Annotated in this window: 101 protein-coding genes and 1 tRNA gene (2 of these 102 running past the window's edge); 65 read left to right on the top strand and 37 right to left on the bottom strand. The window is 32.4% G+C overall.

What is annotated here, in order from left to right; translation table 11 throughout:
• Together J1D01_RS01090 and dinB are read right to left on the bottom strand one after the other, a co-directional pair.
• On the bottom strand, positions 1-267 hold the beginning of the coding sequence (locus J1D01_RS01090) for a TonB-dependent receptor (RefSeq protein ID WP_421149552.1). 2,151 nt of this gene lie to the left of the window's left edge; 267 of the gene's 2,418 nt are visible here — the first part of the coding sequence; it begins with the start codon at positions 265-267; the stop codon falls past the left edge of the window.
• Positions 268-375: 108 nt separating this feature from the next.
• Positions 376-1,476: a DNA polymerase IV gene (gene dinB, locus J1D01_RS01095; RefSeq protein WP_421149553.1), complete on the bottom strand. Its 1,101-nt coding sequence runs from the start codon at positions 1,474-1,476 to the stop codon at positions 376-378.
• A 53-nt stretch (positions 1,477-1,529) separates the two neighbouring features.
• Here dinB and J1D01_RS01100 point away from each other — a divergent pair, with 53 nt between their 5' ends.
• From J1D01_RS01100 to J1D01_RS01110, 3 genes are read left to right on the top strand one after another with little or no spacing between them, the layout of a single operon-like run.
• Positions 1,530-2,003 carry a CYTH domain-containing protein gene (locus tag J1D01_RS01100; protein WP_421149554.1) on the top strand — a complete coding sequence of 158 codons (474 nt, stop codon included), beginning with the start codon at positions 1,530-1,532 and terminating at the stop codon, positions 2,001-2,003.
• Between the two features lie 4 nt (positions 2,004-2,007).
• Positions 2,008-2,547, top strand: coding sequence for a YciI family protein (locus tag J1D01_RS01105; protein ID WP_421149555.1), 540 nt, complete (start codon positions 2,008-2,010; stop codon positions 2,545-2,547).
• A complete protein-coding gene (locus J1D01_RS01110) occupies positions 2,547-3,425 on the top strand; it encodes an endonuclease/exonuclease/phosphatase family protein (protein ID WP_372937645.1) in 879 nt (292 codons plus the stop codon). Before J1D01_RS01105 ends, J1D01_RS01110 begins: the two co-directional genes overlap by 1 nt.
• On the opposite strand, the gene pbpC is transcribed toward J1D01_RS01110, so the two are convergent.
• From pbpC to J1D01_RS01125, 3 genes are all read right to left on the bottom strand, one after another.
• On the bottom strand, positions 3,426-5,777 hold the full coding sequence (pbpC, locus tag J1D01_RS01115) for a penicillin-binding protein 1C (protein ID WP_421149556.1): 2,352 nt from the start codon (positions 5,775-5,777) through the stop codon (positions 3,426-3,428).
• A 77-nt stretch (positions 5,778-5,854) separates the two neighbouring features.
• Complete coding sequence (locus tag J1D01_RS01120; protein ID WP_421149557.1) at positions 5,855-6,724, bottom strand: SH3 domain-containing protein; 870 nt, start codon at positions 6,722-6,724, stop codon at positions 5,855-5,857.
• A gap of 164 nt (positions 6,725-6,888) precedes the next feature.
• Positions 6,889-12,447, bottom strand: a complete 5,559-nt coding sequence (locus tag J1D01_RS01125) for an alpha-2-macroglobulin family protein (protein ID WP_421149558.1) — start codon at positions 12,445-12,447, stop codon at positions 6,889-6,891.
• 221 nt (positions 12,448-12,668) lie between these two features.
• Here J1D01_RS01125 and J1D01_RS01130 point away from each other — a divergent pair, with 221 nt between their 5' ends.
• From J1D01_RS01130 to J1D01_RS01150, 5 genes are all read left to right on the top strand, one after another.
• Positions 12,669-14,210 carry an aldehyde dehydrogenase family protein gene (locus J1D01_RS01130; RefSeq protein WP_421149559.1) on the top strand — a complete coding sequence of 514 codons (1,542 nt, stop codon included), beginning with the start codon at positions 12,669-12,671 and terminating at the stop codon, positions 14,208-14,210.
• A gap of 107 nt (positions 14,211-14,317) precedes the next feature.
• Entirely contained in the window at positions 14,318-15,253 is a 936-nt protein-coding gene (locus J1D01_RS01135; protein WP_421149560.1) for an OmpA family protein, read from the top strand.
• Positions 15,254-15,279: 26 nt separating this feature from the next.
• Positions 15,280-15,876 carry a hypothetical protein gene (locus J1D01_RS01140; protein WP_421149561.1) on the top strand — a complete coding sequence of 199 codons (597 nt, stop codon included), beginning with the start codon at positions 15,280-15,282 and terminating at the stop codon, positions 15,874-15,876.
• A 134-nt stretch (positions 15,877-16,010) separates the two neighbouring features.
• Complete coding sequence (locus tag J1D01_RS01145; protein WP_421149562.1) at positions 16,011-17,399, top strand: DUF1800 domain-containing protein; 1,389 nt, start codon at positions 16,011-16,013, stop codon at positions 17,397-17,399.
• Between the two features lie 2 nt (positions 17,400-17,401).
• Positions 17,402-18,592 carry a DUF1501 domain-containing protein gene (locus tag J1D01_RS01150; protein ID WP_372935497.1) on the top strand — a complete coding sequence of 397 codons (1,191 nt, stop codon included), beginning with the start codon at positions 17,402-17,404 and terminating at the stop codon, positions 18,590-18,592.
• A gap of 145 nt (positions 18,593-18,737) precedes the next feature.
• Here J1D01_RS01150 and J1D01_RS01155 read toward each other — a convergent pair whose 3' ends face one another.
• Together J1D01_RS01155 and J1D01_RS01160 are read right to left on the bottom strand one after the other, a co-directional pair.
• On the bottom strand, positions 18,738-19,871 hold the full coding sequence (locus J1D01_RS01155; protein ID WP_421149563.1) for an ATP-binding protein: 1,134 nt from the start codon (positions 19,869-19,871) through the stop codon (positions 18,738-18,740).
• 18 nt (positions 19,872-19,889) lie between these two features.
• On the bottom strand, positions 19,890-20,642 hold the full coding sequence (locus tag J1D01_RS01160) for an SDR family NAD(P)-dependent oxidoreductase (RefSeq protein WP_372935501.1): 753 nt from the start codon (positions 20,640-20,642) through the stop codon (positions 19,890-19,892).
• 223 nt (positions 20,643-20,865) lie between these two features.
• On the opposite strand from J1D01_RS01160, the gene J1D01_RS01165 reads away from it, so the two are divergent.
• From J1D01_RS01165 to J1D01_RS01235, 15 genes are all read left to right on the top strand, one after another.
• Positions 20,866-21,867, top strand: a complete 1,002-nt coding sequence (locus J1D01_RS01165; protein ID WP_372935525.1) for an AAA family ATPase — start codon at positions 20,866-20,868, stop codon at positions 21,865-21,867.
• Between the two features lie 123 nt (positions 21,868-21,990).
• Positions 21,991-22,857 (top strand): DUF58 domain-containing protein, encoded by an 867-nt coding sequence (locus J1D01_RS01170; protein ID WP_372935503.1) that lies wholly within the window; start codon positions 21,991-21,993, stop codon positions 22,855-22,857.
• 54 nt (positions 22,858-22,911) lie between these two features.
• Positions 22,912-24,552, top strand: a complete 1,641-nt coding sequence (locus tag J1D01_RS01175) for a hypothetical protein (protein ID WP_421149564.1) — start codon at positions 22,912-22,914, stop codon at positions 24,550-24,552.
• Complete coding sequence (locus J1D01_RS01180) at positions 24,552-25,556, top strand: vWA domain-containing protein (protein WP_372935507.1); 1,005 nt, start codon at positions 24,552-24,554, stop codon at positions 25,554-25,556. Before J1D01_RS01175 ends, J1D01_RS01180 begins: the two co-directional genes overlap by 1 nt.
• A gap of 89 nt (positions 25,557-25,645) precedes the next feature.
• The gene (locus J1D01_RS01185; protein WP_421149565.1) at positions 25,646-26,683 is read left to right on the top strand and encodes a vWA domain-containing protein; all 1,038 of its coding nucleotides are present in this window, start codon (positions 25,646-25,648) and stop codon (positions 26,681-26,683) included.
• A 57-nt stretch (positions 26,684-26,740) separates the two neighbouring features.
• Positions 26,741-27,622, top strand: coding sequence for a tetratricopeptide repeat protein (locus J1D01_RS01190; protein ID WP_372935511.1), 882 nt, complete (start codon positions 26,741-26,743; stop codon positions 27,620-27,622).
• Positions 27,623-27,649: 27 nt separating this feature from the next.
• Positions 27,650-29,425 (top strand): BatD family protein, encoded by a 1,776-nt coding sequence (locus J1D01_RS01195; protein ID WP_421149566.1) that lies wholly within the window; start codon positions 27,650-27,652, stop codon positions 29,423-29,425.
• A 1-nt stretch (position 29,426) separates the two neighbouring features.
• A complete protein-coding gene (locus J1D01_RS01200; RefSeq protein WP_372935515.1) occupies positions 29,427-30,185 on the top strand; it encodes an SH3 domain-containing protein in 759 nt (252 codons plus the stop codon).
• A gap of 52 nt (positions 30,186-30,237) precedes the next feature.
• On the top strand, positions 30,238-30,540 hold the full coding sequence (locus J1D01_RS01205) for a hypothetical protein (protein ID WP_421149567.1): 303 nt from the start codon (positions 30,238-30,240) through the stop codon (positions 30,538-30,540).
• A gap of 94 nt (positions 30,541-30,634) precedes the next feature.
• A complete protein-coding gene (locus tag J1D01_RS01210; protein ID WP_372935519.1) occupies positions 30,635-32,224 on the top strand; it encodes a SulP family inorganic anion transporter in 1,590 nt (529 codons plus the stop codon).
• Positions 32,225-32,230: 6 nt separating this feature from the next.
• Positions 32,231-33,037 carry a universal stress protein gene (locus J1D01_RS01215; RefSeq protein WP_421149568.1) on the top strand — a complete coding sequence of 269 codons (807 nt, stop codon included), beginning with the start codon at positions 32,231-32,233 and terminating at the stop codon, positions 33,035-33,037.
• Between the two features lie 44 nt (positions 33,038-33,081).
• Entirely contained in the window at positions 33,082-33,711 is a 630-nt protein-coding gene (locus tag J1D01_RS01220) for a carbonic anhydrase family protein (RefSeq protein WP_421149569.1), read from the top strand.
• The gene (locus J1D01_RS01225; protein ID WP_421149570.1) at positions 33,704-34,408 is read left to right on the top strand and encodes a DUF2490 domain-containing protein; all 705 of its coding nucleotides are present in this window, start codon (positions 33,704-33,706) and stop codon (positions 34,406-34,408) included. The genes J1D01_RS01220 and J1D01_RS01225 overlap by 8 nt, the downstream gene beginning before the upstream one ends.
• A 65-nt stretch (positions 34,409-34,473) precedes the next feature.
• Positions 34,474-36,339, top strand: coding sequence for a SulP family inorganic anion transporter (locus J1D01_RS01230; protein ID WP_421149571.1), 1,866 nt, complete (start codon positions 34,474-34,476; stop codon positions 36,337-36,339).
• A gap of 4 nt (positions 36,340-36,343) precedes the next feature.
• Complete coding sequence (locus J1D01_RS01235; RefSeq protein WP_076698695.1) at positions 36,344-36,970, top strand: carbonic anhydrase; 627 nt, start codon at positions 36,344-36,346, stop codon at positions 36,968-36,970.
• A 59-nt stretch (positions 36,971-37,029) separates the two neighbouring features.
• Here J1D01_RS01235 and J1D01_RS01240 read toward each other — a convergent pair whose 3' ends face one another.
• A complete protein-coding gene (locus J1D01_RS01240) occupies positions 37,030-37,551 on the bottom strand; it encodes a CvpA family protein (RefSeq protein WP_421149572.1) in 522 nt (173 codons plus the stop codon).
• A gap of 70 nt (positions 37,552-37,621) precedes the next feature.
• On the opposite strand from J1D01_RS01240, the gene J1D01_RS01245 reads away from it, so the two are divergent.
• The 9 genes from J1D01_RS01245 to J1D01_RS01285 all read left to right on the top strand — a co-directional run bounded on the left by J1D01_RS01245 (position 37,622) and on the right by J1D01_RS01285 (position 47,296).
• Complete coding sequence (locus J1D01_RS01245; protein ID WP_421149573.1) at positions 37,622-37,978, top strand: hypothetical protein; 357 nt, start codon at positions 37,622-37,624, stop codon at positions 37,976-37,978.
• 37 nt (positions 37,979-38,015) lie between these two features.
• Positions 38,016-39,035 (top strand): phenylalanine--tRNA ligase subunit alpha, encoded by a 1,020-nt coding sequence (pheS, locus tag J1D01_RS01250; RefSeq protein ID WP_421149574.1) that lies wholly within the window; start codon positions 38,016-38,018, stop codon positions 39,033-39,035.
• Positions 39,036-39,180: 145 nt separating this feature from the next.
• Entirely contained in the window at positions 39,181-39,690 is a 510-nt protein-coding gene (locus J1D01_RS01255) for a GbsR/MarR family transcriptional regulator (protein WP_421149575.1), read from the top strand.
• Positions 39,691-39,710: 20 nt separating this feature from the next.
• The gene (locus tag J1D01_RS01260; protein ID WP_421149576.1) at positions 39,711-40,844 is read left to right on the top strand and encodes an efflux RND transporter periplasmic adaptor subunit; all 1,134 of its coding nucleotides are present in this window, start codon (positions 39,711-39,713) and stop codon (positions 40,842-40,844) included.
• 27 nt (positions 40,845-40,871) lie between these two features.
• Positions 40,872-44,009: an efflux RND transporter permease subunit gene (locus J1D01_RS01265; protein WP_421149577.1), complete on the top strand. Its 3,138-nt coding sequence runs from the start codon at positions 40,872-40,874 to the stop codon at positions 44,007-44,009.
• A 5-nt stretch (positions 44,010-44,014) separates the two neighbouring features.
• Positions 44,015-45,427 carry an efflux transporter outer membrane subunit gene (locus J1D01_RS01270; RefSeq protein WP_421149578.1) on the top strand — a complete coding sequence of 471 codons (1,413 nt, stop codon included), beginning with the start codon at positions 44,015-44,017 and terminating at the stop codon, positions 45,425-45,427.
• 41 nt (positions 45,428-45,468) lie between these two features.
• On the top strand, positions 45,469-46,284 hold the full coding sequence (locus J1D01_RS01275; protein ID WP_372935375.1) for a universal stress protein: 816 nt from the start codon (positions 45,469-45,471) through the stop codon (positions 46,282-46,284).
• A gap of 3 nt (positions 46,285-46,287) precedes the next feature.
• Positions 46,288-46,881, top strand: coding sequence for a TetR/AcrR family transcriptional regulator (locus J1D01_RS01280; RefSeq protein WP_372935373.1), 594 nt, complete (start codon positions 46,288-46,290; stop codon positions 46,879-46,881).
• A 19-nt stretch (positions 46,882-46,900) separates the two neighbouring features.
• Positions 46,901-47,296, top strand: a complete 396-nt coding sequence (locus tag J1D01_RS01285; RefSeq protein ID WP_372935371.1) for a hypothetical protein — start codon at positions 46,901-46,903, stop codon at positions 47,294-47,296.
• Between the two features lie 38 nt (positions 47,297-47,334).
• On the opposite strand, the gene J1D01_RS01290 is transcribed toward J1D01_RS01285, so the two are convergent.
• The 3 genes from J1D01_RS01290 to J1D01_RS01300 form a co-directional block, all read right to left on the bottom strand.
• Complete coding sequence (locus tag J1D01_RS01290) at positions 47,335-47,805, bottom strand: hypothetical protein (protein WP_421149579.1); 471 nt, start codon at positions 47,803-47,805, stop codon at positions 47,335-47,337.
• A gap of 97 nt (positions 47,806-47,902) precedes the next feature.
• Positions 47,903-48,259: a hypothetical protein gene (locus tag J1D01_RS01295; protein ID WP_372935367.1), complete on the bottom strand. Its 357-nt coding sequence runs from the start codon at positions 48,257-48,259 to the stop codon at positions 47,903-47,905.
• A gap of 51 nt (positions 48,260-48,310) precedes the next feature.
• Positions 48,311-49,312: an NAD(P)H-dependent glycerol-3-phosphate dehydrogenase gene (locus J1D01_RS01300; RefSeq protein WP_421149580.1), complete on the bottom strand. Its 1,002-nt coding sequence runs from the start codon at positions 49,310-49,312 to the stop codon at positions 48,311-48,313.
• A 132-nt stretch (positions 49,313-49,444) separates the two neighbouring features.
• Here J1D01_RS01300 and J1D01_RS01305 point away from each other — a divergent pair, with 132 nt between their 5' ends.
• Together J1D01_RS01305 and lysM are read left to right on the top strand one after the other, a co-directional pair.
• On the top strand, positions 49,445-50,380 hold the full coding sequence (locus tag J1D01_RS01305; RefSeq protein WP_372935364.1) for a nicotinic acid mononucleotide adenyltransferase: 936 nt from the start codon (positions 49,445-49,447) through the stop codon (positions 50,378-50,380).
• A 288-nt stretch (positions 50,381-50,668) separates the two neighbouring features.
• The gene (lysM, locus tag J1D01_RS01310) at positions 50,669-51,163 is read left to right on the top strand and encodes a peptidoglycan-binding protein LysM (RefSeq protein WP_372935362.1); all 495 of its coding nucleotides are present in this window, start codon (positions 50,669-50,671) and stop codon (positions 51,161-51,163) included.
• 32 nt (positions 51,164-51,195) lie between these two features.
• Here the strand turns inward: lysM and J1D01_RS01315 are convergent, their stop codons facing one another.
• The 4 genes from J1D01_RS01315 to J1D01_RS01330 all read right to left on the bottom strand — a co-directional run bounded on the left by J1D01_RS01315 (position 51,196) and on the right by J1D01_RS01330 (position 53,668).
• Positions 51,196-51,558, bottom strand: coding sequence for a methylglyoxal synthase (locus J1D01_RS01315; RefSeq protein ID WP_076698674.1), 363 nt, complete (start codon positions 51,556-51,558; stop codon positions 51,196-51,198).
• Between the two features lie 66 nt (positions 51,559-51,624).
• A complete protein-coding gene (nadD, locus tag J1D01_RS01320) occupies positions 51,625-52,203 on the bottom strand; it encodes a nicotinate (nicotinamide) nucleotide adenylyltransferase (RefSeq protein ID WP_372935360.1) in 579 nt (192 codons plus the stop codon).
• The gene (gene gmk, locus J1D01_RS01325) at positions 52,203-52,790 is read right to left on the bottom strand and encodes a guanylate kinase (RefSeq protein ID WP_372935387.1); all 588 of its coding nucleotides are present in this window, start codon (positions 52,788-52,790) and stop codon (positions 52,203-52,205) included. Before gmk ends, nadD begins: the two co-directional genes overlap by 1 nt.
• Before the next feature lie 20 nt (positions 52,791-52,810).
• Complete coding sequence (locus tag J1D01_RS01330; RefSeq protein WP_372935358.1) at positions 52,811-53,668, bottom strand: YicC/YloC family endoribonuclease; 858 nt, start codon at positions 53,666-53,668, stop codon at positions 52,811-52,813.
• A gap of 119 nt (positions 53,669-53,787) precedes the next feature.
• Between J1D01_RS01330 and J1D01_RS01335 the strand changes: the two genes are divergently transcribed.
• Entirely contained in the window at positions 53,788-54,810 is a 1,023-nt protein-coding gene (locus tag J1D01_RS01335) for a LacI family DNA-binding transcriptional regulator (protein ID WP_372935356.1), read from the top strand.
• Between the two features lie 60 nt (positions 54,811-54,870).
• On the opposite strand, the gene xylE is transcribed toward J1D01_RS01335, so the two are convergent.
• The 14 genes from xylE to J1D01_RS01405 form a co-directional block, all read right to left on the bottom strand.
• The gene (gene xylE, locus J1D01_RS01340) at positions 54,871-56,286 is read right to left on the bottom strand and encodes a D-xylose transporter XylE (protein ID WP_372935354.1); all 1,416 of its coding nucleotides are present in this window, start codon (positions 56,284-56,286) and stop codon (positions 54,871-54,873) included.
• A gap of 12 nt (positions 56,287-56,298) precedes the next feature.
• Positions 56,299-57,606, bottom strand: coding sequence for a xylose isomerase (gene xylA / locus J1D01_RS01345; RefSeq protein ID WP_372935352.1), 1,308 nt, complete (start codon positions 57,604-57,606; stop codon positions 56,299-56,301).
• Between the two features lie 10 nt (positions 57,607-57,616).
• The gene (locus J1D01_RS01350) at positions 57,617-59,101 is read right to left on the bottom strand and encodes a xylulokinase (protein WP_421149581.1); all 1,485 of its coding nucleotides are present in this window, start codon (positions 59,099-59,101) and stop codon (positions 57,617-57,619) included.
• 335 nt (positions 59,102-59,436) lie between these two features.
• Complete coding sequence (locus tag J1D01_RS01355; protein WP_421149582.1) at positions 59,437-60,303, bottom strand: RnfABCDGE type electron transport complex subunit B; 867 nt, start codon at positions 60,301-60,303, stop codon at positions 59,437-59,439.
• A 52-nt stretch (positions 60,304-60,355) separates the two neighbouring features.
• The gene (locus J1D01_RS01360; RefSeq protein WP_372935346.1) at positions 60,356-61,213 is read right to left on the bottom strand and encodes a hypothetical protein; all 858 of its coding nucleotides are present in this window, start codon (positions 61,211-61,213) and stop codon (positions 60,356-60,358) included.
• A 32-nt stretch (positions 61,214-61,245) separates the two neighbouring features.
• The gene (locus J1D01_RS01365; protein ID WP_076698659.1) at positions 61,246-61,452 is read right to left on the bottom strand and encodes a hypothetical protein; all 207 of its coding nucleotides are present in this window, start codon (positions 61,450-61,452) and stop codon (positions 61,246-61,248) included.
• 12 nt (positions 61,453-61,464) lie between these two features.
• Positions 61,465-62,046 (bottom strand): electron transport complex protein RnfA, encoded by a 582-nt coding sequence (locus J1D01_RS01370; protein ID WP_372935344.1) that lies wholly within the window; start codon positions 62,044-62,046, stop codon positions 61,465-61,467.
• The gene (rsxE, locus tag J1D01_RS01375; RefSeq protein WP_372935342.1) at positions 62,043-62,675 is read right to left on the bottom strand and encodes an electron transport complex subunit RsxE; all 633 of its coding nucleotides are present in this window, start codon (positions 62,673-62,675) and stop codon (positions 62,043-62,045) included. The genes J1D01_RS01370 and rsxE overlap by 4 nt, the downstream gene beginning before the upstream one ends.
• Positions 62,665-63,369, bottom strand: coding sequence for an RnfABCDGE type electron transport complex subunit G (locus J1D01_RS01380; protein WP_372935340.1), 705 nt, complete (start codon positions 63,367-63,369; stop codon positions 62,665-62,667). The genes rsxE and J1D01_RS01380 overlap by 11 nt, the downstream gene beginning before the upstream one ends.
• On the bottom strand, positions 63,366-64,385 hold the full coding sequence (locus tag J1D01_RS01385) for an RnfABCDGE type electron transport complex subunit D (RefSeq protein WP_372935338.1): 1,020 nt from the start codon (positions 64,383-64,385) through the stop codon (positions 63,366-63,368). Before J1D01_RS01385 ends, J1D01_RS01380 begins: the two co-directional genes overlap by 4 nt.
• A complete protein-coding gene (gene rsxC / locus J1D01_RS01390) occupies positions 64,378-65,736 on the bottom strand; it encodes an electron transport complex subunit RsxC (protein ID WP_372935336.1) in 1,359 nt (452 codons plus the stop codon). The genes J1D01_RS01385 and rsxC overlap by 8 nt, the downstream gene beginning before the upstream one ends.
• Before the next feature lie 15 nt (positions 65,737-65,751).
• Complete coding sequence (locus J1D01_RS01395; RefSeq protein ID WP_421149583.1) at positions 65,752-70,695, bottom strand: 2-oxoacid:acceptor oxidoreductase family protein; 4,944 nt, start codon at positions 70,693-70,695, stop codon at positions 65,752-65,754.
• Positions 70,696-70,741: 46 nt separating this feature from the next.
• The gene (locus tag J1D01_RS01400; RefSeq protein ID WP_372935332.1) at positions 70,742-71,089 is read right to left on the bottom strand and encodes a hypothetical protein; all 348 of its coding nucleotides are present in this window, start codon (positions 71,087-71,089) and stop codon (positions 70,742-70,744) included.
• Between the two features lie 268 nt (positions 71,090-71,357).
• A tRNA-Leu gene (locus tag J1D01_RS01405) sits at positions 71,358-71,439 on the bottom strand.
• A 144-nt stretch (positions 71,440-71,583) separates the two neighbouring features.
• Between J1D01_RS01405 and J1D01_RS01410 the strand changes: the two genes are divergently transcribed.
• The 3 genes from J1D01_RS01410 to pth all read left to right on the top strand — a co-directional run bounded on the left by J1D01_RS01410 (position 71,584) and on the right by pth (position 73,889).
• Positions 71,584-72,525, top strand: a complete 942-nt coding sequence (locus tag J1D01_RS01410) for a ribose-phosphate pyrophosphokinase (RefSeq protein WP_372935961.1) — start codon at positions 71,584-71,586, stop codon at positions 72,523-72,525.
• 24 nt (positions 72,526-72,549) lie between these two features.
• A complete protein-coding gene (locus J1D01_RS01415; RefSeq protein WP_421149584.1) occupies positions 72,550-73,173 on the top strand; it encodes a 50S ribosomal protein L25/general stress protein Ctc in 624 nt (207 codons plus the stop codon).
• A gap of 80 nt (positions 73,174-73,253) precedes the next feature.
• Entirely contained in the window at positions 73,254-73,889 is a 636-nt protein-coding gene (pth, locus tag J1D01_RS01420; RefSeq protein WP_421149585.1) for an aminoacyl-tRNA hydrolase, read from the top strand.
• Positions 73,890-73,920: 31 nt separating this feature from the next.
• Here pth and J1D01_RS01425 read toward each other — a convergent pair whose 3' ends face one another.
• On the bottom strand, positions 73,921-77,346 hold the full coding sequence (locus tag J1D01_RS01425; RefSeq protein ID WP_421149586.1) for a reprolysin-like metallopeptidase: 3,426 nt from the start codon (positions 77,344-77,346) through the stop codon (positions 73,921-73,923).
• A 79-nt stretch (positions 77,347-77,425) separates the two neighbouring features.
• On the opposite strand from J1D01_RS01425, the gene J1D01_RS01430 reads away from it, so the two are divergent.
• From J1D01_RS01430 to J1D01_RS01510, 17 genes are all read left to right on the top strand, one after another.
• A complete protein-coding gene (locus J1D01_RS01430) occupies positions 77,426-78,361 on the top strand; it encodes a bifunctional riboflavin kinase/FAD synthetase (protein WP_372935969.1) in 936 nt (311 codons plus the stop codon).
• Entirely contained in the window at positions 78,354-79,670 is a 1,317-nt protein-coding gene (locus J1D01_RS01435; protein WP_421149797.1) for an HTTM domain-containing protein, read from the top strand. Before J1D01_RS01430 ends, J1D01_RS01435 begins: the two co-directional genes overlap by 8 nt.
• Positions 79,671-79,714: 44 nt before the next feature.
• Positions 79,715-80,986 (top strand): serine--tRNA ligase, encoded by a 1,272-nt coding sequence (gene serS, locus J1D01_RS01440; protein WP_421149587.1) that lies wholly within the window; start codon positions 79,715-79,717, stop codon positions 80,984-80,986.
• Positions 80,987-81,150: 164 nt separating this feature from the next.
• Complete coding sequence (locus tag J1D01_RS01445) at positions 81,151-81,273, top strand: hypothetical protein (protein ID WP_372935973.1); 123 nt, start codon at positions 81,151-81,153, stop codon at positions 81,271-81,273.
• Between the two features lie 191 nt (positions 81,274-81,464).
• The gene (locus tag J1D01_RS01450; RefSeq protein WP_421149588.1) at positions 81,465-83,240 is read left to right on the top strand and encodes a tetratricopeptide repeat protein; all 1,776 of its coding nucleotides are present in this window, start codon (positions 81,465-81,467) and stop codon (positions 83,238-83,240) included.
• 34 nt (positions 83,241-83,274) lie between these two features.
• Positions 83,275-83,604 carry a DUF4286 family protein gene (locus J1D01_RS01455; protein ID WP_372935977.1) on the top strand — a complete coding sequence of 110 codons (330 nt, stop codon included), beginning with the start codon at positions 83,275-83,277 and terminating at the stop codon, positions 83,602-83,604.
• 43 nt (positions 83,605-83,647) lie between these two features.
• Entirely contained in the window at positions 83,648-84,076 is a 429-nt protein-coding gene (locus J1D01_RS01460; protein WP_372935980.1) for a GNAT family N-acetyltransferase, read from the top strand.
• 35 nt (positions 84,077-84,111) lie between these two features.
• Positions 84,112-84,900 carry a 16S rRNA (adenine(1518)-N(6)/adenine(1519)-N(6))-dimethyltransferase RsmA gene (rsmA, locus tag J1D01_RS01465; RefSeq protein ID WP_421149589.1) on the top strand — a complete coding sequence of 263 codons (789 nt, stop codon included), beginning with the start codon at positions 84,112-84,114 and terminating at the stop codon, positions 84,898-84,900.
• Between the two features lie 18 nt (positions 84,901-84,918).
• On the top strand, positions 84,919-86,298 hold the full coding sequence (mgtE, locus tag J1D01_RS01470; RefSeq protein ID WP_372935984.1) for a magnesium transporter: 1,380 nt from the start codon (positions 84,919-84,921) through the stop codon (positions 86,296-86,298).
• Between the two features lie 113 nt (positions 86,299-86,411).
• Positions 86,412-87,347, top strand: a complete 936-nt coding sequence (locus J1D01_RS01475) for a 2-hydroxyacid dehydrogenase (protein WP_421149590.1) — start codon at positions 86,412-86,414, stop codon at positions 87,345-87,347.
• Between the two features lie 9 nt (positions 87,348-87,356).
• Complete coding sequence (locus J1D01_RS01480) at positions 87,357-87,767, top strand: response regulator transcription factor (protein ID WP_372935988.1); 411 nt, start codon at positions 87,357-87,359, stop codon at positions 87,765-87,767.
• Positions 87,768-87,874: 107 nt separating this feature from the next.
• Positions 87,875-88,333 (top strand): DUF4199 domain-containing protein, encoded by a 459-nt coding sequence (locus J1D01_RS01485; RefSeq protein ID WP_372935990.1) that lies wholly within the window; start codon positions 87,875-87,877, stop codon positions 88,331-88,333.
• Between the two features lie 6 nt (positions 88,334-88,339).
• The gene (locus tag J1D01_RS01490; RefSeq protein ID WP_421149591.1) at positions 88,340-88,798 is read left to right on the top strand and encodes a DUF1801 domain-containing protein; all 459 of its coding nucleotides are present in this window, start codon (positions 88,340-88,342) and stop codon (positions 88,796-88,798) included.
• A gap of 19 nt (positions 88,799-88,817) precedes the next feature.
• Entirely contained in the window at positions 88,818-89,189 is a 372-nt protein-coding gene (locus tag J1D01_RS01495; protein ID WP_372935994.1) for a VOC family protein, read from the top strand.
• A gap of 9 nt (positions 89,190-89,198) precedes the next feature.
• Positions 89,199-89,585: a VOC family protein gene (locus tag J1D01_RS01500; protein ID WP_372936004.1), complete on the top strand. Its 387-nt coding sequence runs from the start codon at positions 89,199-89,201 to the stop codon at positions 89,583-89,585.
• Between the two features lie 49 nt (positions 89,586-89,634).
• The gene (locus J1D01_RS01505; RefSeq protein WP_372935996.1) at positions 89,635-90,399 is read left to right on the top strand and encodes a TSUP family transporter; all 765 of its coding nucleotides are present in this window, start codon (positions 89,635-89,637) and stop codon (positions 90,397-90,399) included.
• Between the two features lie 91 nt (positions 90,400-90,490).
• Positions 90,491-90,943 (top strand): YtxH domain-containing protein, encoded by a 453-nt coding sequence (locus tag J1D01_RS01510; RefSeq protein WP_372935998.1) that lies wholly within the window; start codon positions 90,491-90,493, stop codon positions 90,941-90,943.
• A 3-nt stretch (positions 90,944-90,946) separates the two neighbouring features.
• On the opposite strand, the gene J1D01_RS01515 is transcribed toward J1D01_RS01510, so the two are convergent.
• Genes J1D01_RS01515 through J1D01_RS01525 form a run of 3 tightly spaced genes read right to left on the bottom strand, consistent with a single transcriptional unit; the run spans position 90,947 to position 94,530 of the window.
• Positions 90,947-92,776: a GNAT family N-acyltransferase gene (locus J1D01_RS01515; protein WP_421149592.1), complete on the bottom strand. Its 1,830-nt coding sequence runs from the start codon at positions 92,774-92,776 to the stop codon at positions 90,947-90,949.
• A gap of 22 nt (positions 92,777-92,798) precedes the next feature.
• On the bottom strand, positions 92,799-94,049 hold the full coding sequence (locus J1D01_RS01520; protein WP_421149593.1) for an aspartate kinase: 1,251 nt from the start codon (positions 94,047-94,049) through the stop codon (positions 92,799-92,801).
• Positions 94,036-94,530, bottom strand: a complete 495-nt coding sequence (locus J1D01_RS01525; protein WP_372938362.1) for a GNAT family N-acetyltransferase — start codon at positions 94,528-94,530, stop codon at positions 94,036-94,038. The genes J1D01_RS01520 and J1D01_RS01525 overlap by 14 nt, the downstream gene beginning before the upstream one ends.
• A gap of 121 nt (positions 94,531-94,651) precedes the next feature.
• Here J1D01_RS01525 and fbp point away from each other — a divergent pair, with 121 nt between their 5' ends.
• Positions 94,652-95,662 (top strand): class 1 fructose-bisphosphatase, encoded by a 1,011-nt coding sequence (gene fbp, locus J1D01_RS01530; protein WP_421149594.1) that lies wholly within the window; start codon positions 94,652-94,654, stop codon positions 95,660-95,662.
• 69 nt (positions 95,663-95,731) lie between these two features.
• Here the strand turns inward: fbp and J1D01_RS01535 are convergent, their stop codons facing one another.
• Complete coding sequence (locus tag J1D01_RS01535; protein ID WP_372937275.1) at positions 95,732-97,195, bottom strand: glutamate synthase subunit beta; 1,464 nt, start codon at positions 97,193-97,195, stop codon at positions 95,732-95,734.
• A 4-nt stretch (positions 97,196-97,199) separates the two neighbouring features.
• A complete protein-coding gene (gltB, locus tag J1D01_RS01540; RefSeq protein WP_421149595.1) occupies positions 97,200-101,714 on the bottom strand; it encodes a glutamate synthase large subunit in 4,515 nt (1,504 codons plus the stop codon).
• Positions 101,715-102,180: 466 nt separating this feature from the next.
• Here gltB and J1D01_RS01545 point away from each other — a divergent pair, with 466 nt between their 5' ends.
• The 4 genes from J1D01_RS01545 (at position 102,181) to J1D01_RS01560 (ending at position 106,316) form a co-directional block, all read left to right on the top strand.
• On the top strand, positions 102,181-103,182 hold the full coding sequence (locus J1D01_RS01545) for an outer membrane beta-barrel protein (RefSeq protein WP_421149596.1): 1,002 nt from the start codon (positions 102,181-102,183) through the stop codon (positions 103,180-103,182).
• Between the two features lie 83 nt (positions 103,183-103,265).
• Positions 103,266-104,546, top strand: a complete 1,281-nt coding sequence (locus J1D01_RS01550) for an ammonium transporter (protein ID WP_372937278.1) — start codon at positions 103,266-103,268, stop codon at positions 104,544-104,546.
• A gap of 174 nt (positions 104,547-104,720) precedes the next feature.
• Positions 104,721-105,059, top strand: coding sequence for a P-II family nitrogen regulator (locus tag J1D01_RS01555; RefSeq protein ID WP_076698600.1), 339 nt, complete (start codon positions 104,721-104,723; stop codon positions 105,057-105,059).
• Positions 105,060-105,086: 27 nt separating this feature from the next.
• Complete coding sequence (locus tag J1D01_RS01560; RefSeq protein ID WP_372937279.1) at positions 105,087-106,316, top strand: ammonium transporter; 1,230 nt, start codon at positions 105,087-105,089, stop codon at positions 106,314-106,316.
• Positions 106,317-106,487: 171 nt separating this feature from the next.
• On the opposite strand, the gene J1D01_RS01565 is transcribed toward J1D01_RS01560, so the two are convergent.
• On the bottom strand, positions 106,488-109,076 hold the full coding sequence (locus tag J1D01_RS01565) for a phosphoenolpyruvate carboxylase (protein WP_372935105.1): 2,589 nt from the start codon (positions 109,074-109,076) through the stop codon (positions 106,488-106,490).
• A 272-nt stretch (positions 109,077-109,348) separates the two neighbouring features.
• Here J1D01_RS01565 and J1D01_RS01570 point away from each other — a divergent pair, with 272 nt between their 5' ends.
• The 3 genes from J1D01_RS01570 (at position 109,349) to nadB (ending at position 113,800) form a co-directional block, all read left to right on the top strand.
• The gene (locus tag J1D01_RS01570; RefSeq protein ID WP_421149597.1) at positions 109,349-111,151 is read left to right on the top strand and encodes a hypothetical protein; all 1,803 of its coding nucleotides are present in this window, start codon (positions 109,349-109,351) and stop codon (positions 111,149-111,151) included.
• 159 nt (positions 111,152-111,310) lie between these two features.
• The gene (gene nadA / locus J1D01_RS01575) at positions 111,311-112,237 is read left to right on the top strand and encodes a quinolinate synthase NadA (RefSeq protein ID WP_372935109.1); all 927 of its coding nucleotides are present in this window, start codon (positions 111,311-111,313) and stop codon (positions 112,235-112,237) included.
• 3 nt (positions 112,238-112,240) lie between these two features.
• A complete protein-coding gene (gene nadB, locus J1D01_RS01580) occupies positions 112,241-113,800 on the top strand; it encodes an L-aspartate oxidase (RefSeq protein ID WP_421149598.1) in 1,560 nt (519 codons plus the stop codon).
• A 59-nt stretch (positions 113,801-113,859) separates the two neighbouring features.
• Here the strand turns inward: nadB and J1D01_RS01585 are convergent, their stop codons facing one another.
• On the bottom strand, positions 113,860-114,192 hold the full coding sequence (locus tag J1D01_RS01585) for a single-stranded DNA-binding protein (protein ID WP_372935113.1): 333 nt from the start codon (positions 114,190-114,192) through the stop codon (positions 113,860-113,862).
• A 168-nt stretch (positions 114,193-114,360) separates the two neighbouring features.
• Between J1D01_RS01585 and J1D01_RS01590 the strand changes: the two genes are divergently transcribed.
• A complete protein-coding gene (locus tag J1D01_RS01590) occupies positions 114,361-114,711 on the top strand; it encodes a hypothetical protein (RefSeq protein WP_372935115.1) in 351 nt (116 codons plus the stop codon).
• A 33-nt stretch (positions 114,712-114,744) separates the two neighbouring features.
• A protein-coding gene (locus J1D01_RS01595) for a hypothetical protein (protein ID WP_421149599.1) crosses the window boundary here: on the top strand, positions 114,745-115,343 show its 5' portion. It continues 127 nt past the right edge of the window; 599 of the gene's 726 nt are visible here — the first part of the coding sequence; its start codon is at positions 114,745-114,747; the stop codon falls past the right edge of the window.

A 115,343-nucleotide genomic window follows, 5' to 3' on the forward strand; every position in this document is an offset into this window, starting at 1 on the left:
ATTTAGTTGAATTTGTTTAGTTACGCTTTTAGCATTAAGCGAACTTATTGTTAGTGAATAATTACCAAAAGGAAGATTTTTAAATACAAACTCACCATTAATTCCTGCTGAGGTTTCTTGTTTTAAAGAATTGTTTTGAATAACTATTGTTGCGCCTAAAGCAGGTTTATTATTATCAAACAAAACATAACCAGAAAGTGTGCTATTTTGAGATACTGCACCTAAGCTAAAACAAATTGCAATTAAAGAAAATAACGACTTTGCCAAAATAATAGTTTTTTATTTTGGGCAAAAATATACTTATTTAGACTAAATCCAAATAAAAATAAACGTTTTTTTAGAATGAATTTAAATGAGGTTTTTTGTCTTAAAAAATTAAAATCCAAATTTTAATTGTACACTTATGCTGTTTTTATCTTGTGTTTTTTTTGGTTTTTCTGTATTTAAATTTGATAACGAAATACCTAAGAGTCTTACAGAGTTTTGTAGTTTTTCTTGATATAATAACTCCTTAGCAGTTTCTAATATTACACTTTTGTTTTTTATAAAATAAGGCAGTGTTTTACTACGAGTTTGCAACGTAAAATCACTGTATTTAATTTTTAGGGTTACTGTTTTACCTGCTACATTACTCTTTGTTAAACGTTTTGAAACCTCAGTAGCTATTTGGTCTAGTTTTTCTAGCATAAATACTTCGCTAGATAAATTTTCACTAAATGTACGTTCTGCAGCTAAACTTTTTCTAGTACGGTGGGGTTTTACTTCGCTAGTGTGAATGCCTCTTACAATGTGGTAATAATACCTGCCAGATTTACCAAAATTGGCATCTAAATATTCTAATGATTTTTGTTTTAAGTCTGCACCAGTAAAAATGCCTTTTTGGTACATTTTTTCAGCCGTAACTTTGCCAACGCCGTAAAACTTTCTAATGTCTAATTGCTCTAAAAATTCTATTACTTCTTCTGGGTTAACCGTTTTTTGACCGTTAGGTTTATTATAATCACTGGCTACTTTTGCAATAAATTTATTAATAGAAATACCTGCCGAAGCCGTTAATCCAATTTCGTTTAAAATTCTATTTCTAATTTCTTTGGCAATTAGGGTAGCACTTGGGTTCCCTTTTTTGTTTTTAGTAACATCTAAGTAAGCTTCGTCTAACGAAAGTGGTTCTACTAAATCGGTATAATCAAAAAAAATTTTTCTAATACGTTTAGAAATTTCAGAATAGCGCTCAAAATTAGGTCTAACAAAAATAAGTTCAGGACATAATTTTGCTGCTAATCTACCAGACATGGCACTTTTAACACCAAACTTTCTGGCTTCATAACTAGCGGCACTAACCACACCACGCTTACCGCCACCACCAACAGCAATTGGTTTTCCTTTTAATTTAGGGTTGTCCATTTGCTCAACAGAGGCATAAAAAGCATCCATATCAACATGAATAATTTTTCGTATTGGTAAATCCACAGACATACTGTAAATTTAGGCATTAAATACTTTTTAGTATAACCTCTTTTTAAAATTGAATGATAGAAATTGAACGTAAATTTTTGGTAAATTCTAATGCTTTTAAAAAAGACGCTTTTAAAGAAACTAGAATAATTCAAGGCTTTTTAAATACCCATAAAGAAAGAACTGTAAGGGTAAGGCTAAAAGGCAACGAAGGTTTTTTAACTGTAAAAGGAAAATCTTCAGATGATGGTTTAACACGTTTTGAATGGGAAACCAAAATATCTGATACAGATGCTAAGAATTTGTTAAATATTTGTGAATCAGGGCTAATTGATAAAATTCGTTATGAGGTGCAGCTAAAAAATCATATTTTTGAGATAGATGAATTTTTTGGAGATAACCAAGGTTTAATTATAGCCGAGGTTGAATTAAACTCTAAGAACGAAACTTTTGAAAAGCCAAGTTGGTTGGGAAAAGAAGTAACCGGAAATATAAAATATTATAATTCTCAACTTAGTAAAAACCCTTATTGCAATTGGGAAAAATAAAAATATGATGAAAAAACTATTAATAACTCTATCTGTTTTAGCTTGTTTCATGTCTTGTAAAGAAGCACCTAAAACAAATTCACTAGACGCTAATGACAAGATTGATATAGAAGTAGATTCAACTAAAATAGACGTTGTTGAAGCTCCAGTTAAAAAAACAACCCAGCAAATAAAAGAAGAACTTACATCAAAAGGCTTTCAGGTTTTTGATTATGTAGATAAAAAAACGCAAGATACTATCTTAATGCAGCAATATTTTATAGCTTTTTTAAAACGAGGACCTATTAGAACTCAAAATGAAGAAGAAGCGGCACTCATTCAAGAAGGACATTTAGCACATTTAAGTAAAATGTATGAGTTAGGTTATGCTGATATTTCTGGACCATTTGGAGATGATGGTGATATTCGTGGTATAACCATTTACAACGTGCCAACCCTAAAAATGGCAGATAGTTTAGCAAAATCTGATCCCGCCGTTAAAGCTGGAAGAATAGAAATTGAAATTCATCCGTGGTACGCAGCAAAGGGCTTTCCGTTACGCTAATGCTTAAAATTTTACGCCCCATTATTTTTATTATTAATGTTATAATAATATTAGCATTAATAGGCATTCATTTTATAATCAAAGAGCATACTTATCAAACCTCTTTGTATTATTATACGTTTCCACTCCCAATCATTATCATTATAGTTTTGGCGCTTTCTGTTTTCCTTAGCAATAAATTCAGAAAGTATAATTTGTATTTAGCAGGCATTTTTTTAATTATTTGGCTAAGCAGAAGTTTTAAAATACATATAGCTGAAAATTTTGATGAAACAGATTTAGAAATTGTGTTTTGGAATGCCTCTCATTATAGAGAGTTTGATGATGTTTTTAAAGAGATTGAAAGCATTCCAGATGTAGTGGTTTTGGTTGAATATCATGGTGATTATTTAGATGAAGCAAAAAAGAAATATCCAGAATATTATTTCTATGAAAATTCTAATGAAGAAATAGGCATATTTTCAAAAAGTCCTATACAGGTAAATGAGGTTGTCCCTTCAAAATATGGTTCTTCAGTTATTAATTTTGAAACTCATAGTATTAATTTTTATGCTGTAGATGTTTCTGCAAGTATTGATGTTCCTAGAAGTTGGGAAACAGACTTTGTAAACAAAGCCATTACAAAAAAACAAAAAACGGTGGTGTTAGGAGATTTTAATGTTCCGTATGAATCGAAGTTTTTAACACCAATAAAAGAAAATTTTAATCATGCTTTTAATGAAAAAGGATTTGGTTTTAGAGAAACCTGGTTTTATAATATTCCGTTGTTATCTCTAGACTACATTTGGGTTTCAAAAGATTTAGAAATTTTAAAAACCGAAAAAGTAGGCACTTTTAAAAGTGATCATGCTATAATTAAAACGGTTATAAAAAACTAGTTATATAGATATTTCAAATACACATTTAGCGTCATTACCAAATTCGTCAACCACTGTTAAAGTGTGTTTGCCTTCTTTGGGTAAAATGGCTAGTTCATGAATGTCTTTAGTGCTACCAATAAAATAATTATCTATGTACCAAAAAAGTGTGCTTTCAGGTTTTGAATGTGCTACTTTTAATATAAGTTCGTTGGTAGCCCCATCAAAATTTTTAGGCAAATAAACAGTATTATTGTTTTTTGGATAAATAAATTGCATAGAAATAGTTCTGTTACCTAAACAATCATTTCTAAAAGGTGGTAATGTTTTATAAAACGGATTATTAGTCTTGTAATAATGTGCCATTAACGGTGGCAATACAAACCAAGAAGTATGTTTTATATTACTTGCATCTTCACACGAAGCATTTACTTGATAGGTTTTAGTACTATCTAAATGAACTAAAATATGGTACGGACAAGGTTTAGTTTTTAGTCCGCTTAATTGAACATAAGCATTTTTGGTGTCGTTACAATTTGGAGATGCTCTATAGCCACTTTGTTTACAAACAGTAATTGTTTGCATTTCATCAAAAGGTTTAGTAAACCATTGGCTTTTTGGTAGTAAATCAAAAACTTCAAAAAGTATAGGAGCGGCAGTTTGCACGCCTACTAATCCGGGTCTGCCCTCTCCATCAGCATTTCCAACCCAAACTCCAACTACATAATCTTTTGTAGTGCCAATGGCCCAAGCATCTCTAAAGCCAAAACTAGTACCTGTTTTCCATGCTATTTGTTTAGAATCATCAAAAAACTCCCAGTTTTCATCACCTTCGGGTCTGTTTACTTGTTTTAGACTTTCAAAAGTTAAGTAAATAGAAGCGGCATCAAATAATGTTTTTTCAGATTGAAGTTTGCCAAAATCTACTGTTTTTGAGGTAAACAAGGTAGGTTCGCAAAATTCGTTGGAATAATATTCACTTGAAGTTTCAGAAAAATGATTTAAAGTTGAAGCCATGGCTGCATAACTTTTACATAAATCCCAAAGGTTACTTTCGGCTCCTCCAAGAATTAAAGACAACCCATAATGATTGGCATTATATTTTAAGTCTTTTAATTTCAATGCTTTTAAATAATGATGAAACCTATCTAAACCAAATTCTTGTAGCATTCTAACCGAAGGTACGTTTAAAGATTGAGATAGTGCTTTACTTGCAGGAACTGCACCAGCATAGGTTTTGTTGAAGTTTTCAGGGTTATAGCTTCCAAACTGGCTAGGTACATCAGCTACCAAAGTATTGGGTAATATATCGCCGGCATCTAACATGGCAGCGTATAAAAAGGGCTTTAAAATACTACCGGTGCTTCTGGGTTTGTCAATAATATCAACATCTTTTTGGTGGGTTTTGGTAGTTGGTGTGTTGCCAACATAAGCCAAAACTTGTCTGGTTTTTACGTTTAAAACCAATACTGCGGCATTATGAATTTCATTTTGACTTAAAACTGAATAATGCTGTTTTACAATGGCATTTGCTTGCTTTTGAAGCGATACATCTATAGTAGTTTTTAAGGCTTCTCCTGGATGTGTTTCAGATAATTTTTGCAATAAATGCGGTGCAATTTGAGGTAATGGATAAGGTTTTTGGGGTAAATCTTCAGCAATAGATAAATTATAAGTTAATGAATCTATAATATTATTTTGAAGTAATTTTAGAAGCAGTTTATTGCGTTTGTTACGTAAATGTATTTCGTTTTTACCTGGATAAATTAAACTTGGTGCATTAGGTAAAACCGCCAAAGTAGCACTTTCTGCCCAGGATAAATTGTGAGGTCTTCTATTAAAATAACGCCATGATGCGGCATCTAAACCAACTACATTGCCGCCAAAGGGCGCATTGCTTGCATAGTAACTTAAAATTTTTTCTTTTGAGATTTTTAGTTCTAAACGTGTGGCTAAAATGAGCTCTTTTAATTTTTCTAAATAAGTTCTTGGTTTTCCTTGTCTTGATAATCTAATGACTTGTTGTGTAATGGTGCTGCCACCACGTTTCACGGTACCCGATTTTAAGTTTTGTTGTAATGCTTTAAAAATTGATACAGGATTAAAACCTGGATGTTTATAAAAATATTCGTCTTCAAACTGAATAATGCAGGTTTTAAATTTTATGGGTATACTATCGTTATGCGGAAAACGCCATTGACCATCACTGGCTATTTTGGCACCAATGAGTGTATTGTTTGAACTGGTTATTACGGTTGAGGTTGGTGTTTTAAAAAGCTGTTTAGGTAAACAAAAATAATAGGCTACACAAAGTATGGCTAAGATGAAAAACCTAGCCTTTCGTTTTTTTATGTAGCCTAGTATTTTATTCAATTTTTATTGTTTTTATTCGTTATTTAGAATGCCATGAAGCAATCTAGTAATAAATAGAGCTAAAATCATTTTAATTATTAACAGCCCATAGGCACATTAAAAGCAATTGTTTTTTCAATTTTTTCATCATACATGGTGGTAAAAATAACTTTAAAATATATTTTACTAATACCAATTGTAGAGGCGCCTTTGTTAATTTTTTTCTCGTCTTTAATCAAATTATACCAAACATCGCCACAATGCTCTTTTACAGCGTTTTTAAATTCTGAAATATCAACGTTTATAAACTTATTTTGGGCTTTGTTGCTGTATGTTATGGTTTCAAAAATACCTGTTTTTTTAGTAGATTTTAAAGGTGTCCAAGCAGAATAAAAATGTTTCCATTCTATTAAATCACAATGCGGACCTTCGGCTTGAATAGAGATGCTGTTTTCATGTCTTTGAAATACTTTTATGCTTTTGTATTTTGAATGATGCCTTACACGAATGGTTTTGCCTTCAAGTGTTTCGCCTATTTCAAGAATGGCATCAACAGTATTATCGGAATGTGTTGAGATTTGCTCATCTCCAATAATTTCGGCATTTAAATTTTCAAATTCTAAAGTAAAATCATCAAAACCAACACTAAAGCGTTTTTCTATTTTATTATCAGTTAAAAAACCATTAAATACGTAACCAGAACGGTGGTTATAAATATCGTCTTTACAGGTTACTTTTACCCATTCTCCAGAAACAATGTTGTTATTATCTTTAACATCAAGTTTTAAGTTTGTACGTTCTGTTATTTCTAACGTGGTTCCGTAAGCTAGTTTATCTATACGTTTTGAATCTTGACTAGGGTTGTCTCTTAAAAACAAGCCATTATCGGCGTTTACATATCTTATTTCTTGTGCTTTAGCAATATTGAATGTTATTAATACTGCCACTATATAAATATATTTTTTCATTTTTTTAAGTTTTTTATGTTATCTATTAAGCATAGGTTGTGTTAACCCAAATTTATCTCGGGCTCTCAAAAAGATTAATAATCTGTGTGATGAGACTCTGAACAACACTTGAGATAGGCTTAGTGAAATTGTTCAGAATGACAGCTATAACTTTTTAGATAATGTCATTTGTTTACATTAATCCACTGCCCTTTAGTTTTCACTAAAAAGTTGTTATCATACATAGCTTCCGCTTGAATTCCAGGTAAGTAATAGCGCCCTAAGTAGGATGCATTTAGCATTACCAAGAATGTTTTGGTGCTATTAGAATTTCCGTTTTTGCTTAAGTCAAAATAGAAATTCACACGGTCGTCTCTAATGTCTGTATAGCGCGCTTCACTAGAGGTTGTATCCCCAAAATCTGTAAACCGGGTATTTACAATTTCCCATCCCGAAGGGAAAATTTGGGTTAAAGCCACATCCTTAACAGGTGTACTTTTAAGGTTGTTAACTTTTACTGTAGCAATAAAATCTTGCCCTTGTTTTAAGTTGGAAACATCAATTGTGTTGCCTTGTAAATCTTTATATGAATAGCTTATGCTTAGTCCGCGTTGTTCTGCAATTTCTTGTCCAACAGGAAGTTTTCCGGTGTTTAAAACACGCGTATAAACTACATTATTTTGGTTGTTGGTTATGGTTAAAGCGTTTGTACCATCTACCACTTGTAATTTGCGTTGAGCAATGGCATTTTTGGTATTAATAGTTTCTTTTTTTCCATTGATTGAGTAGCTAATATTTATGGCTTTTCCGCCATTAGCATTTACCATTTTAGCCATAGCTAATAAGCTGTAAGCTGTAGTTTGTGTACTCATCCAACGATTGCTAGATAAATCTTTGGCAATATATTCGGCTATTTCTCGCATTTTAGAATCTTTGGTTAATACCATAGTCTCTAAAGCCATGGCTCTATTTCTATCAACCGACCCGTATGAATAATAATCATATTTATTAGGTGTGAAATTAATGTTAGCCGATTGCGAAATACGCTCACTAGCTTCTTTTTGTCCAGCCAAGGCATAAGCCGCTGCTAATCGCCATTTGGCATCATTTGATAATTCTGAAAACTCACGTAATCTATTCATAGATGCCAAATCTGGACTTCCTGCTAATGCTAAAGTGTACAATCTGTAGGCTTGTGCTACATCAGAATTGTAATATTTGTAGCTTGGTCTCCAATTTCTAGCGGCTTGTTTTTGGTAGGTAATCCAATTGCTTTTAAAGGTTAATGGTAATACATAGCCTTTCTTTTCGGCTTCAATCATAAAATGACCCGCGTAACTAGTGCCCCAATCGTCAGTACTATTTTCACCTATCCAATAGCTTAATCCTCCGTTTGGTTTTTGAAAATGTGCAAGACGTTTAATGCCATTTTTAATATTTTCTTGAATGCTTTGTTTTTTATCGGCAGTTAAATCGAAAATATCACTTAAGAATAACTGCGGAAACACACTTGATGTTGTTTGCTCTACGCACCCATGCGGATACTGAATTAAGTATTGCATTCTGCGAGAGAAATCCATGGGAGGTAAAGTTGAAAACTCTACTATAGCAGAATTTGTTCCGGTAACACCAAAGGTTTCAAAAGCGATAGTTTCTGAAGTATTAGCGGCCAGTGTTTTGTCTATTGATTTTGATGTAAACGGATTAGGATTTACAACATCTAATTCAACTTTATAAGTAGATGTTTCACCATTACCTTTTGCAATAATTTCAACCGTATTGATGCCTTTAGCTTTACTTACATCTAAGGTAAAATAAGCCATTTTTTCATCAGGTTTAGAAAAATTAAGTTGTTGTGTTTTTTCACCTTCAACAGTAATGCCATTGCTTAATTTTAGGCTAATATTTACGTTTTTAACTTTAGGCTCCATGGCAAAAACGGTTACTGGTAAGGTTACTTTTTCACCAGGGCTTAATTTTCGCGGAAGCGTAGCTAACACCATTAAAGGTTTTTTAACTTGAACGGTTTTATCAGTGCTTCCGTAAGCTTCTTTGGTGTGGTCTCCAGCAACAACCATTGTTCTTACAGAACCAATATAATTTGGCATTTTTATAGTGTGCGATTTTTGTTCGCCTTTCTTTAGGCTAAAGGGTCCAAAATACTTCACTACAGGTTTAAAACGGTTAGCTTTTTTCTTTTTACCAGCAGTTGCACTACCATCACCACCAATAGCAAATACTTGGTCTATACTTCCAGAATATGCGCCAATAACATCATCAAAAACATCCCAAGTTTTTACACCTAAAGCTTCACGAGCGTAAAAACTATTCCATGCATTTGGAGTTTTAAAACGTGTTAAATCTAGCAACCCTTCTTCTACCACAGCAATGGTATAGGTCATGGGTTTTTTGTTTTTTTCAGAAACGGTAACCTTAAATTCTTGCTCTGGTTGTAGTACATCGGGCATGTTTATTTTGGGTTGTAGTTTGGTATTTGGGTCTTCAACCATCATAGGTATTACACCGTAAAGTCTTATTGGTAAATCGTTTGCTGTTATGGCATGTGGTTGCAATAGTGAGATATTGATAAATACGTTAGGAGCCATTTCTGGAGTTATAGGAATAGCAACTGTGGTTTCGCCTTTTTGTGTTTGTACCCATTGGTAATCTATTACTTCGGTGCCGTTTTCAATACTCACTAAAGCGCGCCCTTCATTACCAGATTGGAAGGTTACTTTGGCGGTTTCACCAACATTATAAGTTTCTTTATCACTAGAGAAAATGAGCATTTTAGCAGCTTCTTTATCGCCAGAACTAGCGTTTTGCCACCAATTTTTGTAGAAATAGGCTGTTCTTCCTGTGGCATGCCCGCTCACAGGGTCTTCAATTCTAATTAAATAGCGTCCGCGATCATGGTCTGGAACATTAATAGTGAAACTTGCTTTACCATTGGCATTGGTATTTATTTTAGATGTTGAATAAGGTTTGTGATAACTGCTAGATACGTAGCTAGATAAGTTGTCGTAAGACGAGTTCCACCACCAACGCCATTCAATTTTATATACTTTTACTTGAAGATTATTGCGTTTTATGGGGTTGCCTTGGGCATCAACTACTACTACATCAAAGGTTTGATTTTCATCTGTAAAATACGAGCCATAAGCATTTCCTTTAGGCGAACGTAACCCCACAAATGAGCTGTAAGGCGCATATTTTTTTGTGAATGCATCAATAGAGAAATCGCCACCATTTTCAAAAGCTCTTACTAAAAACTGAACGTTTAACATGCCTGGAGCTTTCTTTTTAATGTTTATTTTTTTGTTTATGTTGGCTAAACCTTCGGCGTTTACTTTACCTTCAAACACATTAAATTCTTCTGAGTAAAAATTACGTGTAGGATCATTAAATACATAGTTTTTGTAATTGTCAAAACCAGTATTTGTTGTTGTAAATCTTGCTTTAACTTCGGTTTTTAAATTTTTACCTGGTGCACCGTGTAGCCATTTTACATTTAAATTACCAGTAAGTGGTTTTGTTGCGGTAAGCACATCATCATCAAAATCAATTTTTATTTTTAATCGGTTAGGTTTTACGGTTTCAATTTTTAATCCTTTATAGAATGTAGCACCACCAACAGATACTTTGGCATTGTAATTTCCTGTTTTGTCATCGGTAGTTGTTGGTACTGTAAATTTGTATACATTATTTAAGTTGTTGCTAGTTACTTTTTTAAACACTAACTTTCCGTTAGGGTTTGTAATTTCTAGTTTTACTGGGTGGCCTTTTGGTAACTTATTAGCATTATCGTTTAACATAAAAGCTAAATGTAGCGTGTCGCCAGGTCTCCAAACACCGCGTTCGCCGTAAATGTAACCTTTAAGTCCGCGTTGAAGTTTTCTTCCAGAAACATCAAATTTACTTAATGAGAGGGCGTTACCATCGTAAAGACGTACATAAGTAGTATTATTTCCTTTTGAAATAATAGCGAAACTTGCGTATTTATCGGCATCAATAATAGTTAAACCATCTTTATTTGTAGTTGCTGAAGCAAGTTCTTGCTGCTGAAAATTGTATAAGGTTACTTTTGCATTGGCTTCTGGTTGGGTAGTTAAAATATTAGTAACGGCAAAAAAGTAAGACTTATTGGTACCTAGTTTTGCAATAACACCCAAGTTTGAAGCTATTAGGTTTTGTGATACTATTTTATTTTGATTATAGTAAGCCTCATGGCAGGGGTTGTTTTCTTCGCGCCAATTGTAGGTGTAGTTTTTGTAGCGGTAAAGCAGGTTATCCCAGTATTTTTCTTCACGAAGTTCTTCATTTTCACTATCTGGATTATCATCTTCATAAAAATCGTCTTCATAATAGGTATCTTCATTGGTGTTTGATGTGTCATCATTTGTTTCACAATCATATAAAGAGTAGTTTTTATTAAAACTAAGTTCAACACGGTAAATAGCACCAACATCGGCTTTAAAATAGTTTGATAAATCTATGCTGTAAGCTTTCCATTTGCCTGTGTTTTCGGCAGCTGTTTGTAATTGTATGGTTTGTTTTGCAATGCGGCGCCCAACTTTTTTAATGTTATATTGGTTATTGCTATTTAGGTTATTGTCTTGTAAAAACTGAAGCACATTATCTTCAAAAATTTTAATAATTCTAACATCAACAGCACTTAGGTTTACCGCTTCAAAATTAAATTTTAATTGTTGTGAATTTGGTAAAATACTACCACTGTTTAATAAGCGCACTTGTGGTTTTAATGATTGAAAAGCAACGGTTTCAGAAAATGGTTTTTTTAGTTTAAAACCATCGGTGTTTTTAATGCCTTGGAATATATCAACTTTGATGTTACCAACCAATTTAGTGCTTGGGTACACTTTTAAAACATTACCACTAACCACATATTTTGGGTTTTTTGCATTTTGAATAGACACCAAACCATCAAAATTTTGTTGTTTTTTTAAAGGGTCTGAAAAGTTTATTAATAAGTACTGCTCTGGAGATTGAAACACTTCAGTTTTTGTAATAGTGAAGTTATTTATACCTGGAATTACAATGGTATTTTCTCCTTTATTATCGGCATCAATAACTTTTCCATTCCATGAAACCTCAATATTACTATCTTCAATAACTCGATTTATACTGTCAATTTTAAATTCAAAAACAGTACTGTTTTTATAGCTTTCGTTAAAAACAATGTTTAGGTTTTTGCCGTTTTGTTTGGCTGTAATTAATTTTTTAGCGTTTTCAATAGAAATAAGGTCTGCCGATTTTATAACGCCTTCAATGTATTGCCAGTTTTTGCTGTAAGATTGCAGGTTGTTGGTTACCACATTAAAATTTGGAGTAATGGTTTTAAACTGAAAGGTGTAGTTTTTAAAACTAGAAGGGATGTCTTTATAAATTTCAGACAATTTTACGGTTACCGTGTATTCAGTTGAAGCATCTAAATACTCATCTGGTGTAAAAATTAGGGTTTGGTTATTACCAACTTTTAGTTTGCCTTCAACATAAGGTTTAATGTTTATAATGTTATCTGTTATTTCTTGGTGCATTTCCCAACCATCAACAGGTTTAGCTAAATTAATTTGAATGGGTTTGGCTACAGATGTTATTCCAGAAGTTGTGTAACTTATATAATCTCTATACTTAAAAATATTATCGGTTTCAACAGTTTTTTCTTTGCAGGAAGTTATTACAGAAACTACTAAAAAGCCGATAAATAATTTTTTTAAATACATGAGAAAAAAGATTTTAAATGAACACAAACAAAAAACTGTACGTTGTTTCCTGTTAATAAAGTTACGCTTTATAATTTAAGTTTAGACTTTATGTTTTTGTTAAATTGTTCTTAAATTTATAACACTAATAATTTTGTAATTATTATTAAAAGATATTTTTTATTGATATTTTCGTAAAAAATAGTTGAATAATTAAAAAATCAATATAAATACACTTCAAAATGAAAGCATTTGGTTTAGATAAAGCATTACAAACTTTAGGTATTTTAACTGTAAACAACGGTACATCTACTGGTGTTAATAATTTTAGTGAAGGTAAAATTATTAAAAGTTTTTCACCTGTAGATGGGCAATTGATAGCAAATGTAAAAACAACTACAGAAACAGATTACCAAAAGGTTATAGTTGCTGCAACCAAAGCTTTTAAAACATGGCGATTAGTTCCTGCGCCACAACGTGGAGACATTGTTCGCCAATTTGGAGATAAATTAAGAGAAAAAAAAGAAGCTCTAGGTAAATTAGTGTCTTATGAAATGGGAAAAAGCTACCAAGAAGGTTTAGGTGAAGTACAAGAAATGATTGATATCTGCGACTTCGCAGTGGGTTTATCACGTCAGTTACACGGTTTAACCATGCATAGTGAGCGCCCAGGACATCGTATGTATGAGCAGTATCATCCGCTTGGGGTGGTTGGTATTATTTCAGCATTTAATTTTCCGGTGGCAGTTTGGTCTTGGAATACCGCTTTAGCTTGGGTTTGCGGAGATGTTTGCGTGTGGAAACCAAGTGAAAAAACACCGCTTTGTGGTATTGCTTGCCAAAATATTATTGCCGAAGTTTTAAAAGAAAATAATTTACCAGAAGGTATTTCATGCTTAATAAATGGCGACTATAAAGTAGGTGAATTTATGACGAAGGATGTTAGAGTTCCTTTAGTATCTGCAACTGGTTCAACCAGAATGGGGAAAATTGTAGCAAAAGAAGTAGCAGGTAGATTGGGCAAAACTTTATTAGAGTTAGGTGGTAATAATGCCATCATTGTAACCCCTGATGCCGATATAAAAATGACGGTTATTGGAGCTGTTTTTGGTGCTGTTGGTACTGCAGGACAGCGTTGTACAAGCACGCGCCGTTTAATTATTCACAATAGTATTTATGACAAAGTAAAACAAGCCATTGTTGATGCTTACAAACAAATAAAAATTGGAAATCCATTAGATGAAACCAATCACGTAGGGCCGTTAATAGATAAGGCTGCAGTAAAAATGTATGAAAATGCTCTAATTAAGGTTAAAAAAGAAGGCGGTACTATTTTAGTTGAAGGCGAAGTACTTTCGGGTGAAGGTTATGAAAGTGGTTGCTATGTAAAACCAGCCATTGCCGAAGCAGAAAATCATTTCCAAATTGTACAACATGAAACCTTTGCACCTATTTTATACTTGTTAAAATATGAAGGAGATGTTGAGAATGCTATTGAACTTCAAAATGGTGTTGCTCAAGGTTTAAGTTCGGCTATAATGACTAATAATTTACGAGAAGCAGAACAATTTTTATCTCATGCAGGTAGTGATTGCGGAATAGCCAACGTAAATATAGGAACTTCTGGAGCCGAAATTGGGGGTGCTTTTGGTGGTGAAAAAGAAACAGGTGGTGGTAGAGAATCGGGTTCAGATGCTTGGAAAGTTTACATGCGTAGACAAACAAACACCATAAATTATACTACAGAGTTGCCCTTAGCACAGGGCATAAAGTTTAATTTATAGCAATCATACAAAATTTAAATGTGACTTTTTTCGGGTTAATGTTTCTTAAATAAAATGTAAAGTATTAAATTACAAACACTTAAACATTAACCAAAACAGTCTTTAAAATGAGTAAAAAAACATCCTGTCTCTTAGGAATTCTACTCACAATCATTCTTGGTACTATTTTGTACTATTTCTTTTGTTGTAGTCAATGCTGTGATAAAAACTCTCATACACAAAAGCAAAAACAAGAACCGTTGGTAGAAACCTCGAAAACTAAAAAAGCTACAAAAAATGCTTTTTCTATTACAGATGAAAATGGCGATTTAAAATTAGAAACTGCCAACAATTTTAACTTTAAAACTTCAGAGTTTTCAATTTTACAACCCGTTTCTAGCAATGTTGAAGAAAATATTTTAAAACTAAAAGGTTATTTAATTAAAAATTCACTTAAAGATTTAGAAATTACTGGGCTTTATAAAAGCGAAGAGCAAAACAATTCTGCTTATCCTAATTTAGGTTTGGCAAGAGCTAATGCTGTTAAAAACTATTTAGTTTTACATGGTGTACCATCTAATCAGATTGACACTTTTGGCAAGTTAAATGATGATATAGTTCCAGATGAAGCTAACACGTATTACGGACCAATAAAATTTACAATGCAAACTTTAGATGCATCTGATACTTCGGCATTAAAAGCATTAGAAAAATCTTGCGACTCTATTAGAACTAATCCGTTAGTACTTCATTTTAAAACAGGTCAGGCAGCTATTAATTTAACAGCTGAACAACGCCAAAAAATTGCCAACATTTCTCATTGTGTAGATAAATTAGGAGTAAAAGTGCAGGTAGTTGGACACACTGATAATTCAGGAGATGCCAATAATAATGTTGTTTTAGGTAAACAACGTGCAGATTTTGCAAAAGGTTATTTGGTTAAAAATGGCATTTTAGAGCAAAATATTGAAACTTCTTCTAAAGGACCACACGAACCCATTGCAGACAACGCAACCGAAGATGGTAGAGCAAAAAACCGAAGAACCGTAATAACAATTAATTAAAAACATTTTAAAAAATATATATAATCATGACTTTATTAACAATATCAATACCATGCTGGTTAATTCCTTTATTAGTAGGTTTAATTTCAGCAATATTAGGATACTTATTAGGCAGACTTGTGGGCGGAGGAAGTAGTGAAGAAAGCGATAAAATAGCAAAATTAGAAGCCGATTTAGAGGCTTGTTTAAAAAGTAAGAAAACCCTAAAAAATGATTTAGATACTTGCTTAACAAGTAAAGAAACTTACAAAAGAGAATTAAACACTGCTAAAGCATCATTAGCAAATTCTTTTGTCGCTAATTCTACAGATGAAGTAGCTTTAATTCCTTTTAATGCAACTGCAGCAAAGGCTGTTTTTGGTAAAAAAATTAAGGAAAACGATTTAACGGTGGTTGAAGGTATTGGTCCAAAAATTCAAGGATTATTTCATAATCACGATGTTAAAACATGGAAAGCATTGTCTGAATGTAGTATAGAAAAATGTCAGGAAGTTTTAAAAAGTGGAGGTGATAGGTTTAAAATGCATAACCCAGGCACATGGACAAAACAAGCTAAATTAGCTTATGAAGGTAAATGGCAAGAACTAAAAGATTGGCAAGACCAATTAGATGGTGGTAAATAAATTTAATTTAAAACCTAAATTTTAAAGCTACTTTTAAATAAAGTAGCTTTTTTGCTATAGAATTAAACTTTTGTAACTGTTTGCAGTCTAATAAATTAGGTTGCCTTTAGTAAGTCTCTGTAAAAAAGTTTAAAATGATACAAAAGCATGTTCAGCATTTATATAACAGATTAGGGTTTGGTATTTTACCAAAACAACTTAAAGAGTTGTCTAAAAAAAGTAAAGAAGAAATTGTTGATAATCTTTTAGATAATTCAAAAAAAATAACACCTTTAGAGGTAGATATTTCTGAGCTTAAAGCTGCTTTTAAGAATATGATTATGATGGGTAATCCAGATAAAGATACGCGTCAAAAACTTCAAAAAATAAGTAGACAAAAACAATTAGATTTAAACATTGCTTGGGTTGAAAGACTTACAAATCCTACAGAGCTATTACGAGAAAAAATGACCCTGTTTTGGGCTAATCATTTTGTGTGTAGAGACAATAACATTGTATTCATTCAAAATTTTAATAACACGCTTCGAAAACATGCACTTGGAGATTTTAGAAACTTTGTTAAGGCTGTTTCAAAAGAAGCTGCTATGACCAAATACTTAAACACTAAACAAAACAAAAAGCAAAAACCTAATGAGAATTTTGCCCGCGAACTTATGGAACTTTTTACTCTAGGGGTTGGTAATTATACCGAAAATGACATTAAAGAAAGTGCAAGAGCCTTTACAGGCTATGGCCATAATTTTGTAGGAGAGTTTGTTTTTAAGCAGCGCCAGCATGATGATGGAGTAAAACGGTTTTTAGGGCAATCTGGCAATTTTAAAGGAGATGATATTGTTGATATTATTTTAGAGCAAAAACAATGTGCTAAATATATTTGTGAAAAAATATACGCCTACTTTGTAAATGATGTTTTAAATAATCATCATATTTCTGAAATGGCAGAGGTATTTTACAAAGACTACAATATTGAAAACCTAATGCGCCATATTTTTATGTCAGATTGGTTTTATAACAAAGAACATATTGGTAGCAAAATAAAATCGCCTATAGAGTTTATAGTAGGAATTAAAACCTTAGTACCTATACAATTTAAGAATGCCAAACAGCAAATTTATTTACAGGGTTTGTTGGGGCAAACACTTTTAAACCCACCAAATGTAGCAGGTTGGAAAGGAGGTAAAAGTTGGATAGATAGTAATACCATTGCGCTTAGGTTAAAATTGCCATCATTATTGTTGAATAGTGCATACATTTCTAAAGCTAGAAAAGGTGAGCTAGATGTAGGTATTGAAAAGAAAAAACAATTTTATAAAAAAAATTACGGTAAACGTTTTAATGTAGTGTGTGATTGGGAGTATTTTAAAAAGCAATTTGATGAAGTAGAAGTAAATGACTTGCAAAGTTATGTATTAGCATGCCCAATATCATCAAATGCTAAAGCATATTTAAATACTCTAAATAAGATTTCAAAGCAAGAATATTGTATTCAGCTAATGTCGTTACCAGAATATCAAATGTGTTAATTATGGACAGAAGAAAATTTTTAAAACAATCATCACTTGCAAGTAGCTTGTTTTTTGTTCCAAGTTTTGTGAAAGCTTTTGAGCAAGTTGCTAGTAGCACATTAGGTTATAAACGTTTGGTAATTATACAATTATCTGGAGGTAATGATGGTTTAAATACTGTAATTCCTTTTGAAAACGACTTGTATTATAAAGAAAGACCTTCTCTAAGCATTGCCAAGAGTAATGTTTTAAAACTTACTGATGAGGTGGGGTTACACCCAAGTTTAGAGCCTTTAAACAGATTATATGATAAAGGGCTTTTAACTATTATTAATAATGTTGGGTACCCCAACCCTAACCGTTCGCATTTCAGGTCTATGGATATTTGGCAAACCGCAGTAGACGCTAATGAATATTCACAAAGCGGTTGGATAGGAAGATTTTTAGATTATTATGGAGATGCTCCATATTCTGCTATAGAGATTAATGAAAACTTATCGTTAGCCATGAAAGGCGAAACTAAAAACGCTATTGCTACACAAAATGCTAAATCATTATACAATTTATCTAGAGATCCTTATTTTAAAAGTTTACAAAAACATAAAAATGATGCCCATTTAAGTGAGCATAACTTAGGTTATTTATATAAATCTATGATTGAAGCAAATTCTTCGGCTAAATATATTTATGAAACTAGTAAAACAGTTAACTCACAGAAAGAATATCCAAACAATAAGTTTGCTAAACAGTTAAAAACTGCGGCTCAGTTTATTAATTCTCATTTAAAAACCAAGGTGTATTATGCTTCTTTAGATGGTTTTGATACACATGTTAATCAATTACCAGTTCAAAATCGTTTATTAAAACAATATGCAGAAGGTATAGAGGCTTTTGTAAATGATTTAAAAGCGGGAGGTACTTTTAATGATACTCTAATATTAACTTTTTCTGAATTTGGAAGACGCGTTAAACAGAATGCAAATATTGGTACAGATCATGGTACTGCCAATAATTTATTTATAATTGGAAATCAATTAAAAAAGCCTGGGATTTATAATAAAGCAGCAAACCTTAGTGATTTAGATGCTAATGGCGATTTAAAATTTGAAATAGACTTTAGAACTGTTTATGCTACAGTATTAAATAAATGGTTAGAGGTGAATGATGAAAAAGTACTTAAAAAATCGTTTAAGCAATTGAGTTTTATATAAAATAAAAAAAACCTTGCCTCAATGCCGAATTATACGGGAGAAGCAAGGTTATATCTTAAAAAGATTAATAGCAGTACAAAGGTAATGAGTTTTATCTTTTTAACAAAGTTTTAACGTTAATTTAAGGTTAATTTTTGTGAGAAAACTAACTATATTTCACTTTTCTCAAAATTCGCATACTTTCTTTGTAAAATTGATTAACCTCTTTTCCGTATTGTTTTAAATAAGGTTTGGCTTCTTTTAGTTTATCAATAGCCTCATGAAATAAATTAAAATAACAAATTAAGTATGTAGCTGGTAAATTTCTTAAATCTGATGCTTCATGCTTTGTTAATGTTATACCTTTTTTTAGTTTATCTAGTATGGTATTATTGGTGTTATAAATGTGATGAAGTACTTTTTTATCAAATTGTGGTGGTTCAAATAAAAGTTGAGTGTTAATATTATAATTGGCATTATCTTCAAACTCAATAATTGTTTCTTCTAGTTTGTAATATTTATTATTGTTATGAAATCCAAGATTAACATATTCTATAATTTTAAAATTATCATCATTATATGATATGGAAACTTCATCTAAAGCAGAAAAGAACAATCGTACTTGTTCGTTTATTAATTCAATATCAACTCTAGAATAATAAACATCATCGTTAACAACTTTTTTTTGTCCAGACCAACACAGCACAAAATATTCTTTAAACACTTTGTATTTTGGATCAAAGTCTTTTCGTTTATTTAAAAAATCAAAAACACCATCTAAAGTATGCTCAATATTATTCTGGGCATTATTTTCAATAGCAGCAACAATTTTAGAGTTTACGTCTTTAATTTCAATATCAAAAACTTTTGGCATGCTCATACTACCATCTCTAAAAAACACAGAGCCTCCATAATATTTCCAAATATTTTTTCTTAAAGAAGTTAGCTTGCCTGTGGGCCTAATAGTTACTAAACCAACTACTTTATGGTCTGGTAAATGCGGAAAAGGTATATTTTCATATTGAACAATTGGCGGATTAGTTAAATAGGCATTAATAAGGTTTTGAATTTTACTGTCATCAAAAAAGTCAACCCCAATAATATTGTTATCCTCATCTTCTACTCCAATAACAATGTATGAATTATTTTTAGGGTTACTATTAGATAGGGCGCAAATGTGTTTTAAAAATTTAGCTTTTCCTTCTTTGTGGCTAATATCAATTTTGCGTTTTTTATCATAAAAACTATTTTCGTCATTATGAGCCAAAAGGTGTTTTATAAGAAGACGTTTGTTAATCATTGGGGCGCGTGCTCTTAATTAAATTTCCTTTTTAACAATGGTACTATTAGCTTGTGCGGTGCAAAACATTAAAACATCTGCAATGTTTACATGGGGTGGTCTAGATACTGCAAAATAGATAACTTCTGCAACATCTTCGGCTTGTAAAGCTTTAAAACCTTTATAAACGGTATCTGCAATTTTATCGCCTTTAAATCTAACTTTAGAAAATTCGGTTTCAACCAATCCTGGATTTATTGCACCAACTTTAATTCCGTAAGGGTTTAAATCTATACGCATACCTTCAGTAATGGCTAAAACAGCGTGTTTACTACCACAATACACATTACCTTTTGGGTAAACTTCTTTTCCTGCAGAAGAGCCAATATTTATAATATGCCCAGATTTACGTTCTGTCATTCTTGGTATAATGGCTTTACTTACATAAAGAAGTCCTTTTACGTTAATATCCATCATAGCATCCCAGTCATCAATACTTCCATTGTTAATAGGGTCTAAACCATGAGCATTACCGGCATTGTTAATTAGGATGTCAATGTTTTTGAATTTCTCAGGTAATGATTCAATTGCTTTAAAAGTTTCTTCTTTGTTTCTAACATCAAAATTTAAAATATGCACATTGGTTAATTTACTTAGTGCCTTTTTAATGGTTTCTAAGCGTCCTAATCGGCGTCCGCAAAGTATTAAATCAATGCCGTGTTTGGCAAACTCAAAAGCGGTAGCATGCCCAATACCACTTGTTGCGCCAGTAATTAAAGCTGTTTTTTTCATTTAAGTTTTTTTGATTCTGTATAAAAGTAATTAAAACAGTTTTAAATTATAAATGAAAAAGGAGTAGTTTTCTAACTAAGTATTAACATTTGTAAACTCTTGAAGTTAGTGATTTTACTCAATTTATTTTTAACCTATTTTTAACACCAAGTCACCAAAAATTTTAACAATTTGCACTGCTCAAAGAAGCTTATTATATTCGAGCTTTAAAAAACTAAAAATGATGGAAGAAACAGGTACAATTGATATTAAGACAATTAACGAGAAGATTGAAAAGGAAAGTGCTTTTGTTGATTTACTTATGCTGGAAATGAATAAAGTAATTGTAGGTCAAAAGCACATGGTAGAACGCTTGCTTATTGGCTTACTGGGGCAAGGACATATTTTATTAGAAGGTGTTCCTGGACTTGCAAAAACGTTGGCTATTAATACCTTGTCACAGGCTGTACATGGTAGCTTTAGTAGAATTCAATTTACACCAGATTTATTACCTGCAGATGTTGTTGGAACACTAATTTACAATATAAAAGAAAACGATTTTTCAATAAAAAAAGGACCCATTTTTGCCAATTTTGTTTTGGCAGATGAGATTAACAGGGCACCAGCTAAAGTACAATCGGCGTTACTAGAGGCTATGCAGGAAAAGCAAGTTACCATAGGAGATGAAACTTTTGTGTTAGATAAACCTTTCTTAGTAATGGCAACCCAAAACCCAGTAGAGCAAGAAGGAACTTACCCATTACCAGAAGCACAGGTAGACCGTTTTATGCTAAAAACCGTTATAGATTATCCTAAAATTGACGAAGAGCAATTAATAATGCGTGCCAATATGAAAGGTGCTTTTGAAAAGGTTAATCCCGTAGTTTCCATTCAGCAAATCTTAACTGCTCAAAAAGTAGTTAGAGAGGTTTATATGGATGAAAAAATTGAGAAATACATTTTAGATATCATTTTTGCTACAAGGTATCCAGAAAAATATAAGCTAGCCGATATAAAACCGCTTATTTCTTTTGGGGCATCACCCCGTGGAAGTATCAATTTAGCAACTGCAGCTAAATGTTATGCTTTCATTAAAAGACGTGGTTATGTTATTCCAGAAGATGTAAGAGCTGTAGTGTACGATGTATTGCGTCACAGAATAGGTATTACTTATGAGGCAGAAGCCGAAAATATAACTTCAGTAGACATCATCAACAAAATAGTAAACGAAATAGAAGTACCTTAATTAGTTGGCAGTATTCAGTTACCAGTCTTCAGAAATTACTAGCAAAATGTAAAACTGAAACTTTTATACTGAATGCTTTATTTAGAACTGCTCACTGCATACTAAACACTGCAAACTGAAACAATGGATACTAAAGAATTACTAAAAAAAGTACGAAAAATAGAGATCAAGACACGTAGGTTGTCTGATCATATCTTTGGAGGTGAGTATCATTCTACCTTTAAAGGGCGCGGTATGACATTTAGTGAAGTTAGGCAGTATCAATTTGGAGATGATGTTCGTAATATAGACTGGAATGTTACAGCACGCACCAATGAACCACATGTAAAAGTTTTTGAAGAAGAACGAGAATTAACCATGATGCTTATGGTTGATGTTTCTGGCTCAGAACTTTTTGGTACAGAGCAACAGTTTAAAAACGAGGTGGTAACAGAAATAGCTGCCACTTTAGCGTTTTCTGCAACTCAAAATAATGATAAAATAGGCTTAATATTATTTTCAGATAAGGTAGAACTTTATATTCCACCTAAAAAAGGACGCTCTCATGTGCTGCGTATTATTAGAGAACTTATTGAGTTTGAACCAGAAAGCAAACAAACCAATATAGCCGAGGCATTAAAGTTTTTATCTAACGTAATGAAAAAGAAGGCTATTGTGTTTTTACTGTCTGATTTTATAGCAGATGATTATGAACACACCATGAAAATTGTGTCTGGTAAGCACGATGTTACCGGTATTAGAGTGTACGATAAACACGAGGAAACTATTCCAAATTTAGGAATGGTTCAAATGCAAGACGAAGAAACAGGTGAGTTAATGTTGGTTAATACATCATCTAAACAAGTGAGACTTAATTACAGTAAGTTCTATAACCAAAAAGTGAATTACTTTAAAGAGAGTTTTAATAAATCTGGTGCTGGTACTATTGATTGTAGAGTAGATGAGAGCTACGTTAAAAAGCTTTTGGGGTATTTTAAAAGAAGAGGTTAATCTAAGTAAAAGTTAAAAGTGATAAAAAGTAAGTTTATATATAAACAGAATAATATGAGGTCATTGGGTGCAGGTCAATTGCCTTCAATAATTTTTTCTACTCTCTTTTTTCTATGTTCTTTTTTCTCTTTTAGTCAAGTAACATCATCAATAGACTCTACCTCTATAAAAATAGGCGAGCAAATTACTTATAAAATTCAGGTTGAAACAGATACAACTAGTTTGGTGGTTTTTCCAGAAGGACAAACATTTTCGCCACTAGAAATGATAGAATCTTACGTTATAGACACGCTTAAAAAAAACGATAAATACAATTTAATTAAAAAATACGGATTAACCCAGTTTGATTCTGGCGCTTACACCATTCCAAGGCAAAAAATAATAGTAGGTAATAAAACATTTTTTACAGATTCTTTACGCGTAGAGGTTAATAATATAACTGTTGATACCACAAAACAAGGTATGTACGATATAAAGCCAATAATTGAAGTAGATAAAAAAGGCGGTGATTGGTGGAAATATCTCTTAATAGTATTATTAGTTATAGGCCTTGTTGGAGCTGCTCTTTGGTGGTTTATATGGCGAAAAAAACCATTAACAGAAGAAGAACAAATAGCCCTATTACCACCTTATGATAGAGCTAAATTGGCTCTAAAAAAATTAGACGAAAGCCATTATTTAGAACATGAAGATCTAAAAACATACTATTCAGAGCTTACTTTGGTAATTAGAAAGTATTTAAATGAAAAAGTATACGACCACTCTTTAGAAAGTACCACAGACGAACTCATTTCAAGACTTAAATTACTAAAAGATGGTAACCAAATAGATTTAAGCCAAGAAACAATAAAAAATATTGAGAATATTTTAAGGCGCGCCGATTTAGTGAAATTCGCAAAATCTGCTCCAGACATTGCTTTAGCAGAATTAGATAGAAATACCATTGATGCCGAAATAGACCACGTAAAAGAAGTATTGCCAGAACCTACAGAAAAAGAAAAGCTTCTAGATGAAAAATACAGAGAAGAATTAGAACGCAAAAAGAAACGCAAAAAAGTAATTATTACAGTTGTTATTAGCCTATTTTTAGTGCTAGCAACTATAGGTGGTTTTTCAATAAAGTACGGTTTTAATTATGTAAAAGACACCATTATTGGTCATGACAGCATAGAGCTTTTAAAAGCAGATTGGGTTACTAGTGAATATGGATTTCCGCCAGTAACCATTTCAACCCCTAAAGTTTTAAAACGATTAGAGCCTAATTTACCAGAAGAGCTATTGCAACAAGTTGATGTTACCATGTTTGGTTATGGCAGTTTAATTGAGAAGTTTAACATTGTGGTTGCAACTTCAAAAATTAAAAATATGGGTGAAGGAGAGGCTAAAATAGACATTAAACAAGCTATTGACGGCAATTTAAAGACTATTGAAGCAGCAGGAGCAAAAAATATAGTAACAAAAAACGAAGAATTTGTAACACCCAATGGGGCCGAAGGCTTAAAAGTATTTGGAACCTTAGATATGCCAGAGGCTAACAATGGTAAATATGTAAAAGGAAACTATGTTATTTTAGGGTTTACTGCAAAAAATGTAATTCAACAAATTATGCTTACTTGGAGAGAAAATGATGAGTATGCAGACCAAATAGTAGAGCGTATTTTAAATTCAGTTGAACTTAAAAAAGAAGAAAACTAATGTTTGAGGGCATTGAATTTTTAAATAAACAATGGTTCTGGTTGCTTTTAGCACTTCCACTAGCAATACTTTGGTATGTTTTAAAGCATAAAAAGCAAACCGCAGAACTTAAAATGTCAAGTTTAAAAGGGTTTAAAATCACTAATACATGGTTACCAAAGTTTAGACATTTACTTTTTGTTTTAAGATTATTAGCACTCACAGTATTAATTACAGCATTGGCTAGACCTCAATCTGTTGATGTTTCAACAAAAACAAAAACCACCAGAGGTATTGATATAGTTATGGCTATTGATGTTTCGGCAAGTATGTTAGCTAAAGATTTGGCTCCTAACAGATTAGAAGCATTAAAAGAGGTGGCTTCAGAATTTATAAAAGGAAGACCAAACGATAGAATAGGCTTGGTAGAATATGCTGGAGAAAGTTATACTAAAACACCCATTACTAGCGATAAAGCTATTGTTTTACGTTCTTTAAAAAGTATTAAATACAACAACATAATAGAAGGTGGAACAGCAATTGGTATGGGTTTAGCCACCGCAGTAAACAGATTAAAAGACAGTAAAGCAAAAAGTAAGGTTATTATATTACTAACAGATGGAGCTAATAACGCAGGTTTTATAGACCCTATAACCGCAAGTGAACTAGCCGTAGAGTATGGTATAAAAACATATACTATTGGCTTAGGTACTAATGGAATGGCGCTTTCACCTGTTCGTCTTTTGCCCAATGGCCAATTTCAATACGGACGTATTCAGGTAGAAATAGATGAAGAGTTATTACAATCTATTGCAGAAGCCACTGGAGGTAAATACTTTAGAGCAACAAACAATAAAAAGTTAGAAGAAATTTATAACGAAATTAATAAGTTAGAAAAAACAGAAATAGAAGAATTTAAGTTTTATAATTATGAAGAAAAATACAGACCATTAGTATTGTTTGCAGGCGTATTATTATTGTTAGAATTATTGCTTAGATTTTCTATTTTTAGAAGTTTTGTATAATAAAAAAATAAAAAGATAAATTAAAGTTGCGGTGTTTGTGATAAGGTTAAATAACTGCCTACTGAATACTGCAACTGAATACTGATAACATGTATCAATTAGAAGAAAAAATATGGTTTTGGGCATTATTGATTATTCCGGTAATCATACTATTCTTTTTGGTGCTTCAACTTTGGAAATATAAAACCCAAAGAAAATTTGCCGATAAATCATTATTAAAAAGAATAAGCCCTAATACATCGTTATTTAAGTCGGTTTTAAAAATCATAGTTTTAAGTTTAGCATTTTTGTGTTTAACCTTGGCATTAGTAAATCCTAAAATAGGCACAAAATTAGAAACTGTAAAGCGCGAAGGTGTAGATATTGTTTTTGCGGTAGATGTTTCTAAAAGTATGCTTGCAGAAGATGTTGCACCTAATCGGTTAGAAAAATCAAAACAGCTAGTTACTCAAATCATCAATAATTTGGCAAGTGATCGTGTAGGTATTATTGCTTACGCAGGAAAAGCATTTCCACAATTACCTATAACAACAGATTATGCTTCGGCTAAAATGTTTTTACAAGGTATGAATACCAATATGCTGTCATCACAAGGAACCGCAATAAATGAAGCTATAAAACTAGCTTCTTCTTATTTTGATGATGAACAACAAACCAATAGAGTGCTTATCATTATTTCAGATGGCGAAGACCATAGCGAAGAAGCTGCTGCAGTTGCAGAACAAGCCAGTGAAGAAGGTATTAGAATTTTCACCATTGGTGTAGGCGATGTAAAAGGTGGCCCAATTCCTATAAAAAGAAACGGAGTTGTTTTAAACTATAAAAAAGATAGTCAAGGAGAAACCGTAATTACCCGTTTAAACGAAGAAACGCTTAAAGCCATTGCAGAAGAAGCAAACGGAGCTTATATAAATGGTAAAAACACCAAAAATGTAGTAGAACATATTAAAGAAATATTAACCAAAATGGATAAAACCGAGTTTGAAGCTAAACAGTTTTCAGATTTTAAAGACCAATTTCAATGGTTTTTAGGTTTTGGTATTTTCTTTTTATTACTAGATGTGTTCTTACTAGAGCGCAAAACAGCTTGGTTAAAAAAGCTTAATTTGTTTAATGAGAATTTATAAATTCTTTAACTAAAACAAAAACAAGGTTTTATATATTAGAATTTAGATTTACGTAAAATGAAACACTTAGTAGTAATCATATTAACCTTATTAGCTTTTAACTCTTTTTCTCAAGAAAAAGAGGAAATAGATAAAGAAAAATTATTGGCTTTAAAAAAAGCTAATAATTACGTTTATGAAGCTAATAAACTGGTATCAGACGATTTTGTTTTAGGTGAAATGGAGTATAGAAAAGCCCTTTCCGAAAACCCAAACTCTGTTGCGGGTAGTTATAATTTAGCAAATGCCTATTATAAAGAAGGTAATTTTGAAGAATCTTTATACCGCCATCAACAAGCAGCTAGTAAAGCTCAATCTAAAGCAGAAAAACACAAAGCATTTCATAATATTGGTAATATATTAATGAAAAATAAACGCTGTACAGAAGCTGTAGAAGCCTATAAAAATGCTTTAAGAAATGATCCTACTGATGATGAAACACGCTACAACTTAGCATTAGCAAAAGAATGTGCTAAACAAGAACAGCAAAATAAAGACCAAAACGAAGACGACAAAAACAACCAAGACAACAACGAAAACCAAGATAATAAAGAGAACCAAGACAATAAAGACAAAGACAAGGAAAACGAAAATAAAGATAACCAAGGCGATAATAAAGAAGATAAAGAAAACCAAGACGAAGGCAAAGAGAAAGAAAAAGAGGGAGATGACAAAAAAGATGAAGACGGAAAACCTCAAGATGAAAAAGATGATAAGGGTAAAGAAGGTGATAAAAATGATGAAAATAAGCAGCCTCCAAAACCCCAACAAGGTAAAATGTCTCCTCAGCAAATAAAGAATTTACTAGAAGCCATGAATAATCAAGAACAAAAAGTTCAAGAAAAAATGAATGCAGAAAAGCAAAAAGGCGTTAAAGTAAAAACTGAAAAAGATTGGTAAAGAAACTAGTTAGCTGAAATAAAAAGAATGAAGTTTAAAAATTACATATCCATTTTATTACTACTGTTAGTTTCAAGTTTTACAATGGCTCAAGTAACATTTGAAGCCAAAGTAAGTAAAAAGAAACTTGGGGTTAATGAACGATTACGCATTGATTTTACAATGAATGAAGATGGAGATAATTTTAATCCACCAAGTTTTTCAAACTTTACAGTTGTTGCAGGCCCTAGTCAATCGGTAAGTAATTCTTGGATAAATGGTGTAAGAACTTATAAAAAAACCTACACCTATTTTCTGGCGCCTAAAAAGAGAGGAACATTCACAATATCTCAAGCAAGCATTACAATAGATGGTGAAACCTATAAAACAGTTCCTGTAAAAATTGAAGTAACTGAGGCTGTAGAAGTTCCTAAAGATCCTAACGACCCCAACTATGTAGCTTCCGAAAGTATTCATTTGGTAGCAGAAGTTTCTAAAGCTAACCCATATTTAAATGAAGCTATTTCGGTAGTTTATAAATTATATGTGGCTCCAAATATTCGTATTCAAACACCAGGAACAATAGATATTCCAACCTTTAAAGATTTCTGGAATCAAAATATAGAAATTAAAGAGTTAAGGTTAGAACAAGGCTCTTATAAAGGTGAAGACTACAGTTATGTGGTTATGATGAAGCAGCTTTTAATACCACAAAAAACAGGTGAATTAAAAATACCAGCTTTAGTACTAGACGTACCAGTACAAGTACCAACTAACAGACGCGATATTTTTGGTAGTAGAATAATGACCAGAGTTAACAAAAGAGTCTCTTCTGGCATTAGAACAATTAATGTAAAAGCACTACCAGAAACAGGAAAACCAGTAGATTTTACAGGGGCTGTTGGTAGAAATTTTAAACTAAACGTTACAAGTTCTAAAACAAAATTAGATGCTTCTGAGTCATTACAAGTAAAGGTAAGTGTTAAAGGAAACGGAAATCTAAAACTATTTAAACTTCCTAAAATTTCATTACCAAGCTCATTAGAAGTGTATGAGCCCGAACATAGTGAGCAAATAAGAACTAACTTATCTGGAATGCAAGGAAGTGTTTTAGATAGTTATACGGTGGTTCCTCAGTTTAAAGGCAAGTACCCAATACCAAGTATTTCATTTTCTTATTTCGATTTAGATACAAAAACCTATAAGCGTTTATCTTCAAAAGAAATAGTTATAGATGTTGTTAATGGACCTTCATCAAGTACACCAACTTCAGAGAACAACACAATAGCAAATAATAAACAAGCGGTTGTACTTAATAGCGATCAGTTTGCATTTATAAAAACGAAAACTAGTTTTAGTAGTATTGGTAAAACCCATTTCTTTAAAACTAAAGCATTTTGGAGCCTACTTTTATTGCCATTTTTAGCAATTCCGTTAGCAATTGTGATAAGACGTAAAAAAGCTAGTAGAGATGCCGATGTGTATGGAAACCGAATAAGAAAAGCAGATAAATTAGCAAAAAAATATTTAAAAGGCGCTAAAAAATCACTTGGTCAAAAAGAAGCCTTTTACATTGCATTAGAAAAGGCATTACATAATTATTTAAAAGCTAAATTGCTTATAGAAACAAGCGATTTTAGCAAAGAAAAAATAACAAATCTGCTTAAAGAAAAACAGGTTGAAGAAAGTACCGTTAATAACTTTATAAGTATTATAGAAAACTGTGAATTAGCCAGATATACGCCCATAGACACTGTTACTATGAATGAAGATTATGAAAAAGCAGCCAAAACCATTTCTTTAATAGATAAGCAAGCACGTTAAAATGAAAAAAATATTCTATTTAGCACTGTTATTGTTTAGTTCAACATTGTTTGCTCAAAATCAAGCATTGTTTGAGCAAGGGAATGCTTTATATAATGAAGGTAAATACGCAGAAGCTATAGATAAGTATAAGGCAATATTAGAAACAAAAAAGCACTCTGCCGATTTGTATTTTAACTTAGCCAATGCCCATTATAAATTAAATAATATAGCCCCTAGTATTTATTATTATGAAAAAGCTTTACAACTTAATCCTAATGATGCAGATATAAAAAACAACATAGCATTTGCAAGAAATATGACAATAGATGCCATTGAAGAAATTCCAGATGCGGGATTGTCAAAATTAATGAAAAATATCACCAACACTTTTAGTTTTGACAATTGGTCTAAAATATCTATTGCATTTGTGTTTTGTTTTGTAATCTTATTTTTAGTGTATTATTTTGCGTATTCTACAGTTGTAAAACGGTTAACTTTCATAGGAAGTTTAGCATCTCTTTTGCTAGTTTGTGTAACCTTAGTATTTGCGTTTCATAGACATAATTTAGATAAAAAAGATAATCCAGCCATAATTTTTGTGCAAGAAGCCAAAGTTAAAAGCGATCCAAATTTAAGAAGCGAAGAAGCTTTTAGATTGCATGAAGGCACTAAAGTACAAGTAGAGGAAACATACAATGATTGGAACAAAATTAAGCTTGCAGACGGAAAAACAGGTTGGGTGATTTCAGAAGATATTAAATTGTTGAATGATTTTTAATATTTCCTTAACAATAAAAAGCATATATTTGTTTTTCAAAAATTTTTAATAAGTGTTTAAAAGAGTCATTTCTACATTTTTTTTAGTGATTTTTGTGTCATTTTTAATGGCACCATCAATCATTGTGTTAGTTGATGATTCTGTTGATATTTCTACTTATTATACCATTTCTGAAGAAGAAGAAAAGACTAATAAAGCAAGTGCAGATAAAAATGTTTTCTTTTCAGAACTTAGTGATGATGTTGTAGAAATAGTTTCAAACAATTCTAAAAATTATTCAGGATATTACTTTAAAAAATATCAAAAACCTCACTTAAATTTAATCTCTCCTCCCCCAGATTTTTACATATTATAAATTTTAGTTTTTTAAAAAGACCTTACAGTCTAAAATCAATTTTTTAACCTCTTAGTTATTTCAATTAAGAGAAATTAACTATTTATATTATAATATGTTTAAAAGTATTAAAAAAGACTTACCAGCGAGTATAGTCGTATTTTTTGTTGCCTTACCGTTGTGTTTAGGTATTGCTCTTGCCAGTGGAGCTCCCTTGTTTTCAGGGTTAATAGCTGGTATTATTGGAGGTATTGTTGTTGGTGCTTTAAGTGGGTCTAAAGTAGGTGTTAGTGGTCCTGCTGCGGGTTTAGCTGCCATAGTATTAACAGCCATAGGAACTTTAGGCGGGTACCAAAACTTTTTAGTAGCCGTAGTATTGGGCGGAATTATTCAATTATTATTTGGTGTATTAAAAGCAGGGGTTATTGGTTACTATTTCCCATCATCAGTAATTAAAGGAATGCTTACAGGTATAGGTATTATTATTATTTTAAAACAAATACCTAACTTTTTTGGATATGATGAAGAATCTGCATGGGATTTAGAGTTTTTTGAAATTGACGGTGGAAATACTTTTTCAGAATTGTTTTCAATGTTAAACAACATTCATCCTGGAGCTGCCTTAATAGGAATTGTTAGTTTAGCTATTTTGATACTTTGGGATCGTGTTCTTTCAAAAAAAGGTAAAATCTTTAAACTTATTCAAGGGCCGTTGGTTGCCGTTGTTTTAGGAATTCTTTTTTATAATTTTACAAAAGGCGGATCATTATCAATTACAGGTAAGCACTTGGTGAGTGTGCCAATTCCAGAAAGCGCTTCAGATTTTCTTAGTCAATTCAACTTCCCAAATTTTGCAGCTATTACTAATATAGATGTTTGGGTTACAGCCTTTACAATAGCGTTAGTTGCAAGTTTAGAAACTTTATTATGTGTAGAGGCATCTGATAAAATAGATCCAGATAAAAATGTAACACCTACTAACAGAGAATTATTAGCGCAAGGTGCAGGTAATATAATTTCTGGTTTAATAGGAGGTTTGCCAATTACTCAAGTAATTGTTAGAAGTTCGGCTAATATTCAATCTGGAGGAAAAAGTAAATTGTCAACAATTATACATGGGTTCTTATTATTAATTTCAGTGATATTAATTCCAAAACTGTTAAATATGATACCTCTTTCAGTATTAGCAGCTATTTTATTAGTTGTTGGGTATAAGTTAGCAAAACCTTCACTGTTTAAATCTATGTACAAACTTGGGTGGAAACAATGGGCGCCTTTTATTGTTACGGTTGTAGGTATTGTGTTTACAGATTTATTATTTGGTATTGGCTTAGGTTTATTAGTAGGTATTGTAGTAATCTTACTAAAAAGTTACCAAAACTCACATTTTCTTCATATTGAAGATAAAAGTAATGGTAAGCACAAAATAAAAATGACACTTGCAGAAGAAGTAACATTCTTTAACAAAGGTGCTATTTTAAAAGAGTTAGACAGTTTACCAAGAGACACGTATTTAGAACTAGATCTTATTAAAACAAGATATTTAGATAACGATATTATTGAGATTCTTGAAGATTTTCTGTACAAAGCAGAAGAACGAAACATTGATATTAAATTAGTTTCTAAAAGAGGTATTGTAGAAAACCCAGCAAGTTTTATCAAATTTTTTAATGATAGGCCAAAGTCTAAATTAAGTTTAAGTTAATAGAGCATGAAAAATAATAGATATAAAATTTTAGTGCTTTCAGACTTAAGTAAAAGATCTGACACTATATTAAAAACAACCGCTAATTTAGCTAAAATGATTGGTGGAGATATTAATCTTTTACATGTAAAAAAACCAGTTGATGTTATAGAGACAGACAATCAGCTTTCATCAATACGTACGTTTAATAGAGATTATTTAAAGAGTAAAAATAATATAGAAACTATTGTAAAATCTGTAGATAAGCAACTTCATATAAATTATGATATAGTTTATGGTAACGTAAAACAAGAAATAGAAACCTATATACAAAACATAAACCCAGATATTATAGTTTTAGGAAAAAAGCGATTTAATGCACTAAAGTTAATTGGAGACAATTTAACCAAGTTTATTCTTAAAAAATACAAAGGCACTGTTCTTATTGCTTCTAATAACAATGTTTTAGAATATAATGAGAATTTATCTTTAGGTATTTTAAATGATTTTGAACATACTTCAAACGCAGATTTAACAAAATCCTTAATGAATTTAACTCAAAAACCTATTAAGGCATTTAAAATTAAAAATTCTACAAATTTGTCTAGTCAGAACAAAAAAGATGTAACATCTAACAAAACTGTAGAATATGTGTTTGAGCCTAATTCTAATGTCTTAAATAACTTGTCAAACTATCTATTAAAAAGCAATGTTGGGTTGCTGTGTATTAATAAAAATAGTGTTAATACCAAAAGTAACAAGGGGCTATACACAAATATAAATTTAGACGGAGTAATTAAGAGGCTTAATGTTTCTTTATTACTAACTGCATAGCAGTAAAGATTACAAACAAGAAATGATTTTAAATTAAAAATATTATGAAGGCACACACAAAAGAAACACAAGCAACAATGACTCCAGATAAGTCATTACAGTTTTTAAAAGAAGGAAACTTAAGGTTTCAACAAAACTTAAAAGCCAACAGAAACTTATTAGAACAAGTAAACGATACAAGCGAAGGGCAATTTCCTTTTGCAACCATTTTAAGCTGTATTGATTCTAGAGTATCAGCAGAATTAGTTTTTGATCAAGGTTTAGGAGACATTTTTAGTGTAAGAATAGCCGGAAACTTTGTAAATGAAGATATTTTAGGAAGTATGGAGTTTGCATGCAAATTAGCAGGAACAAAACTTATAGTTGTACTAGGGCATACAAGTTGTGGTGCAGTAAAAGGCGCTTGCGATCATGCCGAAATGGGTAACTTAACAAAGCTTATTGAAAAAATTACACCAGCAGTAAATGCTGTTGCTGAACCAGAAGATTCTAGCCTAAGAAACTCAAAAAACCTTGAGTTTGTTGATAGTGTTTCTAAAAAGAATGTAGAATTAACCATTGACAGAATACATAAAGAAAGCCCAATACTCTCAGAAATGGAGAAAAACGGAGAGATAAAAATAATTGGAGCTATGTATGATGTTAATACAGGAGCTGTAGAATTTTATGACTAATAAACCGCAAGGATTGGGGAAAATTGAATTGAAAAAGAAAATAAGTACGGTAGCATTGGTAATTTTACTAGTGCTACCCGTATTTGCTCAAAGTCAAGATAGTAATTTTGGTAACTGGTTAATTTATATAGGAAACAAAAACATTAACCAAAAATGGAACCTTCATCATGAAGTTCAATACCGTAACTATAATGCTATTGGAGATTTAGAGCAATTACTTTTAAGAACAGGATTAGGATATACTTTTAATGAAGACAAGAATAATGTTTTATTAGGATATGGTTACATTCTTTCAGAAAATTATTTAGATGAAACAGATGATAAAACATCTCTAAATGAACATAGAATTTTCCAACAATTCATATCAAAACAAACCATAGGAAATATAAGCTTAAGCCACCGTTACAGGTTTGAACAACGCTTTGTTGAAAGTGATTTTAAAATGAGGTTTCGTTATTTTTTAGCATTTAAAGTGCCCTTTAAAACCAAAGAAAAAGAAAACAGTAAATTTTATTTATCAGCATACAATGAAATATTCTTAAACACTACAAGTTCCATTTTCGATAGAAATAGAGTTTATGGTGGTTTAGGATATAATTTAAATAAAAATATTAGAATTGAAGCAGGGTATATGAATCAGTTTTTTGAAACAAGTAGCAGAGATCAATTTAACATAATATCATTTGTTAACTTTTAAGCTTGTTCAAGAAATTAAAATGAACTACCTTCTTACACTTCTTTTAAATTAAACTAAATAAAAAAATGAAAAAATTATTCTCGAATATTAAGGGAGATGCCTTTGGTGGTATCACGGCAGGTATTGTTGCATTACCTTTAGCTTTAGCCTTTGGAGTTTCTTCAGGTTTAGGCCCTAGTGCAGGACTTTATGGTGCTATTTTTATAAGCTTTTTTGCTGCACTTTTTGGAGGTACAAGTACACAAATTTCGGGACCAACAGCTCCAATGACAGCTGTAAGTATGGTAGTTATAGCTGGAATTATTGCTGTTAATGATGGCGATGTTAATAAAGCAATGCCCGTAATTTTATCAGTTTTTTTATTGGCAGGTTTAATGCAAGTTGGCTTAGGTATATTAGGCTTAGGTAAGTATATTAGGTACATTCCTTATCCTGTAGTATCAGGTTTTATGACCGCCATAGGGGTTATTATTTTAATTACTCAAATATTACCTTCATTAGGGTACTACCCGAAAGAAGATGAGCAGTTTGTAGAACAATTTAAACCACAAGCAGAAGAAATTATTCTTGAAAATATTTTAAAAGAAGAAGCTGGAGAAGGTATTTTAGTTTTAGAAAATTTTAAAGAAACCATTAATAGGGCTGAAAAAATTAGCGATGACGATATTTTAAGAGAAAGTAAAACCCTTGCAGGCACCGAAGCCTCAGGTGTTTTAGGAGCAATTAAAGTTTTGCCTAGAGCCTTAAAAAACATTAATTGGTTAGAGTTAGCTCTAGCTTTAGGAACCATTTTTATTATTTATGGTTTTAAACGTATTACAAAAGTTGTCCCTAGTACTTTGGTAGCATTAATTGTTATGTCTGGTATTGCTATAGGGTTTGGATTAAACTATAGACCTATTGAAGAAATTCCTAGTGGTTTACCTATCCCAAACCTAGAAATTTTCACAACCTTTAAACTAAGCAGTATAACACCATACATATTTACAGCACTAACCTTGGCATTGTTAGGAGCTATAGATTCATTATTAACTAGTGTTGTTGCAGATAATATGACAAAAACCAAACACAAACCTAATAAAGAGTTGGTAGGTCAAGGTATAGGTAACAGTATTGCCGCCTTTTTTGGGGGGCTTCCTGGGGCAGGAGCAACCATTCGTACGGTGGTGAATATTACTTCTGGTGGTAAAACCAAATTATCAGGGATGATAGCTGGGGTACTACTTTTTGTTATTCTTTTAGGTTTAGGTCCTATAGCCTCAAAAATTCCCGCAGCTGTTTTAGCCGGTATTTTAGTAACAGTTGGTATTGGTGTTATGGATTATAAAGGCTTAAAAGCCATACCTAATTTACCTAGAGATGTAAGTATTGGCCCTATTAAATTTAGCATGGAAGTAGTTATAATGCTAACCGTTTTAATATTATCTACATTCTGGAATTTAGTTTATGCCGTTGGAATTGGTTTAGTTATAGCGTCTTTAATGTTTATGAAAAAAATAGGAGATTTAACTGCCGAACGTTCTGATGTGAAAACATTAAAAGAAGAAGCATGGGAAGACGAAGTTGGTTTCCCAGAAAACCTAAAAGAAGAGGTGTTTATCAAGCATATTAAAGGACCGTTGTTTTTTGGGTCAACTAGCGATTTTCAACAATTGGCAACTCAAATACCAGATACAGCTAAAACAGTTGTAATACGATTTGATAGAATGCAATATATGGACCAATCAGGTTTATATGCCTTAGAAGACATGCTTTTAGATTTAAGAAAAAAAGGTATAGATTTCTTATTTGTTGACCTATTACCACAACCACGCTATATGATGGAGCGTATTGATATTATTCCAGATTTTGTTCCAGAAGAACATATATTTACTACATTTAAAGAATGTATGAAATGGATAAAAGAAAACGTTCAAGATACAAATACTTAAAACAATGAATCTAGATAAAGTATTTGAAAACAATAAAGCATGGATAAATGAGAAACTATCTGTAGATAGTAATTATTTTGATGATTTAGGTAAAGGTCAAAACCCAGATTTACTATACATTGGCTGTTCAGATAGTCGTGTAACTGCAGAAGAACTTATGGGAGCAAAACCAGGGGAGGTTTTTGTGCACCGTAACATAGCCAACATGGTAATTAGTATTGATTTAAATGCTATGTCTGTAGTTAATTATGCAGTTAATCATTTAAAGGTTAATCATGTTATAGTTTGCGGGCACTATGCCTGTGGTGGTGTAAAAGCAGCAATGCAATCGGCAGATTTAGGCATTTTAAACCCTTGGTTGCGTAACATTAGGGATGTTTATCGTATACACAAAAAAGAATTAAATGCCATTGAAGATGAAGAAAAAAAATATGACAGACTGGTAGAACTTAATGTAAAAGAACAATGTGTAAACCTAATTAAAACAGCAGCCGTACAAAAGGCATACAGAGATAGAGGGTTGCAAGTTCACGGTTGGGTTTTTGATGTTCATACCGGAAAACTTATCGATTTAAAAATTGATTTTGAAAAGTATTTAGGAGATATTATGGAAATCTATCATTTAGATTAAATAAAAAGCCGCTGTTTTTGAAGTGCCCCCAAAAAGTTAGACACTATTTGGGGGGATTTTTATACCTCATTATTCATAGTTTCTGCTTCATCATCGTTTTTATCACCCAAAATACTCGGGAAAATAGTAGGTACTAAAGATTTTACAGGTTGGTATAACATTGAAGATTCTAAATCCTTTTCATCAGCAAACGGAATGGTTTTATTAAACCTATCAAAAACAATTAAAACCACACTTAGTATTACAGCAATTTTCAGCGCTCCAAAAGCAGCTCCTAAAAGTTTATTAATAATACCCAAAGCTGCAAAATCTGCTAATTTAGTTAAGGCTTTTCCAGCTAAAGCAATAGCTAATACAATAACAACAAAAGTAATAGCAAAAGCAACAATGCTAATGGTTTTGTCATTCCAATCAACCTTTTCGGTTAAAAAATCGCCTGCAAAATTACTAAAGTGTATAGCTCCGTAAACACCGGCAACTAATGCTATTAAAGAAGCTACTTCAACAAAAAGCCCTTTCATTAACCCTCTAATTAAGCCAAATAAAATTAAAGCCCCTAAAACAATATCTATAAAACCCATAAAATTTCAATTTAAACAAATATAAATAAGTCGTGCCTAGTTTTATTAACTTTGCAACTTAAAAATTAGTATGTCTAGAGACGAACAGTTAAAAGAACGTTGGCAAGAAGTGGTAAAAAAACTCTCCAATCAATTTGCAGATGGAGACCCACTAGATCTTGATGCTATTATATATTTAATTGGTGTTCAGGAACTTGGTCAATTAAACAGAACGTTTAAAAAAGACCAAAAACTAGACCTAATGCATATAGCCATATGCAGGCTTTTAGAACCCTATGGTTATTATAAATTAGATTTTATAGACTCTGATGGTTGGCCACATTACAAGATGTTAGAGCAATTACCACATTTAAAAGCAGGAGAACAAAGTGTTTTAATGAAAGAAGCTATTGTAAACTATTTTCTAGAAGCCGAGTTTATAGAATAGATTTACTAAATTTGCCTTCTATTTTTGAATTAATGTCATGATTGATAAATTAAAAGAACTCATAGCGGAAGCCGAAGCATTTTCAGCTCAAACAAAGGAAGAAGTAGAAGCTTTCCGTATAAAATATTTAGGTAAAAAAGGCTTGTTAAATGATTATTTTGCAGAGTTTAAAAATGTTGCAAATGAGCAAAAGCGTGAGTTTGGCCAAACCATAAACCAACTTAAAAAAACAGCCGAAGATAAAGTAAAAGCCTTAAAAGAGGAATTAGAAAGTAAAGAAGAAGAAAAAGGCATTTATGGCGATTTATCGCGCCCAGGAGAACCCATAGAAATTGGGGCACGTCATCCTATTTCTATAGTTAAAAATCAAATTATAGATATCTTTTCGCGCATTGGTTTTAATGTTAGTGAAGGGCCAGAAATTGAAGATGATTGGCACAATTTTACCGCCTTGAACTTGCCAGAATATCACCCCGCTCGTGATATGCAGGATACCTTTTTTATACAAACCAATCCAGATATTTTACTACGTACACATACCAGTTCTGTTCAGGTACGTTATATGGAAAATAACAAACCGCCAATTCGTACCATTTCACCAGGTAGAGTGTATAGAAATGAAGCTATTTCAGCACGTTCGCATTGCTTTTTCTATCAGGTAGAAGGTTTGTATATTGATAAAGATGTTAGTTTTGCAGATTTAAAGCAAACACTTCAATATTTTACCAAAGAAATGTTTGGAAAGTCTGAAATTAGGTTACGTCCGTCATATTTTCCATTTACAGAACCAAGTGCCGAGGTAGATGTGTATTGGGGATTGAAAACTGAAACAGATTACCGTATAACAAAAGGAACCGGTTGGTTAGAAATTATGGGCTGCGGCATGGTGGATCCTAATGTACTTGAAAATTGCGGAATCGATTCTAAAGAATACTCTGGTTTTGCATTTGGTATGGGTATAGACCGTATTGCTATGCTACTACATCAAATAGGTGATATTCGTTTATTAAGTGAAAACGATGTGCGCTTTTTAGAGCAGTTTAAATCGGCTTTATAAAACTTAAATACACTAAAAATTTAATCCCGAGAAGTTATTTCTAACTCTCGGGATTTTTTATTTAACAATATTTTAACTTCGTTTTGTTCGGTCAAAACCGAACTAAATGTAAATTTGCCCCGTTATTATTTTTAAGAATGATATTATGACAAAGGAAATATGTAGTAAAAAAATGGCATTGGTAGAGAAGCTAGGGGTGCATTTAGAAAATAGAGAAAATTTAGCACCGGTGGCAGCAAGAATTTTGTCTCTCATTATATTAACGGGCAGAAGAGGCACTACCTTTGATGATCTTGTAAGCATTTTATGTGCTAGCAAAAGTACTATATCTACACACTTAAATCATTTACAAGACTTACAAAAAATAGAATATTTCACTAAAACAGGAGACCGAAAAAAATACTTTATAGTAAATAAAGACTCTATACTCCATCATATTGATGCTATGATTTCAGAATGGGAAACTATTAAGGAATTGCATCTAGAAATTAAAGCCTACAAGCAAGCTATAAATAATCAAGTTACTGAAGAAAGTGAAGAAACAGAAAAATTTGAACTTTCGTTTCATAACGATTATTTAAAGTTTCTTAATGAAGCAATAAGATCTATCAAACAATTAAGAGAAAACCTAGTCAATAATAAATTTAACCTTTAACAAAAAAGAAAAAAAGAAAAATGAGAAATCGTAAAATAATTTTAATAGCAGTAGTTGCTAGTGTGTTTATAACCATAGTAAGCTGTGGTAATAAAGAAAAGGCGCCAGTAGCAGCAAAACAACAAGCCTTACCGTTTCCGGTAACGCAATTACAACCGCAAACAGTTACAGGCTATGCAGAATATCCTGTAAGTATAGAAGGTATTGTAAGTAGTGATGTTAGAGCAAAAACTACAGGATACGTACAAAAAGTATTGGTAGATGAAGGCGCAAGAGTACGTAGAGGTCAGCCACTTTTTAAATTAGAAACCCAAGCCTTAAGTCAAGATGCCGAAGCAGCAAAAGCACAGGTTAATGTAGCGCAAGTTGAGGTTAATAAACTAAAACCATTGGTTGAAAAAAATATTATTAGTCCAGTACAATTAGAAACAGCTAAAGCTAATTTAGCGCAAGCCAAAGCTAATTATAGCAGTATTGCGGCTAATATTAGTTACGCAACAGTAAAAAGTCCGGTAGATGGTTATGTTGGTTCAATTAATTTTAGAGAAGGAGCTTTAGTAAGTGCTGCAGATGCTACACCACTTACAACCGTTAGTGATATTAGTAAAGTATATGCCTTTTTTAGTTTAAATGAAACAGACTACTTAGATTTTATTCAAAATGCAAAAGGTAAAAACTTAGAAGAAAAACTTAAAAACTATCCAGAGGTAAGTTTAATACTTGCCAATGGTAGTACTTATAACGTAAAGGGTAAAATACAAACAAGTACAGGACAGGTTAATCAAAATACAGGAACTATTAGTTTACGTGCGATTTTTGATAACCCTAACGAAATTTTAACCAATGGTAGCAGTGGTAAAATTAAAATTCCTTCAACTTATAATAATGCTATTGTAATACCACAATCTGCAACGTATGAGCAACAAGGCAAAGTAATGGTATTTACAATTGATGAAAACAATTCGGCAAAAAGTAAAGTTGTTAAGGTACAAGCCAAAGTAGATAATTTGTATGTTATTGAATCTGGTATTGATGCTAATACTAAAATTATAGCATCTGGTGTATCAAAATTACGAGATGGTATGCCAATTACACCACAAGAAATTCCATTTGAAAAAGCCACAGAAAAAGTAGCTACTTTATTTAGAAACTAAAAAATCACATAAACATATTTATTAGTTATGTTAAAAACATTTATTGAAAGACCCGTTCTTTCAACAGTAATTTCTATTATTATTGTTGTACTTGGTGTTATCAGTATAACATCTTTACCAATAGAAGAATATCCAGATATTGCGCCACCAACTATTAAAGTTACGGCCAACTATACAGGTGCAAACGCAGAGACCGTTTTAGAGAGTGTTATAATACCCATTGAAGAGCAAATTAATGGTGTAGAAGGGATGACCTACATTACGTCTACCGCTTCAAACACGGGTACTGCCGAAATCACGGTATATTTTGATCAAACAATAGATGCCGATATAGCTGCGGTAAACGTACAAAACCGTGTAGCTAGAGCCAATGCATTATTGCCATCTGAAGTCATACAAACAGGTATTGTAACCCAAAAGCAAGAAACCAGTGCTTTAATGTTTATTTCTATGTATTCTGAAAATGACGAATATGACGCTACTTACATTCAGAATTACTTAAAAATAAACGTGATACCTGCCTTACAGCGTATTAAAGGTGTTGGTGATGTGTCTGTGTTTTCACAAAAAGATTATGCCATGCGTGTTTGGTTAAAGCCCGAAAAATTAGCGGCTTACAACTTAATGCCTTCAGATATTACAGCTGCTTTAAGCGAACAAAACTTAGAAGCTGCTGCTGGTTCATTAGGTGAAAATAATGGGGAATCATTCTCTTATGTTATAAAATATAGTGGACGATTTAAACAAGAAAGTCAGTATGCAGACATTGTTATTAAAGCCTTAGGAAATGGCGAATTTTTACGTTTAAAAGATGTTGCCGATATTGAATTAGATGCGCAATCATACGCATCTAACGCTATGACTAAAGGAAATCCTGCTGTGTTTATGGGGGTTTTTCAAACTAAAGGTTCTAATGCCCAAGAAATTATTGAAAATATAAAGTCAACACTAGAAGATGTTAAGCAAGACTTGCCAGAAGGATTAGACTTTTTTGTTCCATATGATACAAGTTTATTCCTTAATGCCTCTATAGATAAAGTAATTAGTACGCTATTAGAAGCCTTTTTATTAGTATTCTTGGTGGTGTTTATCTTTTTGCAAGACTTCCGTTCTACTTTAATTCCTGCCATTGCAGTACCGGTTTCCATTATAGGTACATTCTTTTTCTTAAATGTGTTTGGCTATTCCATCAACCTATTAACGCTATTCGCGTTAGTATTGGCCATTGGTATTGTAGTAGATGATGCCATTGTGGTTGTTGAAGCGGTGCATGCCAAGATGGAAAGTGGGGAGAAAAAACCAAAAAGTGCTACGTTAAAAGCCATGAATGAGATTTCTGGTGCTATTATTTCCATCACTTTAGTAATGGCAGCGGTGTTTATTCCAGTAACCTTTGTAACGGGTCCAACAGGTGTATTTTACGAGCAATTTGGTGTAACCTTAATTATTGCCATTTTAATTTCGGCAGTAAACGCCTTAACGTTGAGTCCTGCATTGTGTGCACTTTTATTAAAAGAACACAAGCACGATGAAGAATTAAAAGGCAAAAACGCACTTCAAAAATTCTATACCTTATTTAATCGTGGTTTTGATGCTACAGTGAGTAAATACGGAAAATCACTTCAGGTTTTATATAAAAACAAGTTTGTATCTGTACTGTTATTAATTATTGCTGGTGTAGGTATTTATTGGGCATCAACAACAACTCCAACAGGATTTGTGCCTAATGAAGATAGAGGAATTATTTTTGCCAATATTGAATTACCAGCAGGTGCATCGTTAGACAGAACCGATGATGTTGCCAGAAAATTATATGCAAAAATTAAAGATATTGAAGGTATTGAAGCGGTTAACTTTATTAAAGGTAGAAGTTTAATTAGTGGTGCTGGTACTAACTTCGGTTTTGGTGTAATTAAGTTAGATAATTGGTCTGATAGAGAATCTGAAGCCTTATCGGCACAAGCCATTACCGGAAAATTATTTGGTATTGCAGCAACCATTCCAGATGCTAATATTATTTTCTTTTCACCACCTAGTATTCGTGGATTTGGTAACTCTTCAGGATTTGAAATTAACTTATTAGACAAGTTTGGTGGCGAGTTTACCGATTTAGATAAAGCCAATAAAGAATTTTCTATGGCTTTAATGAGTCACCCAGAAATTAAGTATGCAACATCTGCATTTAATACCAATTATCCACAATATGAAATGGAAGTTAATGTGCCTTTAGCCAAAGAAAAAGGCGTGAGTATTAGTAATATTTTTGGTACGTTACAAGGTTATATAGGAGGAATTTACGCATCAGACTTTAGTAGGTTTGGTAAGCAGTATCGTGTGTACATTCAGTCATTGCCAGAAGATAGAGCTGATGAAAGTGACCTAAACAGTATGTATGTTAGAACAAGCTCTGGCGAAATGACGCCAATTACACAGTTTGTAAGCTTAAAACGTGTGTATGGTCCGCAATCTGTAACGCGTTTCAACTTATTTAATTCAACAAGTATTACAGGAGCAACCAATCCTGGGTATAGTACAGGTGATGCCATTAGAGTTATTGAAGAAGAAGTGGCAAAATTACCAAGTAATTATACGGTTGCTTATTCTGGCTTAACACGAGAAGAGGTAAATGCAGGTAACCAAACCACGTTTATTTTCATCTTAAGTATTCTGTTTGTATACTTCTTATTAAGTGCACAATACGAGAGTTATATTTTGCCATTTTCGGTATTATTATCGCTGCCATTTGGTGTGTTTGGTGCGTATATAAGTACTAAATTTTTCGGGTTGGAAAACAACATCTACTTCCAAATTGCACTCATCATGCTGGTTGGTCTTTTAGCTAAAAATGCCATATTAATTGTAGAGTTTGCATTGCAACGTCGTAAACAAGGCGAAAGTATTGTAGATGCCGCTATACATGGAGCCAAAGCACGTTTACGTCCTATTTTAATGACATCGTTTGCCTTTATCCTTGGTTTAATGCCACTTGTATTAGCCAAAGGTGTTGGTGCCGAAGGAAATAATTCTATTGGTACAGGTGCAGCTGGTGGTATGTTAATAGGAACCCTTTTAGGTGTATTCGTCATACCAGTTTTATTCATCTTTTTCCAATGGTTACAAGAAAAAGTATCGCGTAAACCAGAAGTAGAAACAATTGAAGCTTAGAAATTATGAAATCAACTATAAATAAAATTTTTAGTAAAGGAGCATTGGTATTAATGCTTGCGCTAACATTACAAAGTTGTTTTGTGGCAAAGAACTATACACGTCCTGAATTAGAAGAAACAGAACACTTGTATAGAACCGACAATTTACCACAAGACAGTGTGTCTTTAGCCGATGTATCATGGAAAGATATGTTTAAAGACCAATATTTAGCCGAATATATTGAAGAAGGCCTTCAGAATAACTTAGATATTCGAGTAGCCATTCAGCAAATTGCAGCTGCTGAAGCCTATATGAAACAAGGTAAAGCGGGTTATTTTCCAACACTAAGTTTAGGGCCAAATTATACTCATTATGAATATTCAGAGAATAGCCAGTTTGGGTCAATTTTCACAGAAGGTTTAGATGTTTATGATATTACTGCTAATTTATCTTGGGAAGCCGATATTTGGGGAAAAATTAGAAGCAACAAACGTGCAGGAGAAGCTACTTATTTACAAACTGTAGCAGCGCACAAAGCGGTTAAAACCGAATTAATCTCAGCAATTGCTTCAACCTATTATCAGCTTTTAGCTTTAGATGAGCAATTAGAGATTACCGAAAAAACAATTGCTACTAGAGACAGCAGTGTGTATACTATAAAAGCATTAAAAGATGCAGGAAATGTTACGCAAGTTGCGGTAGATCAATATATTGCGCAATATAACAATGCAAAGGCTTTAAAAGTAGATTTAGAAGCTGCTATTTTTAGAACCGAAAATACTTTAAATTTGTTATTAGGAAGACCTGCAGAACCCATTGAACGTAGTAGGTTAACAGAACAACAATTAGATGCCGATATTACATTAGGCGTACCAGCAACATTGTTGAGAAACCGTCCAGATGTTATTGCATCAGAATATGGTTTAATTAATGCATTTGAGTTAACTAATGTGGCAAAAAGTAATTTTTACCCATCATTAACCTTAACAGCAAGTGGCGGATTACAAAGTTTAGAATTAGATGAGTTATTTAGTGCTAATTCATTGTTTGCAACAGTAATTGGTGGTTTAACACAGCCTGTTTTTAACCAGCGAAAAATAAGAACTCAACATGAAGTAGCTAAAGCACAACAAGAACAAGCCTTATTAAACTTTAAGAAAACTTTGTTAACAGCAGGTAATGAAGTTTCAAACGCACTTTACGATTATAATGCCGAAACTGAAAAGTTTGAATATCGTAAAAATGAAGTTGAAGCTTTAAGAGCAGCCGAAGCCAATTCAGAAGAATTACTTAAAAACGGTTTGGCTAATTACCTAGACTTATTAACAGCTAGAGAAAGTGTTCTTAGTGCTGAATTAAATGTGATTGATAACAAACTGCAACAATTACTAAGTGTGGTTAATTTATATGAAGCACTTGGTGGAGGATGGAAATAAAACCAGAGTTGTATAATTCTTAACAAAATTAATTACAAATTATGAGTGCCATAATAGTAGCAACAAATTTTTCAAAAACATCAAACAATGCGGTATTGTATGCGGCATCATTAGCGCAGGTTTTTAAAACTAAATTAGTGTTTTTTAATGCCTTTAAATTGCCTTTACATGCGTCAAACACTTGGTTAACATCAGAATCAATGGAAAAGTTGATTGAGAAAGATAGAAACAAGTTAAAGGAACAAGCTTTAGATGTGTCTGAAAAATTTAATATTGAAGTTGATTTTCAATGTAGTTATGTAGATTTTGAAAGAGAAATAGATACTTTAATGACAAGCTACAATTCACGGTTACTTGTAATTGGGATGTCAGAAAAATCTATGGAACAAAACTTATTAGGAAACCCTACAACAACTTTGATAAGCATGAAAAAGTTTCCAGTTTTGGCTATACCAGTAAAGGCGCAATTTAAGGGTATACATAAAATTTTGTTTGCCTGTGATGTTATGAGCGACATCCCTCTAAAAACTCTAGTGAAGTTAAGAAGAATAGCAATTGACTTGAAAGCTGAAGTAGAGGTGTTTTATGTTGAAAAGAAAGTAAATGAGTTGCAAGCCAACAAAAACACTGTTGAAAATATAGAAGAAGGACTTGAAAATATAACCTATCTATATAAAAAAGTAAATTCAGATACGGTAATAAATGAAATTGAAAAAGAGATTATAAAATCTAAGTCAGATGTATTAGTAATGATTCCCAAAAAATACGGTTTTTGGGAATCTATTACTCATAAAAGTAAAACAAGGGTAATGGCATCTGGGTTAGATATTCCTTTATTATCAATTCCTATTGAATAAAAATTGATTACCAAAACAGAATTATTAAATTATGCTAAAACTAAATTCACACAATTTGGTAGCAAACATGTTACTTTAGATGAAATTGCAAGCGATTTAGGAATATCTAAAAAAACAATCTATTCTTTTTTTAAAAACAAAGAAGACTTAGTTGCAGGCAGTCTAGAAATGTTATTAAAAGAATATGAAGAAAATATAAATAGCATTATTACTAGTTACAGTAATGATACTGTTTTATGTGTTATATTAATTTATAAAAGAGGGTTTGAATATTTAAAATATTTCAAACCTTCTTTTTTATTTGGGCTTAAAAAATATTACCCTAAAGCCAACAAATTGTTTGAAGATTTTATTGAAAATTTATCTAAAAACACTATTCTAAGTTTACTAAAAAAAGCTCAAGAACAAGGCCATATAAAACCTGAGGTAAACTTAGAATTAATAGTGAAAATTTATTTTTTTAGAGTAGATAATTTGCTATTTAAAAATAATAATTTATTTGAATTATACGGTGAAGATACCCTTTTTAAGCATTTTGTTTTGTATAACTTAAGAGGTATAATTAGCAAGCAATATTTTAATCCATATTTGAAGTAAAATATATATTTTTGACACCATGAAAAAAGATATTCAAATTCCAAAAGTAGAAGGAGTTTATATTGCTGTTGTTAATGAATATAACGAGGTTTATAAAACCCAAGATTGGAATGCCTATATAATTAACGATAAAGAAGTAGCTTTAGATATGGTGCTAATAGTTACCAGTGGTTTTTCTAAAAACAAAACAACCTCAGTACTTCGAAAAAAATTAGATAAGCTACCTAAAAAAAGCTATGCTAAAATAGAGTTAATGCCAGAAGAATTGTTTGTATTAAATAATGAGTTTAAAGTCACTTTTTTTCAAGGCAACCAAATGTTTGACAAAACCTATTTGTTTAGAAAAAACACCATTAATTTAAAAGCATTACAATCCGTACCCTTAATGGATGTTAAAGGAGTTTTAGTAAAATAAAAAAGCCTCACAAACACAATGTTTATAAGGCTTTTTTATTAAGCAGCAATGCGCTTTATTTGTTTATTAAAAGTATTTATCCATTTATTTGAAAATATAGTCTCACCACTTAAAGGCGGATCTATTTCCTCATTATATACCCTAAACATATATTCATTTTTAGATGTTTGTGAAAAACAAATATCTATAGTTGAAATAATTTCTTTTTTACTGTTTTTAATGGGTTTCTTGTTAATGTTTATAAAACAATGAGTTGTGTTTTTTAAATCAACAATGGTAGGTTTATCATCTTTTATAAAAAAAGCAAGTAAGTTTTCTTTATCTATTGCTATAACAGATTTATTAAAGATTTCAAACTCAGTAATGCTGGCATTATTTTTTGTAGCAACATCATTTAAATTGTTAATTAATTGTTGTTTTTGTTTTCTTTTAATAAAAGAAAATATGGCGAAGGGAATACAGCAAATAAAAGCTATAACTATTCCTATAATAATACTTTGTGAATCCATTTTTATGTTTTTTTAATTAAAATAAGGGTGTGAATTTTTACCTTAACTTCTCTATTTAGAAGCAAGAATAAATTTTAAAAACGATAAAAAGATAGATTTACCAGTGTGTATGAAAAGGAAAAATAATATCTGTGTTATTAAAAGGCACAAATATTATATTCTGTGTTTTAAATTTAACTTTATAAGATTCTGAAATTGATGTTTCAAAATGCTTTTTAAAATTAAATAAGATGTCGTTAGGTGTAACATTATTTGAGATTACCCTAACATCAGTTAAATTAAAAAGAATACTTTCTGTGCTTTTTGGCGAAAAGTAAGATGCATCTGGATTGTAAATTTTCCAGATATTTTCCTTTGCAGTAGTGGTTTTAGTTGCAACATCTTCTAATGTGTTATTAGAAGCGCTGTAACCAAAAGCACCAAGTAGTAAAAGAAAGTATAAAATCTTTTTCATGGCACAAAAGTACCTAAAGATGAATAAAATAAAAGGCTTAAAGTGTTAAATTTAATCTAACTTTTCTGTAAGCTTTTTAAATACCTTTTTGGGGTTTTTGTTTTCGTATAAAATCTCATAAACCGCATTTATTATAGGTAATCGCGTTTTTTTAAGATTTTTTTCGTTTAATAAATGAGCGCTTTTAGCGGCATAATAACCTTCTGCAACCATATTCATTTCCATTTGGGCAGATTTTACAGTGTAGCCTTTACCTATCATATTCCCAAACATACGGTTCCTAGAAAACGTAGAATAACCCGTAACTAATAAATCACCCAAATAAGCAGAATTATTTATGTTACGTTTCATTTTATGCATTTTTTTAATAAAACGTTTCATTTCTCTAATAGAATTACTCATAAGTACACTCTGGAAATTATCTCCATATCCCAATCCGTGAGCAATTCCTGCAGCTATGGCGTAAATGTTTTTTAGCATTACGGCATATTCTACACCAACAATATCATCGCTAATTTTGGTTTTTATGTAATCGCTAGATAATTTATTAGCTATTTCACGTGCTTTTTTTGTGTCTGCGCAAGAAATGGTTAAATAGGATAAACGTTCTAAAGCTACTTCTTCGGCATGACATGGGCCTGCAATAACCGCTATGTTTTCTAAAGGAATATTATAAAATTCATGAAAATGCTCACCAACCAATAAGCCTGTTTCTGGTATAATACCTTTTACAGCCGAAACAATGATTTTGTTTGATATATTGGCGGTTAATTTTTCTAATTCACTATGAATAAATGCTGATGGAATTACAAAAAATAACACGTCTGCCCATTCTGCAATTTCATTAATTTCATTACTTAGTTTTAATTGTTCTAAATGAAATTCAACAGAACTTAAATAATTGGGGTTATGTTGTTCTTTTAAAAGATGCTCTTTGGTATAAACACTGCGCATATACCAACCAACCACATCAACATTTTCACTAAGCATTTTTACAATGGCTGTTGCCCAACTTCCGCCACCAAAAACGGCATATTTTAAAGGCTTTTCCATAAAAAGTTTGTCTTTTTTAGCAGTTCAAAAGTACATAAAATATTAAACACTAAAGCAGGCTTAATACTTTTATAACATTTTTTTGGCATGCGTTTTGAATTACAGATAATATAAACCCTAAAACAATTCAATATGAAAACTATAAAATTACTTTTCGCTTTTGCATTATCTGCAACTTTGTTTACATCATGCTACACAGAAATTCGCGTTGATGATTTTGATGAACCTACAATTTCAATAAATCAGCTATTAAGTTCTTATGAGTTGTGGTACGTAGATATTAATGCAACCAAAGGATACGGAGAAACCCCTTTTTTACAAAAAGCATTTACAATATCATTTAGAGGAGGCGTGGTGTATGCAAATAATAATATTGTAGGGTTAGGTAGTAACGGAAATGGGTATGGAATTGACGTTGGAGAGTACGATGCTTATGATATGATTTTAGATGTTTTTCATGATATTGATGGGTTTTCTACTTTTGACGTTTACCAAATAGACGGAAATACCATTGAGCTTTACAATCCTAATAATGACACCTCTTATTTTTTAGATGGTTATCAAAGAAACACGTTTGATTATGATTACGTTTTTTATGATAATATTCATTACTTCTTACAAGAATATGAGGCTTGGGAAAAAATATATACCAGTGATTTTGGGGCTATAAATGAATTTGATAACGAAAACTTTTTACAATTTTTACCAGGAGGGAATGATTCAACCTTTAAAAGTTCACAAGACAATATAGGTACTAATGTTAATTATCTTGATTGGGATTACATAGGTATTTACGGTGTAGGGAATGTTACGGGTAATATGTATTTAAAAACTTTAACATTAGATTATGATTTCTTTGACAATGAATTCTTTGAATTGAGCGTTATAAATGACGAAACCATAGAATTGTATCATCCATCATCTGAAACTGTGTATGAGTTTAAAGGAAGAGGGTACATACAGTATTTAAAAACTACAGATTCAAAAGGTAAAACTATTGAAGTAGAAAAGAAACGTAAGTTTAAAAATAACAGGGTTAATAACCCTAGAGAAAATACAAGAGACTAAACATTTGGTAAGAGCCAAAAAGATTAGGTTTTTTAAAAATTTGGTTGGTTATTTAGTTTAGAAACCGCTTTAAAGTAACTTCACTTTAAGCGGTTTCTTTTTATATAATTCATTTAAATAATAAGAAAAATCAACACTTTATTTCGCATAAAAACAGATAGTTACAAAATTTAATATTTTTTTAAAAATGATAACGCAAGATTAATTTAAATCTATCATCTAAAGAAGTAGATAAAATTGAAACGCAATTAATAACAGTATTGTTTAGCCCTTTTAATTATGCTACTAATGAAAACATTTACATTTATAAAAGATAAAGGGACAAGAGTGTTTGGAATTGGCAAGATGAATCCGTTGGATGTATCTCAAGCTGCTATTATTGAAATGAAATTGGAAGAAATTGCAGCAATGAAACTGAAAAGAAAAATTTTAGACATGAAGTTGAAAGTGAGTGAATTTTCAATTTCTATTAACGATTGTATTGCAACTGTTAAAGGAATAGCTCCTAGCCAAGAAATTAAAGAAAAAATAATTTTAATTGTAGGTAATTCTGTAGGCATTGATAAAGTAGAAGATTTAATAATTGTTGAAAATAAATCTACTGAGTCTAAGTTTTATACGGTTAGAGAAAAAGATTCTCTGGGTAAGATAGCCAAAGCTTTTTATGGAAACCCCAAAATGTATTACAAAATATTTGAGGCTAATAAGCCAATGCTATCTCATCCTAATAACATTTATCCTGGTTTAGTAATACGTGTTCCAGTTACTAATGGTATGCCTTAGATTTGTTCTTCCCTTTTATAAAGTCGAGTATATTAGAGCGCTTTAACTAATAATTCTGCTGTAGCAGGATTTGTAGCAAGTGGCACATCATGTACATCACATAATCTCATTAGCATATTAACGTCTGGTTCATGAGGATGCTTTTCTAAAGGGTCTCTAAAAAATATAACCATTTTACATATCCCTTCAGCAACTCGTGCAGCTATTTGAGCATCGCCACCAAGCGGGCCAGATAATAATCTGGTAACTTTTATGCCTGCTTTTTCAACCTTACTTCCTGTAGTACCAGTAGATATTATATTGATGTTTTTTTCTTGAAGTTTTTCTTTATGATGATTTAAAAACTGAACCATTTCAGCTTTTTTTCCATCGTGTGCAATTATGGCTATTTCCATTTCTAATCAGATTAAAAATTTTGTAAATAAAACGAAATTAAAATTTCATTCAAAACTAAGTTTTTTTTACTTATAAAAATTCATTTCATCTAAATATTCCCAAACGTTATGTGGTAGTAAGGGTTGTACGTTTTTGCCTTCTTTTATTGATTTTCTTATGAAGGTTGAAGAAATTTCCATAACAGGTGCGTTAATATAATGCACTTTTTTATGGTTATTAAATTCTGTTTCTATGGGTTCTTTTAACATTCTTGGGTAAACATAAATATGGTAATTTTCAATAATTACACTAGCGTTTTTCCACTTATGAAAATGTTTTAAATTATCCTCTCCCATAATTAAGCAAAATTCATGGTTTGGGTACTTTTCTTCTAAATGAACTAGTGTGTTTATGGTATAATTAGGTTGTGGTAATTTAAACTCAATATCACTAGGTTTTAATTTAGTATAATCTTTAGTAGCTCTGTAAACCATTTCTAAACGTTGGTAATTATCTAAAAGAGAACTTTTTTTCTTAAATGGGTTATGAGGGGTTACAACAAACCAAACTTGATCTAAGTCGCTAAACTCAGCAAAATGGTTAGCAATAACTAAATGACCAATATGAATAGGATTAAAGGAACCAAAGTATAAACCAATTTTCATTATTTAGAATTTACAAAGTTGCTAACTAAAGTTTCGGCTTCAGCAAGTGCGTGTTCTAAAGTATCATTTATAATAATTTCATCAAATAAGGGGGCTGTTGCTAATTCTGCAGATGCTTTTGCAACACGCATACTTATTTTTTCTGGGCTTTCTGTTTTGCGTTTTTTTAGGCGTATTTTAAGTTCATCAATGCTTGGTGGTTTTACAAAAATGGCTAATGTTTGTTCTGGGAATTTACGTTTAATACGTAAACCACCAGAAACATCAATATCAAAAATAACGTGTTTACCCATTGCCCAAATACGTTCAACTTCGGTTTTTAAAGTGCCGTAAAAATTATCTCTATAAACTTCTTCCCACTCTAAAAACTCTTCGTTTTTAATTTTATTTTTAAATTCTTTTGCAGATAAAAAATAGTAGTCTTTTCCGTTTACTTCATTACCGCGTTTTTCACGTGAAGTGGCCGATATTGAAAACTCTAAATTTAAATTTTCAATATTTAATAAATGCCTTACAATGGTTGTTTTTCCAGAACCAGATGGTGCTGAAAACACAATTAATTTGCCTTGTTTTTTCTCTTGTTCAATCACTAATTAAAATGTTTTAATTAAAGTACATTCAATAATTGTTCCTTAATTTTTTCAAGTTCATCCTTCATTTGTACTACCAATTGTTGCATAGGTGCGTAGTTGCTTTTAGAGCCAATGGTGTTTATTTCTCTACCAATTTCTTGTCCTATAAAACCTAGTTTTTTTCCGTTAGAATCTTTGGTGTTTAAGGTTTCAATAAAATAGTTTAAGTGGTTTTTTAAGCGCACTTTTTCTTCTGTAATATCAAATTTTTCTATATAATACACCAATTCTTGTTCAAAACGGTTTTCGTCATATTTCTCCTTTAGTTCTTCAACGCCTTTTAGCAATCTTTCTCTAACTGCTTTTATGCGGTCTGGATCCATTTTAATTACTTGCTCAAGAATAGTATCAATATTTTCAATGCGTTGTCTAAAATCTGCTTCTAGAGTTTTACCTTCATTTAATCTATAATCATTTAAGGTGTTAATGGCATTATCAATTTCCGTTTTAATAGCATTCCATTCATCTTCATCAATTTCTTCTCGTACTGTGTTTAGAGCATCAGGAAACCTAACTGCCATTTTAAGTAACTCTATTTCATCACCATTAACAACATCTTTTAATTGTTTGATGTATTGATTTACAACAGGTTTGTTTATTTGGGTTGAAGAGTCATCTGCTGTAACTTCAACATAAATAGAAAAATCTACTTTACCACGCACCAATTTATCAGCAAGTAATTTTCTAATTATAAGTTCTTTTTCTCTATATATAGTAGGCATTCTTGCATTTAAATCAAGATTTTTACTGTTTAGAGATTTTAACTCAATGGTAATTTTTTTTGTAGGTAATTGCAAAACAGATTTCCCGTAACCTGTCATTGAATAAATCATAAGCTTGTGTATTAAGTTAGCAAAGGTAACTAAAACCTAAATGTATTGAAAATGCAGATTATAACTAAAATAAATGCTTTAAATTAGCTTACTTTTTATTTGAGGTATTTATTTTGAATATGAAAAAGCGTATTACTTTAAAACATATTGCTAATGAGTTTGATGTGTCTATAGCCACAGTATCAAAAGCACTGAGTGATAGTTATGAAATTAGCGCCAAAACAAAAGATAAAATTCAGCAATACGCCAAGGCACATAATTACAAGCCCAATAGCATAGCCTTAAGTTTGCTTAACAAAAAAACAAAAACCATAGGTGTAATTATACCCAATATTATGAATACTTTTTTTGCCAAAGTGTTTGTAGGTATTGAAGAGAAAGCAACTGAAAAAGGGTATAGTTTAATTTCATGTATTTCAAATGAATCTCATGAGAAGGAGCTTAAAACCATGGAGCTTTTAAAAAATGGTACCTTAGATGGTTTTATTTTATCTCTTGCAGAAGAAACTCAAGTAAAAGGAAACTACCAACACTTAAAAAATGCCATTAATGAAGGTGTGCCTATGGTTATGTTTGATAGGGTAACACATGAAATTGAATGTGATAAAGTAGTTGTTGATGATTTTGAAGGGGCGCGTCATGCAACCAACCATTTAATAAAAACAGGCTGTAAAAAAATTGCGTTAATTTCTGTGATAGATAATTTAAGCGTTGGTAAATTGAGAGTAGAGGGTTACAAAAAAGCTTTAATTGAAAATGATATGCCGGTAGACCCTAAGCTTATTGTTAAAATAGGAAAACATGATGATTTTGAAACTCTAATGAAGATTGTACTAGCCGATAAATCTATTGATGGATTGTTGTGTTTAGAAGAAAGTTCAGCAGTTGAATCTCTAGAAATTGTTAAACGTATGGGGTATAAAATTCCAGAGGAAATGTCTATCATTTGTTTTACAAATGGTAAATTACCACAATATGTATCGCCTAAAATTACCACTGTTAGTCAGCATGGAAAATATATTGGTGAAATGGCAGCAAGCATACTTATAAATAGATTAGAGGGAAATGCCGAAGAACCGTTTCAAACAAAAGTGATTAAAACCAGTTTAATTGAAAGACAGAGTACAAAACCATTAAAATAAAAAAGAAGCCTAACATAATTTAGAGATAGACTTCTTTTTTTGTTAAAAACAACCAAATAATTATTTTTTCTTCCAAATATTTTCCATTTCCTCAAGTGTTTTGCCTTTAGTTTCAGGAACAAATTTCCAAACTAATATAGCGGCTAAAACACCCATAACACCGTAAATCCAATAGGCAAAACCATGGTTAAATGTTTCTAGCAAATAGGTGTTTTTATCTAACATAGGGAATGTCCATGAAACTAAATAATTAGAAATCCATTGTGCCGCTACAGCTACTGCTAAGGCTTTACCTCTAATTTTATTAGGAAAAATTTCAGATAAAAGTACCCAACAAACAGGCCCCCAACTCATAGCAAAACTTGCTACATAAATTAGCATAAAAATAAGGGCACCTAAACCAACAGATTTCATAAAAAATGAAGTTCCTAAAGCAAACATTGCAAAAGCCATTCCTATGGCACCAATTATCATAAGCGGTTTTCTGCCATATTTATCTACCGTCATTATTGCTAAAACAGTAAAAATTAAGTTAACAGACCCAACAATTATGGTTTGTAATAAAGCAGCATCTGTTCCAGACCCCATGCTCTTAAATATTTCGGGAGCATAGTAAAGTACTACATTAATACCAACAAATTGTTGAAAAACAGATAGTAAAACACCAATTATAATTACAGTTATACCAAAAGAGAATAATTTACCAGAATGACTAACTACTGTATTTTGAATTTCGCCTAAAATCTTTTTAGCTTCATCAATACCATTTACTTTAGTTAAAACTTGTAAAGCCTTTTCTGGTTGTGATTTTAAAACTAATGATCTAGGTGTGTCTGGAACCATAAATAACATTAATAAAAATAGTGCTGCAGGAATTGTTTCAGAAGCAAACATCCATCTCCACCCTACAGTATTTAACCAAGAATCGTCACCTTGTTTAGCAATATAATAGTTAACAAAATAAACTACCAACATACCAAAAATAATAGCAAACTGGTTCATTGAAACCAGTTTACCTCTAATTTTAGCAGGTGCAATTTCAGCAATATATAATGGTGAAAGCATAGAAGCTAACCCAACACCAATACCGCCTATTATTCTGTAAACAATAAAAATATAGATAAAGGTATGGTCTGCTTCCCCAATAGGTTTAACTAGCATTTCTGGCATTGCAGAACCTAAGGCTGAAAGTAAAAATAGAATTGCTGCTAAAATTAATCCGTTTTTACGTCCTAATTTTTTACTAATTACACCACCAGAAATTCCTCCAATAATACAACCTATTAAGGCACTAGAAACAACCAAACCTAAGCGGGAATTTGCAGCGGTTTCTTCTAATCCAAAAGGTAATACAAAGAAGTGTTCTAAAGAACTTACTGTACCTGAAATAACTGCTGTATCATACCCAAATAGCAGCCCGCCTAAAGTGGCTACTAAAGTTAGTTTAATTAAATATTTAGTGTTGGTTGTTTCCATAATTTGTGAGTATTAAATATATTGGTTAATTATATTTTCAAAAAGCTCTTGTTTACCACTTATTAATGGTAATTCGCCATTTTCTTGGGCAATGTTATAAAGCGCTTTTAAATCAAGTTTACCGCTTTCAAAATCTTTTCCTTTTCCAGAGTCAAAAGAGCTATATCTTTCTTTTCTTAAGGTTTCGTATTGAGATGATGATATTATTTTATCTGCAGTAATTAATGCTCTAGCAAATGTGTCTGCTCCACCTATATGTGCATGAAATATATCTTCCATATCGGTTGAATTTCTTCTAATTTTTGCATCAAAATTAACACCACCACCTTGTAAACCACCAGCTTTAAGGAATACTAACATAGCTTCTGTGGTTTCTTGAATGTTGTTAGGGAATTGGTCTGTATCCCAACCATTTTGGTAATCGCCACGGTTAGCATCAATACTTCCTAACATGCCTGCATTTGCAGAAACTTCTAATTCATGTTGAAAGGTATGTTGTGCTAAAGTAGCATGGTTTACTTCAATATTCATTTTAAAATCTTTATCTAAACCATAGTTTTTAAGGAAACCAATTGCGGTTGCAGCATCAAAATCATACTGGTGTTTCATAGGTTCCATAGGTTTAGGTTCAATAAAGAAAGTACCAGTAAATCCTTGACCTCGAGCGTAATCTTTAGCCATGGTTAATAGTTGTGCCATGTGGTCTAACTCACGTTTCATATTAGTATTTAACAAAGACATGTAACCTTCGCGTCCGCCCCAAAACACGTAATTTTCTCCATCTAAAGCCATGGTTGCATCTAAAGCTAATTTAATTTGTGCACCAGCTCTGGCTACAACATTAAATTCTGGGTTTGTAGCGGCGCCGTTCATGTATCTTGGGTTAGAAAAGCAATTAGCAGTTCCCCAAAGTAATTTTTTGCCAGTTTCGGCTTTTTTCTCTTTAATATATTCAACAATGGTTTGTAATCTTTTTTCAGACTCTGCTAATGTTGGTGCTTCTTGAACTAAATCAAAATCATGAAAACAGAAATAATCAAATCCTATTTTAGAAATGAATTCAAAAGCGGCATCGGCTTTATCTTTTGCAGCCTGAATAGGGTCTGAAGCTTTATCCCAAGGAAAGTTTTGTGTTCCTGGTCCAAATGGGTCTGCCCCTTGCCCACAGAAGGTATGCCAATAAGCAATGGCAAATTTAAAGTGTTCGCGCATGGTTTTACCAGCAACAACTTGATCTGGGTTATACCATTTAAATGCTAAAGGATTATCAGATTCTCTTCCTTCGTATTTTATAGCATCAATGCCTTTAAAATATTCCATAATTATAATGTTATTTATTTTTTAGTATTATTTCTAATTCTTTTTTCCAATTTAAATAAGCTTCTTGATAAGCTGCTTTGTCTTTTATAGGTGTAAAGGTCATTACATGATCATTTTTAGTAATGTTTGCACCAAATTTTTTAAAATCGCCATCGGTTAAACCAGCAGCTCTAGCAGCACCAACAGCTCCTGTGGTATTATAAATTTCAATTTCATGCCCTATAAGTGTTGCTACTGTTTTTGAGAAAATTTCAGCTCTAAATAAGTTGTCATTTCCAGCACGAATTACTTTAATTTCGGCGTTATCATTTTTTAAAATTTCCATACCATAAACAAAGGCAAAAGCAATACCTTCAAGCGCAGCTCTACATAGGTGCGCGTTATTATGAAGGTTTAAATTGAAGTTTAAAAAGTGCGCGCCAATATTCTTGCTGTTAAGCATACGTTCTGCTCCATTTCCAAAAGGAATAATGGTAACACCATCTGAACCAACAGGTACTTCGGCAGCTTTATTATTCATAGCTTCGTAAGAATCTATACCAATGTTATCTTTTAGCCAACGGTACATAATGCCACAACCATTAATGCACAATAATTTACCTATAGTTGTGTTTGTTGGTGTGTAATTTACATGAATAAAATGATTGATTCTTGATGATTCTTTTGATTGTAATTTATTGGTAACCGCATAAATTACTCCCGAAGTACCACCAGTGGCAGCCACCTCGCCATGGTTGAAAATGTTAAGTGATAAGGCATTATTAGGTTGGTCTCCAGCACGATATGTAACTGGTATACCTGCCGGAATTCCTGTTTCTGTAAAAGCCTTATTATTTGTAACTCCTTGATTTGTGAAATTGTCTACTATAGTAGGAGTTAAATTTTTATCAATGCCATAATAATTTAGAAGAGATTCGGCTAAATCATCATTTTTATAATCCCAAAGAATACCTTCAGATAAACTGTTTTTTGTGGTAACAATATTGCCTGTTAGTTTGTAGGCAATATAATCACCTGGTAGCATATATTTGTAAACCTGATTATAGATTTCGGGTTCGTTTTCTTTTACCCATTTTAATTTTGAAGCGGTGAAATTCCCAGGTGAGTTTAACAAATGTTCTGCACAAAAGTCTTCGCCTAATTCTTTATGAGCGGCTTCACCAATTTCAACAGCTCTACTATCACACCAAATGATGGCGTTACGTAATGGCTTTCCATTTTTATCAACAATAACAAGTCCGTGCATTTGATAAGAAATACCAATACCTGCAATTTTTGAAGCATCGGCTTCTGTTTCTGCTAATACACGTTTAATGGCTTTACAAGCGTAGTTCCACCACATGTCTGGGTCTTGTTCTGCCCAATCGTTCTGTAGGGCTAAAATTTCCATCTCTGTGGTAGGTTCGTTGAGACTTAAAATATTTTCGCCAGATATGGCATTTACAAGAGCCACTTTTACAGAGGAACTCCCTATATCTAATCCTAAGTAGTACAAAATTTTAAAGTTTAGTTGGTAATTTAAACCTGTATAATAAATAGAGGTTTAAAGCGAAATGATTCTAACCTTAAAGATATTCAATTATTGTTAATATTTGTGTAGCTTTTAAATAAATAGCCTTGTTATTATTGTTTTAAAATTGATAAATAAACAATGTTATATTTATGTATAATTATTTTGAAACTCCTGTTTTAATGCGGTTTTTGAAGGGTTTATTGGTTTTTATAAAAAGGAAGTTGTATTTACTTAAACCTTTAAGTAATTTTTTTAAAATATAGTAATCTTGATGTAAAGTATGCCATACTTGATGAGCTTAAAAGTTATGGGTTAATTTAAGTATTACCCATCAGTCTAGCTCCCTTACGGATTATTTTTTTACTTTCTTTACCTTTAACAATAACTCCGTTACTTTCTACCCATACAATGGCTCCTGTTGGGCATCGTTCAATAGGTTTTTGTGTGTTATGGTTTTTTGCGTAGTTAATATGAGGTAAATTATTTTTCATTGTAATTAATTCACCAGGGGCATCCATGGCACATTTTCCACAGGCGGTACAACCTACTTGGCATTCCTCTAAGACAGCTTCCCCGTGTTCTAAGTTTTTACAAGCTACCCATAGTTTATGGCTTATAGGTTGAAGAGAGAATAAATCTTTAGGGCAAGCTTCTACACAATCACCGCAGGCGGTACATTTCTCTGTATCTACTACAGGTAATCCATGTTCGTTCATGGTAATAGCATCAAAATCGCAAACTACTTCACAATCACCATGCCCTAAGCATCCCCAGAAACATCCTTTACCACCACCTGAAATTAGCGCAGCAGCTTGACAGCTTTCAATTCCTACATATTGTGCTCTGTTAATAGCTACGTTGGTTCCGCCGGCACAAGCGAGACGCGCAACTTGTTTTTCTTCAGCACCTAAATCAACTCCTAGAAATTTGGCTATAGATTGTCTTGCTTCATCTGTGCTAACAGTACATTTACCAGGTAATGATTTACCATGAACTAGTGCTTCTGCAAATGGCCGGCAACCTGGATATCCGCATGCGCCACAATTTGCGTGAGGTAACATATCTTCAACTTTATCTATACGAGGGTCTTCATAAACATAAAGCTTTTTGTTTGCAACTATAAGCATAATTGCAAGTAGTAACGTTAACCCTCCAAGAGCGGCAATGGCGGTAATGATAGACATATTAATTCACGAATTTATTGAAACATGATGTTTCTTTATTTAACAATTCACTTTAAAAAATAATTTCAGCCCATTTTCTACCAGCTATTAGTTCTGCTTTTCGTAGCTTCCATTTTTCTTCAGATCCTAGAATTTTAGAAAATGATTTATTAAGCTGGTTAAGTATGTTTGCATATCCTGCAACGTATACATAAGTGTTAGATTTTGAAAGGAGTTCTTTTAATTCTGTAGTTTGTTCTTCAAGTGCTTTTTCTAATTCAATAGTATCTGTCCAGTGTGGTCTTGGACTTAATGCGTGAAATGCTTCAAAGGTATCTTTATCGTAATAATTGGTTAAATCACCATCTTTATCATTTAAATATAGTAATTCTAAACCACTACGTGCACCATAAAACAATCTAATTTTTCCTTCCCAATTTTTTACATTTTTGTAAATGTGTTTAATAAAAGCACGGAAAGGAGCAATACCAGTACCCATACCAATGAGTATCATGTTAGCTGTTTTATCTTCAGGTACTTTAAATGGGAGTTGAAAAGGACCTGTAAGCGTTATTTCATCTCCTTTTTTTCGGTTGCATAAATAATGAGAAGCAATGCCTTTATATTCTTCACCATTAAAATCATCAACATAGGAGCAACGTTTTACTAACATGGTAACCTTTGGATTACCATTAACTTTTGCTGGTAAATCTGCTACACTATAAAGTCTGTGATGATATGTGTTTCCAAAATCTCCTGAAGCTTTTACCAGTACACCAAAACTTTGGTCTACCTCGCAATTAAACCCTTGGTCTTTAACTTCTAGTACAATTTCACGCACTTCTTCGGTGTCTTGTGGGGTTAACCTAGATGTTTTTTTAACCACTGCCTTATATTGTTTTTCGGTATCGAAATCTAATAAATGTGCCATGTTTATTTTATATTTTATTGTTATTCTTTAATTTAATAAGTTTTAGGGGTTATTTCACCTTTATCTTTTCGTTTACAAACGGTGGTACAACCACAATTAGAACAGTTTCTTCTACCTGCTAAAACATCGTCTTGAGAGTATTCTTCTTTAAAAACTTTTTTCCATAAGGTTTGTACTAGTACCCAAGCAACTGCTATAGTTACTATAAACCCAATTCCTATGATGAGTGATTTAATCATTTGTTATTCTTTTTAACCTCCTAAACCTGCAAATCCCATAAAGCATAGCGATAAGATGCCTGCAATAAATAGTGTTAAAGCTGTTCCTTTTGAAATTTTTGGTACTTCGGCAAATTCTAATTGTTCTCTTAATCCAGCAATTAATATTAGTGCTAGTGTAAATCCTGCACCGGCTCCAAGGGCATATACTATACTTTCTAAAAAGCCATATTCTTTATTTGTTTGAAATAATGCCACACCCAAAATGGCACAATTTGTTGTAATTAAAGGAAGAAAAATTCCAAGAGATCTGAATAAGGATGGACTTATTTTTTTAATGAACATTTCTACTAACTGTACGGTGGAGGCTATTACAACTATGTAACTAATAAGTTGTAAAAAGGGTGCGCCAATACTTACTAAAAAAGCATGTATTCCGTAAGCACACATTGAACTAATAAGCATTACAAACATTACTGCGCCACCCATTTTTGTGGCAGTTTCCATTTTTCCAGATACACCCAAGAATGGACAAATACCTAAAAAATAAGCCAAAACAAAGTTGTTTACTAAGCATGCATTTAGAAAAATAGTACCTAAAGATTCCGTATTCATGATTTTGTTTTTCTTGTTTGTATTCCGTTAATTATAAGTAACCAAATGGCTAGAGTAAAAAATCCGCCAGCGGGTAAAATCATTACAATCCAACTTTGAAATCCTTCAGAAAAAAGAGCAATATTAAATATTGAACCATTGCCAAGAATTTCTCTTACCGCTCCTAAGCAAAAAAGTGCAAATGTAAAGCCTAAGCCCATCCCTAAAGCGTCAAAAATAGATTTTGATACGTTGTTTTTAGAGGCAAATGCTTCTGCTCTACTCAAAATTAAACAGTTTACTACTATAAGTGAGATGAAAGCTCCTAAGCTTTTATGTAATTCAACACTTATGGCTTGAATAGCATAATCTGTTACCGTAACAAAGGTGGCTATTATGAGAATATATGAGGCTATACGTACCTGTTTAGGGACAAAATTTCTTAATAGAGAAACTAAAATATTAGACATTAATAAAACAAAAGCGGTGGCTAACCCCATGGCAAGAGCATTTTGTGCCGTGTTAGAAACAGCTAATACGGGACACATTCCTAGTACCTGCACAAATACAGGGTTGTCTTTCCACAATCCTTTAATAAACTCATCGGTAGAGGTTACCTTTTTCTTTGATGAAGCATTGTTATTGCTCATTGCTTACACTTGTTTTATGATTGTTGTTCTTATAATGATTATATAAAATTGGAACTAAGGTTTCTGTGCTTGTTCCAATAATATTTCCTATGGCTCTTGATGAAATTGTAGCTCCAGTAATGCCATCAATTTCCCAAGGGTTTACTTTTTCTCCTTGTTTTACAGTAATTACTTTGTTGTTTAGCTGTTTTTTGTTGGATGATAAACTAACATCTAGTGCTTTAAAATTGTTTAGAAAATGTACTTCCTTTTCAATTTTATCACCTAGTCCTGGAGTTTCTTTACTTTCTAAAACTTGAAAACCAATGAGTATTTCTTTTTCTGGTTTATAACCATATAATACTCTTATAATATCTGCATATCCTTGTCCCGAAGCTTCTACGGCATACCCTACAATGTTATTATTAGCATCATACCCTGCGTAAACTGTGGTTTCGGTTTTATTTTCTGCTTCCATTTTAAATAATTCTCCGTTGTCATTTACACCAAAAGCTTGGGTTTTAACGGTTCCTGGTAGCACTTCAAAAATGGCTTTTTCTAGCGCTTCAGCCTTTAATTTTTGTACACGTGGCAGTGTTAATTCAAAGGTTGTAACTATAAGTAATGCACTTATAATCCCAATACTAACCATAGCAAGTAGCATTTTTTTGCTACCGGCAAGATTTTGTTTATTTATGTCAGCAACTTTACTCATGCGGCTTTCATTTTTTGTTTAGTTCCATATACTCGATTTTTAATAACCGAATCTATGTGGGGAGAAATAGCATTGGCTAATAGAATAGAATACATAACGCCTTCTGATAAGCCACCCCAAACTCTAATTACAATGGTTAGAATGCCAATTATAGCACCATATATCCACAAACCAAGTGGCGTAATTGGAGATGAAACCATGTCTGTGGCCATAAATACAGCCCCTAACATTAGTCCTCCAGATAATAGCATAAATACTGGCGAGGGGTATACTTCACTATTGAATAAATAAAGTACTCCACTTAATAAAAAAGCACTTAGAAGTACTGCTACCGGAATTCTCCAAGACATCATATTACGCGCAATTAAGTAGATGCCGCCTAAAGCAATGATTATAGCACAGGTTTCTCCTGTAGAACCACTTATTTGACCGAAAGCTAATTCTGCTGTTGATGTTGTAATGCCATCAAACTTAAATGCTGAAAGCGGGGTTGCTCCCGAAATGGCATCGTATTGTGGCTCCATAAAAGGCCATGTAAAAACAGATTGCGAAATAGACGAAAATCGATTGGATAGAAAAGCCGGATGCCAAGTGGTAATAGCAACAGGAAAAGCTGCTTGTAAAACGGCTCTAGCTACAAGTGCGGGGTTAAATACATTGTACCCTAAACCACCAAAAATATACTTACCAAGCGCAATAGCTATGGCTCCACCTACAAAAGCCATCCATAATGGAAAACTAGGAGGTAAAGAAAGCCCCAGTAGCAACCCAGTAATTACTGCAGAATAATCATTAACAGTTGTTTCTTTTTTAGAAAGTTTACATAAAAAATGTTCAGTTAATACACTAGCAAAGGTTGCTGTAAATATTACTAGTAATGCATTTAGTCCAAAAGAATAAACAGAGAAAAACACAACAGGTAATAATGCCCATACTACGTTTTTCATAATATCTTCTGTACTTCGCCCTTTAACTATATGTGGCGATGAGCTAATATCTAATGTTTTTTTAAGCATCTACTTTCTCTTTTTTTTCAGCTTCACGCTTTCTTACAACGCGTTTTGCTAATCTAAAATACTGTACTAATGGTATGTGTGAGGGACATACATAGGTGCATGAGCCACATTCAAAACAATCCATTAAATTAAAATCTGAAGCCATTTCATTATAAGCTTCAAATTTTGCTAGGATACCCAGTTTTGACGGATTTAATAAAATAGGACATGCATCTACACAAGCACCACATTTAATACAAGGATATATTTTAGGCGTTCTGTTTACATTCTTTTTTGTAAAAACAAGAATACCAGAAGTTCCTTTTACTATTGAAATATCTAAGTTTGAAACAGCAACTCCCATCATGGGGCCACCCATATAAACTTCGCTAATTTCTTCATCAACGCCCACTTGTTCTAAAACAAAGCGTAAAGGTGTACCTATAGGAATAGTATAATTTCCTTTCTTTTTAACTCCTGGTCCTGCAATGGTAATAACACGTTCTTGAATGCCTTGTCCATGAGGTAGTAATCTGCCTATTTCGGCAGTGGTTGCTACGTTAACCACAACAACGCCAACTTCAATAGGGAGTTTTCCTGATGGAATTTCTTTCCCTAAAACAGCCGTTACCAACATTTTTTCTGCGCCTTGAGGGTATTTAACAGGAAGCACTTTTACTGTAACAGGTAAATCTTCAGGAATATGTTTTTTTAAATGGTTAGCGGCATCTTGTTTGTTGGCTTCAATTCCTATAATAACTTTTTTAGTTCCTGTGGCTTTCAATAAATATCTAATACCGGTAAAAATGTCTTTTTCCTGTTCTAACATAACGCGGTGGTCTGTTGTTAAATAGGGTTCACATTCAATACCATTAATAATTAAAGTATCACAATTTTTTCCTTCGGGAACTTTTAGTTTAACATGCGTTGGAAATGCAGCACCACCTAATCCTACAATTCCAGCATCCTGAATTGCTTGTAAAATTTCTTCGGGTGTTGCCGTATCGGGATTAATGGGATTTCCTTCAAGAACTTCTTGTGTTGAAAACGGAAATGCTTCAATAAAAATACCAGGAGACATTTTACCCGAAATTGTTGGAACATTTGCAATTTTCTTAATAATTCCTGAAACCGGCGCATGCATAGGTACAGAAACGTAACCACCAGCTTTTGCTAATAATTGTCCTCGATGTACTTCCTGCCCCTCCCGAACAATTATTTGTGAAGGCGCACCAATATGTTGCGCCATTGGTAAAATAATTAGCGGAGAAAAGGGAAACTGCCTTATAGGTAAGCCGTTAGTTTCGTCTTTACTCTCAGGTGGATGAATACCGTGCTTAAATGAGTCTTTATGAAAATTGAACAATGCCATTATGCCATTTGTATATTAATTATACTTTTCGCCTCTACTTATCCATTTTTCCATGTCTTTTGCTAGTTTATCTGCCGGTAAACCAGGGTGAATTACACCTGCTGTACATTTTTCGGCTGCTTTAACTAAGTCTTCATAAGGACCTCCTTTTGGATTTTTTATATAAGCTTTGTTGTCATCATTGTAAGCAAAAATATTGGGGTTAATATTTATGCACTCATCGCAAGAGGTACACTCATCAGATTCTAACCACGGAGCCATATATTCTCCATTTGATTGGGCTTCTTCTACAGCTAAACCATTTGATTCTGCGGGTTTTTCCATAGCTATTTTAAGAGCGTCACTTCCGTTACCACCAGCAAGTTGCATTAAACCTTGTGCTATATTTCCAACAACTTCATTTCTTATTTTTTCTTCAAGGTTTTCTTCTTGTAGTTTTTCTGGTTCTACACCAGCAAGATCGCGTAGCATTAACCAGAAATCGCGTCGTTCTTCACAAGAATCTACAATTGGTTTAGCAACCAATACTCTGTTGAGTTTTTGATCTCTATCTACTGCCCAGATATAAGGGAACTTGCCTTCGCGTTCGTTTTCATCTAATTCTAAAAAGTCTGCTAGTAATATCATGTTTTCATTCCAAGCATTTCTAGGTACTTTTCTAAAGTGTTTTCTAAATCTGGCCTCGGTTAAAGCAAAATCAGCAAAGGTCATAGGTAATTCCATGGTTTGTTCTTGACCGTATTCTAGATATTTTAAAGTGTAAGTTGGCCAAGTTTCATTTATTGCAGGGTTTCCTGATAAATCAAAGGCTTCTCTAGCTTTTATTCCATTATCTGGATTGTATTTAAAAATAGGATATGCTCTAGATTCTACAGCAAGTTTTGCTTGATGAGAACCTAAATCATCTGCTACACCATGTTCTGGTTGGCATGTTGTGTATAGATTGAAAAGCGCAGGACGTTTAGTGGTTAAACCATCAATAAACCCTTCAATCATTTGACTTGTGTTTGCTAAAGAGCCTTGTAACACGTATGTGCTTCTATGTGCCATTGCAATGAGGCCAATTTCTTTTCTAGGCTCACTTTTTCCTTTCCATACTTTACCGTATTGCGCCATATCTGATACTTGACCGATGAATCCGGAAGTACAAGCTTGTCCGCCTGTATTAGAATATACTTGTGTATCTACAATAATTACTTTAATTGGTTTTCCTGAAGCCATTAAACGAGAGAGGTTTTGGAAACCAATATCATACATAGCACCATCTCCACCTAATGCTACTACTGGCGGACAAAGTAGCCACTCTTCATCTGTAAATTGTTTCCAGTTAAAATAGGTGAAGAATTGGTCATGCTCTTCAGGATTGTATTTTCCTGAAAGTTCTAGTTCTGCTTTGCGTATGGCTTTAAAACCATCTGCCATTTTAGCCATGTGCCCTTCAAAGATTCCCATTGCCATAGAAGGTGAATCTTGGAATAAATGATTTGCCCATGGGAATGGATAGGGATTAAATGGCCATGTACTACCCCAAACCGATGTACAACCAGTAGAGTTAATCATACCCATATTAGATCTTCCTTTTCCTGTGGTTCCGTTGGTGTATTTCCATTGTAGGTTTTTTAATTGAGCAAGTAATTGAGTTACATCTCGTAACCATTCTTGGTCAACAGGCTCGCCACCTTGTTCAGACTCTAACCTACGGGTTATTTCTGCCATGGTTAAATCTGAATTTTGCATTTCGGTTACAATTTTAGACATGGTATTAGAATCTGTTAAATTCACACCATCCATTAATTTAACCTGAATGTGTTTTTCTAGTTTATCTGTTAGTTCATCTAAATAAGCCATGTGTTTTTCAATACGTGGTTGCATTAGAGACTCTACAGTTGCGGTAAAAATATGTACTACTGATTTTTCAGAACAACCTAAACATGCGCCATCCCCACTAGCAAAGTTTAAGTAGGCATCTTTGTTTAGTAGAATAGTTTCTAATGGACCTATTTTTTCTTCAAGGTCATCAATACGATTGAATTTTTGAGGTGTGCTAGGTAAGTCTAACCAGAAATCCCATTCTTTGTTTAATCTTGCAACAGATCCTTCGGTTTGTGGTATTTTAATAAGAGCACCATCATTACACACTTCAACACACTCCATACAACCTTTACATGTAGTAGGGTTAATGGTTATACTGAATAATCCGCCACTGTTTTTTTCTTTTTTCTCATGTAAATCATAATAAGGACGGGTTAAGGCAAATTTAAATTCTCCTAATTCGTCTTTAAACCAATCAAATTCTTTGATTAATCCTGGGTCATTATTGAAGTCATCAAGCGTCATATCTATAGCATGCTTAATAAAATCATTAACGGTTTCTCCGCTTTTAGAAGTGTTAAATAATTTTCTAACATGACCTTCTAATTTACGAACTGCTTTTGGTAGGTGTTCTACTTTTCCGTGGTTCTTTTTAACGCGTTTTACTATGGTGTCAAAAACATCGGATACTTCACTTACCAATCCAGGAATAGCCGTGTCTGGGCATATGGTATAACAGTCACCACAGGCGGTACAGTTATTAGGAATCCATTCTGGATGTTCAAAACGAATACCAGTCATATCTCGGAATACCGATGAAACAGCAGGCATAACACTTAATCCAATAAAAGGGTCTGTAAGGTTATCGTTACCCATTCCTTTTAAATAGAAATTACCGGTTTGCTCCCAAAAACGATGAATATCACTAAGTTTAGATTCACTCTGAGGAATTTCTTTCATCATTCTAGGAACTGGTAAACTTTGTGTAGCAATACCGTTTGTTTTCTTTTTGGTTCCTAAGGTTTTGTTTGTAATTTCATGTACTTCATCAAAGCCACGTTTTACTACACGCATATTGTCATCTACAACACGTTGACCTTTTGATCCAAATTTATATTGTAATTGGTCTTCAATGGCTTTTAATAGTTTTTCTTCTGAAAGTCCAGATTTTTTCATTAGAGGAGAAGCTGCAAAAAAGGCGCCTTGGAAAGCAATACCCTGCATACGTAATTGAAGTTCAGGGTCTGTAGCTTCTTCTCTTGCAATTTTAAATCCATCTATATAGAATACATGTATATCATTATCAACAATTATTTTTTGGTAATGCTCAGGAATTTCCGCCCAAACTTCATCTGGTGTATTTTTATCACTTTGAATAATAAAGCTACCTCCTTTTTTAAGTCCAGCCAATGCGTTAGTGTGTTTAAATACATTTGGATCTGGAGATAGCACTACATCAACAAAATAATATTCGCAATTTATTCTAATAGGTTCTGCGGCGGCAGCTAAATAATAAGTAGTGGGCTGTCCTTTTTTCTCTGAACCATATTTTGGATTAGCTTTAATGTTATAACCAAGTAGTTCATACAGGGTCATTGCAAGATTTTTACCTGTTGTAATGGCTCCCCAACCACCAATAGAGTGAAAACGTACCGTAATGGCGTCTTTTGGCATAAGATTAGGGTTTTCTGACCCTCTAATTGCCAATTCTTTAACTTTTGGATAAGATTCCTCAATAGTTTCTTGGTAAGCTTTTTGTTTTGGCGAACTAGGTACTTTTTTGATAAAATCTATAGATAGATAAAATTGTTTTTTCTGTTTGCCTTTAGGCAGCATGTTTTCGACTGCTCCTATAATGCCTTCTGGTTGTAAGTCTCGGCTACCTAAACCAAATGCTCCAGAATATACAGAAGGAATATCACCTAAAGTATATGAGCTTAGTTCTGGATAAGGTTTTTGTTTTTTATTGATGCCGTTTTCTATACATTTATTTATAACAGAACGGACTTCGCGAGTTATTGGAGAATCTACCGCTAATGGTTGGTCTAATCGTTCTAAAATAGTAACTGCTTTTTTTCCTTTTAGAATTTCACCAAGCATATCAGCAGGGAATGGGCGGAACATAACTAAATCTACAACTCCTACTTTAATACCACGTGTTTCACGTAAGTAATCTACAACTACTTCGGCACTAGGAACTAAACTTCCTTGACCCAAAATAAGGTAATCTGCATCTTCTGCTCGGTATGTCATGACACGTTGATAGCGTCTGCCAGTAAGTTCATAATATTCATCAAAAGCTTGGTCTGTTAATGCTTCAATATGATCAAAGAAGAACGGGCGTTGAGCAGCAACGCTTTGCATATAAGAATCTTGATTTTGAACAATTCCTGCCATTAAAGGATTGTCTACATCCCAAAGTTCTGGTATACGACGACGTGTTTCACCATAAATAATACGTTGTGCAGGTGTTGGAGTTTTTATAATATCATCAGGTCTTCCAAGATATTCCTTAATTAATTCACGTTCTGGTAACAGAAAAGACTCTATTAAATGCGTAGTTAAAAACCCGTCTTGAGCAATAATACCAGGAGTAAGTGCAAGTTCAGCAATACGGTGAGCAATAATGTTGAGGTCTGCTACATGTTGTGCTTTTTTAGCGAACATTTGAAAAAAACCGGTATCATCTACTGCATGATAATCATCATGACCCGCATGAACGTTTAGTGTAGATTTTGTCATGGCACGTGCGCCAATATTTAATACATAGGTAAGACGTTTACCAACTGCAGCATAGAGAGATTCATGCATATAGGCAATACCTTGACCAGATGAAAAGTTTGCAGCACGTAAACCAGTCATTGATAAACCTGCGGTAACTGCAGCAGCAGCATGTTCGCCCTCTGGTTCAATGAATATTAATGGTTTGTCTGAAATATTTAAATGCCCTTTAGCAGCAGCATCGGCCCAATATTCGCCCATTTGAGTAGAGGGTGTTATTGGATATGCTCCAGCAGCATCGGTAGATTCACGTTCGCACATAATGGCTGCGGTGTTTCCATCGGTAGCAATTGGTTTACCTGGGTATTTAAATTTAGTTATTTTGTTCTTCTTACCTGTTTTTTTTTGAAATATCGACGTGCTCATAGGATGAGAATTTATGGTGTATTATTTTATATCTTGTTACTATAATTTAGTGTACTAATTCTTTGGTATGGTTAGCTAAATCAATACATTTTTGCATTTGATTAAATTCTGTGCTATACTCGTAATCTTTCGAAAACGTTATAGGTTTTAAATCTAAATTGTTGAATTTATCACTAATGTTTTGGCATTTTTTAAGTAAAACTTCTACAGAGTCTTCTTCATTAAATGCTACATTATTTTGCAATAAAAATCCCATTAAAAAATGGGCTATAGATTTGTGGGTACTTTTGCATACCATATATGGTACAACATCTTCTGCTGGTCTGTTCAATTCTTTTTTAGCAGATTCAAGAAATTGCTCTGCTTGTTCAAATTTAGTTTCTGTGGTGTTCATAGTTAATGCTTTTAGTTAACAAATACTGTAGAACTTGTGGTGAAAAGCGGATTTAAAATTATATAAATCAATACTTGAATTTTATGACTTTTGTCAGGAATATCTTGAACACCAGTTATTTAAAAAGATTATAAATAGCGATGCTGTTTGGTTTAATGAAGAAACAATAATTAGGTATAAGGTAAGTTGGTTTGCCAAAAAGTTAATTTTGAAAATTGTGTAGGGATAAAAAAAGGCAAACCAAGATTTCTTGATTTGCCTTTTTCAGTACTCAAGGTGGGAATCGAACCCACACTCCCGAAGGAACTGGATTTTGAATCCAGCGCGTCTACCAATTCCGCCACTTGAGCGTTTCAGGACAGCAAAAATATATAATTTTTCTAGATTATGCATAAAAATACTAGCCAATATACTTTTTAGGTAAAAATAAATGTATAAATTTGCACCTCGTTTAAAAAAACTGGTCTTAGTCACTATAAAACAACACATTACCCATGCCTATTGTAATTACAGAAGCTAAAATATTTGCTTGTACGCAAAGTGTAGAACTTGGTGAAAAAATAGCTAAGGCCTTTGGCGCAGAATTAGGTAATGTAATTACCTCTACTTACAGTGATGGAGAGTTTCAACCATCATATGAAGAATCTATACGCGGAACACGAATTTTCATTATAGGATCAACCCATCCAGGTCCTGAAAATTTAATGGAAATGTTGTTGATGATAGATGCTGCTAAACGCGCATCAGCAAGACATATTACTGCAGTATTGCCGTATTTTGGTTGGGCAAGACAAGATAGAAAAGACAAGCCAAGGGTGCCAATTGCAGCTAAATTAGTAGCTAAAATGTTAGAGGCTGCTGGGGCAACACGTATAATTACAATGGATTTGCATGCAGATCAAATTCAAGGATTTTTTGAAAAACCTGTAGATCATTTATTTGCATCAACCATATTCTTACCCTATTTAAGAAGTTTAAACTTAGATAACCTTACCATAGCATCGCCAGATATGGGAGGGTCAAAAAGGGCTTATGCCTATTCTAAATCATTAAAAAGTGATGTTGTTATTTGTTATAAACAACGCGCTAAGGCAAATGTAATTTCTCATATGGAACTTATAGGAGATGTTACAGGAAAAAATGTAGTATTGGTTGATGATATGGTTGATACAGCAGGAACGCTTTCTAAAGCCGCAGATTTAATGATGGAGCGTGGTGCCTTAAGTGTTAGAGCTATTTGTACGCATCCTATTTTATCTGGAAAGGCTTATGAGAATCTAAAAAAATCAAAATTAGAAGAACTTATTGTTACAGACTCAATACCATTAACACAAAAAAGTGATAAAATTAGAGTATTAAGTTGTGCAGATTTGTTTGCAGAGGTTATGGAAAGAGTTCATAACAACCAATCAATAAGTTCAAAATTTATAATGTAAATTAATAATTAAATTTAAATAAAAATGAAATCAATTACAATCAACGGATCTCAAAGAGAAAGCGTGGGCAAAAAAGCAACAAAAGCCTTACGTAATGCTGGACAGGTTCCTTGCGTATTATACGGAGGAGACAAACCAGTGCATTTCTCAGCACCTGAATTAGCCTTCTCTAAACTGGTTTATACGCCTAATGCGCATACAGTTGTAATTAATTTAGAAGGTGGTGAAACTTTTAATGCTGTATTACAAGATATACAGTTTCACCCTGTAACAGATAAAATTTTACACGTAGACTTCTATCAATTATTTGAAGACAAAGAAATTTCTTTAAATATTCCAATTAAAGTAGTTGGTAACTCTAGAGGTGTTAAAAATGGTGGTGTTTTAAGAAGACCATACAGAAAATTACGTATCAAAGCGTTACCTGCTAACTTACCAGATTTTATTGAAGTAGATATTACACCATTAAAAATTGGAGACAAAATTAATGTAGGTGATTTACAAAATGATAAATACACCATTTTACATCCAGAAAACAATGTGGTTTGTCAAGTAAGAACATCAAGAACTGCCGTAGTAGATGATGACGATGATGAAGAATTAGAAGAAGGAGCAGAAGCACCTGCAGCTGAAGCAACACAAGAATAGTAATATTCTAGTTTAAAAATAGAAAAGCATTCTGAGTAATTCAGGATGCTTTTTTATTTTTACACAAATTGTGTAATACAATGTATAAGTTTATAAAGAATCTGTTAAAAAAAAGAACTCAGTTTTTTAATGCTGAAGAAGATAACCCCATGAAGAAGTTTTTAATAGTTGGTTTAGGTAATATTGGCGAAAAGTATGAAAACACACGCCACAATATTGGGTTTAAAGTATTAGACCATTTTGCTAAAAAAGAAGATGTAACCTTTGAAACACAAAAATTAGGAGATTTAGCTACCTATAAATTAAAAGGAAGAACGTTTATTTTTTTAAAACCAAACACGTTTATGAATTTAAGCGGAAAAGCCGTATTGTACTGGTTAACTAAAGAGAAAATTCCTTTAGAAAACCTACTAGTAATTACAGACGATTTAAACTTGGCTTTTGGTACCATTAGATTAAAAACTAAAGGTAGTGATGGTGGGCATAACGGATTAAAAGATATTCAAGCTAAATTAAACACTACCATGTATAATCGCTTTAGATTTGGTATTAGTGATGCTTTTAGCAAAGGCAGACAAATTGATTATGTTTTAGGAGAGTGGAATGATGATGAAAAAGATAAACTTCCAGAAAGACTTGACAAATCAGTAGAACTTATAAAATCATTTGTATTGGCAGGTGTAAACAATGCAATGAATGCCTTTAATGGTAAATAATTGAATTTAAGTTGCTAACAAAGATAAAATGCTATCTAACAATTAACTTTTTAGTAGATTTTTTTACCCCATCACTTACATTTAAAATATACATGCCAGATTGTACGTAATTAAGTTGAACATCTTCTTGAAAGTCTCCGGTAGCCTGAAACACTTTTTTTAATAAAAATCTACCTCTAGCATCAAAAAGTTCAATGGTAATATCTCTAGTTAAAGAGCCATTTAGTTTAATGGTAAATTCACCATCATTAGGGTTAGGGTATACTATAAAGTTTTCAAAACCATATTGTTCAATATTGGCAGTAGGTGTTATATTTAGCGTGTAATCTTCAACTTCACCATCACCACCATTTGTAGAGGGAGTTAATTCAGACTCACCAATATAGCCTGTTGCAATACGCATAATAGTGCTTCCTAAAACAGCATCTAAAGGCACATTTATAGAAAGCGGTGAGTTGCTTGTTATTGTATTAGAAGCATTTGTTGCTTCTCCTAAATCATATGCCTCACCAGCATCTGTAAAAATGCCATTTTGGTTCCAATCTATCCAAGCCATTGTATTGGTGGTAAAATTACCTTCAGTATTAACATTAACGGTTAAATCATAATTACTATTTCTGTTAATATCTGTTGAAATTGAAGTATAATCAGAATAACTAGAGTCTTTATCAGATGCATTATTAATACTGTTTAATTGTACCAATGAGATAGACGTTTCATAATCAGAATTTGGTAAAATATTTAGTGTATAATCTTCAACCTCTCCATCAAACCCGTTTTCACATGAAGTTACAAGTCCGTCATCTTTAAATTTTGTTGAAACTCTCATGGTAGTATTACCTGTAATGGCATCGGCAGGCACTGTAATTGTAAACGGTGAATTAGCTGTAGCTCCATTAGCAACATTGGTGGCATCGCCTAAATTATATTCTTCACCAGCATCATCAAAACTGCAATTTTGGTTCCAATCTATCCAAACTTTTGTATTTGTTGTAAAATTACCATCGGTATTTACATTAACAGTTAAATCATAAGAGATATTTCTATTAACATCTGTTGATATGGAAGTATAATTACTATATCCAGAAGGTTTTCCAGATACTTGATTAATAGTATTAAATTGAACTAAAGTAGTACTGGTTAAATATTCTGTATTGGCTATAGAAGTGCAAACCCCGTTATAAAAAGGAAACTCAAAGTCTGTATTTTTAGTAATTGATGTTGATGTTCCTGTAACAGTAATAGTATAATCTTCTTGAGAAATACCATCTAAATCAGATACTGTCATGGTAACATTACCAGAGGAAGACATGCTAGAAGGCGAAAATGATACTGTTGAGCCTAAAGGATTTCCTGTAGCACTAAATGTTACAGTTTCTGAAAAACCATTGGCAGTTTCATAATCAAAATTAAAAGTGGCGGTGGTTTCGCCGCAATTAATTGGAGTTAAGACTTCATTTACCATAAAAAAGTCTGGATCTGTAGAAATTGAAAAATCAAAATCAGATACATCGTAAAAAATATTATCGGCCGCTTCAATTAAAATTCTAGCTTGGTTTGTATCTGCTATGGAGATAGGAACTGTGTAATCAAAAGAACCGTCATTAGGCGTGTTTGATGCTATAGTTGTAAATGTAGCCCCCCCATCGGTAGATAAAAGAATATTTACATTTTGGCAATTTATAGTGGCATTGGTGGTTTCTCCAACAACCCAAGTAATAGTTTGGTTGCTTCCTTGAGTCCAAGAAATGGGGTTTTCAACTGTAAATGGTGTTACATCTTCAACTATTATTTGCATGGTATCATAACTAGATTGCCCTCCTGTTGAAGTGTTATTATACTTATCTCTAACTGTTAAGGCCCAATTAAGCGTTCTTCCAACCGATGCAACAGTTTCCCAATCGCTACCTAAAGTCGGGTTGGTTTGTTCTGTATTTCCTGCTAAAACACTACTAAATTTTGGTATATAACGATCTGGAGAACTAGATGGAGGTAAAGACCTATTCATTGACCCTGAGGTTAAGGTAGAGCCAAAATTTAGATAGTTAGTAATACCACTATCAATTTGTTCCCAACAATAGGTTAGGTTATCGCCACTATCTGTATCAGTTGCGGCTCCTTTTAAAACATAAGCGGTTCCTTTAGGAATATTATAATCACTACCAGCATCTGCACTTGGTGGATTATTACTTATAATTTCTGTTGTTTGGCAGCTTTTTCCTGTTAGGTTATCTAGTATTTGTTTAATGCTGTGGTAATGAAAATAATCATCTCCACTCAATTCAACATTATTAGCACCCACAATACCTGCATAACCCATAATTGTGGTGCCACTTCCTGGTTCAGATTGTACTCCAGTAGCTTCGTTTTCATAAGCAAATGTATGATTAGCCCCCATTTGGTGACCAATTTCATGTGCTACAAAGTCAATATCAAATAAATCGCCTTCTGGTACACCATTAGAAGGTGATGTGTAAGCACTTCCTTTAGAATTGTTATTACACACACACCCAATACAACCGGCATTTCCACCTCCCCCAGATGCTCCAAAAAGATGTCCTATATCATAATTAGCTTCTCCAATTACACTGGTTATTGTAGATTGTACCTCATTGGCCCAAGCGCCCTCTACACCAACACTAGCATTCGAATAAGGATCTGTTGTATAATCTGTATAAATTAGTTGATCATTATTAGCAATAAGTTCAAAAGTAACAGCCATATCGGTTTCAAAAACTTCATTTACTCTACTTAATGTAGTGTTTATTGCTGCCAAAGCACCTGCTACGGTTCCCCCATGGTAATCTGTGTATTCTCCAGTAACAGAAATAGCTATTCTAAATTTTTGAAGTACTTGGTTATTAGCACCGCCTTCATCATTTGTTTTTGAAGTTGAATGGTTGCTTTTTAAGGTTTCACTTACTTCATCAATTGTTTTACAATGTAGTGTTCCACTGCTATTACCCTTTTTATATAAAACGTAAGTATCTGAACCATTTTCAATAGGCTGCATAAACACGTTTGGTTTGTCTGGATAAGAAATCATGGTTTGTATACCCTCTGGAGAGGTGCTCATTCTTAATCGTACTCCAGATTTGTTTAAACTATAGCCTACATACGATTTAATTTCAGGAAATTTAGCCGATAATTCTGTAGCAAAAACAGGTGCTTCAAAAATTTTAAATTGTTCTATTTCTCCGTTAATTCCAGGAATTGAGATAATAGTGCTTTCATTTTTTTCTTTTGAATTTCTTAAAGTTGCTGTTGCTTTGTTTTTATCAAATTGAGCCCTATCAACCTTAAAAAAATGTGTTTTATCTTTATCAATTTGAAGCTTAGATGTTTTTGAGAAATTTTCAACAGATTCTATTTTTTTCCAAGGAGAATTTTGAGCAAAACTTGAAAATACAATCAAAAGTATTGCTATTGATAAAACATAATGTAGTTTTGTTTTCATAAAGATTTTCAGGGCAATTTCTTTTTGTTTAGAAACAAATCTAACTTTTTTAAATTAAATTAACAATTTGGTGTGTTAAATGAGTAGTGTAAAGAATATTACAGCTTATAAATCTGTTGAGCCCACTGTGGTTACTATTGGCACCTTTGATGGTGTTCATATTGGACATAGAAAAATTATTAACCGTCTTGTAAATACCGGAAAACAAGAGGGGTTAAAATCTGTAATACTTACTTTTTTTCCGCACCCTAGAATGGTACTTCAAAAAGATTCTAATATTAAATTGATTAATACCATTGATGAAAGACGTGAAATTTTAGAGTCTGTTGGGTTAGATTTTTTACTTATTAAAGAGTTTACTAAAGAATTCTCAAGACTTACAGCTAGAGATTTTGTAAAAAACCTTTTAGTTGATAAACTCAATGCTAAAAAAGTAATTATTGGTTATGATCATAGGTTTGGAAGAAATAGAAATGCCGATATAAATGACCTTAAAGGGTTTGGTGAGATTTATGGGTTTGAAGTTGAAGAAATATCGGCTCAAGATATTGATGATGTTGCTGTAAGTTCTACAAAAATTAGAAACGCCTTAAACGAAGGTAATATAACCAAAGCCAATGCTTATTTAGGCTATAATTTTATAATAACAGGAACCGTAACAAAAGGAAAAGGTTTGGGGAGGCAATTAGGGTTTCCTACTGCAAATATTAGCGTTAAAGAAAATTATAAACTAATACCAAAACAGGGTTCTTATATTGTAAAATCTAATATTGAGGGTGCAACCACATATGGTATGATGAATATAGGAATGAACCCAACTGTAAATGGTGAAAAAGAAACTATTGAAGTTAATTTCTTCAACTTTAGCAAAGATATTTATAACCAATCAATTCAAATACAATTGCTTAAACGTATCCGTGATGAAGAAAAATTTGAATCTGTAGAGGAGTTAAAAAGTCAACTTAAAAAAGATAAAGAAATTGCCCTTACTTATATTGCCAACCACCATGATTAACAAATGGTTGTTTAAACATATAGATAATTCTGCGCTTGTTGTTTTCAGAATCATTTTTGGGCTGCTTTGTTTTCTAGAATCTGTTGGAGCAATTTTTACAGGTTGGGTAAAACGTACTTTAATAGACCCAGAATTTACATTTTCTTTTATTGGTTTTGAGTGGTTACAACCATTACCCGGATTCGGGATATACTTTTATTATGCTATAATGGGCGTTTTGGGGTTGTTTGTAATGGTAGGTTATAAGTATAGGTTTAGTATAATTGCGTTTACAGTTATGTGGACCGCAACTTATTTAATGCAGAAATCATCTTATAACAATCATTATTATTTACTTATACTTATAAGCAGCATTATGGCGTTTTTGCCAGCAAACAAATACGCTTCAATTGATGTAAAACAAAACCCAAGTTTAAAACAATTTTCTATGCCTATTTGGTGCAAATGGGTTATAATACTACAATTGTTTATTGTTTATACATATGCGTCAATAGCTAAGTTGTATCCAGATTGGTTAAATACAACAGTTATAGAATTATTAATGAAACCAAAGAGCAATTATTTTCTTGTAGGTGAGTTGCTTCAAAAAAAATGGTTGCATTATATACTAGCGTATGGCGGCATTGTTTTTGACGGATTAATTATTCCTTTGCTATTATTTAAACCAACTAGAAAGTATGCCTTTTTTGCATCAGTAATCTTTCATTTATTTAATTCGTTCGTATTTCAAATAGGTATTTTTCCTTATTTATCGTTAGCATTTTCCTTATTCTTTTTTGAGCCAAAAACCATTCAACAACTATTTTTAAAAAAGAAACCATTTTATACTTCTAAAGAAGTAATACTTCCAAAATTTAAAACCCCATTGGTTACAATTTTTACAGTTTATTTTGTTTTTCAAATATTACTACCATTGCGTCACCATGTTATTGAAGATGATGTTTTATGGACCGAAGAAGGTCATAGGCTTTCATGGCGTATGATGCTAAGAGCCAAAAGTGGTTCTGCAACATATACCGTTAAAAATAAAGAAACAGGAAGTGTTATGCGTGTTAAATTAAGCAACTATTTAACCAGAAAACAACAAAGAGGTGTTAGCGTAAAACCAGATATGATTTGGCAGTTTGCTCAACGGTTAAAAGAAATTTTTAAAAAGAATAATCAAGATGTTGAAGTATACGTAAATTGCAGAATTAGTGTAAATGGCAGGCCATATAAACAGCTTATAAACCCAGATGTAGATTTAGCCAGTGTTGAATGGGAAACTTTTAAACACAGTAAGTGGATTTTACCTTCAAAACAAGATTGATTTTCTTTGTAATTCCCTAAATTTGTCGCTCAAATTTTTAAGACATGTTACAAGTACCTTTTATTAGAGAAAACAAAGATTTGGTAATTGAAAGGTTGGCAAAAAGAAATATTGATGCCACCAATGATATAAACCAAGTAATTGCTTTAGATGAAGACCGCAGAAAAATTCAAACAGAGTTAGATAATACTTTGGCAGAATCTAACGCGCTTTCAAAAGAAATTGGCATGTTGTTTAAGTCTGGAAAGGTAGAAGAAGCAAATCAAATAAAAGCTAAAACCGGACAGTTAAAAGAAACTTCAAAAAAATTAACAGAAGATCTTAATAATAAAACAGACCAGTTAAACGAGCTTTTATATAAAATACCCAATGTGCCTAACAGTATTGTTCCAGCAGGAAATACAGAAGATGATAATGAAGAAGTTTTTAGAGAAGGCGATATTCCCGTTTTAGAAGAAGGCGCATTACCCCATTGGGAACTTGCTAAAAAATATGACATCATAGATTTTGAGCTTGGTAATAAAATTACAGGAGCCGGTTTTCCAGTATATAAAGGTAAGGGAGCTAAATTACAACGGGCTTTAATTACCTATTTTTTAGATAAAAATACAGAGGCCGGTTATACAGAATTTCAGTTACCTCATTTAGTAAATGAAGCTTCTGGTTTTGGTACAGGGCAATTACCAGATAAAGAAGGGCAAATGTACCATGTAACGGCTGATAATTTATATTTAATTCCTACAGCAGAGGTGCCTGGGACAAACATTTTTAGAGATGTGGTTTTAAATGAAACAGAACTACCATTAGCTATTACTGGATACACGCCTTGTTTTAGAAGAGAAGCTGGAAGTTATGGAGCCCATGTTAGAGGCTTAAATAGATTACATCAGTTTGATAAGGTTGAAATTTTAAGAGTAGAGCACCCAAGCAAATCTTATGATGCTTTAGATGGCATGGTAGCACATGTAAAAACCATTTTGCAAGAGTTAAAGTTACCTTACAGAATATTAAGACTTTGTGGGGGCGATTTAGGATTTACCTCTGCATTAACTTATGATTTTGAAGTGTTCTCAACAGCTCAAGATAGATGGTTAGAAATATCATCTGTATCTAATTTTGAAACCTTTCAGGCTAACCGTTTAAAACTGCGTTTTAAAAACAGCAATGGTAAAAATGAATTAGCACATACCCTTAATGGTAGTTCCTTGGCATTACCACGAGTATTAGCTGGAATTTTAGAAAACTACCAAACTAAAGACGGGATTGTAATACCAGAAGTATTACAACCGTATACAGGTTTTAAAATAATAAATTAGAGCTTAAAAAAGAAATAAAAACCTACAAAACACACAGGTTTTTATTGTTTTTATCGGTGAAATACACGTTTATTGTGTTGTTTAACGAATTTTAAGAAGTTCTCTTTGTTTTTCGTTTTATATTTTAGATGTTAGTAAAACCAAATCTATCAAACTTACTAACCATGAAAAATTTAAAACGCTTCATTCTTTTAATTGCACTCATTTTATTTGCTGGTAAAGTATTGTTTTCAGATTTTCAAATTGTAAAATCTGAAAATAATTCAACCGCTATTGTGAGTAAATAGGGATTTTCTCTTTTAAGATTTTAAAAAATTTAAGATTGTCCCCAATCTGAATAATACCATCGTTTTTATATTTAACGGTTGTTAATAGAACGTTTATTTTTTGGTTGGTTAATGTGCCCGAAATTTATTTCGGGCATTTTTTTATTAAAATATTTACATTTTCAACCTACTACATTTGTTATATTTACAGCATGAGAGCCCTATTTGTTTTATGTATATTACTGTCTTTTAATCTTTTTGCACAAGATGCAAATTTGGCTGTAGATTATTTTAAGAAAGGCGAATATGATAAAGCACTTCATGAGTATAAAAAACTTTATGCTCAAAGCCCTTCTAACATAAATTATGTAAATCAAATAATAGCTTCACATCAGCAGTTAGAGCAATATGATGAGGCCGAAGCATTTCTTGAAAACCTTATTTCTAGAATTAATTACCCAGCTCTATTGGTTGAGTTAGGGTTTAATTACCAACTAAAAAATGATGTAGAAAAAGCAAATGCGTATTACACACAGGCATTGAAACAGATTAATGAAAGACCAAGCTATGTGTTTGCAATAGCTAGAAGTTTTCAAAGTCATTCACTTTTAAATGAAGCGGTTGTTGCTTATGAAAAAGCCATGCAACTAAACCCAGATTATAATTTTAATATTCAATTGGCGCAATTATATGGAGAGCAAGGACATATTGAAAAAATGTTTAATAGCTATTTAAATTTTGCAGAGACTAATCCTATTTCATTAAGCGATATTAAAAGAAGAATAAACGGGTTTTTAGGAGCTAGCGGTGATGATGAAAATAACATACTTCTTAGAAAAATTTTACTAAAAAAATTACAACAAGAACCCAATTTATTGTGGAATGAAATGTTAAGTTGGTTATTTATTCAACAAAAAGATTTCAAAAAAGCATTTATTCAAGAAAAAGCCATTTTTAACAGAAAACCAGAAAGTTTAGAAAGAATAAAAGAGTTGGGAAGAATAACTACTAAAGAAAACCAAAATGAAATTGCTAAAGAAATTTACAATTATATAATTAATACCGCCCAAGATTTAGATACAAAACTTAATGCGCAATATTATTTAATTCAGATAGAAACCAAAGAAAGTTCAAAAGAAAACTATGAAGAAATAAATAAAAAATATTTAGCGCTTTTTGAAGAATTCGGAACCTTTTCGCAGACCGTAGATTTACAAATTGCCTATGCGCATTTTTTAGCGTTTTATATGGATAAAACTACCGAGGCTACCAAAGTTTTAGAAAAAACCTTAGAATTACCTATAAACAGATTGCAAAAAGCACAAGTAAAATTAGAATTGGGAGATATTTTAGTTTTGCAAGAAAAATTTAATCAGGCCTTAATTTATTACACGCAAATTCAGCGTAATTTAAAAAACAGTACAATATCTCAAGAAGCACGTTTTAGAGTAGCCAAAACGAGTTATTATAAAGGCGATTTTAAATGGGCAGAATCACAACTTAAAATATTAAAATCATCAACATCTCAACTAATTGCTAATGATGCACTCGATTTAAAATTGCTTATTTCAGATAATAAGTACGAAGACTCTACCCAAACAGCTTTAAAATTATATGCTAAAGCAGATTTATTAGCTTTTCAAAATAAAACAGACCAAGCTATTTCAATTTTAAACAAAATTTTAAACGAGCATAAAACAGAACCTATTATAGCGCAAACACTCTTTAAACAAGGGCAATTGTTTAAGCAGAAAGGTGAAATAAATAAGGCGGTAGCAAATTTTGAAGTACTTATAGAGAATTATAGAGATGGTATTTTAGCAGATGATACCTATTTTAATTTAGGGCGTTTGTATGAAGACGTTTTAAACCAACCTGAAAAAGCAAAATCTTTGTATGAACAAATTATATTTAACCATGCCGATAGTATTTATTTTGTAGATGCTAGAAAGCGATACAGAGCGTTAAGAGGTGATGATATAAATTAATTACCCTAATTAAAAATATTGGAATTTTAAAATTATGATAATATACAACGTAACAGCAAATATAGATGAGTCTATTCAAAAAGAATGGCTAGAGTGGATAAAAGAACATATTCCACAAGTATTGGGTACCGGTAAGTTTGATAAAGCTACATTAACACGTGTTTTAGTTGAAGAAGAAACAGGGGGCGTAACATATTCCATTCAGTATAGAGCCTATTCTCGTGAAGCTTTAGATGCTTATTATAAAGAAGATGCACAACGCTTAAGAGCAGATGCTCAAAAAAGATTTGCAGACAAAATGCTGGCTTTTAGAACCGAGTTAGAATTGGTAGATGAGTATTTTGTAAATATAAACCCAAACTAAAGGCTTTTGTGTTTTCTAATATTGTTAATTTAATAAAAATACTATGAAAATATCTAAAGTAGATAAGGTAAATGATTATGTTTTAAATGCGATAGAAAACCTAATTCCACAACTTTCATCAACCAGCAAAATACCTTCAAAAACAGATTTAGAAACTATAGTAAATTCTAACAGCACATATCTTTTTATAGCAGAAGAAAATAATAATATTTTAGGTACATTAACACTAGTATTTAATAAAATACCTACCGGCGAGAAAGCTTGGATTGAAGATGTGGTGGTAGACAAATTAGCTAGAGGCAAAGGTGTTGGTAAACGTTTAACACAATTTGCTATAGATTATGCCATTAGTAAAGGGGTAACCAAAATAGACTTAACATCAAGTCCAGAAAGAATTGCAGCCAATAAACTCTATCAAAAATTAGGGTTTAAAAAAAGAACAACCAATGTTTATAGGTATATTGCCAATTAATAAATGAGAAATTCTCTCAAAATAACTAATAATAAGTGGCTAATAATCAACATCAAGTAAAAGCAAAAAAACATTTAGGGCAACATTTTCTAAAAGACGAAAATATAGCTAAAAAAATAGGTGATACACTTACGTTAAAAGGCTATAAAAAAGTACTAGAAATAGGCCCGGGAATGGGTGTGCTCACCAAATACCTTTTAGAAAAAGATGTTGAAACTTACGTAATAGAAATTGATACAGAATCAGTTGCGTACTTGCAAGCTCACTACCTTAATTTAGCACCCAGAATTATTGAGAAAGATTTCTTAAAATATAATTTAAGTGAAGTTTTTGAGGATGAATCGTTTGCCATTACAGGTAACTTTCCCTATAATATTTCATCACAAATAGTATTTAAAGCTTTAGAGTTGCGTCGTCAAATTCCTGAATTTACAGGCATGTTTCAAAAAGAAGTAGCCAAACGCATTTGCTCAAAAGAAGGCAGCAAAGTGTATGGTATTCTTTCGGTTTTAACCCAAGCTTATTATGATGCCGAATATTTGTTTACCGTGCCACCGTCGGTATTTAACCCACCACCAAAAGTAGATTCGGGGGTCTTAAGACTTATCAGGAAAACAGATTATAACCTACCATGTAATGAGATATTATTCTTTAAAGTGGTAAAAACAGCATTTCAGCAGCGTAGAAAAACACTTCGTAACAGTTTAAAAACATTCAATTTATCAGATAATTTAAAAGCAAATAGTATCTTTGGCAAGCGTCCGGAACAATTAAGTGTTGCACAGTTCATAGAACTTACTTTATTAATTGAAAAAGATGTTTAATCTTTTAAAGCTTAGCATTTGTCTGAAGAAAGAGATAACATACAACAATTTGAGGTTACAGAAGACCTTTTAGAGCAAGTTAAAACACTTGTTGAAGAACAAAACAACAAGGAGCTACAAACGCTTTTAAAAGAGTTTCATTATGCCGATATAGCAGAAATTTTAGATGAACTTAATCTAGAAGAGGCAATATATGTTATAAAACTTCTTGATTCTGAAACAACTTCAGATATTTTAATGGAGTTAGATGAGGATACCCGAGAAAAGGTATTAAAAAACTTATCTGCCAAAGAAATTGCTGAAGAAGTAGAAGAACTAGATACCGATGATGCTGCCGACATGATTGCCGAACTTCCTGAATCTCGTCGGCATGAAGTAATCTCTAAAATAGAAGATGAAGAGCATAAAGAGGAGATTAAAGAACTTTTAAAGTATGAAGAAGGTACTGCAGGAGCACTTATGGCTAAAGAGCTTGTAAAAGTTTATGAAACATGGACAGTTGCAGGGTGTTTACGCAGAATTAGAGGGCAAGCCAAAGAAGTAACCAGAGTGCATTCCATTTATGTGGTTACTAAAGAAGAAAAACTCATTGGGCGCCTATCTCTTAAAGATTTAATTGTAGCCAAAAGCGATCAAAAAATAGCAGATATTTATATATCTAACGTAGATTATGTAAATGTAAACGAAGATGCCGAAGAAATTGCCAAAATTATGGCAAAATACGATTTAGAAGCCATTCCTGTTGTTGAAAGTGACGAAAATAAAGTATTGTTAGGACGAATTACTATTGATGATATTGTAGACGTTTTAAAAGAAGAAGCAGAAAGAGATTATCAAATGGCAGCAGGTATTACTGCCGATGTAGATTCTGATGATAGTATCTTTGAACTTACAAGGGCACGTTTACCATGGCTATTTTTAGGATTAATTGGTGGTGTAGGTTCTTTTTTAATCATGGAAGGTTTTCATGAAGCGTTTAAAGAGTATGCTGTATTATTCTTTTTTACACCACTTATTGCGGCCATGGCAGGAAATGTTGGAGTGCAGTCAAGTGCTATTATTGTTCAAGGACTTGCTAACGATGATGTAAAAGGAAGTGTTAATAGCAGACTTTTAAAAGAAATGCTTTTAGCTATGCTTAATGGTATTATTTTAGCTGCGTTTTTATTCATATTTGTTTGGATATATGGTGGCGAAATTAACAAAGCATTAGCCGTTTCAGTGTCATTAGTAGCTGTTATTATTATAGCTGGTTTAATAGGAACTTTTGTGCCTTTATTTTTAGATAAACGCGGTATAGATCCAGCTATTGCTACCGGACCATTTATTACCACTAGTAACGATATTTTAGGTATTTTACTTTATTTTTCTATTGCCAAACTTATTTTAGGTATTTAACAATTGTTAAGTTTAAACTTACTTGTGCAAATTTATTTTAGAGCCTTATAAAATTCTTGAGATTACTTATTAACTAACCTAAAACTTCGTAATTTTATCCAATATTTTTAATTATGAAAGTTCTTCATTTAGATACCAATCACGAGTTACTTATTAATCAACTAAACAATTTAGGTTTTACAAATCATGAAGATTATTCATCTTCAAAAGAATCTGTAGAAGCTATAATTTCAGAATATGACGGTATTGTTATTCGTAGCAGATTTACCATAGATAAACAATTTTTAGATGCTGCCACTAACCTAAAATTTATAGGTAGAGTTGGAGCAGGTTTAGAAAATATAGATTGTGATTATGCCAAATCAAAAGGTGTTTACTTAATTTCTGCCCCAGAAGGTAATAGAAACGCAGTTGGTGAGCATGCCTTGGGTATGTTGCTATCACTTTTCAATAAACTTAATAAAGCTGACGCTGAGGTTAGAAATGGCAAATGGTTAAGAGAAGAAAACCGAGGTATAGAGTTAGACAGTAGAACGGTGGGACTTATTGGCTACGGTAATATGGGTAAAGCATTTGCTAAAAAATTAAGAGGGTTTAATGTTGAGGTTTTGTGTTATGATATTAAAGACAATGTTGGTGATGAAAATGCAGAACAAGTTAGTTTAAAAGAATTTCAACAAAGGGTAGATGTGGTTAGTTTACACACTCCTCAAACACCTTTAACTTTAGGGATGGTAAATTCAGAATTTATCAATCAATTTAAAAAACCGTTTTGGTTAATTAATACTGCAAGAGGTAAAAGTGTTGTAACTTCAGATTTGGTTTCGGCATTAAAAACAGGCAAAATATTAGGTGCTGGATTAGATGTTTTAGAGTATGAAAAAGCTTCTTTTGAAAGTCTGTTTTCTACTGAAATGCCAGAAGCTTTTAGGTATTTAATTAAAGCTGAAAATGTTTTATTATCACCTCATGTAGCAGGTTGGACACTGGAAAGCAAAGAAAAATTAGCGCAAACTATTGTAGATAAAATTAAAGCTAAATTTTACTAAATTTATGAGATGAAAAAAACCATTCTTGTTTTTTCTCTGCTCATTTTTGCTATTTTACTACTGTTTCAAATAAGTAAGTATGCAGTGCTTTCTGGTAGTTTAAAAATTGAAATAATAATTGGAGTTATAGCTATAGTATTTTTAATTATTGGGATTTATATCAATAAAAAAAGTCTTCATAAAAACGGAGTATCTTCAGTAGGAATAGATTATAAAAAGATTTCAGAATTAGAAATTACAGCGCGTGAATATGAAGTGCTTCAAGCTATTTCAGAAGGCTTATCAAATAAAGAAATAGGTAATAAATTATGCCTTTCAGAAAGTACTATAAAAACACACGTATCTAATTTGTTAGTTAAGCTAAATGCCAAAAGACGAACACAGGCATTACAAATAGCCAAAAGTTACAAAATTATTTAAAATTCATACATTTATACTTAAGTACTAGTAGTTTGGTACTTTAGTATGACCTCTAAATTGCTGTTTACACCTACTTTTGAATTGTTAATCTTTAAAAACGAAACGGTATGAAATCAACAATTTTTAAGTACGGGTTATACGGTTTTTTGGTAGGCTTAATTATTTTTTTGTTCCACTTAACATTGGGTAAAGATTTAAGTTATTCTACCAACGAAATTTTAGGGTATCTATCTATTTTTATATCCTTATCCTTTGTTTTCTTCGGTATAAAGCACTACAGAGATAATGTTAATAGTGGCGTTATTTCTTTTGGAAAAGCTTTAATAATAGGAGTGCTTATTTCTGTTTTAGTTGCAATAGGCATTGGTATAGCAGATTTTATTTATACCCAATTTATAAACCCAGAATGGTTTGAAAATTATTATCAAATGATGCGAGATGCTGGTAAAGAAGATGAAATAATAGAGATGTCTAGCCTTACAGCCGGAATATTTATGGTTGCATTAGTTTCCGTTATCGGAATTATTATATCTTTAGTTTCAGGATTAATACTTCAACGTAAATAATTTACTATGCAATACAAGGCCACATCTCCTGATGATTATATTAGTCAAGTCCCAGAAGAAAGACAGAACGCCCTAAAAAACTTAAGAAAAACAATTAAAAGTAACTTACCTGATGGTTTTGAAGAGGGTATTCAATACGGAATGATTGGGTATTACGTGCCACACACTATATACCCCAGCGGATACCATTGTAATCCTGAAGAACCATTACCTTTTATGAGTTTTGCATCGCAGAAAAATTCAGTTAACCTTTATCACAGTGGTATTTATTCAAACCCAGAATTACATGATTGGTTTATAAAAGAATACCCTAAACATTGCAAGCGCAAATTAGATATGGGGAAGAGTTGCATTAGGTTTAAAAAAATTGACGAAATTCCGTTTGAATTAATAGGTGAATTAGCAAAAAAAATAACTGTAGAAGAATGGATAAACATTTATGAAACAGCCATTAAAAAGAAATAATCATAAAAACCAATAACAAATGAAATTAGGTGCATTTTCAACAAGTCTTAGCGTAAAAGATATCAAAGCTTCAAAAGCATTTTATGAAACCTTAGGGTTTTATGTTTTTGCAGGCGATATAGCGCAAAATTATTTAATAATGAAAAACGGTAATGCACTCATTGGTTTATTTCAAGGCATGTTTGAACAAAACATTTTAACCTTTAATCCTGGTTGGGATGAAAATGCTAATGCTGTTGAATCTTTTGATGATGTAAGAGCCATTCAAAAACATTTAAAAAACCATGATATTAAGTTAGAAAGAGAGGCTGACGAAAATTCTTCTGGGCCAGCAAGTATTGTTATGTATGACCCCGACGGAAATACCATACTTATAGATCAACACGTTTAAACAGAATAAATAATGAAAAGAGTAACAGGAATAGGAGGGTTATTTTTTAAAACCAAAAATCCACAAGCCACAAAAGATTGGTACAAAAAACACTTAGGGTTTAATACCGATGATTACGGATGCACCTTTTGGTGGAAAGATGAGGCAGGTAATAAATGTTCAACACAATGGAGCCCTTTTCCAGAAGACACTAAATATTATGAGCCTTCAAAAAAAGACTTTATGTTTAATTATCGTGTAGAAAATTTACATGAATTGATAAAAACATTAAAAGAAGAAGGGGTTACTGTAGTAGGCGACATTGAAGAATACGATTACGGTAAATTTGGTTATATTCTCGATAATGACGGCAATAAAATAGAACTTTGGGAACCCATTGATACTGCTTTTAAATAAAATGACGTTACATTTGTAAAACATTTAAACCACTTTTATCTAGCATAATTTGGGAGTAGCAGAAATTCTTCAATCATTTAATTTATCACTTTTAAAATGGGTAGCTATTGCAATAGCTGCCTTTGTTTTGGGTTTGTCTAAATCTGGAATTAAAGGCATTGGTGTTATTATTATTTTAATATTAGCCTTTGTTTTTGGTGAAAAAGCATCAACAGGCATATTATTACCAATGCTTATTAGTGCCGATATTTTAGCTGTAATTTATTACAACCGGCACACCCAATGGAAGTTTATTAAACTGCTTTTACCCTGGATGGTAGTTGGTGTTTTAGTAGGAGTTTGGGTAGGAGATGCTATTTCAGAAGTACTTTTTAAGCGTATAATGGCTATCATAGTTATTAGTTCTGTTTTAATTATGTGGTATTTTGAAAAAAGAAAATCTACAGCAGTACCACAAAACAAAGTATTTTCTTCTTCTATGGGATTTTTGTCTGGGTTTACCACTATGGTAGGAAACTTAGCAGGACCAATTTCTAATATTTATTTCTTAGCCATGAGGTTGCCTAAAAACCAGTTTATTGGTACAGCAGCGTGGTTATTTTTTATTATAAATGTATTTAAGTTACCATTCCACTTTTTTGTATGGAAAACTGTTACTAAAGACACGTTAGTTTTAAATTTAATGCTGTTTCCTTTAGTGGCAATTGGGTTTTTTATGGGGGCTAGAGTGGTTAAATTAATTTCTAATGCAAAGTACAGGTATTTTATAATTATTGTTACTGCTATGGGAGGTATTATTATGTTATTTAGATAAAAGAAGTAACAGAATTAAAATTTAAAGCACAAATAACATAAAGTAAATTTAAATTTTTAATTTTATAGTCTAACCATAAATTAAAAACACAATGTCTGACGAAAAAAATTTAAGCGACGACCTAAACGATATGTTAGGAGATGCCAAAGAAGGCGCTAAAAAAACTGCCGATAAAGCAGGTGAAAAAGCAAAAGAATTTGCCGAAGAAGCTAAAGAAGCAGCTTCTGAGTTTGCAGGTGATGCAAAAGAAGTTTTAAGCGATGGTAAAAATATAGCCATAATAGCACATATCCATTTAATCGGATGGATTATTGCATTAATTATGAATAGTAATAATAAAACAGAGTTAGGCTCATTTTATATTAGGCAAATGTTAGGATTAGTTCTATTGAGTTTTTTAGGAATTATTCCTATTATTGGCTGGATTTTGCTAATTGTAATTTTTGTTGCTTGGATAATGAGTTTGGTAAATGCTTTAGGAGGTAAAATGAAACCAACATTTTTGTTAGGAGATAAATTTCAAGAATGGTTTAGTTCGTTATAATAACTATTCGTTTTTTGTAGCTGTAAGTTTAGCTTCTAACTCTGCTTGAAACTCTTCCATTACAGGGCGTACGGTGCTTTCGGGTAAGTCGGCAATTTTAATATACATTAATCCGTCTACAGAGTTATTAAAAAGTGGGTCTACATTAAAAGCAACTAAACGTGCATTTTGTTTAATATACTTTTTAAGTAATACCGGGAGCCTAAGAGCTCCTGGTTCTATTTCATCTATAATTTTATCAAACTTGTTTAGGTCTGCTTTACTTTCATCAAAAACAAAATCTTTGTCGGCATCTTTCAGTTTTACTTTAAACTCTTTTTTAGGCCGAACGTATTGCGCTAAATAGGGGTCATAGTAATGAGATTTCATAAACTCAATCATTAATGACTTTGAAAATTTTGAAAACTGATTACTAATACTTACACCACCAATTAAATAGTTGTGTTCTGGGTAGCGTAATGTGGTATGTACAATGCCTTTCCAAAGTAAAAATAAAGGCATAGGTTTTTGTTGATAGGCTTTAATAATAAAGGCACGCCCCATTTCTATAGACTCGCTCATCATTTTATAAAGCTCGGGTTCAAACCTAAATAAATCTTGTAAATAGAAACCGTTAATACCATAACGCGCAAATATTTTAGAGCCCAGTCCCATACGGTAGGCACCTGCAATTACTTTAGTGTCATTATCCCATAAAAACATATGGTGGTAATAGGTATCAAAAGTATCAAGGTCTATGGCTTCATTAGTGCCTTCACCAACTTCTCTAAAGGTAATTTCACGCAATCTGCCAATTTCTCTAAGAATGTTTGGTATTTTATCGGCGGAAGCCAAAAACACTTCGTAATTTTTGCTTTCTAATAATCTTAAATCGGCTTTTCTAAGTGCTTCAACTTCCTGTTCCATAACGTTTGTTTCAATAGGTGTAACAATACGTTTTGGAGGTTTTGGTGTTTTTAAAGTTGAAGGAATTTTATCAAGTATTTTAGATTTATCTTCAAAAGCATTAGCAAGCATATAGGTTTTCTTTCTAATAAATTCTGAAAAATCATCTATAGAATTGTAATCTTTTTGATCTTTAACTAAAATAGGTCTTCCTATTCTAACTTTTATTATTCTTCGTTTTTGTGTTAGTAATTCCGAAGGTAATTTAGCAGTTCTAAAGGTGTCACTAATTTTAGAAAGCTTATAAAAAAGTTTGCTGTTTTTTGCATGAAAATAAATGGGAACAATAGGTACTTCTGCCTTTTTAATTAGTTTCATGGCAGCTTCTTCCCATGGTTTATCTACAACTAACTTACCGTCTCTGTAGGTTGATACTTCTCCAGCAGGAAAAATGCCTAGGGGATGTCCTTCACGTAAATGAAAAATGGCATTTTTAAAACCAGCTATACTTGATGCTGCTTCTTTTCTGTCTTCAAACGGATTTACAGGCATTATATAGGGCTTTAAGGGCTCTATACGGTGTAGTAAAAAGTTGGCTATAATTTTAAAATCGGGGCGCTGTTCTAGCATTAATTTTAAAAGTAAAATACCATCAATACCTCCTAAAGGGTGATTAGAAACGGTAATGTAAGCACCATCTTTTGGAAGTCGTTTTAAGTCTTCTTCAGGTATTTCAAATTTAATTTGAAAATCACCTAAAATACCGTTTAAAAAATCTAGTTCAGTTAAATGTTTGTTTCGTTTGTATATTTTGTTTAGTGTAGAAATTTTAAGCAATTTCATTAAAACCCAACCTATAAACGTGCCAATAAAACCATATTTACCTAATTGAATGGCTTTGGCTACTTCTTTAGCGTTTACAAGTCCAGAATCTTGTTGTTTGCTCATGGGCGTAAATGTACTAAATAAACTATTTGGTTACTATTTGAACGGTTTCTTGTGTTAATTGTTTCAGTAATACTGTTTTGCCTTGTTCTATTTTATTTAAGGCAGACTCATTGTAATGCCTTATAGTATACAATGATACATTTTCATGGCAATTTACACTAAATTTAGCTTTTAATTGTTGCAGTAATGCATCTAAATTATTGTAAATATTATCTATACACACCGAAAAACTAATGGCTGAATTTTGAATAACATGTACCTTCATTTTGTAGGTGTGAAGTAGTTTAAAGATTTCGCTAATATTTTCTTCAACTATATATGAAAAATCTAATGATGATAGTGATATTAATATTTGATTTTTCTTTACTATAAAACAAGGGATTTTGGGTTCTATAGCTATACCTTTGGTTACTGTAGTTCCAGAGTCTTGAGGGTTTAAAAACGATTTTACATGTAATGGAATTTCTTTATGCTGTATGGGTTGAAGTGTTTTTGGGTGAATAACAGAAGCGCCATAAAAAGCAAGTTCAATAGCTTCTCTATATGATATTTTATGAAGTAATTGGGCGTTTTCAAAATATCTAGGGTCTGCATTTAATACACCAGGAACATCTTTCCAAATAGTAACACTTTCAGCATTTAAACAATAGGCAAAAATAGCGGCAGTATAATCACTTCCTTCTCTTCCAAGGGTAGTGGTGAAACTGTTAGAATCGCTTCCTAAAAAGCCCTGTGTAATATTTAAAACAGAGGTGTTTAGAGTCTTTGAAATGTTGGTTTGGGTTTCTTTCCAATTTACATTAGCACGTCTATAATAACTATCTGTTTTAATACACTCTCTAGAATCAATCCATTGATTTTTTATGCCAATACTGTTTAAATAGTCACTTATAATTGTGGTTGATACCAATTCACCAAAACCAACAACTTGGTCATAAACAAAATTGTAATTAGGAGATTTATTTGTTTTAAAGAAGTTGTTTAGCTCATCAAAAAAAGCTTTTGTTTTTTTAAAGATGAGGTGGTTTTCGTTCTCAAATAAATCGAATAAAATATCATTGTGGTATTTTATAACCTCTTGTAAAGAGCTCTGTAACTCGGTTTTATTATTAAAATAATTAAAAATTACAGTCTCTAAAGCATTGGTAGTTTTGCCCATTGCCGAAATAACAATAAGTGTGTTTTTAAAACCCGTAGTATTTAAAACAGCTGCTAAGTTTTTAACCCCATTAGCACTTTTTACAGAAGCACCACCAAACTTAAATATTTTCATTGTTAAGTTTTGAAATATAGTTTTTTATACTTTTTTCATTCATTTGAACCACATCCCAATCTCTCATTACATTGGCACCTTTGCTCTCATAAAATTTTATAGCAGGTTCATTCCAATCTATAACTTCCCAATTTATACGTTTAACCCCTAATTTGTGTGCGTGTTTAATAAAGGCATCTAATAGAGCAGAACCTATGCCAGTACCCCTAAGGTTTTGGTTTACAATTAAATCTTCTAAGTGAATAATTTTACCTTTCCATGTAGAATACCTGTGGAAGCCCAAAGCAATACCTTCAACTTTAGAGTTTACTTCGGCTACATAACAAAAAAATGCAGGATTTTCTCCAAAACCATCGTTTTCAAGGTCTTTTAAAGTTATTTCTACAGCATCGGGTTCTTTTTCAAACTCTGCCAATTGCTTAATTAACTCTAAAACAGCTGGCATATCTTTTTTATTTGCTTTTCTAACAGTAAATTGCATAGTATGTTTTATATTTTCAAATATAAGCCAAAGAAAAATAAACATTCTGTTATTCTTTAACGAAAACGATGTAGTTATTTGAAAATTATTGATATTTGCATAAACCAAACACATCTCATTTATGGCTCACCAAAAGCAAACTTTAGGCGAATTTATAATTAAAAACCAAACATCATTTAAGTATTCATCGGGCGAATTATCTAGCCTTTTAAACTCTATTAGGCTAGCAGCAAAAGTTGTTAACCATGAGGTTAATAAAGCAGGTTTAGTTGATATAATTGGGGCAGTGGGAGACACTAACATACAAGGTGAAGACCAACAAAAACTAGATGTTTATGCTAATGATAAATTTATACAAACTTTAACCAAAAGAAATATTGTTTGTGGTATTGCAAGCGAAGAAGAAGATGATTTTATAAGTATTAACAGTCAGGATGAAAACCATCAAAATAAATATGTTGTTTTAATAGATCCTTTAGATGGCTCATCAAATATTGATGTAAATGTTTCTGTAGGAACTATCTTTTCAATTTACAGAAGAGTAACTCCTATTGGAACGCCTGTTCAACTTAAAGATTTTTTACAAAAAGGTAGCGCTCAAGTTGCTGCGGGTTATGTGGTATATGGCACATCAACTATGTTGGTTTATACTACAGGTGATGGGGTAAACGGATTTACTTTAAACCCTGCAATTGGGTCATTTTACCTGTCTCATCCTGATATGGAATTTCCTGAAGATGGTAATATTTATTCTGTAAATGAGGGGAATTATATTCATTTTCCACAAGGTATTAAAGACTACATAAAATATTGCCAAAAAGAAGAAGAAGATAGACCATATACATCAAGGTATATAGGTTCTTTGGTTTCTGATTTTCATAGAAATATGATTAAAGGCGGTATTTATTTGTACCCCCAAAGTTCTAAAAATCCCAATGGAAAATTAAGATTGCTTTATGAGTGTAATCCCATTGCTTTTTTAGCAGAACAAGCCAAAGGAAAAGCCAGTGATGGTTTTACTAGAACATTGGATGTAGAACCAACAGAACTACATCAGCGTGTCCCGTTTATTTGTGGTAGCAAGAATATGGTTGAGAAAGCCGAAGAGTTTATGAGAAATGCTCATTCTTAACAGAAAAGATTAAAATATAAAAAAAGCGAACCAATTTGGTTCGCTTTTTTTAATAAAATTTCTATCATTTTACAAAGCAACTAAATCACCAGCTTCATTTTTTGTTGGTAAATCTGATTTGCCCATTAAGTAAATATCAACTTGTCTTGCAGCTTCTCTACCTTCAGAAATAGCCCAAACAATTAATGATTGTCCACGGCGCATATCGCCTGCAGTAAAGATATTAGGAATGTTGGTTTGGTATTTTCCGTATTCGGCTTTATAATTAGATCTAGCGTCTTTTTCAATACCTAATTTATCGGCTAATGTGCTTTCTGGTCCTGTAAAACCAAGAGCTAATAGGGCTAAATCACAAGGCCATATTTTTTCTGTGCCTTCAATTTCTATTAGTTTAGGACGTTCACCAGGAATCATTTCCCATTCAACATTAACGGTTTTTAAAGCAGTTAATTTTCCGTTTTCATCTGTAATAAATTCTTTGGTGTTAATTAACCAGTTACGTTCACAACCTTCTTGATGAGAAGAAGAAGTTTTTAACTGTAAAGGCCAATAAGGCCAAGGGGTTTTAGGTGAACGATGTCCTGGAGGTTTAGGCATAATCTCAAAATTAGTAACCGATTTTGCTCCTTGTCGGTTTGAAGTTCCAATACAGTCTGACCCCGTATCTCCACCACCAATAACAATTACATCTTTTCCAGTTGCTAAAACTTGATCTTTTACCTCTTTACCAAATAAAACTTTAGTTTGTTGAGTTAAGAAATCCATAGCTTGTACTACACCATCGGCATTAATACCAGGAGTTGGTAAACTACGTCTTTCTGTAGCCCCACCACAAAGTACAACAGCATCAAATGCTTTTAGTTCTTCTACATCATAATTAACGCCAACATTTACATTGGTTTTAAATGTGATGCCTTCTGCTTCTAAAATGGCTAACCGTCTGTCTATGATTTCTTTTTCCATTTTAAAGTTAGGAATACCATAGCGTAATAAGCCACCTATTTCATCATCTCTTTCAAAAACGGTAACTGTATGTCCTGCTCTATTTAATTGTTGCGCAGCGGCTAAACCTGCAGGTCCAGACCCTACAACAGCAATAGTTTTATCTGTACGTGTTTTTGGTGGGCATGGTTTTATCCAACCTTCTTTAAAAGCACGTTCTACAATTTGCTTTTCTATATTTTCTATTGAAATAGGATCTTCAATGATACCTAGTACACATGATTTTTCACATGGGGCAGGACACAACCTGCCTGTAAATTCTGGGAAATTATTTGTAGAGTGTAATATCCACGATGCTTTTCTCCATTCACCTTGGTGAACCATGTGGTTAAAATCTGGAATTAAATTTCCAAGAGGGCAACCACTGTGACAAAACGGAATACCACAATCCATACAACGAGACCCTTGTTTTGTTATTTCTTCCTCAGATAAAGGAATAGTAAATTCTTTATAGTGCTTTACACGGTCTTCAACCGGTTTGTAAGCTTCGTCTTGTCTGTCAAATTCTTTAAATCCTGTTACTTTTCCCATAACACTATGCAATTGTTAATTCTTCAACCATTGGTTCTTCATTAGCTATTCTTTCTAAAGCTACTTTGTATTCTTTTGGCATAACTTTTACAAACTTAGGTAAGTAATTATTCCAATTAGCTAAAATTTCTTTACCCTTATTGCTGTTTGTATAAGCCACATGATTGGTTATTAGTTGTTTTAATTCGGCTTCATCAGCTTCGGTAATTGGATCGAAATCAATAGTTTCTTCATTACATAAGCCATTTGTAAATTGGCCAGATTCATTTAAAACAAAGGCATAACCACCACTCATTCCTGCGGCAAAATTTCTACCTGTTTTACCAAGTACAACTATTTTACCACCAGTCATATATTCACAACAGTGATCACCTACACCTTCAACTACAGCGGTAGCACCAGAGTTACGAACTGCGAAACGTTCTCCAGCAATTCCGTTAATATAGGCTTCGCCTTGAACGGCTCCAAACAAACAAACATTACCAATAATGATGTTTTCTTCTGCAACAAAATCAGCTTCGACTGGTTTTTTTACAATTAATTTGGCGCCAGATAACCCTTTACCAAGGTAATCATTAGTATTTCCTTCTAAAGTAAAGGTTAAACCATGTGCTCCAAAAGCTCCAAAACTTTGTCCTGCAGAACCTGTAAATTTAATGTTTAAGGTATCTTCTGGTAAACCTAAATGGCCATAAATTTTAGAAATTTCGTTACTTACTATAGCACCAACCGTACGGTTAATATTCTTAATAGGGTAAGCTAAGTGAGTTTTTTCTTTTCTGTATAATGCTCTATGTGAGTCTTGTAGAATAGTGAAATCAAGGACATTATCTAAATCATGGTCTTGTTTTTCAGTATTTCTAATGGTTAGTTTGTTATACTCTGCTGGTCTGTGTAAGATGTTTGATAAATCTAATCCTTTAGCTTTATAATGCTTTATAGCTTTACTAGCATTTATTTTATGCGTTTGCCCTACCATTTCTGCTAAAGTTCTAAACCCTAATTGTGCCATGATGCCTCTCAATTCTTCTGCTACATAGTAAAAGAAGTTGATAACGTGTTCTGGTGTGCCTGTAAAGTTTTTACGAAGTTCTTTATCTTGAGTAGCAATGCCTACAGGACAAGTGTTTAAATGACATTTACGCATCATAATACAACCTGAGGCAACCAAAGGAGCTGTTGCAAAACCAAATTCTTCGGCACCAAGTAAGGCTGCTATAGCAACATCACGCCCTGTTTTTAACTGTCCGTCACACTCAACAACAATTCTACTTCTTAAGTTGTTAAGAACTAAAGTTTGTTGAGCCTCTGCCAAACCGAGTTCCCAAGGTAAACCAGCGTGTTTAAGAGATGTTAAAGGTGATGCTCCGGTACCTCCGTCATATCCTGAGATTAAAACAACATCGGCTTTGGCTTTAGATACACCTGCAGCAATAGTACCAACACCTACTTCTGATACCAGTTTAACATTAATTCTAGCATCTCGATTAGCATTTTTAAGATCGAATATTAATTGAGCTAAATCTTCAATAGAATAAATATCATGATGTGGTGGTGGTGAAATTAAACCAACAAATGGCGTAGAGTTTCTTGCATCTGCAATCCATGGTAATACTTTTTCACCAGGAAGCTGACCACCTTCGCCAGGTTTAGCACCTTGTGCCATTTTTATTTGAATTTCTTTGGCGTTTGTTAAGTAGTGTGATGTTACTCCAAAACGACCAGAAGCTACTTGTTTTATAGCAGAGTTTCTACTATCTCCATTGATGTCTTTTTGGAAACGACGTCTGTCTTCTCCTCCTTCGCCAGAATTAGATTTCCCTCCAATTCTGTTCATGGCTATGGCTAAATTTTCGTGAGCTTCACGTGAAATAGAGCCATAAGACATAGCACCTGTTTTAAAACGTTTAACAATTTCGGTCCAAGGTTCTACTTCTTCAATAGGAATTGGGTCTAAATTATCAAATTCAAACAATCCACGAATGGTCATTAGATTTTCAGACTGTTCGTTAATTGTTTTTGCGTATATATCGTAACTTTTTTGGTCACTTAAACGAACGGCTTGTTGTAATTTGGCAACGGTGGTTGGGTTAAACATATGGCGTTCTCCATTACGTCTCCAACGATAATCGCCTCCAATATTTAAACCTAAACGGTTTTTAATTTGGGTATCAGGATAAGCGTATTTGTAGCGTTCATTAATTTCTTTTTCAATTTCATATAAACCAATACCTTCAATTCTAGAAGCGGTATATGGGAAATATTTTTCTACAAATGATGAGTTAAAACCAACAATTTCAAAAATTTGAGAACCTCTGTATGAATGTAATGTAGAGATTCCTATTTTGTTCATTATTTTTAAAATGCCTTTTCCAATGGCTTTATTGAAATTGTCTACAGCTTTTTGCTCATCAATTCCTTCAATAAAGCCTTCTTTTACTTGGGCTCTAATTATTTCATTTACCATGTATGGGTTAATAGCACTAGCGCCATAGCCAAATAATGTGGCAAAATGATGAGGTTCACGAGGTTCTGCAGATTCTATAATAATGTCGAAATAAGAACGCTTGCGTAAGCGGTTTAATTGATGATTAACATATGAGCAAGCTAAAAGTGCAGGGATAGGAGCAAAGTCTTTATTTACACCTCTATCTGATAGAATAATGATGTTTGTTTTTCTTTCTAATGCTTTTTCTACTTGTTTTATAATGTCTTCTAGGGCATCTTCAAGTCCATTCATTCCTTGTGCTTTTGGGTATAGCATATGAATGGTTTCTGCTTTAAAGCTTTCTATTTTAATGGTTCTGATTTTTTCTAAATCGGCATTTGAAATTACAGGGTTTTGAATGCGTAATTTTCGGCACTGTCTTTCTGTAATACTAAAAATGTTACGGTCTTTACCTAGATTTAAACTAATATCTGTTACAATCTCTTCACGAATACCATCTAGAGGAGGGTTTGTTACTTGTGCAAATAATTGTTTAAAGTAATTTGAAATTAGTTGAGGTCTGTCTGACAACACAGCTAAAGGTGTATCAATACCCATAGACCCTAATGCTTCTTTTCCTTTTTGAGCCATTGGAGTGATAACCTCTTGGATATCTTCAATAGTATAATTGAATAAACGTTGGCGCGTTTTAATATCAATGGTTTCTATTGGGCAGGTTTCATTAGTATAAGGTACATCTCTTAAATGCAGTCTTGTTTTGTCTAACCATTCTTTATATGGTCTTTCTGAAACAATTTTGTTTTTTATTTCTTCGTCATCAATAATACGTCCTTCGTTCATGTCAACCAAGAACATTTTTCCTGGTTCTAATCTACCGTGTAATTCAACATCTGCAGGGTCTACATCAACAACTCCAACTTCAGAAGACATAATTAATTTACCACTTTTTGTAAGTGTGTAACGTGACGGTCTTAAGCCATTTCTGTCTAATAAGGCACCAATGTAATCACCATCTGTAAACGGAATTGAAGCAGGACCATCCCAAGGTTCCATGATACAACAGTTGTATTCATAGAAAGCCTTTTTATCTTCACTCATGGTTTTGTGTTTTTCCCAAGCTTCAGGAATCATCATCATCATGATTTCAGGAAGAGAACGATTGGTATGAGTTAATAACTCTACCACCATATCCATAGAAGCAGAATCTGATTTTCCAGGGAGTACAATTGGGAAAAGTTTATCTATTTGAGGTCCAAATACATCACTTTTCATGATTTCTTCTCGTACTCGCATTCTACTAACATTACCGCGTAATGTGTTAATTTCACCATTTTGACACATAAAACGGAATGGTTGTGCTAATTCCCATGCAGGCATGGTGTTTGTAGAAAAACGTTGATGTACTAAAGCTAATCTGGTAACAAGGTCTTTTTGTTGTAAATCGGTATAATAAGGCCCAATATCTTCAGGCATAATGATGCCTTTATAGATTAACGTTGTAGTTGATAAACTTGGAACATAAAAATAATCTGATTGTGATATTTTTGATAGCCTAATATCATGCTCAGTTATTTTTCTGGCAGCGTATAGTTTAGCTTTAAAATTGGCTTCTGTTTCACCTTCAGGTTTGCTAATAAAAAGTTGCTCAATATTAGGTTCTGAAGCTCTTGCAATTTCACCCAATTGCGAAGAATCTACAGGTACTTTTCTCCATCCTAAAATAGTAAGACCTTGTGCTTTTACTTCGCGTTCAAATACATCTTTACAGTATTGATATTGGTTGGCAACTTTAGGTAAAAAAACCATACCCACGGCATACTCTCTAGGGGCCGGAATTTCAAATTTACAAACACGTTTAAAATAATCATGAGGGATATCAATTAATAAACCAGCACCATCACCTGTTTTTCCGTCGGCACTAACTCCTCCGCGGTGCTCTAATTTTACCAAAATTTCTAACGCATCATGGATGATTTGATTTGTTTTTTCTCCTTTGAGGTTACAAATAAAACCAGCACCACAATTTGCGTGTTCATAATCTGGGGAATACATTCCTTGTTTCTGCAGCATAATCAACTAAATTATATTGGTTTAAAACGTGACTAAGTAAGCGAAGATAATTATACATTTTAAATTAATAATAATGGGCAAAACATTATTTCGATTTTAGAAGCGAAGAGCAGATAAAAATAATTATATGTCAATATTCCTCTAGTTTTTTAATAAATATTCAATTGCTAAAATTTAACAATAAATGCGGATATGTGAATTTATGTCAATAAAACATGAGGTTCTTAAAAATTACAACATAAAAAAATAGAAAATACTGACAATAATTCAAATATTATTGTTGTTGAAAAACCAAAAAATCAAAAAATAAACAGAATACCTCTAAAAAAATAGGGTAAAAATTAAAATATCTATAAAAATTAATTAAACACCCCCTTTTTTTATGGGGGTTAAAACTTTTTAACATAGTTTTATGACATTCTTAAAGAAAATTAAACATAATAATAACTTAAAAATGAAAACAATTATGAGAAAACTATTTACTCTAACATTCCTTTTTGTAGCATCTGTTGTATTTGCTCAAGATGAAGAAACAAGCAAACTAAGTATTAGTGGTAGTGTAGATGCTTATTATCAAACTTATTTAACAGCTTCTGATAATGATGCTCCAAGTTTTGGAACTGCTTTTGCAGATAAATCTGGTTTTGCTTTAGGTATGGCAAACCTTGTTATAAGCTACGAAGGAGAAAAGGCCGGTGCAGTTTTAGATTTAGGAACTGGACCAAGAGGTGCAGGAGCAACTTTTAATTCTGATATTGTTGATGGTATTGTAAATCAAGCTTATGTTTACTGGAATGTATCTGAGGGTACTACATTAACATTTGGTAGATGGAATACCTTTTTAGGTTATGAAGTTATTGCGCCAGCAGCAAACTTTAACTACAGTACTTCTTATTTATTTTCAAGTGGCCCATTTTCTCACATGGGTTTAAAAGCAGATTTTACTTTATCTGATGATTGGAGTTTAATGTTAGCTGTAACTAATCCTTGGGATACTAATGATACTTCTTTATCAGGAGAGTATGCTTTAGGAGCTCAATTAGGTTTCTTTGGTCAATACTTAAACTTATACTATGATAGTGGAAATAATGGTGGTTTAGGTTTTGAAGTAGATTATACAGGTGGATTTGATGTTTCAGATACTTTCTTCTTAGGAATTAACGCTGCATATAATGACAATGATGGTGAAGGATTTTACGGAGCTGCTTTATACCCACAGTTAGCAACTTCTGATAGCTTTTCTATTGGTTTAAGAGGTGAGCTTTATGGTTTCCATGGAGATGGAGATGATTACCCAAGTGTTTTTGCAACAACTTTAACAGGTAGCTATACTGTAGATAACTTAATCATTAAACCAGAAATTAGATTAGATTCTTGGTCTAACTGGGATGATGTTTATTTTGATAGCGATGGAGATGACGCTTCTAGTTTAGCTGCATTTACTTTGGCCGCAATCTACTCATTTTAATATATAAATTTTGCTTACGCATCCTTAATTAAGGATGCGTAAGTGTTTAAATAATATTCACTAACCATTAAAAATAATTTATTATGTCTTTATGTAATATACCACTTTTTATTCAAGATACCGCCGCAATAGAAGGCGATATGGGAATGCTTTGGATGCTTATTTCAGGTATTTTAGTTTTCCTAATGCAAGCAGGATTCACATTAGTTGAGTCTGGAATGACACGTTCTAAGAACGTGGTTAACATAGCTATGAAAAATGTACTAGATATTGCCGTTGGGTCTTTAGTATATTGGTTCATTGGTTATTCTTTAATGTATGGAGATTCTCCTAGCGGATGGATAGGATGGAGTGGTTTTGCTTTTAATCAAGGTCCAGCAGATTTATTTTTCCAAACAGTATTTTGTGCTACCGCAGCAACAATTGTATCAGGTGCTATTGCTGGTAGAACAAAATATACAACTTATATAATTTTCTCAGTTATAATGACCGCCTTTATATATCCTGTAGCAGGTGGATGGGAATGGAACGGCGGATGGTTAAATGATACCGATGGTATTATGCCAGCTGAATTTATAGATTTTGCAGGATCATCTGTTGTACACGCCGTAGGAGGTTGGGCTGCTTTAATAGCTGCTGCCTTAGTGGGACCAAGAATTGGTAAGTACATAGACGGAAAAGCTGTTAGTATTCCAGGTCATAACAAATTATTAGCCGCTTTAGGTGTATTTATCCTTTGGTTCGGATGGTTTGGTTTTAACGGAGGTTCTCAATTAGCTTGGGGTGGTGATGATGCTGTAGGTGCTTCTATGGTAGTATTGGTTACAAACCTTGCTGCTTCTGCTGGTGCTTTAGGTGCGTTATTCTTATCATGGGTTAAATACAAAAAACCTAATATTGATATGACGCTTAATGGTGCCTTAGCTGGTTTAGTAAGTATTACTGCTGGTTGTGGTAATATGGGTGAGTTCGGAGCAATTGCCGCTGGTTTTGTTGGTGGTATTATTGTAGTATTCTCTATGGAGTTTGTAGAACAAAAACTTAAAATTGATGATGCTGTAGGTGCGTTTTCAGTACATGGTGTTGTTGGTGCATGGGGTACTTTAGTAATTGGTCTTTGGGGAATTGATGGTGATACTGGTATTGGTTTATTCAATGGAGGTGGTGCTAATCAATTTTTAGCTCAATTAATTGGTACTTTAGCTTATGCTATATGGGCAGTTGTTACCTCTTTTATCTTCTTAACTATACTTAAGAAAACTTTAGGACTTAGAGTTTCTGAAAAAGAAGAAATTGAAGGTCTTGATTTATCAGAGCATGGTGCATTAGCATATCCTGGTAAAAGACAAAGAGAAATTGAATAATAATTTAAGTGTTAAATATTTAGAATAAAATTTAGCTAACAAGCTAATTAAAAATAGATGCCTTAAGAAATTTTCTTTTGGCATCTATTTTATGATAACATACAAACTTATATTAAAAAGAGACCAACCTTAAACTTATTATTTTAGAGAACTAATTATTAAAATTAAAATATTATGAAGAAAATTGAAGCCATTATTAGGAAATCCAAGTATAGAGTAGTAAAAGAAGCTTTACATGAAGTTGGAGTAAACTTTTTCTCTTATTGGGATGTAACTGGTTTAGGAAATGAAAAGGAAGGGCATGTTTATAGAGGAGTGTCTTATAGTACAAGTGACATTCAACGTAGATATTTATCAATTGTTGTTAATGATGATTTTGAAGAAGCAACAATAAAAGCAATTTTAGATTCTGCCGCCACTGGCGAAGTAGGAGATGGAAAAATATTTGTATCAGATGTTACAGAATGCTACAGAATAAGGACAGGAGAAAAGGGAGGAGACACTTTAAAATAAATCATTAAAAATTACTAAAAAAACATTATGGAATTACTCACCACAAATAACGTATGGATGATGATCTGTACGGCACTAGTTTTCTTTATGCATACAGGTTTTGCATTTTTAGAAATAGGGCTAACTAGACAAAAAAATACCATTAACATATTATTTAAAAATATTTTTATTATTACTATAGGCCTTTTACTATACTGCTTAGTAGGCTTTAATTTAATGTATCCAGGTTTTGAAGAAGGTTCTTTAGGAATTTTCGGTTTTGCCGGATGGGGGTTAGATGCATCTGCAGCTGCAGATTTAACATATAACGAAGGATATACATACTGGACAGATTTCTTGTTTCAAGGTATGTTTGCTGCTACAGCTGCCACTATTGTTTCTGGAGCTGTTGCTGAACGTATTAAAATAGGACCTTTTATGATGTTTACTATATTATACGTTGGTATTATATATCCTCTTGCGGGTTCATGGAAATGGGGCGGTGGTTTTTTAGACATGAGAGAAACTCCTTTTTATGATTTTGCAGGTTCCACATTAGTGCATTCTGTTGGTGGTTGGGCAGCTTTAGTAGCTGTTTGGTTATTAGGTGCTAGAATAGGTAAATTTAAGAATGGTAAACCACAAGCAATTCCAGGTCATAATATTCCAATGGCAACTGCCGGAGTTTTAATTCTTTGGTTAGGTTGGTTTGGTTTTAATGGAGGTTCTGTGCTTTCTGCAGACCCTGCTTTAACTTCTTTAACTTTAGTAACAACTTGTTTAGCTGCTGCTGCAGGAGGTGTTGTTGCTGCCTTAGTTTCATTCTTAAAATTTAAAAACTTAGATTTAACTATGTTTTTAAACGGAATTTTAGGAGGGCTTGTTGGTATAACTGCAGGAGCAGACCAAATGGGGCCTACAGACGCTATATTAATTGGGGCTATTGCTGGCGTATTAATTGTGTTTGCTGTTAGTTTTATAGATAGGTTAAGGTTAGATGATCCCGTAGGTGCTATTGCGGTGCATTTAGTATGCGGAATTTGGGGAACTTTAGCTGTTGGAATTTTTGGAGCTTTAGCTGGATTTGACCAATTTATAAGTCAATTAGTAGGAGTGTTATCCTATGCTGCTATTTGTGTGCCATCTGCATTTATTATATTCTTTATAATGAAGAAAACAGTTGGTATTAGAGTATCTGAAAAAGAAGAGTTAGAAGGACTTGATGGTTTTGAACATGGTATGGATGCTTATTCAGATTTTAGAATGAATGAACATTAGTATTATATCATACTACTATTAACTTAGTAACTAAAATAGAGTTAACTATACTATAGTTAACTCTATTTTTTTAAGTATAAATATTATAAATAAACCCAGTTTATAGGTGTTAAAAAACCCCTAGGTATAAATTTTAACTTAGGGGTTTTTATCATATTTATGGAGGAATATTTATGCAGAATTTCTACTGGCATTAATATTACCAAATAAAGAGCGAGTTACAATCTTCTCAAAGATTCTAATTTCTTCTTCGTCTTTAACTTCAGCTTTATTTAATTCTTGTATTTTTTTGAGTGCATATTGCTGAATAGTTAGCAGCGGTAACACAATAGATTCTCTAACTTGAATAGATGCTTTACTTGCAGGTTCATGTTCCATTAACTCTTTATACCCAGTAACTTTTAGTAACAAACGTTTAGTTTCTAAGTATTCATTGTAAATAATGGTCCAGAATTCACCAAATTCTTTGTCTTTAGCCATGTACTTAGTTAAATCAAAGAATGATTTGGTTAAAGACATCATACTATTTTCTAGTAAGGTTTTAAAGAATTTAGAGTTTTTGTAAAGTTGTTCTACTTTATGAAACTCGCCTCTATCTTCGTATTTTTTTAATGCTGTTCCTACGCCAAAGAATCCTGGTACATTTTGTTTTAATTGGCTCCAAGATCCTACAAAAGGAATAGCTCTTAAGTCTGAAAACACTAATTTATCAGATTTTCCTCTTTTTGAGGGTCTACTACCTATATTGGTTTTGGCATAGTACTTTAAAGTACTCATGCGTTCGAGGTATGGAATAAATTTCTCATGGCTTTTAAAATCTTTATATGCCTGATAACTTGTTTCGGCTAAATCATTCATGACAAATTTATCTTCATCAGATAAGGCGTTGTTGCTCTCGCCTATTCTGTTAAAAATACCAGAACTTATTAATTGTTCTAGGTTGAATTGTGATGAGTTTTTGGTTCCGAAGTTAGAACTTATGGTTTGCCCTTGTATGGTTAACTGCACTTCTTTGTCTTCAATAGTTGGCCCTAAAGAAGCGTAGAAGTTATGTGTTTTTCCACCGCCACGTGCTGGTGGACCGCCTCTACCATCAAAGAAAATAGCTGTTACATCATATTTTCTAGAGATGGCTGTTAATTGCTCTTTGGCTTTATAAATACCCCAGTTTGCCATTAAGTAGCCACCATCTTTGGTTCCGTCTGAAAAACCAAGCATTATGGTTTGTTTGTTTCCGCGCTTTTCTAGGTGTGCTCTGTAAACTGGGTTGGTATACAATTGTTCCATTACAGCGGGTGCATTTTCAAGGTCTGTTATGGTTTCAAAAAGTGGTACAATATCAACGGTTAAATCATCATCAAAAGCAACCATTTTTAACATGGCGAATAGTTGCATAACGTTTAGTGCTGTTTGGTTGTTGCTAATAATGTATCGGTTGGCGCCTTTTTCACCATTAAAGTTTTGAATTTCTTTAATAACTTCAATAGTTTTTAAAGTGTTTGAAACCATTTCGTCTTCAAAGGCATCAAAATCTATATCTTCATTAGTAACTTTAGAAAGAATTTCTATTTGTTCTTCTTCAGTTAAATCATGATAATTTTTTGGGAAGGATTTACTACCATTTGCAATTAAATAATCTACTACGGTAGTGAACACAGAATGATGAATTCTACTGTCTTGTCTTATATCTAAAGTAGCAAAGTAATATCCAAATAAGTGTACTCGGTTTATTAAATTGTTAATTTCATGCTCATACAAACTTTGGTGTTCTTCAACAATTACTTTTCTAATACTTAAAAGTTCAACCAAAAGCTCTTTAGCGGTAATGGCTTTTTTATAATTTAAATCTATACTGTATTTGTATATTATAGATTCTAGTTTAATAATTCTGTCTTCAACACCTCTAAAAGTAAGTTTTCGTCTTAATTTTTTTAAGTCAGCATAATACTTTTTTAATATAGATTGTTTTAGTTTTCTGGCAACTTTTAGGGTGGTACTTGGTTTTACAAAAGGGTTTCCATCGCGGTCTCCACCAGGCCAGAAACCAACATTTATAATATCGTTATGTTTCTTGCCATCGTCAAAAATATTCTGTTGAATGTAGTTGTATATTTCACTAAATGAATCGTAGAAAACATTTTCTAAATACCAAATTAAGCTTTTGGCTTCAAAGTATGGGGTAGGTTTTTTACGTTTAAAGAAAGGTGTTTTTCCTAATTGCCCAAAAAGATTGTTAATTTCAGATAGGTTGTTTTCTTCAATAGCTTTGGTTAGGTCTGTAATAATGCCTAAAACCGGACCAGGGTAAAACTGAGTTGGGTGGGCTGTTAATACAATACGTACTTTAAATTCTTCAAGATATTGTTTTAGCTCTTCTAGCTTATTGTTAGATCTGGCAAAACCTTTTAAATATCTTAAAGTACCTACGCCTTCCATATTGTTTACAGTAGAAAATGCGGCATCTTCAATGGCATCAAACAATACTACTTGCCTTTCAATATATTGAATGAAGCGAAATAATAAATTTATCTGACTTTGTTTATTACGTCTAGCCTGATATTTATTAAAAAATGTGTCAACAATAGTTGTTGGGTCATCTCCTTGTGCAAATCCTTTTTCACAAGTTTCATGAAATAACGGCAATAACACACCGGTTTTTGTAACAGAATCAAAAGGTAAAGTCATAAATATACTATTGTATATTTGATATTTAGACATTACGTTTTGATTAAATCTAGTTAATTTTGGTTCTATTGACATCCTTTGCTCATATATAAATTGAACCGTAAAAATAATAAAGGAAAGCTAAAGACCCTAAATGCATTGAAATTTTATTGATTTCTAGAGTTTGCAAGGGAGTAATTATGAAAAATTAAACATTTTTTAAATATCATTCCATTTTTATTGGTTGTTTTTTTAAGCCCGACATTAATGGGCTAATTAATTAAGTATGATAAATATCATATTCTATAAAAAGACACTGCAATAAGTTTGTTAGCTTTAAGTAATAAGTAACAAATTAACTTCACAACATGAAACATGCACACACATTTCATATACCAGTAATGGGTATAGGATTTACTATAGATACCCCTTTAAAAGTGGCTCAATATGGAATAAGTTCTGCCATTTCATTGGTTGATGATATTTTGTTGGAGAAGATTAGAAAAATGTACTGTGAAAAATTTGAGGTTCCTTATAAAGAAATTACAAATAAAGTGCATGATTTTAGAGCAAAAAGAATTACCTCTTACCTTAATTTAATAAATGATTTAGTAGATAAAAAATTTGAAACCATTAAATATGATAACATCAAATCATACATTGATATGTTGCCTAATGGGGCTTCTTTAAGCGTTGAATTTAAGAGGCTTACTGAAAAAGGTATTAATATGAAAGTTATTAAGCAATGGGCTTCTAAAAAATTAATTAAAGGTAGTATTGATGTAAACATTATGACTAAAGTAGATAAGGATAATTATTTACAAAAGGAAAAATTACCAACAGAGTTTAATGATGCACATGCAGCTTTAAGAGGGTTTGCTAACAGCAAATTAAAATCGTCTGTAATCTTATCGGCAGGTATGAATCCCAGGTTATATGCTTATATGAGTAAGTTTGAAGATTTTTATCCAGATGAAAACGGAAACTTCAAAAAGAAAATAACCTTAAAAGTTAGTGATTACCGTTCGGCATTAATTCAAGGAAAGTTTTTAGCAAAAAAAGGTTTGTGGGTATCAGAATATAGAATTGAATCTGGTTTAAACTGTGGGGGTCATGCATTTGCTACAGATGGGTATTTACTAGGTCCCGTTTTAAATGAATTTAAACAAAAAAGAGAAGCCTTAAAACAAACCATTGAAGCCATTTATAAACAAGAATTAATAAATTTAGGACACTCTGTACCTATAGCGTCTTTAGGTTTTGAAGTATCTGCTCAAGGAGGTGTTGGAACCCAAGAAGAACATGATTTTTTAATTAAAGAGTACAACCTAGAATCTGTGGGTTGGGGCACTCCTTTTTTATTGGTTCCAGAAGCTACTACAGTTGATAACGATACTTTAGATAAATTAGTAAAAGCTAAAGAAGAAGATTTGTATTTAAGTAACATTTCGCCTTTAGGCATTCCTTTTCATAATCTTAAAAACAATACTAAAGACTTAGAAAAAGAAAGATATATTAGAAAAAACAGACCAGGAAGTTCATGCCCCAAAAAGTTTGTAGCACTAAATAAAGAATTTAAAGAAGAAGGTATTTGCACAGCATCAAGAGAATATCAACACTTAAAAATTAAACAGTTAGAAAACGAAAATTTATCTGCTAAAGCTTTTAAGAAGAGGTATAATCAAATCACTGAAAAATCTTGTACATGTGTAGGATTGGGTACTTCAGTATTAATAGCATATAATTTAGACACAAAAACAGAGGGTACAGGCGTTTCGGTTTGTCCAGGCCCCAATATGGCTTATTATTCAAAAATTATGAGTCTTAAAAATATCACAGACCATGTTTATGGTAGAGATAATATGCTTTCAACCAACAATAGGCCTAACGTTTTTATTAAAGAGTTGCATATTTATTTAGAGTATTTAAAAAATAAATTAGATGAAACCAAAGCTACTTTTACCAAAAAAGAAGAAAAGTATTTGGTAACATTTAGTAAAAACTTAAAAGAAGGAATTCATTATTATAAAAATATGTTTAAAGAGTTAAAGAGTTCTTTTAAAGATATTAAGGAACATGTTCTATTAGAATTTGATAAAAGTGAAAAAACACTAGAGTTAATTAATTTAGAAATTCAAAATTTGCGATATAAAGAACCATTTTCTGCTTAAGTTTTAATGATTCTTTTAAAAGACTAATTTTTTTTAATTACATAGCTTCTTTTTCATTAAAACAAGATTTCAATAGATTTTTTATTAAGATATTTGCATAGTAATATATAATTTACATTGAATTAAATTTTATTTCATGTAATTATTTAGGTAAGTAAAATGGATTTAGTAAAAGAGATAAACCGGTTAAGAAAAGAAAAAAATGCTGTTATTTTAGCACATTATTATCAAGAAGGTGCTATACAAGATATTGCTGATTATGTAGGTGATAGTTTAGGATTGTCTCAAAAAGCAGCAGAAACAGAAGCAGACATCATTGTGTTTGCAGGCGTGCATTTTATGGCAGAAACAGCCAAAATATTAAACCCTTCAAAAAAGGTTGTATTGCCAGATGTAAATGCAGGGTGTTCATTAGCAGATTCATGCCCACCAGAATCTTTTAAAGAGTTTACAGCAAAACACCCAGACCATATTGTAATTACTTATGTAAACTGTTCAGCAGAAATTAAGGCATTAAGTGATATTGTTTGTACCTCATCAAACGCACTAAAAATAGTGAACTCGGTACCTAAAAACACACCTATCATTTTTGCTCCCGATAAAAATTTAGGGCGCTATATAATGAAAGAAACAGGAAGAGACATGTTGCTTTGGGATGGTAGTTGTGTGGTACATGAAGCCTTCTCTATGGAAAAGTTAATTGAGCTTCACCAAAAACACCCAGACTATAAAATTATTGCACACCCAGAATCTGAAGAGCATATTCTAAATACTGCTACATACATTGGTTCTACTTCTGGAATGATAAATTATGTAAAAGACCATCAAGACGAAAAATTTATTGTTGCTACAGAAGCAGGTATTTTACATAAAATGCAATTAGAAATGCCTAATACAGAATTAATCCCAGCACCCGCTGTAGAAGATAATACTTGTGCCTGTAGTGAATGTCATTTTATGAAAATGAATACCATGCAAAAGTTATACAATTGTTTGTTGAATGAAACACCTGCAATTGATGTACCGGAACCATTAAGAACCCGTGCCTTATTACCAATAGAACGTATGTTAGAACTTTCTAAATAAACCATGTTAGAAACACATTACTTAGTTATAGGATCGGGGGTTGCAGGATTAACATTCTCAGTAAAAATTGCCGAAAAATTTCCTGAGCAAAAAGTTGTTATTGTAACTAAAGGTAGCGAAGACGAATCTAACACTAAATATGCTCAAGGTGGGGTTGCAGTAGTGTTAAATAAAGAAGAAGATTCTTTTAAAAAACATATTAAAGACACCCTTGTTGCTGGCGATGGATTGTGTAAAGAATCTGTTGTTGAAATGGTGGTGAAAGAAGGTCCACAACGTTTAAATGAACTTATGGAGTGGGGCGCTAATTTTGATGAAGATAGCACAGGAAATCTTGATTTAGGTAAAGAAGGTGGCCACTCAGAATATAGAATAGTTCATCATAAAGACCTTACAGGAGCAGAGGTAGAACGTACCTTATTAAAAAGAGTACACCAATTACCAAATATTACGTTACTTTCGCATCATTTTGCTATAGATTTAGTAACAAATCACCATATTAAAAATAGTGAAGACGCTAAATTATCTTGTTACGGAGCCTATGTGTTAAACCAAAAAAACGGAAACATTATTAGAATAAAGGCTAATGCTACATTATTAGCTTCGGGTGGTATAGGCTGTGTTTATGGGCACACTACAAACCCAGTGGTTGCTACGGGCGATGGAGTAGCTATGGCTTATAGGGCTAAAGCTAGAATAAAAGATATGGAATTTGTTCAATTTCATCCCACAGCATTGTATGAGGAAAATGGAGAATCGGCTTTTTTAATTTCAGAAGCTGTTAGGGGGTTTGGTGCTTATTTAAGAAATAGTAAAGGCTATCGGTTTATGCCCGATTATGATGAAAGAGCAGAATTAGCATCAAGAGATATAGTCTCTCAAAGTATTGATACCGAACTGAAAAAATCGGGAGATAATCACGTGTATCTAGATTGTACACATTTAGATATGGAAGGCTTTAAAAAGCACTTCCCAACTATTTATGATAAATGTTTATCACTTCATATAAATGTTGAAACCGATTGGATTCCTGTTGTACCAGCGTCTCATTATTTATGCGGAGGTATAAAGGTTAATAAAAAAGGTAAAACCACTGTAGAAAATCTTTTTGCCTGTGGTGAATGTTCTAGAACAGGATTGCACGGAGCTAATAGATTAGCATCAAATTCATTATTAGAGGCTTTAGTTTATGCACACAATATTTTTAAGTATCTCAGTAAAAATAAATACAAAAGTAAAGATATTGTTATTCCAGAGTGGAATGATGAAGGTACTGTAATACCAGAAGAGCACGTGTTAATTAAACATAACCTTAAACGTTTACAAGCTTTAATGAGAGATTATGTAGGTATTGTACGTAGCAATAAACGCTTAAAACGTGCTATAAAACATTTAGATTTAATTTATGCAGAGGTTGAAGATTTATACCGAGAATCTAAAATAACAGCTTCGCTTTGTGAATTAAGAAACATGGTTAATGTAGCGCATCTTATAATTACCCAATCTCTAGAACGAAAAGAAAATAAAGGAGGCTATTTTAATAAAGATAATGTAAAAAAATAAAGAGACTCTAAATTAGAGTCTCTTTTAAATTACCTGTATTTTTAATGGGCAAAAAAAGTTTATTTACTTAGCATTAATAATTCATTACAAAGTATTTCGGTTATGTATCTTTTTTCACCTTCTTTTGTTTCATAACTTCTATTAGTTAATTTACCTTCAACAGCAATTTCTTTACCTTTTGTAATGTAATTTTCAACTACGTTAACTAGACCACCTTTTACAACTATATTATGCCAATAGGCACGTTCTACTTTGTTGCCATTTTTATCTTTGTAACTATCATCTGTGGCAAGTGTAAATTTAGCCATTTTGTTGCCATCATTGAAGTTAATAATTTCAGGGTCTTGACCTAATCTTCCAATCAACTGTACTTTGTTTCTAAGTGCGTTCATAATTTTAAATTTTTAATGTTAAACAGTTAATACTATCGAGTTCTTATGTTTCGACACTGCAAATATGAATTAACCTCCAAAAAATATTCGGTTATTACTTATTTAAAATCGTTTGTAAATGTTTGTAGTCGTTTGTAAACGGATAATATTTTTTGTATATTAGTCTTTATGGCAAAACAATGTTTAGAATGTGGCGAAAAAATTGTAGGCAGAATTGATAAAAAGTTCTGTAGTGATGGTTGCAGAAACGCATACAACAATCGCGTAAACAAAGACAGTAAAAACTTAATACGTAACACTAATAATAGGCTTAGAAAAAACTACAGGATTTTAGAAGCTCTTAATCCAAACGGAAAAACAAAATTATCAAGAGCCAAACTTATTGAGCGGGGTTTCGATTTTAATTACTTCACTAGTATTTATACCACCAAAGTTGGTACCGTATATTATTTTGTATATGACCAAGGTTACTTGCCTTTAGAAAATGATTATTACGCTTTGGTTAAAAGAGAAAGCTAAGTGTAACAAAATTATTTTTAATGCTACTAGTAAATGTATCTTATTTTTATGATTTTAGCTGCCAATTTTCAAGATATTATGTTTCCTGTTTTAATGGTTTTAGCAATAATAATCTTTGGGTTTTTAAGCTATTATTTAGGCAGAAAACAAACCATTCTCAGAAAGTTTTCAAAGTTTAATTTAAGGAGCATAAATCAATTTAAAAACAATGAATTAACAAAAATTACAGGTAAAGTTTTGCATGTGCATGAGCCTTTTGTAGCACCTTTTACTAAGCGTAAATGTGTTATTTATTATATTAAGATAGAACAAAAAAAGAGTTCTGGTAAAAACTCTTATTGGAAAACTTTGGTTGAAGAAGAAAAAGTTCAGGATTTTTTTATTAAGGTAGAAGGGGAAGTAGTTATGGTAAAACCTGTTAAAGAGCCTAAAAATTATTATAATTATTTAGTAGAAGACAAAAGCGTTTCTTCGGGATTTTTAAACAACCCAACACCAGAATTTAAAAAAATACTAAACCGTTATAATATTGAAAGCGAAACTATTTTAGGTTTTAATAAAACGTTACGTTATTCTGAAAGAATTTTAGAAGTAGGTGAAACAGTAACTATTGGTGGTGTTGCAAAATGGAA

The sequence above is a fragment of the Seonamhaeicola sp. NFXS20 genome (genome assembly GCF_049132085.1).
Lineage (GTDB): Bacteria > Bacteroidota > Bacteroidia > Flavobacteriales > Flavobacteriaceae > Seonamhaeicola.

Coding starts and splice junctions, on each gene's coding strand:
- J1D01_RS01290 (WP_421149579.1), bottom strand. CDS start 47,805: ATGGATTCACAAAGTATTATTATAGGAATAGTTATAGCTTTTATTTGC.
- J1D01_RS01430 (WP_372935969.1), top strand. CDS start 77,426: ATGAGTAGTGTAAAGAATATTACAGCTTATAAATCTGTTGAGCCCACT.
- J1D01_RS01435 (WP_421149797.1), top strand. CDS start 78,354: ATGATTAACAAATGGTTGTTTAAACATATAGATAATTCTGCGCTTGTT.
- nadA (WP_372935109.1), top strand. CDS start 111,311: ATGGATTTAGTAAAAGAGATAAACCGGTTAAGAAAAGAAAAAAATGCT.
- dinB (WP_421149553.1), bottom strand. CDS start 1,476: ATGTCTGTGGATTTACCAATACGAAAAATTATTCATGTTGATATGGAT.
- J1D01_RS01400 (WP_372935332.1), bottom strand. CDS start 71,089: ATGAACACCACAGAAACTAAATTTGAACAAGCAGAGCAATTTCTTGAA.
- J1D01_RS01300 (WP_421149580.1), bottom strand. CDS start 49,312: ATGGAAAAGCCTTTAAAATATGCCGTTTTTGGTGGCGGAAGTTGGGCA.
- J1D01_RS01135 (WP_421149560.1), top strand. CDS start 14,318: ATGAGTAAAAAAACATCCTGTCTCTTAGGAATTCTACTCACAATCATT.
- J1D01_RS01425 (WP_421149586.1), bottom strand. CDS start 77,346: ATGAAAACAAAACTACATTATGTTTTATCAATAGCAATACTTTTGATT.
- J1D01_RS01490 (WP_421149591.1), top strand. CDS start 88,340: ATGCAATACAAGGCCACATCTCCTGATGATTATATTAGTCAAGTCCCA.
- J1D01_RS01125 (WP_421149558.1), bottom strand. CDS start 12,447: ATGTATTTAAAAAAATTATTTATCGGCTTTTTAGTAGTTTCTGTAATA.
- J1D01_RS01455 (WP_372935977.1), top strand. CDS start 83,275: ATGATAATATACAACGTAACAGCAAATATAGATGAGTCTATTCAAAAA.
- J1D01_RS01560 (WP_372937279.1), top strand. CDS start 105,087: ATGGAATTACTCACCACAAATAACGTATGGATGATGATCTGTACGGCA.
- J1D01_RS01450 (WP_421149588.1), top strand. CDS start 81,465: ATGAGAGCCCTATTTGTTTTATGTATATTACTGTCTTTTAATCTTTTT.
- J1D01_RS01105 (WP_421149555.1), top strand. CDS start 2,008: ATGATGAAAAAACTATTAATAACTCTATCTGTTTTAGCTTGTTTCATG.
- J1D01_RS01445 (WP_372935973.1), top strand. CDS start 81,151: ATGAAAAATTTAAAACGCTTCATTCTTTTAATTGCACTCATTTTATTT.
- J1D01_RS01355 (WP_421149582.1), bottom strand. CDS start 60,303: ATGTCTATCATTACCGCCATTGCCGCTCTTGGAGGGTTAACGTTACTA.
- J1D01_RS01525 (WP_372938362.1), bottom strand. CDS start 94,530: ATGCAATTTACTGTTAGAAAAGCAAATAAAAAAGATATGCCAGCTGTT.
- J1D01_RS01520 (WP_421149593.1), bottom strand. CDS start 94,049: ATGAAAATATTTAAGTTTGGTGGTGCTTCTGTAAAAAGTGCTAATGGG.
- J1D01_RS01590 (WP_372935115.1), top strand. CDS start 114,361: ATGGCAAAACAATGTTTAGAATGTGGCGAAAAAATTGTAGGCAGAATT.
- J1D01_RS01535 (WP_372937275.1), bottom strand. CDS start 97,195: ATGGGAAAAGTAACAGGATTTAAAGAATTTGACAGACAAGACGAAGCT.
- lysM (WP_372935362.1), top strand. CDS start 50,669: ATGAAAACATTTACATTTATAAAAGATAAAGGGACAAGAGTGTTTGGA.
- J1D01_RS01265 (WP_421149577.1), top strand. CDS start 40,872: ATGTTAAAAACATTTATTGAAAGACCCGTTCTTTCAACAGTAATTTCT.
- serS (WP_421149587.1), top strand. CDS start 79,715: ATGTTACAAGTACCTTTTATTAGAGAAAACAAAGATTTGGTAATTGAA.
- J1D01_RS01485 (WP_372935990.1), top strand. CDS start 87,875: ATGAAATCAACAATTTTTAAGTACGGGTTATACGGTTTTTTGGTAGGC.
- J1D01_RS01130 (WP_421149559.1), top strand. CDS start 12,669: ATGAAAGCATTTGGTTTAGATAAAGCATTACAAACTTTAGGTATTTTA.
- rsxC (WP_372935336.1), bottom strand. CDS start 65,736: ATGGCATTGTTCAATTTTCATAAAGACTCATTTAAGCACGGTATTCAT.
- J1D01_RS01460 (WP_372935980.1), top strand. CDS start 83,648: ATGAAAATATCTAAAGTAGATAAGGTAAATGATTATGTTTTAAATGCG.
- J1D01_RS01170 (WP_372935503.1), top strand. CDS start 21,991: ATGGATACTAAAGAATTACTAAAAAAAGTACGAAAAATAGAGATCAAG.
- J1D01_RS01110 (WP_372937645.1), top strand. CDS start 2,547: ATGCTTAAAATTTTACGCCCCATTATTTTTATTATTAATGTTATAATA.
- J1D01_RS01260 (WP_421149576.1), top strand. CDS start 39,711: ATGAGAAATCGTAAAATAATTTTAATAGCAGTAGTTGCTAGTGTGTTT.
- J1D01_RS01230 (WP_421149571.1), top strand. CDS start 34,474: ATGAAAAAATTATTCTCGAATATTAAGGGAGATGCCTTTGGTGGTATC.
- J1D01_RS01315 (WP_076698674.1), bottom strand. CDS start 51,558: ATGGAAATAGCCATAATTGCACACGATGGAAAAAAAGCTGAAATGGTT.
- J1D01_RS01195 (WP_421149566.1), top strand. CDS start 27,650: ATGAAGTTTAAAAATTACATATCCATTTTATTACTACTGTTAGTTTCA.
- J1D01_RS01200 (WP_372935515.1), top strand. CDS start 29,427: ATGAAAAAAATATTCTATTTAGCACTGTTATTGTTTAGTTCAACATTG.
- J1D01_RS01415 (WP_421149584.1), top strand. CDS start 72,550: ATGAAATCAATTACAATCAACGGATCTCAAAGAGAAAGCGTGGGCAAA.
- J1D01_RS01285 (WP_372935371.1), top strand. CDS start 46,901: ATGAAAAAAGATATTCAAATTCCAAAAGTAGAAGGAGTTTATATTGCT.
- pth (WP_421149585.1), top strand. CDS start 73,254: ATGTATAAGTTTATAAAGAATCTGTTAAAAAAAAGAACTCAGTTTTTT.
- J1D01_RS01215 (WP_421149568.1), top strand. CDS start 32,231: ATGAAAAATAATAGATATAAAATTTTAGTGCTTTCAGACTTAAGTAAA.
- J1D01_RS01555 (WP_076698600.1), top strand. CDS start 104,721: ATGAAGAAAATTGAAGCCATTATTAGGAAATCCAAGTATAGAGTAGTA.
- J1D01_RS01190 (WP_372935511.1), top strand. CDS start 26,741: ATGAAACACTTAGTAGTAATCATATTAACCTTATTAGCTTTTAACTCT.
- J1D01_RS01100 (WP_421149554.1), top strand. CDS start 1,530: ATGATAGAAATTGAACGTAAATTTTTGGTAAATTCTAATGCTTTTAAA.
- J1D01_RS01495 (WP_372935994.1), top strand. CDS start 88,818: ATGAAATTAGGTGCATTTTCAACAAGTCTTAGCGTAAAAGATATCAAA.
- xylA (WP_372935352.1), bottom strand. CDS start 57,606: ATGGAATATTTTAAAGGCATTGATGCTATAAAATACGAAGGAAGAGAA.
- J1D01_RS01295 (WP_372935367.1), bottom strand. CDS start 48,259: ATGAAAAAGATTTTATACTTTCTTTTACTACTTGGTGCTTTTGGTTAC.
- J1D01_RS01235 (WP_076698695.1), top strand. CDS start 36,344: ATGAATCTAGATAAAGTATTTGAAAACAATAAAGCATGGATAAATGAG.
- rsxE (WP_372935342.1), bottom strand. CDS start 62,675: ATGAGCAATAACAATGCTTCATCAAAGAAAAAGGTAACCTCTACCGAT.
- J1D01_RS01330 (WP_372935358.1), bottom strand. CDS start 53,668: ATGATTTATTCAATGACAGGTTACGGGAAATCTGTTTTGCAATTACCT.
- J1D01_RS01360 (WP_372935346.1), bottom strand. CDS start 61,213: ATGGCACATTTATTAGATTTCGATACCGAAAAACAATATAAGGCAGTG.
- J1D01_RS01410 (WP_372935961.1), top strand. CDS start 71,584: ATGCCTATTGTAATTACAGAAGCTAAAATATTTGCTTGTACGCAAAGT.
- J1D01_RS01160 (WP_372935501.1), bottom strand. CDS start 20,642: ATGAAAAAAACAGCTTTAATTACTGGCGCAACAAGTGGTATTGGGCAT.
- nadD (WP_372935360.1), bottom strand. CDS start 52,203: ATGAAAATTGGTTTATACTTTGGTTCCTTTAATCCTATTCATATTGGT.
- J1D01_RS01475 (WP_421149590.1), top strand. CDS start 86,412: ATGAAAGTTCTTCATTTAGATACCAATCACGAGTTACTTATTAATCAA.
- J1D01_RS01515 (WP_421149592.1), bottom strand. CDS start 92,776: ATGAGCAAACAACAAGATTCTGGACTTGTAAACGCTAAAGAAGTAGCC.
- J1D01_RS01395 (WP_421149583.1), bottom strand. CDS start 70,695: ATGAGCACGTCGATATTTCAAAAAAAAACAGGTAAGAAGAACAAAATA.
- J1D01_RS01370 (WP_372935344.1), bottom strand. CDS start 62,046: ATGAATACGGAATCTTTAGGTACTATTTTTCTAAATGCATGCTTAGTA.
- J1D01_RS01570 (WP_421149597.1), top strand. CDS start 109,349: ATGAAACATGCACACACATTTCATATACCAGTAATGGGTATAGGATTT.
- J1D01_RS01155 (WP_421149563.1), bottom strand. CDS start 19,871: ATGATTAACAAACGTCTTCTTATAAAACACCTTTTGGCTCATAATGAC.
- J1D01_RS01270 (WP_421149578.1), top strand. CDS start 44,015: ATGAAATCAACTATAAATAAAATTTTTAGTAAAGGAGCATTGGTATTA.
- J1D01_RS01240 (WP_421149572.1), bottom strand. CDS start 37,551: ATGGGTTTTATAGATATTGTTTTAGGGGCTTTAATTTTATTTGGCTTA.
- J1D01_RS01480 (WP_372935988.1), top strand. CDS start 87,357: ATGAAAAAAACCATTCTTGTTTTTTCTCTGCTCATTTTTGCTATTTTA.
- J1D01_RS01175 (WP_421149564.1), top strand. CDS start 22,912: ATGAGGTCATTGGGTGCAGGTCAATTGCCTTCAATAATTTTTTCTACT.
- J1D01_RS01145 (WP_421149562.1), top strand. CDS start 16,011: ATGATACAAAAGCATGTTCAGCATTTATATAACAGATTAGGGTTTGGT.
- J1D01_RS01380 (WP_372935340.1), bottom strand. CDS start 63,369: ATGAGTAAAGTTGCTGACATAAATAAACAAAATCTTGCCGGTAGCAAA.
- pheS (WP_421149574.1), top strand. CDS start 38,016: ATGATTGATAAATTAAAAGAACTCATAGCGGAAGCCGAAGCATTTTCA.
- J1D01_RS01305 (WP_372935364.1), top strand. CDS start 49,445: ATGAAAACTATAAAATTACTTTTCGCTTTTGCATTATCTGCAACTTTG.
- gltB (WP_421149595.1), bottom strand. CDS start 101,714: ATGCTGCAGAAACAAGGAATGTATTCCCCAGATTATGAACACGCAAAT.
- J1D01_RS01140 (WP_421149561.1), top strand. CDS start 15,280: ATGACTTTATTAACAATATCAATACCATGCTGGTTAATTCCTTTATTA.
- J1D01_RS01585 (WP_372935113.1), bottom strand. CDS start 114,192: ATGAACGCACTTAGAAACAAAGTACAGTTGATTGGAAGATTAGGTCAA.
- J1D01_RS01120 (WP_421149557.1), bottom strand. CDS start 6,724: ATGAAAAAATATATTTATATAGTGGCAGTATTAATAACATTCAATATT.
- nadB (WP_421149598.1), top strand. CDS start 112,241: ATGTTAGAAACACATTACTTAGTTATAGGATCGGGGGTTGCAGGATTA.
- J1D01_RS01180 (WP_372935507.1), top strand. CDS start 24,552: ATGTTTGAGGGCATTGAATTTTTAAATAAACAATGGTTCTGGTTGCTT.
- J1D01_RS01550 (WP_372937278.1), top strand. CDS start 103,266: ATGTCTTTATGTAATATACCACTTTTTATTCAAGATACCGCCGCAATA.
- J1D01_RS01365 (WP_076698659.1), bottom strand. CDS start 61,452: ATGATTAAATCACTCATCATAGGAATTGGGTTTATAGTAACTATAGCA.
- J1D01_RS01245 (WP_421149573.1), top strand. CDS start 37,622: ATGTCTAGAGACGAACAGTTAAAAGAACGTTGGCAAGAAGTGGTAAAA.
- J1D01_RS01335 (WP_372935356.1), top strand. CDS start 53,788: ATGAAAAAGCGTATTACTTTAAAACATATTGCTAATGAGTTTGATGTG.
- J1D01_RS01565 (WP_372935105.1), bottom strand. CDS start 109,076: ATGTCAATAGAACCAAAATTAACTAGATTTAATCAAAACGTAATGTCT.
- J1D01_RS01150 (WP_372935497.1), top strand. CDS start 17,402: ATGGACAGAAGAAAATTTTTAAAACAATCATCACTTGCAAGTAGCTTG.
- J1D01_RS01275 (WP_372935375.1), top strand. CDS start 45,469: ATGAGTGCCATAATAGTAGCAACAAATTTTTCAAAAACATCAAACAAT.
- J1D01_RS01385 (WP_372935338.1), bottom strand. CDS start 64,385: ATGCTTAAAAAAACATTAGATATTAGCTCATCGCCACATATAGTTAAA.
- J1D01_RS01545 (WP_421149596.1), top strand. CDS start 102,181: ATGAGAAAACTATTTACTCTAACATTCCTTTTTGTAGCATCTGTTGTA.
- J1D01_RS01255 (WP_421149575.1), top strand. CDS start 39,181: ATGACAAAGGAAATATGTAGTAAAAAAATGGCATTGGTAGAGAAGCTA.
- J1D01_RS01225 (WP_421149570.1), top strand. CDS start 33,704: ATGACTAATAAACCGCAAGGATTGGGGAAAATTGAATTGAAAAAGAAA.
- J1D01_RS01185 (WP_421149565.1), top strand. CDS start 25,646: ATGTATCAATTAGAAGAAAAAATATGGTTTTGGGCATTATTGATTATT.
- fbp (WP_421149594.1), top strand. CDS start 94,652: ATGGCTCACCAAAAGCAAACTTTAGGCGAATTTATAATTAAAAACCAA.
- J1D01_RS01220 (WP_421149569.1), top strand. CDS start 33,082: ATGAAGGCACACACAAAAGAAACACAAGCAACAATGACTCCAGATAAG.
- J1D01_RS01210 (WP_372935519.1), top strand. CDS start 30,635: ATGTTTAAAAGTATTAAAAAAGACTTACCAGCGAGTATAGTCGTATTT.
- J1D01_RS01510 (WP_372935998.1), top strand. CDS start 90,491: ATGTCTGACGAAAAAAATTTAAGCGACGACCTAAACGATATGTTAGGA.
- xylE (WP_372935354.1), bottom strand. CDS start 56,286: ATGGAAACAACCAACACTAAATATTTAATTAAACTAACTTTAGTAGCC.
- J1D01_RS01165 (WP_372935525.1), top strand. CDS start 20,866: ATGGAAGAAACAGGTACAATTGATATTAAGACAATTAACGAGAAGATT.